The sequence below is a fragment of the Achromobacter sp. PD1 genome (genome assembly GCF_048541815.1).
GTDB lineage: Bacteria > Pseudomonadota > Gammaproteobacteria > Burkholderiales > Burkholderiaceae_B > Achromobacter > Achromobacter bronchisepticus_A.
On sequence record NZ_CP183349.1, the window covers coordinates 3296486 to 3407667 of the forward strand.

At 66.0% G+C, this 111182-nt stretch carries 110 protein-coding genes and 1 tRNA gene (1 of these 111 cut by a window edge); 44 read left to right on the forward strand and 67 right to left on the reverse strand.

The window, feature by feature from the left end; all coding sequences use genetic code 11:
* The 4 genes from ACM1PE_RS15590 to ACM1PE_RS15605 all read left to right on the forward strand — a co-directional run.
* A protein-coding gene (locus tag ACM1PE_RS15590) for an iron-containing alcohol dehydrogenase (protein ID WP_251881528.1) crosses the window boundary here: on the forward strand, positions 1-40 show its end. Its footprint begins 1184 nt before the window's first position; only the last 40 of its 1224 coding nucleotides appear in the window; its start codon lies beyond the left edge, outside the window; its stop codon occupies positions 38-40.
* 34 nt (positions 41-74) lie between these two features.
* Entirely contained in the window at positions 75-1523 is a 1449-nt protein-coding gene (locus ACM1PE_RS15595; RefSeq protein ID WP_059373440.1) for an NAD-dependent succinate-semialdehyde dehydrogenase, read from the forward strand.
* Positions 1524-1593: 70 nt separating this feature from the next.
* Complete coding sequence (locus ACM1PE_RS15600; RefSeq protein WP_118932658.1) at positions 1594-2682, forward strand: isocitrate/isopropylmalate dehydrogenase family protein; 1089 nt, start codon at positions 1594-1596, stop codon at positions 2680-2682.
* Between the two features lie 48 nt (positions 2683-2730).
* Complete coding sequence (locus tag ACM1PE_RS15605; RefSeq protein WP_306637073.1) at positions 2731-3714, forward strand: Bug family tripartite tricarboxylate transporter substrate binding protein; 984 nt, start codon at positions 2731-2733, stop codon at positions 3712-3714.
* Positions 3715-3729: 15 nt separating this feature from the next.
* Here the strand turns inward: ACM1PE_RS15605 and ACM1PE_RS15610 are convergent, their stop codons facing one another.
* Positions 3730-6114, reverse strand: a complete 2385-nt coding sequence (locus ACM1PE_RS15610) for a DNA internalization-related competence protein ComEC/Rec2 (protein ID WP_419343842.1) — start codon at positions 6112-6114, stop codon at positions 3730-3732.
* Positions 6115-6388: 274 nt separating this feature from the next.
* Here ACM1PE_RS15610 and ACM1PE_RS15615 point away from each other — a divergent pair, with 274 nt between their 5' ends.
* A complete protein-coding gene (locus ACM1PE_RS15615; protein WP_419343748.1) occupies positions 6389-7549 on the forward strand; it encodes a benzoate/H(+) symporter BenE family transporter in 1161 nt (386 codons plus the stop codon).
* Positions 7550-7574: 25 nt separating this feature from the next.
* Here ACM1PE_RS15615 and ACM1PE_RS15620 read toward each other — a convergent pair whose 3' ends face one another.
* The gene (locus tag ACM1PE_RS15620) at positions 7575-8435 is read right to left on the reverse strand and encodes a DUF2272 domain-containing protein (RefSeq protein ID WP_419343749.1); all 861 of its coding nucleotides are present in this window, start codon (positions 8433-8435) and stop codon (positions 7575-7577) included.
* A gap of 364 nt (positions 8436-8799) precedes the next feature.
* Here ACM1PE_RS15620 and ACM1PE_RS15625 point away from each other — a divergent pair, with 364 nt between their 5' ends.
* The 5 genes from ACM1PE_RS15625 (at position 8800) to ACM1PE_RS15645 (ending at position 14108) form a co-directional block, all read left to right on the forward strand.
* Positions 8800-10323 carry an amidohydrolase family protein gene (locus ACM1PE_RS15625; RefSeq protein ID WP_419343750.1) on the forward strand — a complete coding sequence of 508 codons (1524 nt, stop codon included), beginning with the start codon at positions 8800-8802 and terminating at the stop codon, positions 10321-10323.
* A gap of 117 nt (positions 10324-10440) precedes the next feature.
* Positions 10441-11547, forward strand: a complete 1107-nt coding sequence (locus tag ACM1PE_RS15630; protein ID WP_118932662.1) for an ABC transporter substrate-binding protein — start codon at positions 10441-10443, stop codon at positions 11545-11547.
* Between the two features lie 9 nt (positions 11548-11556).
* Complete coding sequence (locus ACM1PE_RS15635) at positions 11557-12420, forward strand: ABC transporter permease (protein WP_419343751.1); 864 nt, start codon at positions 11557-11559, stop codon at positions 12418-12420.
* Positions 12417-13226, forward strand: coding sequence for an ABC transporter permease (locus ACM1PE_RS15640; protein WP_419343752.1), 810 nt, complete (start codon positions 12417-12419; stop codon positions 13224-13226). The genes ACM1PE_RS15635 and ACM1PE_RS15640 overlap by 4 nt, the downstream gene beginning before the upstream one ends.
* A gap of 15 nt (positions 13227-13241) precedes the next feature.
* The gene (locus ACM1PE_RS15645) at positions 13242-14108 is read left to right on the forward strand and encodes an ABC transporter ATP-binding protein (protein WP_059373457.1); all 867 of its coding nucleotides are present in this window, start codon (positions 13242-13244) and stop codon (positions 14106-14108) included.
* Positions 14109-14175: 67 nt separating this feature from the next.
* On the opposite strand, the gene ACM1PE_RS15650 is transcribed toward ACM1PE_RS15645, so the two are convergent.
* From ACM1PE_RS15650 to ACM1PE_RS15690, 9 genes are all read right to left on the reverse strand, one after another.
* Complete coding sequence (locus tag ACM1PE_RS15650) at positions 14176-15156, reverse strand: Bug family tripartite tricarboxylate transporter substrate binding protein (protein ID WP_419343753.1); 981 nt, start codon at positions 15154-15156, stop codon at positions 14176-14178.
* Between the two features lie 108 nt (positions 15157-15264).
* The gene (locus tag ACM1PE_RS15655; RefSeq protein ID WP_059373460.1) at positions 15265-15684 is read right to left on the reverse strand and encodes a nuclear transport factor 2 family protein; all 420 of its coding nucleotides are present in this window, start codon (positions 15682-15684) and stop codon (positions 15265-15267) included.
* An 8-nt stretch (positions 15685-15692) separates the two neighbouring features.
* Complete coding sequence (locus ACM1PE_RS15660; protein WP_306637062.1) at positions 15693-16916, reverse strand: NAD(P)/FAD-dependent oxidoreductase; 1224 nt, start codon at positions 16914-16916, stop codon at positions 15693-15695.
* A complete protein-coding gene (locus tag ACM1PE_RS15665; protein WP_251881554.1) occupies positions 16913-17233 on the reverse strand; it encodes a non-heme iron oxygenase ferredoxin subunit in 321 nt (106 codons plus the stop codon). The genes ACM1PE_RS15660 and ACM1PE_RS15665 overlap by 4 nt, the downstream gene beginning before the upstream one ends.
* Before the next feature lie 2 nt (positions 17234-17235).
* Positions 17236-18504 carry an aromatic ring-hydroxylating dioxygenase subunit alpha gene (locus ACM1PE_RS15670; protein WP_059373465.1) on the reverse strand — a complete coding sequence of 423 codons (1269 nt, stop codon included), beginning with the start codon at positions 18502-18504 and terminating at the stop codon, positions 17236-17238.
* A gap of 22 nt (positions 18505-18526) precedes the next feature.
* Positions 18527-19018, reverse strand: a complete 492-nt coding sequence (locus ACM1PE_RS15675) for an aromatic-ring-hydroxylating dioxygenase subunit beta (RefSeq protein WP_054456184.1) — start codon at positions 19016-19018, stop codon at positions 18527-18529.
* 35 nt (positions 19019-19053) lie between these two features.
* Positions 19054-20154, reverse strand: a complete 1101-nt coding sequence (locus ACM1PE_RS15680; protein ID WP_059373468.1) for a cupin domain-containing protein — start codon at positions 20152-20154, stop codon at positions 19054-19056.
* Between the two features lie 58 nt (positions 20155-20212).
* Positions 20213-21211 carry an ornithine cyclodeaminase family protein gene (locus ACM1PE_RS15685; protein ID WP_118932669.1) on the reverse strand — a complete coding sequence of 333 codons (999 nt, stop codon included), beginning with the start codon at positions 21209-21211 and terminating at the stop codon, positions 20213-20215.
* A complete protein-coding gene (locus ACM1PE_RS15690; protein WP_419343754.1) occupies positions 21204-22073 on the reverse strand; it encodes a fumarylacetoacetate hydrolase family protein in 870 nt (289 codons plus the stop codon). Before ACM1PE_RS15690 ends, ACM1PE_RS15685 begins: the two co-directional genes overlap by 8 nt.
* Before the next feature lie 216 nt (positions 22074-22289).
* On the opposite strand from ACM1PE_RS15690, the gene ACM1PE_RS15695 reads away from it, so the two are divergent.
* The 3 genes from ACM1PE_RS15695 to ACM1PE_RS15705 all read left to right on the forward strand — a co-directional run bounded on the left by ACM1PE_RS15695 (position 22290) and on the right by ACM1PE_RS15705 (position 26063).
* Positions 22290-23021 carry a GntR family transcriptional regulator gene (locus ACM1PE_RS15695; RefSeq protein ID WP_054456177.1) on the forward strand — a complete coding sequence of 244 codons (732 nt, stop codon included), beginning with the start codon at positions 22290-22292 and terminating at the stop codon, positions 23019-23021.
* 14 nt (positions 23022-23035) lie between these two features.
* The gene (thiM, locus tag ACM1PE_RS15700) at positions 23036-23854 is read left to right on the forward strand and encodes a hydroxyethylthiazole kinase (RefSeq protein WP_059373473.1); all 819 of its coding nucleotides are present in this window, start codon (positions 23036-23038) and stop codon (positions 23852-23854) included.
* A gap of 97 nt (positions 23855-23951) precedes the next feature.
* Positions 23952-26063 carry a 5'-nucleotidase C-terminal domain-containing protein gene (locus ACM1PE_RS15705; protein ID WP_419343755.1) on the forward strand — a complete coding sequence of 704 codons (2112 nt, stop codon included), beginning with the start codon at positions 23952-23954 and terminating at the stop codon, positions 26061-26063.
* Here ACM1PE_RS15705 and ACM1PE_RS15710 read toward each other — a convergent pair.
* From ACM1PE_RS15710 to ACM1PE_RS15730, 5 genes are read right to left on the reverse strand one after another with little or no spacing between them, the layout of a single operon-like run.
* Complete coding sequence (locus ACM1PE_RS15710; protein ID WP_059373478.1) at positions 26060-26824, reverse strand: ABC transporter ATP-binding protein; 765 nt, start codon at positions 26822-26824, stop codon at positions 26060-26062. The two genes, ACM1PE_RS15705 and ACM1PE_RS15710, sit on opposite strands and share 4 nt — an antisense overlap.
* A complete protein-coding gene (locus ACM1PE_RS15715; protein WP_419343756.1) occupies positions 26821-27807 on the reverse strand; it encodes an iron chelate uptake ABC transporter family permease subunit in 987 nt (328 codons plus the stop codon). Before ACM1PE_RS15715 ends, ACM1PE_RS15710 begins: the two co-directional genes overlap by 4 nt.
* Positions 27800-28792 carry an ABC transporter permease gene (locus tag ACM1PE_RS15720; protein WP_118932671.1) on the reverse strand — a complete coding sequence of 331 codons (993 nt, stop codon included), beginning with the start codon at positions 28790-28792 and terminating at the stop codon, positions 27800-27802. Before ACM1PE_RS15720 ends, ACM1PE_RS15715 begins: the two co-directional genes overlap by 8 nt.
* A gap of 33 nt (positions 28793-28825) precedes the next feature.
* Complete coding sequence (locus tag ACM1PE_RS15725; RefSeq protein WP_419343757.1) at positions 28826-29776, reverse strand: siderophore ABC transporter substrate-binding protein; 951 nt, start codon at positions 29774-29776, stop codon at positions 28826-28828.
* A 42-nt stretch (positions 29777-29818) separates the two neighbouring features.
* Positions 29819-31837 carry a ligand-gated channel protein gene (locus tag ACM1PE_RS15730; RefSeq protein ID WP_419343758.1) on the reverse strand — a complete coding sequence of 673 codons (2019 nt, stop codon included), beginning with the start codon at positions 31835-31837 and terminating at the stop codon, positions 29819-29821.
* A gap of 212 nt (positions 31838-32049) precedes the next feature.
* On the opposite strand from ACM1PE_RS15730, the gene ACM1PE_RS15735 reads away from it, so the two are divergent.
* Both ACM1PE_RS15735 and ACM1PE_RS15740 read left to right on the forward strand, forming a co-directional pair.
* Entirely contained in the window at positions 32050-32763 is a 714-nt protein-coding gene (locus ACM1PE_RS15735) for a response regulator (RefSeq protein WP_419343759.1), read from the forward strand.
* Positions 32763-34154, forward strand: a complete 1392-nt coding sequence (locus ACM1PE_RS15740; RefSeq protein ID WP_419343760.1) for a HAMP domain-containing sensor histidine kinase — start codon at positions 32763-32765, stop codon at positions 34152-34154. The genes ACM1PE_RS15735 and ACM1PE_RS15740 overlap by 1 nt, the downstream gene beginning before the upstream one ends.
* Positions 34155-34161: 7 nt before the next feature.
* Here ACM1PE_RS15740 and ACM1PE_RS15745 read toward each other — a convergent pair whose 3' ends face one another.
* Genes ACM1PE_RS15745 through ACM1PE_RS15755 form a run of 3 tightly spaced genes read right to left on the reverse strand, consistent with a single transcriptional unit; the run spans position 34162 to position 36934 of the window.
* Positions 34162-34980 (reverse strand): TatD family hydrolase, encoded by an 819-nt coding sequence (locus ACM1PE_RS15745; protein ID WP_059373490.1) that lies wholly within the window; start codon positions 34978-34980, stop codon positions 34162-34164.
* A gap of 39 nt (positions 34981-35019) precedes the next feature.
* Positions 35020-35709, reverse strand: a complete 690-nt coding sequence (locus tag ACM1PE_RS15750; RefSeq protein ID WP_059373492.1) for an ABC transporter ATP-binding protein — start codon at positions 35707-35709, stop codon at positions 35020-35022.
* Positions 35702-36934 (reverse strand): lipoprotein-releasing ABC transporter permease subunit, encoded by a 1233-nt coding sequence (locus ACM1PE_RS15755; protein ID WP_240633261.1) that lies wholly within the window; start codon positions 36932-36934, stop codon positions 35702-35704. Before ACM1PE_RS15755 ends, ACM1PE_RS15750 begins: the two co-directional genes overlap by 8 nt.
* 178 nt (positions 36935-37112) lie before the next feature.
* Here ACM1PE_RS15755 and ACM1PE_RS15760 point away from each other — a divergent pair, with 178 nt between their 5' ends.
* Complete coding sequence (locus ACM1PE_RS15760; RefSeq protein WP_306637055.1) at positions 37113-38057, forward strand: hypothetical protein; 945 nt, start codon at positions 37113-37115, stop codon at positions 38055-38057.
* Positions 38039-39739 (forward strand): single-stranded-DNA-specific exonuclease RecJ, encoded by a 1701-nt coding sequence (gene recJ, locus ACM1PE_RS15765; protein ID WP_059373498.1) that lies wholly within the window; start codon positions 38039-38041, stop codon positions 39737-39739. Before ACM1PE_RS15760 ends, recJ begins: the two co-directional genes overlap by 19 nt.
* A gap of 95 nt (positions 39740-39834) precedes the next feature.
* On the opposite strand, the gene ACM1PE_RS15770 is transcribed toward recJ, so the two are convergent.
* Positions 39835-41145, reverse strand: coding sequence for an MFS transporter (locus ACM1PE_RS15770; protein WP_419343761.1), 1311 nt, complete (start codon positions 41143-41145; stop codon positions 39835-39837).
* 255 nt (positions 41146-41400) lie between these two features.
* On the opposite strand from ACM1PE_RS15770, the gene prfB reads away from it, so the two are divergent.
* The 4 genes from prfB (at position 41401) to ACM1PE_RS15790 (ending at position 45171) form a co-directional block, all read left to right on the forward strand.
* Positions 41401-42505, forward strand: a protein-coding gene (gene prfB / locus ACM1PE_RS15775; protein WP_118932677.1) for a peptide chain release factor 2 whose coding sequence is annotated in 2 segments (ribosomal slippage) — positions 41401-41481 and positions 41483-42505 — 1104 coding nt in all. Because the reading frame shifts where the segments join, the coding sequence is not laid out codon by codon here.
* A gap of 40 nt (positions 42506-42545) precedes the next feature.
* Positions 42546-43301: an SDR family oxidoreductase gene (locus tag ACM1PE_RS15780; RefSeq protein ID WP_059373504.1), complete on the forward strand. Its 756-nt coding sequence runs from the start codon at positions 42546-42548 to the stop codon at positions 43299-43301.
* Positions 43302-43311: 10 nt separating this feature from the next.
* Positions 43312-44835, forward strand: coding sequence for a lysine--tRNA ligase (lysS, locus tag ACM1PE_RS15785; RefSeq protein ID WP_059373507.1), 1524 nt, complete (start codon positions 43312-43314; stop codon positions 44833-44835).
* A 15-nt stretch (positions 44836-44850) separates the two neighbouring features.
* A complete protein-coding gene (locus tag ACM1PE_RS15790; RefSeq protein WP_419343762.1) occupies positions 44851-45171 on the forward strand; it encodes a preprotein translocase subunit TatB in 321 nt (106 codons plus the stop codon).
* 21 nt (positions 45172-45192) lie between these two features.
* Here the strand turns inward: ACM1PE_RS15790 and ACM1PE_RS15795 are convergent, their stop codons facing one another.
* The 8 genes from ACM1PE_RS15795 to ACM1PE_RS15830 are packed head-to-tail and all read right to left on the reverse strand — an operon-like array spanning position 45193 to position 53655.
* Complete coding sequence (locus ACM1PE_RS15795) at positions 45193-45828, reverse strand: TetR/AcrR family transcriptional regulator (protein WP_419343763.1); 636 nt, start codon at positions 45826-45828, stop codon at positions 45193-45195.
* A 6-nt stretch (positions 45829-45834) separates the two neighbouring features.
* Entirely contained in the window at positions 45835-46989 is a 1155-nt protein-coding gene (locus tag ACM1PE_RS15800; RefSeq protein WP_419343764.1) for a thiolase family protein, read from the reverse strand.
* On the reverse strand, positions 46986-48845 hold the full coding sequence (locus ACM1PE_RS15805) for an AMP-dependent synthetase/ligase (protein WP_059373515.1): 1860 nt from the start codon (positions 48843-48845) through the stop codon (positions 46986-46988). The genes ACM1PE_RS15800 and ACM1PE_RS15805 overlap by 4 nt, the downstream gene beginning before the upstream one ends.
* Positions 48842-49636 (reverse strand): ABC transporter ATP-binding protein, encoded by a 795-nt coding sequence (locus ACM1PE_RS15810; protein WP_054456135.1) that lies wholly within the window; start codon positions 49634-49636, stop codon positions 48842-48844. Before ACM1PE_RS15810 ends, ACM1PE_RS15805 begins: the two co-directional genes overlap by 4 nt.
* Positions 49637-49688: 52 nt before the next feature.
* Complete coding sequence (locus ACM1PE_RS15815; RefSeq protein WP_059373517.1) at positions 49689-50870, reverse strand: ABC transporter substrate-binding protein; 1182 nt, start codon at positions 50868-50870, stop codon at positions 49689-49691.
* Between the two features lie 41 nt (positions 50871-50911).
* Positions 50912-51949 carry a branched-chain amino acid ABC transporter permease gene (locus ACM1PE_RS15820; protein ID WP_118932681.1) on the reverse strand — a complete coding sequence of 346 codons (1038 nt, stop codon included), beginning with the start codon at positions 51947-51949 and terminating at the stop codon, positions 50912-50914.
* 3 nt (positions 51950-51952) lie between these two features.
* A complete protein-coding gene (locus ACM1PE_RS15825) occupies positions 51953-52831 on the reverse strand; it encodes a branched-chain amino acid ABC transporter permease (RefSeq protein ID WP_054456130.1) in 879 nt (292 codons plus the stop codon).
* The gene (locus tag ACM1PE_RS15830; RefSeq protein WP_419343765.1) at positions 52831-53655 is read right to left on the reverse strand and encodes an ABC transporter ATP-binding protein; all 825 of its coding nucleotides are present in this window, start codon (positions 53653-53655) and stop codon (positions 52831-52833) included. The genes ACM1PE_RS15825 and ACM1PE_RS15830 overlap by 1 nt, the downstream gene beginning before the upstream one ends.
* Before the next feature lie 231 nt (positions 53656-53886).
* Here ACM1PE_RS15830 and ACM1PE_RS15835 point away from each other — a divergent pair, with 231 nt between their 5' ends.
* Positions 53887-54690, forward strand: a complete 804-nt coding sequence (locus tag ACM1PE_RS15835; protein ID WP_059373522.1) for an enoyl-CoA hydratase-related protein — start codon at positions 53887-53889, stop codon at positions 54688-54690.
* Positions 54691-54693: 3 nt separating this feature from the next.
* Here ACM1PE_RS15835 and ACM1PE_RS15840 read toward each other — a convergent pair whose 3' ends face one another.
* From ACM1PE_RS15840 to uvrB, 12 genes are all read right to left on the reverse strand, one after another.
* Positions 54694-55578, reverse strand: coding sequence for a methylglyoxal synthase (locus tag ACM1PE_RS15840; RefSeq protein ID WP_419343766.1), 885 nt, complete (start codon positions 55576-55578; stop codon positions 54694-54696).
* Positions 55579-55689: 111 nt separating this feature from the next.
* Positions 55690-56787: a PDDEXK nuclease domain-containing protein gene (locus ACM1PE_RS15845; RefSeq protein ID WP_419343843.1), complete on the reverse strand. Its 1098-nt coding sequence runs from the start codon at positions 56785-56787 to the stop codon at positions 55690-55692.
* Positions 56788-57057: 270 nt separating this feature from the next.
* The gene (gene iscX, locus ACM1PE_RS15850) at positions 57058-57252 is read right to left on the reverse strand and encodes a Fe-S cluster assembly protein IscX (RefSeq protein WP_251881602.1); all 195 of its coding nucleotides are present in this window, start codon (positions 57250-57252) and stop codon (positions 57058-57060) included.
* Entirely contained in the window at positions 57252-57593 is a 342-nt protein-coding gene (gene fdx / locus ACM1PE_RS15855) for an ISC system 2Fe-2S type ferredoxin (RefSeq protein ID WP_006395860.1), read from the reverse strand. The genes iscX and fdx overlap by 1 nt, the downstream gene beginning before the upstream one ends.
* 9 nt (positions 57594-57602) lie before the next feature.
* A complete protein-coding gene (hscA, locus tag ACM1PE_RS15860) occupies positions 57603-59465 on the reverse strand; it encodes a Fe-S protein assembly chaperone HscA (protein WP_306637041.1) in 1863 nt (620 codons plus the stop codon).
* A gap of 72 nt (positions 59466-59537) precedes the next feature.
* The gene (gene hscB, locus ACM1PE_RS15865) at positions 59538-60050 is read right to left on the reverse strand and encodes a Fe-S protein assembly co-chaperone HscB (protein ID WP_059373542.1); all 513 of its coding nucleotides are present in this window, start codon (positions 60048-60050) and stop codon (positions 59538-59540) included.
* Positions 60051-60053: 3 nt separating this feature from the next.
* Positions 60054-60377, reverse strand: a complete 324-nt coding sequence (gene iscA, locus ACM1PE_RS15870; RefSeq protein WP_013394595.1) for an iron-sulfur cluster assembly protein IscA — start codon at positions 60375-60377, stop codon at positions 60054-60056.
* 2 nt (positions 60378-60379) lie between these two features.
* Complete coding sequence (gene iscU / locus ACM1PE_RS15875; RefSeq protein WP_054456111.1) at positions 60380-60787, reverse strand: Fe-S cluster assembly scaffold IscU; 408 nt, start codon at positions 60785-60787, stop codon at positions 60380-60382.
* Between the two features lie 33 nt (positions 60788-60820).
* Positions 60821-62032: an IscS subfamily cysteine desulfurase gene (locus tag ACM1PE_RS15880; RefSeq protein ID WP_054456109.1), complete on the reverse strand. Its 1212-nt coding sequence runs from the start codon at positions 62030-62032 to the stop codon at positions 60821-60823.
* 21 nt (positions 62033-62053) lie between these two features.
* Positions 62054-62596 (reverse strand): Fe-S cluster assembly transcriptional regulator IscR, encoded by a 543-nt coding sequence (gene iscR / locus ACM1PE_RS15885; RefSeq protein WP_054456107.1) that lies wholly within the window; start codon positions 62594-62596, stop codon positions 62054-62056.
* A gap of 194 nt (positions 62597-62790) precedes the next feature.
* A complete protein-coding gene (locus ACM1PE_RS15890; RefSeq protein ID WP_006386176.1) occupies positions 62791-63282 on the reverse strand; it encodes a low molecular weight protein-tyrosine-phosphatase in 492 nt (163 codons plus the stop codon).
* A 250-nt stretch (positions 63283-63532) separates the two neighbouring features.
* Complete coding sequence (uvrB, locus tag ACM1PE_RS15895; protein WP_223283244.1) at positions 63533-65653, reverse strand: excinuclease ABC subunit UvrB; 2121 nt, start codon at positions 65651-65653, stop codon at positions 63533-63535.
* A 75-nt stretch (positions 65654-65728) separates the two neighbouring features.
* Between uvrB and ACM1PE_RS15900 the strand changes: the two genes are divergently transcribed.
* Complete coding sequence (locus tag ACM1PE_RS15900; RefSeq protein ID WP_059373544.1) at positions 65729-66928, forward strand: amino acid aminotransferase; 1200 nt, start codon at positions 65729-65731, stop codon at positions 66926-66928.
* A gap of 96 nt (positions 66929-67024) precedes the next feature.
* Here the strand turns inward: ACM1PE_RS15900 and ACM1PE_RS15905 are convergent, their stop codons facing one another.
* Positions 67025-67771, reverse strand: a complete 747-nt coding sequence (locus ACM1PE_RS15905) for an IclR family transcriptional regulator (RefSeq protein ID WP_419343767.1) — start codon at positions 67769-67771, stop codon at positions 67025-67027.
* Between ACM1PE_RS15905 and ACM1PE_RS15910 the strand changes: the two genes are divergently transcribed.
* From ACM1PE_RS15910 to lexA, 4 genes are all read left to right on the forward strand, one after another.
* On the forward strand, positions 67770-69158 hold the full coding sequence (locus ACM1PE_RS15910; protein ID WP_419343768.1) for a thiolase family protein: 1389 nt from the start codon (positions 67770-67772) through the stop codon (positions 69156-69158). The genes ACM1PE_RS15905 and ACM1PE_RS15910 overlap by 2 nt on opposite strands.
* A 1-nt stretch (position 69159) precedes the next feature.
* Positions 69160-70689: a class I adenylate-forming enzyme family protein gene (locus ACM1PE_RS15915; RefSeq protein WP_419343769.1), complete on the forward strand. Its 1530-nt coding sequence runs from the start codon at positions 69160-69162 to the stop codon at positions 70687-70689.
* Entirely contained in the window at positions 70686-71651 is a 966-nt protein-coding gene (locus ACM1PE_RS15920) for a Bug family tripartite tricarboxylate transporter substrate binding protein (protein WP_306637028.1), read from the forward strand. The genes ACM1PE_RS15915 and ACM1PE_RS15920 overlap by 4 nt, the downstream gene beginning before the upstream one ends.
* 225 nt (positions 71652-71876) lie before the next feature.
* Positions 71877-72527 carry a transcriptional repressor LexA gene (gene lexA, locus ACM1PE_RS15925; RefSeq protein WP_118932691.1) on the forward strand — a complete coding sequence of 217 codons (651 nt, stop codon included), beginning with the start codon at positions 71877-71879 and terminating at the stop codon, positions 72525-72527.
* Between the two features lie 124 nt (positions 72528-72651).
* On the opposite strand, the gene lon is transcribed toward lexA, so the two are convergent.
* The 5 genes from lon to ACM1PE_RS15950 all read right to left on the reverse strand — a co-directional run bounded on the left by lon (position 72652) and on the right by ACM1PE_RS15950 (position 79653).
* Positions 72652-75102 carry an endopeptidase La gene (gene lon / locus ACM1PE_RS15930; protein ID WP_059373563.1) on the reverse strand — a complete coding sequence of 817 codons (2451 nt, stop codon included), beginning with the start codon at positions 75100-75102 and terminating at the stop codon, positions 72652-72654.
* A 258-nt stretch (positions 75103-75360) separates the two neighbouring features.
* Positions 75361-76659 (reverse strand): ATP-dependent Clp protease ATP-binding subunit ClpX, encoded by a 1299-nt coding sequence (gene clpX / locus ACM1PE_RS15935; protein WP_054456097.1) that lies wholly within the window; start codon positions 76657-76659, stop codon positions 75361-75363.
* Between the two features lie 100 nt (positions 76660-76759).
* Complete coding sequence (clpP, locus tag ACM1PE_RS15940) at positions 76760-77413, reverse strand: ATP-dependent Clp endopeptidase proteolytic subunit ClpP (protein WP_054456095.1); 654 nt, start codon at positions 77411-77413, stop codon at positions 76760-76762.
* 4 nt (positions 77414-77417) lie between these two features.
* The gene (gene tig / locus ACM1PE_RS15945) at positions 77418-78728 is read right to left on the reverse strand and encodes a trigger factor (protein ID WP_059373566.1); all 1311 of its coding nucleotides are present in this window, start codon (positions 78726-78728) and stop codon (positions 77418-77420) included.
* A gap of 169 nt (positions 78729-78897) precedes the next feature.
* Positions 78898-79653 carry a M48 family metalloprotease gene (locus tag ACM1PE_RS15950; protein WP_059373567.1) on the reverse strand — a complete coding sequence of 252 codons (756 nt, stop codon included), beginning with the start codon at positions 79651-79653 and terminating at the stop codon, positions 78898-78900.
* 257 nt (positions 79654-79910) lie between these two features.
* On the opposite strand from ACM1PE_RS15950, the gene ACM1PE_RS15955 reads away from it, so the two are divergent.
* Complete coding sequence (locus tag ACM1PE_RS15955; protein WP_059373569.1) at positions 79911-80462, forward strand: TIGR00645 family protein; 552 nt, start codon at positions 79911-79913, stop codon at positions 80460-80462.
* A 120-nt stretch (positions 80463-80582) separates the two neighbouring features.
* Here the strand turns inward: ACM1PE_RS15955 and ACM1PE_RS15960 are convergent, their stop codons facing one another.
* From ACM1PE_RS15960 to ACM1PE_RS15980, 5 genes are all read right to left on the reverse strand, one after another.
* Complete coding sequence (locus tag ACM1PE_RS15960) at positions 80583-80789, reverse strand: cold-shock protein (RefSeq protein WP_006225311.1); 207 nt, start codon at positions 80787-80789, stop codon at positions 80583-80585.
* Positions 80790-81119: 330 nt separating this feature from the next.
* Positions 81120-81683: a DUF924 family protein gene (locus ACM1PE_RS15965; protein ID WP_059373571.1), complete on the reverse strand. Its 564-nt coding sequence runs from the start codon at positions 81681-81683 to the stop codon at positions 81120-81122.
* Positions 81684-81913: 230 nt separating this feature from the next.
* A complete protein-coding gene (locus ACM1PE_RS15970; protein ID WP_006220190.1) occupies positions 81914-82117 on the reverse strand; it encodes a cold-shock protein in 204 nt (67 codons plus the stop codon).
* Positions 82118-82492: 375 nt separating this feature from the next.
* Positions 82493-82813 carry a hypothetical protein gene (locus ACM1PE_RS15975; protein ID WP_059373572.1) on the reverse strand — a complete coding sequence of 107 codons (321 nt, stop codon included), beginning with the start codon at positions 82811-82813 and terminating at the stop codon, positions 82493-82495.
* Positions 82814-82906: 93 nt separating this feature from the next.
* Positions 82907-83305 carry a hypothetical protein gene (locus tag ACM1PE_RS15980; protein ID WP_251881612.1) on the reverse strand — a complete coding sequence of 133 codons (399 nt, stop codon included), beginning with the start codon at positions 83303-83305 and terminating at the stop codon, positions 82907-82909.
* A 124-nt stretch (positions 83306-83429) separates the two neighbouring features.
* Here ACM1PE_RS15980 and ACM1PE_RS15985 point away from each other — a divergent pair, with 124 nt between their 5' ends.
* On the forward strand, positions 83430-83726 hold the full coding sequence (locus ACM1PE_RS15985) for a DUF2513 domain-containing protein (RefSeq protein ID WP_059373680.1): 297 nt from the start codon (positions 83430-83432) through the stop codon (positions 83724-83726).
* A gap of 12 nt (positions 83727-83738) precedes the next feature.
* Here ACM1PE_RS15985 and ACM1PE_RS15990 read toward each other — a convergent pair whose 3' ends face one another.
* The 3 genes from ACM1PE_RS15990 to ACM1PE_RS16000 form a co-directional block, all read right to left on the reverse strand.
* Entirely contained in the window at positions 83739-84011 is a 273-nt protein-coding gene (locus tag ACM1PE_RS15990) for a hypothetical protein (protein WP_059373576.1), read from the reverse strand.
* Positions 84012-84081: 70 nt separating this feature from the next.
* On the reverse strand, positions 84082-84468 hold the full coding sequence (locus ACM1PE_RS15995; RefSeq protein ID WP_059373578.1) for a RidA family protein: 387 nt from the start codon (positions 84466-84468) through the stop codon (positions 84082-84084).
* Between the two features lie 24 nt (positions 84469-84492).
* Entirely contained in the window at positions 84493-85650 is a 1158-nt protein-coding gene (locus ACM1PE_RS16000) for a DSD1 family PLP-dependent enzyme (RefSeq protein WP_118932694.1), read from the reverse strand.
* Positions 85651-85748: 98 nt separating this feature from the next.
* Between ACM1PE_RS16000 and ACM1PE_RS16005 the strand changes: the two genes are divergently transcribed.
* Positions 85749-86654: a LysR family transcriptional regulator gene (locus ACM1PE_RS16005; protein ID WP_419343770.1), complete on the forward strand. Its 906-nt coding sequence runs from the start codon at positions 85749-85751 to the stop codon at positions 86652-86654.
* Here ACM1PE_RS16005 and ACM1PE_RS16010 read toward each other — a convergent pair.
* Positions 86651-87049: a RidA family protein gene (locus tag ACM1PE_RS16010; protein WP_059373586.1), complete on the reverse strand. Its 399-nt coding sequence runs from the start codon at positions 87047-87049 to the stop codon at positions 86651-86653. The two genes, ACM1PE_RS16005 and ACM1PE_RS16010, sit on opposite strands and share 4 nt — an antisense overlap.
* A 62-nt stretch (positions 87050-87111) precedes the next feature.
* The gene (locus ACM1PE_RS16015; RefSeq protein WP_118932695.1) at positions 87112-88302 is read right to left on the reverse strand and encodes an MFS transporter; all 1191 of its coding nucleotides are present in this window, start codon (positions 88300-88302) and stop codon (positions 87112-87114) included.
* 93 nt (positions 88303-88395) lie between these two features.
* On the opposite strand from ACM1PE_RS16015, the gene ACM1PE_RS16020 reads away from it, so the two are divergent.
* The 4 genes from ACM1PE_RS16020 (at position 88396) to ACM1PE_RS16035 (ending at position 91489) form a co-directional block, all read left to right on the forward strand.
* Positions 88396-88980 (forward strand): TetR/AcrR family transcriptional regulator, encoded by a 585-nt coding sequence (locus tag ACM1PE_RS16020; protein WP_118932696.1) that lies wholly within the window; start codon positions 88396-88398, stop codon positions 88978-88980.
* Between the two features lie 117 nt (positions 88981-89097).
* The gene (locus tag ACM1PE_RS16025; protein ID WP_419343771.1) at positions 89098-90540 is read left to right on the forward strand and encodes an MFS transporter; all 1443 of its coding nucleotides are present in this window, start codon (positions 89098-89100) and stop codon (positions 90538-90540) included.
* 94 nt (positions 90541-90634) lie between these two features.
* Complete coding sequence (locus ACM1PE_RS16030) at positions 90635-90943, forward strand: hypothetical protein (protein WP_059373681.1); 309 nt, start codon at positions 90635-90637, stop codon at positions 90941-90943.
* 57 nt (positions 90944-91000) lie between these two features.
* Positions 91001-91489 carry a shikimate kinase gene (locus tag ACM1PE_RS16035; RefSeq protein WP_419343772.1) on the forward strand — a complete coding sequence of 163 codons (489 nt, stop codon included), beginning with the start codon at positions 91001-91003 and terminating at the stop codon, positions 91487-91489.
* Position 91490: 1 nt separating this feature from the next.
* Here ACM1PE_RS16035 and ACM1PE_RS16040 read toward each other — a convergent pair whose 3' ends face one another.
* Positions 91491-93140, reverse strand: coding sequence for an intermembrane transport protein PqiB (locus ACM1PE_RS16040; protein WP_059373598.1), 1650 nt, complete (start codon positions 93138-93140; stop codon positions 91491-91493).
* Positions 93141-93316: 176 nt separating this feature from the next.
* Between ACM1PE_RS16040 and ACM1PE_RS16045 the strand changes: the two genes are divergently transcribed.
* Complete coding sequence (locus ACM1PE_RS16045) at positions 93317-93802, forward strand: GNAT family N-acetyltransferase (RefSeq protein WP_118932699.1); 486 nt, start codon at positions 93317-93319, stop codon at positions 93800-93802.
* Positions 93803-93826: 24 nt separating this feature from the next.
* Here the strand turns inward: ACM1PE_RS16045 and ACM1PE_RS16050 are convergent, their stop codons facing one another.
* From ACM1PE_RS16050 to ACM1PE_RS16095, 10 genes are all read right to left on the reverse strand, one after another.
* The gene (locus ACM1PE_RS16050; RefSeq protein WP_059373603.1) at positions 93827-94135 is read right to left on the reverse strand and encodes a hypothetical protein; all 309 of its coding nucleotides are present in this window, start codon (positions 94133-94135) and stop codon (positions 93827-93829) included.
* Positions 94136-94201: 66 nt separating this feature from the next.
* Positions 94202-95059: a 3-deoxy-8-phosphooctulonate synthase gene (gene kdsA, locus ACM1PE_RS16055; protein WP_118932700.1), complete on the reverse strand. Its 858-nt coding sequence runs from the start codon at positions 95057-95059 to the stop codon at positions 94202-94204.
* 93 nt (positions 95060-95152) lie between these two features.
* The gene (locus ACM1PE_RS16060) at positions 95153-95716 is read right to left on the reverse strand and encodes a cytochrome b (protein WP_419343773.1); all 564 of its coding nucleotides are present in this window, start codon (positions 95714-95716) and stop codon (positions 95153-95155) included.
* A gap of 77 nt (positions 95717-95793) precedes the next feature.
* Positions 95794-96483, reverse strand: a complete 690-nt coding sequence (locus ACM1PE_RS16065) for an MgtC/SapB family protein (RefSeq protein ID WP_059373609.1) — start codon at positions 96481-96483, stop codon at positions 95794-95796.
* A gap of 51 nt (positions 96484-96534) precedes the next feature.
* Positions 96535-97248: an aquaporin Z gene (gene aqpZ, locus ACM1PE_RS16070; protein ID WP_054456051.1), complete on the reverse strand. Its 714-nt coding sequence runs from the start codon at positions 97246-97248 to the stop codon at positions 96535-96537.
* 256 nt (positions 97249-97504) lie between these two features.
* Positions 97505-97897 carry a VOC family protein gene (locus ACM1PE_RS16075; RefSeq protein WP_419343774.1) on the reverse strand — a complete coding sequence of 131 codons (393 nt, stop codon included), beginning with the start codon at positions 97895-97897 and terminating at the stop codon, positions 97505-97507.
* Between the two features lie 74 nt (positions 97898-97971).
* Positions 97972-98358 (reverse strand): hypothetical protein, encoded by a 387-nt coding sequence (locus ACM1PE_RS16080; RefSeq protein ID WP_419343775.1) that lies wholly within the window; start codon positions 98356-98358, stop codon positions 97972-97974.
* 43 nt (positions 98359-98401) lie between these two features.
* Positions 98402-98734 (reverse strand): AraC family ligand binding domain-containing protein, encoded by a 333-nt coding sequence (locus ACM1PE_RS16085; protein WP_118932703.1) that lies wholly within the window; start codon positions 98732-98734, stop codon positions 98402-98404.
* Between the two features lie 170 nt (positions 98735-98904).
* The gene (locus ACM1PE_RS16090) at positions 98905-99264 is read right to left on the reverse strand and encodes a Rap1a/Tai family immunity protein (RefSeq protein WP_419343776.1); all 360 of its coding nucleotides are present in this window, start codon (positions 99262-99264) and stop codon (positions 98905-98907) included.
* Positions 99265-99542: 278 nt separating this feature from the next.
* Positions 99543-99629 (reverse strand) — tRNA-Leu (locus ACM1PE_RS16095).
* Positions 99630-99676: 47 nt separating this feature from the next.
* Here ACM1PE_RS16095 and dapC point away from each other — a divergent pair.
* The 9 genes from dapC (at position 99677) to ACM1PE_RS16140 (ending at position 111136) form a co-directional block, all read left to right on the forward strand.
* On the forward strand, positions 99677-100873 hold the full coding sequence (dapC, locus tag ACM1PE_RS16100; protein WP_419343777.1) for a succinyldiaminopimelate transaminase: 1197 nt from the start codon (positions 99677-99679) through the stop codon (positions 100871-100873).
* 24 nt (positions 100874-100897) lie between these two features.
* Positions 100898-101719 carry a 2,3,4,5-tetrahydropyridine-2,6-dicarboxylate N-succinyltransferase gene (gene dapD, locus ACM1PE_RS16105; RefSeq protein ID WP_013394697.1) on the forward strand — a complete coding sequence of 274 codons (822 nt, stop codon included), beginning with the start codon at positions 100898-100900 and terminating at the stop codon, positions 101717-101719.
* Positions 101719-102861: a succinyl-diaminopimelate desuccinylase gene (gene dapE / locus ACM1PE_RS16110; protein ID WP_419343778.1), complete on the forward strand. Its 1143-nt coding sequence runs from the start codon at positions 101719-101721 to the stop codon at positions 102859-102861. The genes dapD and dapE overlap by 1 nt, the downstream gene beginning before the upstream one ends.
* Before the next feature lie 9 nt (positions 102862-102870).
* Positions 102871-103767 (forward strand): 50S ribosomal protein L3 N(5)-glutamine methyltransferase, encoded by an 897-nt coding sequence (prmB, locus tag ACM1PE_RS16115; protein ID WP_059373627.1) that lies wholly within the window; start codon positions 102871-102873, stop codon positions 103765-103767.
* The gene (locus ACM1PE_RS16120) at positions 103764-105698 is read left to right on the forward strand and encodes an ABC-F family ATP-binding cassette domain-containing protein (RefSeq protein ID WP_419343779.1); all 1935 of its coding nucleotides are present in this window, start codon (positions 103764-103766) and stop codon (positions 105696-105698) included. The genes prmB and ACM1PE_RS16120 overlap by 4 nt, the downstream gene beginning before the upstream one ends.
* A 124-nt stretch (positions 105699-105822) precedes the next feature.
* Positions 105823-106311 (forward strand): RNA polymerase sigma factor, encoded by a 489-nt coding sequence (locus ACM1PE_RS16125; protein WP_118932706.1) that lies wholly within the window; start codon positions 105823-105825, stop codon positions 106309-106311.
* Between the two features lie 2 nt (positions 106312-106313).
* Entirely contained in the window at positions 106314-107231 is a 918-nt protein-coding gene (locus tag ACM1PE_RS16130) for a FecR family protein (protein ID WP_419343780.1), read from the forward strand.
* Between the two features lie 117 nt (positions 107232-107348).
* The gene (locus tag ACM1PE_RS16135; protein WP_419343781.1) at positions 107349-109982 is read left to right on the forward strand and encodes a TonB-dependent receptor; all 2634 of its coding nucleotides are present in this window, start codon (positions 107349-107351) and stop codon (positions 109980-109982) included.
* Positions 109955-111136, forward strand: a complete 1182-nt coding sequence (locus ACM1PE_RS16140) for a cytochrome-c peroxidase (protein ID WP_419343782.1) — start codon at positions 109955-109957, stop codon at positions 111134-111136. Before ACM1PE_RS16135 ends, ACM1PE_RS16140 begins: the two co-directional genes overlap by 28 nt.
* Positions 111137-111182 lie beyond the last annotated feature (46 nt).

A 111182-nucleotide genomic window follows, 5' to 3' on the forward strand; every position in this document is an offset into this window, starting at 1 on the left:
CGCCGCCTACGCGGGACACGGCTCGTTTCGCGCATCTTGATAACCCGCCTTCCACCCACATCCGGAGCTGACGCATGACCATCGAGGCCAACAAGCTGTCCACAGACCTTTACATCGACGGCGCCTGGCGCGCCTCCACCTCGGGCCGTCGCATCGACGTGTACGACCCGTCCACCGAACAGGTGATCGCCAGCGTGGCGGACGCGACGCTCGAAGACGCCGCCGCGGCCGTGGACGCAGCGGCGCGCGCCGCCGCCGGCTGGGCAGCCACGCCCGCGCGCCAGCGCGGCGAAATCCTGCGCAAGTGCTATGAACTGATGATCCGCGACGCCGACCATCTGGCACGTCTGATTTCCCAGGAAAACGGCAAGGCGCTGACCGACGCGCGCGGCGAGGTCGCCTACGCCGCCGAGTTCTTCCGCTGGTTTTCCGAGGAAGCGGTGCGCATCAATGGCGATATCAGCGTGTCGCCCAGCGGCGCCAGCCGCATCATCGTGCAATACCAGCCCATAGGCATCGCACTGCTGGTCACGCCGTGGAACTTCCCCGCAGCCATGGCCACCCGCAAGATCGCGCCCGCGCTGGCCGCCGGCTGCACCTGCATCCTCAAACCCGCCACCGAGACCCCCTTGACCGCCTACGCCGTCATGCGCCTGCTGGAAGAAGCCGGCGTGCCTGCGGGCGTGGTCAACGTATTGACGACCTCCTCGGCGGGCAAGTTCGCCAACGCGGTGCTGGACGATCCGCGCGTGCGCAAGCTCTCCTTCACCGGCTCAACGGAAGTGGGCCGCGTGCTGCTGCGCAAGGCGGCGGATTCCGTCATCAGCTGCTCGATGGAACTGGGCGGCAACGCGCCGTTCCTGGTCTTCGACGACGCGGATATCGATGCCGCCGTGGAAGGCGCCATGATCGCCAAGATGCGCAACGGCGGCGAAGCCTGCACGGCGGCCAATCGCTTCTACGTGCAGCGCGGCGCGGTCGAGGAATTCAGCGCCCGCTTCGCCGTACGCATGGCCGCGCTGAAAACCGGCGACGGCGTCGATCCCGGCACGCAATGCGGCCCCTTGGTCAATGCGGGCGCGGTGGACAAGGTGGCATCGCTGGTGGCCGACGCCGTCGCCAAGGGTGCGCGGATCAAGGCCGGCGGCAAGCGGCTGGACCGCGCCGGTCATTTCTACGAACCCACCGTGCTGGTGGATGTGCCCGCCGATGCCGACCTGCTTGCTGAAGAAATCTTCGGTCCCGTGGCGCCCATCGTGGCGTTCGATACCGAGGACGAAGCCGTGGCCTTGGCCAATGCCACCGAGTATGGGCTGGTGGCATACGTCTATACGCGCGACCTGGCGCGTGGACTGCGCGTATCGGAACGCATCGAAAGCGGCATGATCGCCCTGAACCGCGGCCTGGTATCGGATCCCGCGGCGCCGTTCGGCGGCGTCAAGCAAAGCGGCCTGGGCCGCGAAGGCGCGCACCATGGGCTGCTGGAGTTCATGGAAGCCAAGTACATATCGACCAATTGGTAAGCCCTGACGGCCGCGTCCCGGACGCGGCCGTCCCTCTGATTGCAAAACCCTCACGAGGAGACAGCCACACATGGCTAAGTATGAAATTGCGACCATCGACGGCGATGGCATCGGTCCGGAGGTCTGCCAATCGGCAATCACCGTACTGAAGGAAGCCTGCGGCGCCGACCTGCTCTCATTCAGCAGCTACGACGGCGGCGCCGATCACTACGTCAGGTCGGGCCAGGTTTTGCCCGACGACACCTACGCAGCCTGCAAGGCGGCCGACGCCATCCTGCACGGCGCGGCGGGCATGCCGGGCGTGACCTACCCCGACGGCACCGAAGTCGGAAACGACCTGCATCTGCGCCTGCGCTTCCGGCTGGACCTGTACGCCAACGTGCGCCCGATCCGCCTATACCAAGGCGTCGATTCGCCGCTCAAGCATTTCAAGCCCGGACAGATCGACTACGTCATCGTGCGCGAAAACACCGAAGGCCTGTACGCCAGCCGCGGCGGCGGCATCGTGCTGCGCGACGAAGTGGCGACCGACACCATCGTCGTCACCCGCAAGGGCATCGAACGCGTCGCCCGCTTTTCCTTTGAGCTGGCACGCCAGCGCAACGGCGCGCCGCGTGACGGCAAGCGCCGCGTCACGGTGTGCGACAAGGCCAACATCCTGCGCACCTACGCCTTCTTTCGCGCGGTCTGCGACGACGTGGCCGCCAGCTATCCCGACGTCGAAATCGATTACGCCTATGCCGATGCCATCACGGTGCACATGCTCAAGCGGCCGGATTTCTATGACGTGATCGTGGCGGAAAACATGTTCGGCGACATCATCTCCGACTTGGGCGCCGCCACGATAGGCGGCATGGGCCTGTCGGCCTCCGCAGAACTGGGCGACACCCATGGGCTCTTCCAGGGCGCGCACGGATCCGCGCCCGACATTGCCGGCCAAAACGCCGCCAGTCCGCTGGCCACCATCCTGTCGGGCGCGCTCATGCTGCGCTGGCTAGGCGACAAGCATGCCGATGCCGCGCTCTCCGAATCCGCGCAACGCATCGAGCGCGCGGTCGAACAGGTGCTCGCCAAAGGCGACCACGTGCCACGCGACCTGGGCGGCACGGCAAGCTGCACCGACATGACCGACGCCGTCTGCCGCGCGTTGTCGCGCTGACGGCCAGGCCGATCCCCACCTAGAAAAGAGAATACGAGGAGACACCCCATGCTACGCATCACCCCCTTCCTGTGCGCCGCCCTGACCGCGGCAACCTTTGCCGCTCCCGCCGCCGCCCAGGACTATCCCAGCCGCGCCATCACGGTCATCGTGCCCTTCGCGCCCGGCGGCACCAGCGACACGCTGGGTCGCCTGGTGGCCACGTCGCTGTCCAAGCAACTGGGCCAGACGGTGGTCGTCGAAAACTCCGGCGGCGCCGGCGGCCTCATCGGCATGCAGAAGCTGCAGAAGAGCGCACCGGACGGCTACACCCTGGCCTTCAACAACATGTCGCTGGCGATCCTGCCGCATCTGCATCCCAAGGCCAACTACGATCCGCAAAAGGAATTGGCGCCCATCGGCATCGTCGCGACCGTGCCCATGGTGCTGTCGGTCAGCAACAAGAGCGGCATCCAGGATCTGCCCGCCATGCTCAAGCGCATCCGCGACGCGAACGCCGTCAAGCTCAACCTGGGCTCAAGCGGGCCGGGCAGCACGGCGCACCTGGCCGAGGCCATGTTTCTGCACTTCGCCGACGCACGCGGCGAACTCATTCCCTATCGCGGCACGGGTCCCGCGCTGACCGACTTGATGAGCGGCATGATCGACGGGGTCATCGACCAGACCGTGACCATGCTGCCGCTGCATCAGGACAAGCGCGTCAAAGCCATTGCCGTGACCGGAACTGCGCGCCTGACGCAAAGTCCGGACATCCCCACCTTTGCCGAGGGCGGGCTGCCTGAGTTCGATCTGGCTATCTGGAATGGCCTGGTGGCGCCGGCTGGCACGCCGCAGCCTGTGGTCGAAAAACTGGCCGCCGCCCTGTCGCAAGCGATAGACACCCCCGAGTTCAAGACTCGTCTGGAACAATTGGCGGCGCAAGCGCCTACCACGCAGGAACGCGGCCCCATCGCATTCTCCGATCTGCTCAAGCGCGACTCTCAACGCGTATCGTCGCTGGTCAAGAGCGCGAACCTGCTCGGCGCAAATTGAACGCCGCGGGCGGCCTCAGCGCCCATGCCAGTACCGCCGCCCGCGCTCACGCTCAACCGTCACATCCAGCCCCCCGGCGCCTGAAGTCGCCATCACCGCGCCGTCGCGGTCGCTGCGCCAGAACGCCGCGCCGGCGCGCGTCCACCGCAGCTCCACCGCCCGGGCCGGATGGCGGAAGCGGTTCAGATGCCCCGCCTGCGCGATCGCATGGCCGGCGGCGGAAGCGGCCACCAGATCCCGGCCCGAGGACGATGCCGAACCGTGATGCGGCGCCATCACCACGTCGACCTGTGGCAATGCCTGGGCCAGCGCATTTTCCTGAGCCACGCCCACGTCGCCCGTCAGCAGCAGCGCATGCGATGTACCTTGCACCAGCAGCACGCAGCTATCTGCATTGCGGCCCTCTCCCTTCTTGCCACCGCCATCGGCGGGATTCAGGAAGGTGAACGCCACGCCGTCCGCCTCCCAACTCATGCCGCGCTGGCAACGCCCCATGTCGGCGGGCAATGGCGGCGCGGCGCTGCCGGCTTGCGACCACATCCGGATATCGCGTCGCAGGAACGCAGCCAGATCGAACGATGCGTAGCTGCGCCCAGCCGGAACCGCCGCCAGCACCGCGCGCAATCCGCCCACGTGGTCCAGATCGGCATGCGACAGGACCAGCACGTCCAGCTGCCGGATGCCCCGCGCCAGCAGGAACGGCGCGACGACGCGCTCGCCCGCGTCGCTGCCGCCGTAATGACGCGGCCCCGCGTCGAACAGCAAGGCCTGGCTGGCCGTCTCAACCAGGATGGCGCTGCCCTGCCCCACATCCATCGCGCTCATGCGCCAATATCCCGGCTCGGGCCGGTCGGGCCGCCAAAACAGCAACGGCAGCATGCAGAGCCACCCCAGATGCCTGCCCGGCCATCCGCGCACCTGCAGCGCCCACGCCATGCCCGCCACGGCCAACAGCAGCCATGGCCATGGCGCAGCCGCAACCGGCATGCTGGCCCAGGACGCGTTGCCCACCCAGGACACCGGCGCCATGGTCAGGTCAAACGCCTGCAGACCCCATCGCCCGGCCAACTCGGCCAGCCCCTGCGCGCCCGGTAAAACCGATAAGGCCGCGCACAGCAAGGCCAGCGGCGTCACGATGAAGGTCACGACAGGGATCGCCACCGCATTGGCCAGCGGCGATCCCAGCGATACCTGGTGCACCAGGTAAGCCAGCAAGGGGGTCAGGCCCACGGTCACCATCAGCTGCAGGCGCGCCGCCTGCGCCAGCCTGGCCGTGCAGCGCCGGCGCCAGCCGGCTTCGCGGTCAATCGGCGCGTCTGCGATGCGCAGTAGCACCGCCACCGCGCCGAACGACAACCAGAATCCCGCCGACACCGGCGCCCACGGATCCAGCGCCACGACCGCCGCAGCCGCGCACGCCAGCACCCGGCCGCCCGACAGCGGCAAACGCGACACCGCGGCCGCCAGCACCACCGACAGCATGAAGAACGTGCGGCGCGCCGGCACGCCCCAGCCGGCCAGCAGGCAATACAGCAGCGCGACCAGCGCGGCCGCGGCCCCGCCCGCCACCCGCGCAGGCACATGCTCGGCCAGCCCCGCGCCGCGCCACCGTCCTCGCCGCCACAGCGCCGCCACCAGCAACCCGGCGATACCCGCGATCGACGTCACATGCATGCCGCTGATCGACACCAGATGGGTAATGCCGCTGCGGTTGAACAGCAGCCAGTCCTCGCGCGCGACGCCGGCCTGGTCGCCAATGGCCAAGGCGATCATCACCGGCGCATAGCGATGCTCTCCCAAGGCCGCGCGCAAGCCCTCCCGCACGCTGTGGCGCGCCCGCTCAATGGCGATGCCGGGCGTCGCCCAGGGCCGGTCCGCCAGCAGCCTGGGCTGCCCGCGGACCGTAGCCACCGCCCGTATCCCTTGCGCGAACAGGCGCCCTTCCACATCCGGTCCGGCTGGATTCAATAAGCCGTGCGGACGCCGCAACACCAGCGCCATGCGCCAGACCTGGCCGGGCTTGATTTCGGGAAGCAGCGCCTGCGGGCCGGGCGGCGCCTGCCAGGCGACCTGGATGCGCGAGGGAATGCCGGACGGCGCGGGTTCGTCGAGTTCTGCCAGAAAGCGCTGGCTGCGCTCGTCGCCATCGGGCAAGCTGGCCACGCGCAGCGCCAGGCGCGACACGGCGTCCTGGTGCTCGTCCGACAGCGCGTCGTCCAGCCTGGCTCGGGCTTGCAGACTGGCGTCCAGCGAACCCGCACACACGCCCAGCGTCAAGGCGGCAAGCTGGCTCGCCAGACGAGGCCGTGAGCGCAGGCAGGCAACCAGTGCAAGCAGGCAAGCCCCTGCCAGCCACCATGCGGCACCTGCGCAGGGCAGCCGCGGGGATACCTGGACCAGTCCCGCGCCAGCCACGAACGCGACGCAGAATATTCGGCCAGTGATAGCGATCTCCCAAAACCGGGGAGCGTAGGCGCATGCATTGCCGCACGGGCATGAGAGTGACCGGATTTGCCCACCTCGGCTGGGCGCAGGTGCAACCAGCGTGCCGCCGCACGGGATATTTCCTGTATTGTTTCGGTGCTCGGCAAAATGCTTCACTCATTAATGAGATAAGTCCATGGCCCACCCAGAAACGATCCCAGCCGCCCCGTCCTCGTTCCCGGCGACTGAGTTGACGAACGCTTTCGTCGCTTTCCTGTTTTCCGCCTCGGCGCCGGTAGCCATCATCCTGAGCGCCGGCGTGAAAGGGGGGCTCAGCCAGGCCACCCTCGCCTCCTGGATCTTCGCGGCCTTTGTGCTCAACGGCATTCTCACCATCGTGATGTCGGCGATTTACCGGCAACCATTGGCCTTTCTCTGGACCATCCCGGGCGCGGTGCTGGTCGCAAGCGCCCTGCAGCATCTGCCCTTCGCCGAGGTCATCGGCGCCTACCTGCTGACCGCCGCGCTGATGCTGGTGCTGGGGCTGACGGGCTGGGTCGGCGCCATCATGGACCGCATCCCCATGCCCATCGTCATGGGCATGGTCGCGGGCGTCTTTCTCAGCTTCGCGCTGGACTGGATCCGATCGTTCGCCTCCGATCCCTGGCTGGCAGGCGCCATGACCGCGACCTTCTTCGCGGTCTCGTTGTTTCCCGCGGTGCAAAAGCGGCTCTCTCCCATCATCGGCGCGCTCATCGCCGGCGTGTGCACGCTGGCGTTCACCGGCAGGACGCCCGCGCTGGAACATGTGACGTTCACGACCTCATTGGCAAGCCCGCAGTTCTACGCGCCGGTGTTCTCGTGGGCCGCCGCGTTCGAGCTGGTGCTGCCGCTTGCCGTGACCGTGATCGCCGTGCAGAACGCGCAAGGCATTGCCGTGTTGCGCAACTCGCTGCACCGCCCGCCGGTCAACGCCATCACCAATGCCTGCGGCGTGTTCTCGGCGCTGACCGCCTGCCTGGGCTGCGTCTCCACCTGTCTGGCCGGGCCGTCGAACGCCATCATTGCCTCTGGCGCCAACGCGTCACGGCATTGGCTGGCCGCGATCTTCCTCGGGGTCATGGTGATCGTGTTCGGCCTGTTCTCTCCCCTGGTCACGCAGGCGCTGCTGGCCACGCCCGCGGCCTTCGTCGCCACGCTGGCGGGCCTGGCGCTTCTACGCATCCTGCAAGGCGCATTCCACACCGCGTTTCGCCAGCACTTCACGCTGGGCGCCCTGGTTGCCTTCCTGGTGACGCTGGGCGGCCTGCCGCTGCTGGGCATCGGCGCGCCGTTCTGGGGCGTGGTGTTCGGCGTGGCGACCAGCTTCGTCCTGGAGCGCGGCGACTTCGCGAAGCAGCCGGCGGCTTGAGATTGCTTGCGCAACACCGCTCCCCTCAATCGATTCGGTTCTTCATCAGGACGATGGCTTCTCCAACCAGCTTTTCCTTGAAGAAGCGCTGGTTCTTCGCGATATTGCCGTCCGCCGTCAGCTGATACCCGGTAACGAAGACCGACTGGCTGACGTTGCCGCCTATGGCCAACGCGACTTCGGTGCCTACCGCCACAATGATGTCGGAATGGCTGGGAGCTTCCGGATTCTTTGAGGCTGCGAGATATTGATCGAGCGTGTAGGGCTTGTCCCGCCAACTGCCGATGATGTCGCCGACCTGCGGCTTTTCTTCCGTTATGCGTACGCCCCAAAACGGCGCGGACTTGTCCTGGCTCGCCCGCTTCTTGATGGCATCCCACATGTACGCCGCATGACCGATGGAACGCTTGAACGCCTTGAATTCCGGGATGACCTTGGCCGCATTGCTCACCATGAGAGAAATAGCGACGGCGGACCAGGGATAGCCGGTGTCCTTTCCGCTCAGATTCTTGCCCAGCGCCTTCCACATCTCGTGGATGTAGCTGCTATAGGGTTCGACGGTCTCCTTTCCCCGCCCTTTGTCGAATCGTAGCCACTGTTCCACCGCCGCTGCCACGAGCGTCTCGCGAGCCCGGGTATCGGGTGGCCGCAGGGTTGGCTGCCTGGCTGTGGGGGCCCACTTGAATTTCGAATCCGCCAGGCCATCGACCGCATAGCCTTCGACGGTCAAGCCGCCCATTTGCGTCCGAACATGGTGCCAGCCCGCTGGTGCATCCCCTAAATCGTCAACCTCCTGGCCCAACGTCAGGCTACCGACAGGCGTGTTGTTCTCGGTACTGGGAATGGACCGCAGGTTGACTGCCTCGACATTGACGAAACGCTTCATGAAACGCTCCCGGAGCTCCTCGGACATGGGCAGCCGCGCACGCCAGGCCGAGCAGATGTTGTCTGTCTATCCAAATGCCAAAAGAGACGCAGGTTCCAGAATGCCGCGTGGACCGACGGTACGCGAAAACGTCCCGACTAGCCCTCCTCCGGTCGCATGAGAGGCGCAGCCGCGGATACCATCCGCACCAAATATGGGAATGCCGGAATTCCGACAATCTCCCCCAATGCCATAAGCACATCACTTAGTTGGAAATTGCGAATCGGTCGTTTGGCCAGGCGGCCAACTCCCGTAATGTGACCTGTCCGCGCCGGCCTTGCCGAATCCGCAAGGCGCCGCGTCCGTTTCACTCTCGGAGACCCGCATGAACGACCGGCTGCACCGTACCCAGGCTTCCCGATCCGCCGCGATCAAGGCGAAGCTGGACTATCCCGTGATCGATACCGACGTACACGTCAACGACTACGCGCCCGTGCTGGAGGACTACATCCAGCACTATGGCGGTTCCAAGCTGGTGGACGTGCTGCGCAAGACGCAGGGCTCGCGCTTCGCCACCAAGTCCCAGGGCAAGGACTGGTACCAGCAGCCCCCGGAAGAACGGCAGCGCAACCGCACGCTGCGCTCGCCCTGGTGGGCGCGCGTCACGCGCAACACCCTGGACCTGGCGACCGTCACGCTGCCGGAGCTGCTGTACGAGCGCCTGGAAGAACAGGGCTCGGACTACTCCATCCTGTTTCCCAACGACGTGCTGGCGCCGCTGGGCGCGGGCGACGAGTATCGCCAGCCCCTGCACCGCGCGATCAACCACTTCCATGCGGACCAGTACCGCAAGTACAGCGACCGCCTGACGCCCGTGGCAGGCATTCCGCTGAACACGCCGCAGGAAGCCATCGAGGAACTCGAATTCGCGGTCAAGACGCTGGGGCTGAAGGTGGCCAACATCCCGGGCGGCGTGCGCCGGCCGATCAAGGCCATCGCCGACAAGTACCCGCCCGCCGAATTCCCGGAGATCGCGCGGCATGCTTCCTATGTGGATTTCTTCGGCCTGGACAGCGAGTACGACTACGACCCGTTCTGGGCCAAGGCGGTGGAGCTGGGCGTGCCGCTGGCCACCCACTACGGCAGCCAGGGCTGGACCGGGCGCCACTCCATCAGCAATTACATGTTCAACCATATCGGCCACTTCGCCGACGGTTCCCAGGCCTTTGCAAAGGCGCTCTTCTTCGGCGGCGTGACGCGGCGCTTTCCGAACCTGCGCGTGGCCTTGCTGGAAGGCGGCGCGGACTGGGGCGCGCACGTGTACGCGCACCTGGTGGACCGCTGGGAAAAGCGCAACCGCAACGCCGTGCAGCAATACAACCCGGCCAACGCGGACGTGGAGCTGCTGGCGGACCTGTTCGAACGCTACGGCGCGGACCTGCTCAATGGGCGCGAGCTCAACAAGGACACCCTGTTGCGAGACAGCCTGGGCCTGTCGGCGCTGCACCACAGCCGCGACCCCCAGGGCGATGAACTCGACGACTTCGCCGCGGCCGGCATCGAAAACGTAGAGGACATCCGCAAGCGCTGGGTCGACAGCTTCTACTTCGGCTCGGAGGCCGACGACCGGACCATAGGGGCGGCCTTCAACGACCGCGCCAATCCGCTGAACACCAAGCTCAACGCGATCTGGTCCTCCGACGTCGGCCATTGGGACGTGCCGGACCTGACCGAGCCGCTGGCCGAAAGCTGGGACCTGGTGGAAGACGGCGTGATCTCCGCGGCGGATTTCAAGGCCCTGGTGTTCGACAACCCATACCGCTTCTACACCCAGGCGCATCCCGACTTCTTCAAGGGCACGCGCATCGAACAGAAGCTGCAGGCGCGCGCCGAAAAGCGCGCGGCCTGACCTTATCGCGTACCTGCAATCCCGCCCGCCGGCACATGCCGGCGGGCGCCTAGTCCTGCCCGCGGCCGGCGCCTGCCAGCCCGGACCTGTCTTTCATCATCGATATACGGAACGACCATGCGCACCCTGCTCTCTCCCCGCAGCCTGATTTCACGCCTGATGCTGGGCGCAGCCTTGTGCGCCGTCAGCCTCGCCTCCCTGGCCGCGCCCGACGTGGTCCGCATCGGCGTGGCGACCGCCGGCGGCGGCGACCCCATCACCTGGGGCGGCTCGCCGGGCGGCGTGGCGCGCGCCAACAACTGGCTGGAGGAAGCCTTCAAGGGCACCGGCACCGAAGTGCAATGGCTGTTCTTCAAAGGCGCAGGCCCCGCAGTCAACGAAGCGCTCTCGAACAAGCAGATCGATTTCGCCTACCAGGGCGACCTGCCGTCGGTGGTGGGCCGCTCCAACGGGTTGAAGACCCGCATCCTGTTGGGCAGCGGCGTGCGCAACAACCTGTACGTCTCCACGCCCAAGGACTCCCCGCTGCAATCGCTGGACGACCTGAAGGACCGCAAGGTGTCGATCTTCCGCGGCACCAACGGCCATCTGGTCGCCATCAACGTGCTGGCCTCGCGCCAGCTGACCGAACGCGACATCAAGGGCGTGAACCTCGACACCGGCAGCGCGCAAGCGGCGCTGGTCTCCAACGGCGTGGATGCGGCCTTCGGCGGCTATGAATACTTCAAGCTGCGCGACCAAGGCCTGGCGCGCATCATCTATTCGACCAAGGGCCAGGATCCCTCGTTCACGCGCCAGGCGTCGCTGCTGGTGCGCGAGGATTTCGAAAAGGAGAATCCCGAAGCCGTGCAGCGCGTGGTCGACGTGTTCGTGCGTGCGGCGCAATGGTCCTCGGACGAGCAGAACCGCGATGCGCTCTTCAATATCTGGGCGCGCAGCGGCACGCCTTACGCGTCCTGGCAGGCAGAGTTCGACGGCGAAGTGCTAGCCGTGCGCAATTCGCCGCTGCTGGACGAGTTCCTCGCCGCGCGCTACCAGGCCGTGGCGGACGACGCGCTGAAATTGAAGCTGATCCGCCGTCCCGTGAGCGTGGACGGCTGGTTCGAGCCGCGCTACCTCGACGCCGCCTTGCAGAAGGCCAATCTTGCCGCCCGCTGGACCGCGTTCAATGCGCAAGGCCAGCCGGCCGCGGGCGAGCGCCAGGCCAGCGCCGCCGCACGATAAGGAGCCGCCATGTCGGGAAACACGCTTAACGCCCCATTTGCGTCCGCGCGGCGCGGCCCGCGCCTGGCGCCTGCCGCCCTGCTGCGCAACGCCGGCGGCCGCCTGCTGCCCTGGCTGCTGCCGCTGGCCCTGCTCGCGCTTTGGCAGCTGGGCGCATCGCAGGGCTGGATCTCGCCGCAGGTGCTGCCCTCGCCCGGCTTCGTCTGGCTGACCTTGCAGGATCTCTACAGCAGCGGCGACCTCTGGCTGAACGTGCAAGCCAGCATGCAGCGCGTGCTGGTGGGCTTCGCGGCCGGCAGCGCGCTGGGCCTGGCGCTGGGCGCCGCGATGGGATTGTGGCGTCCGCTGGAAGCCTACATCCTGCCCACCTTCAATGCGCTGGTGCAGATCCCGGTCCTGGCCTGGCTGCCCATCTTGCTGCTGCTGGTGGGCATAGGCGAACCACTGAAGTACATCCTGATCGCCAAGGCCGCGCTGGTGCCGGTGACGCTGAACACCTTGCAGGGATTCCGGCAGACCCCGACCAGCCTGCTGGAAGTGGCCCGCGTCTATGGCTACACGCGCCGCCAGCAGGTGCTGGAAGTCGTATTGCCCCACGCCCTGCCGACGCTCTTCACCGGTTTGCGGCTGGGCTTCACCAAGGCCTGGCTGTCGCTGGTGGTGGTGGAGCTGGTCGCGTCCAGCGAAGGACTCGGCTACCTCATCGTCTACGGCCGTCAACTGTTCCAGCTGGATCTGGTGATGGCGGCGGTGATAGTGGTGGGCGCCATCGGCTACGCCATCGACAAGCTGCTGAACCTGGCCGAAACCCGCGCGGGCGGCGGCCAGGCCGCTACGCGCCTGGGCGCGGCGGCCACCGGAGCCCGAACATGACCGCGGCGTTCATCTCCACGCTTCCCGTGGTCCGACGCGGCAGCGCCTGGTTGCGCGCGCGCTGGCGTGGCCTGGTGCTGCCCGCCGCCGCCATCCTGGCCTGGTGGGCGCTGGCGCGGCTGGACTGGGTATCCACTCCGTTGCTGGTGTCGCCGGGCAAGGTGCTGGAGGCGGCGGCCAGCCAGATATCCTCGGGACGGCTGTGGCGCGCGCTGAGCGCGAGCCTGGCGCGCGAATTCACCGGATTCGCAATCGGCACCGCGCTCGGCCTGATACTGGGCGCGCTGCTGGGACTGCTGCCGTTGTTCAACCGCATCGTAGGTCCCAGCTTCAACACTTTCAAGCAGATCTCGCTGTTTGCCTGGATCCCCCTGATCTCGGTCTGGTTCGGCCTGGGCGACGTGGCCAAGGTAACGTTCCTGTCGCTGGCCGCCCTGGTGCCCGTGGTCGTCAATACCTGCGATGGCATACGCAGCACCCCCACGGCGCTGCTGGAAGTGGCCCGCGTGTACGGCTATTCCCGCTGGCAGACGCTGCTGCACGTGGTCCTGCCAGCGGCCGCGCCTTCGATATTCACCGGCGTGTACCTGGCGCTGATCTACTCCTGGCTGGCGACGATAGGCGCGGAGTACCTGCTGGTGGCCGGCCACGGCATCGGCAACACCTTGATCGAAGGCAGCGAACACTTCCAGATGGACCTGGTGATCTTCGGCATGTTCGTGATCGGCCTGGTGGGCTGGTTCATGAATGCCTTGGCCCGCGCGCTGGAGCGCAGGCTGGCGCGGCACCGCTACGGCGCCGCCTGATGGAGTAAGAAAGGAATGACGAGCATCTTCGGCAAGGAATTGAACATCCGCGGCGTGGGCAAGCGCTATGCCGGCCCGGGCGACGGCGCAGAGGCGCTGCAAGTCCTGCAGGACATCAACCTGGACGTGCCCGCCGGGCATTTCGTCAGCATCGTGGGCGCCAGCGGCTGCGGCAAGTCCACGCTGCTGCGCCTGATCCTGGGGCTGGATGGCGACTACGCCGGCCAGATCCTGCTGGACGGCAACCCAGTGCGCGGCGCGGGCCTGGACCGCGGCATCGTATTCCAGGACCACCGGCTGTTTCCGTGGCTGAACGTGGAACGCAACATCGCGGCGGCGCTGCGCAACGCACCGCTGTCGAAGGCAGAAAAGCGCGAGCTGGTGGCCGAGCACATTGCGCTGGTCGGCCTGCAGGGGTTCGAGAAATCCTACCCGCACCAGATCTCGGGCGGCATGGCGCAGCGCGTGGCGATCGCGCGCGGCCTGGTCAACCGCCCGCGCGTGCTGCTGCTGGACGAGCCGCTGGGCGCGCTGGACGCGTTGACGCGGTCGCGGCTGCAGAACGAGTTGCAGCGCATCTGGCAGCAGGAGCAGATCACCATGGTGCTGGTCACGCACGACGTGGAGGAAGCCGTGTTCCTGGGCGACCGCGTGGTGGTGATGCAGCCGCGCCCGGGACGCATCCGCCGCATCGTCGACGTGGATCTGCCGCATCCGCGCAACCGCAGCGATCCGCGCTTCATCCGATTGCGCGACGACGTGCTGAGCGACTTTCTCGATCCAGATGGGCGCGTGGCCCGCCATGAAGAACAGCCGCCTGGCGGCCTGGCGGCCACGGTGGGCGCACTGCCCGCGTTGGGGCGCTTGCGCATGGCTTGGTAGTTTCCTTGCGCACAAAGGCAAGCCGGCGGCACCCGCCGCCGGCTTGGTTGGTTCAGGCGTCAGCCGCTCAATCGATCGACGCGCCCGCCACCTTCACGACCTTCCCCAGCCGCGCATACTCTTCCGCACCGAATTCCGCCAGCGCCTGGCGCGACGTGGGCGAAGGAATCGCACCACGCGACTCCAGCATCTTGCGCACTTCGGGCTGCTGCAGCGCGCGGTTGACCGCCGCGTTCAGCTTGTCCAGCACGGCCGCCGGCGTGCCCTTGGGCGCGTACAGGCCGTCCCAGGCGAAGAACTCATAGCCCTTGACGCCCGCTTCGCTGATCGTGGGAATGTCTGGATTGGATGCCACGCGGTCCGGCGTCGTCACGCCCAGCGCCCGCAGCTTGCCCGCCGCAATCTGCCCCGACACGTTGGGCATGACGTCGATCATGAACGAAATGCGGCCGCCCAGCAGATCGGTCATGGCCGCGCCGCCGCCCTTGTAGGGAATGTGCATGACCTTGGTGCCGGCCATCTGGTTCAGCAACTCACAGGCCAGATGCGAGGACGTGCCGTTGCCGGCGGAACCGCAGGTCAGCTCACCCGGATTGGCCCGGGCGTAGGCCAGCAGCTGCGCCAGGGTCTTGAAGCGCTCGTCGGTGGCATTGACCACCAGCGCCGCCGCAATGACCGTGAAACGCGAGATCGGTTCGAAGTCCGACGGCGCATAGCCCGGCGACTTGTACAGCCAGTGATTGGTGGCCTGCGTGCCATTGGTGCCGTAGGACAGCGTATAGCCGTCGGGCTTGGCGCGCGCGGCGATCGAAGTGCCGATATTGCCGCCCGCGCCGGGGCGGTTCTCGACGATGATGGACTGCCCGCGCTCGCGCGACAGCGGCTCGGCGACCAGGCGCGCCAGCGTGTCGCCGCCGCCGCCGGCCGCGAACGGCACCACCAGCGTGATCGGATGGGTCGGCCAGTCGGCCTGTTGCGCCTGGGCGCCGGACACGACGGCCGCACAGGCGGCCGCCAACATGCAATGCAAGATTCTTGAGGGTTTCATGGTTTGTCTCCTGGGGTATTTACGGTACGCGCCCATTGCTTTTTGAATGGTCCGGACGCGTGAGGAACAAGGATTCGGAATGTGCGGGATCTCCGTGATGTCAGGCCGTCATTCCGGCGGAAGATGGCGGCGGCTGCTCTTGTCCGCCAGCCGCCAGCCGCCGTCCGTCTCCACCAGCACGTCCTGGCACTCGCGGATGGCGACCAGGCGCGGCGCGCCGCCCTGCTCGTGCGGCACGCTTTCGTAGGCGGTCAGGAAGTAGCCGACGGTGGCGCGCGCCCCGGCCAGCTCGACCAGTCGCAGATTGGTAATGACGTGGCAGGTGCTGCGCTCGGGCGCGCGGGCATTCAGGGCTTGCAGGATTTCCTGGCGGCCGGCAAGCCGGCGTCCCTGCCGTTGCCAGACGCCGTCCTCGGCCATGAGCGCGGCGGCGGCCTCGTGCCGCCGCGTGTCCAGGGCATGGAAGAATTCCAGCACCACGGATTCGCAGGCCGTCTTGGCCAGCATGGGCAAAATCGGGTTTTCCATTGCGATCCTCATCCGATCTGGGCGCTGGCCAGCGGCACGTCGGGCCGCCCGAGCAACGCCGGGTCCAGGGTCGCGCGCTGCGCGATCCATTTGCGCAGCTGGCGGAAATCGCGGGCTGCATCCACCGATACGCCGGCCACGGCGCGGCCGCTGGCGTCCAGCGCCACCGACAGCAAGGCGCGCTCCCCAGCCTGCGGCCGCAGCACTTCGCTGCAGGCCAGGCCCGGGAATCCGACGATCTGCACCATGGCGTCGTATTGTTCCGACCAGACGGCGCCGGTCGGCGCATAAGGTTCGCCCAGGCCCAGGGCCGACAGCGCGGCGGCCGTGCCTTGGTCCTGCGCGTTCTGCCACGACTCCATGCGCGCATGGCCGTCCTCGGCCGTCAGCACCGCGACGTCGCCCGCCGCATAGACGTCCGCCGCCGAGGTCCTGCAGTACGCGTCGACCAACACGCCACGCTCGCAGGCCAGGCCGGCTTCACGCGCCAGTTCGTCATTGGCCCGCAGGCCCACGCCCAGCACGATGGCGTCCGCGTCCAGACGCGTGCCGTCGGCCAGTTCCGCCACCGGGCGGCCGTCCGTCTGCGCCAGCACCGCGCGCAGGCAAGTGTCCAGGCGCAGGTCCACGCCATGGGCGGCATGCAGCGCGGCCAGGTGCGCCGACACCGCAGGCTGCACGCTGCGGGCGCACAGTCGCGGTCCCTGCTCCAGCACGGTCACGGCGCTGCCGGACTGACGCGCCGTCGCCGCTACCTCCAGCCCGATCCAGCCGCCCCCCACCACCACCAGGCGGCGGCCCGGGCCGAGGCTGGCGCGCAGGCGCAGGGCGTCGCCGCGGGTGCGCAGCACGTGCACGCCGGGGCCATCCACGCCGGGCAGCGCAGGCACGACCGGCCTGCCGCCCATGCACAGGATCAGCTTGTCATAGGCGATGCTGCCGCCGTCCGAGGTATCCACCTGCCTGTCGGCCACGCGCAGCCGCGCCGCCGCCACGCCCGGCCGAAACTCGATGCGCAACGCCGCCAGCCGCTCGGCTGAAAACAGCTCGGTGCTTTCGGGCACGGCCTGGCCGCCCAGCACCGCCTTGCTCAAGGGCGGGCGTTCATAAGGCGCGTGGGGCTCATCGCCCAGCAGCACGATGCGGCCTTCGTAGCCGCGTTCGCGCAAGGTCGCCGCGGCCCATCCGCCCGCCTGGCCGGCGCCGACCACCACGATGGCGCCCGAGTTCATGCGCCTTCCGCCTTCAGGTAGACGGTGCCCGACTCCACCCGCACCTCGTAGCGGCGCAGGTCCGTCGTGACCGGCGGGCATTGCGGCTTGCCGGTGCGGATGTCGAAGACGCCCTGGTGCAGCGGACACTCGATGGTGCCGTCTTCCAGATAGCCGTCGGCCAGGCTGGCGTTGCCATGCGGACAGCGGTCCTGCGTGGCGCAGATGTCGCCTTGCAGGTTGTAGAGGCAGACGCCTTCGCCTTCATGCATCACGCGCAGGGTGCCGGTGTCGGGCGAAATGTCCGACACCATCGCCACAGGTTTCCAGGTATCCATGCTCACAGCCCCATCGCCTTGCGGTAGTAGTCGTAGAAGGAGCGGATCAGCACCTCGGTCACCATGTAGTCGGCGGGCTCGGTGTCGCGGCCGCCCATCTCGATGATGCCGCGCTCTTCCGGATAGCCGGTGACGCCGATCTGCACCTGGTTCAGCATTTCGCTGTCGTCCATCGACACGAAGCCGGCCGGACCCAGCAGGTTGGCGTGCTTCAGGCGCAGGCGGGTCATTTCTTCGTCGTCGTCCTCGTAGCCGTAGTAGGTGAACACCAGTTCGTGCTCGGTCGGGCTGCGCGGGATGACGTGGCGGGTCTTGAGCGAGTTGGCCTGGATGCCGAACTGCGCGGCCGGGAACACCCACGCGCCGCCAACGCGGCCGCGGTTGAACTCGGCGCGCGGCGTCACGGTTTCCAGGTCCAGCAGCTCCAGGTCGTCACGGAAACGGCTCATTTCCGTGGTGGCCTCGGTCTTCTTCTTGCCCTCGTTGTGCGACACCATCACGCTGTGCGCGCCGCCGCCCGTGGGGATGCACTCGGACTTGGAGTCCGCGCGCCACAGGCCGAAGGTGATGTAGAAGGTGTGCAGCAGCGTGGCGTGGTACGGATCCTTCAGGTTTTCCAGGTACATCTTCCAGTTGCTGGGGATCAGCTGGCGGCTGTAACCCAGCAGCTTGAGCGGCTTGCCCGGCAGCATGTGGTCGATTTCCGCCAGCACTTCAGGACCGCAGTAGTCCTCGAAGCTGGGAGCGTCCTCGGCGAAGGTGGCCCAGATCGAGCCGCCGCGGTTCACGCTGCGCAGCTTGCGGATGCCGTTCTGCTTGGGATCGAAGTCGCGCGGCATGCCACCCTTGCCCATGGCGCCGCGGCGAAACGGCACGCCTTGCAGATTGCCGTTCAGGTCATAGTTCCACTGGTGGTAGGGGCAGGTGAAGTCCTCCACCTTGCCGGTGTTGTGCCAGCAGATCTGCGCGCCGCGGTGCGCGCAGCGGTTCTCCAGAACGTTGATCTCGCCTTCCGCGTTGCGGACCATGACCACGGGGCGGTCGCCGATCCAGTTGCGCTTGTAGCAGCCAACTTCAGGCACTTCGCATTCCAGGCCCACGTAGTTCCAGGTCTTGCCGCCGAAGAACACGTCCATCTCCTTCTTGAAGATGGCGGGATCGGTGTAGACCCAGTTGGGGATGCGCGTATAGCCTTCCTTGGGCCAACGGCGCTCGATGTGGATGGGAGCCGCCGCCGGAGCCTCTGGCGCGGTCGAGTGGGTACAGGTCATGATGGGTATCCTCGGGGCGGATTCAGATGGGAACGATGAGCGAAGTGCGCACGCGGTAGTTGTCGTACACGCAGTCGCGGCGGCTGAACGCCAGGCCCTCGGGCGTCACGCGCACCACGTCCAGATAGCGGCCCACCATGTTCAAGGTGGGCTCGCGGTCGGACAGCGACTCCATCACCGCAAAGTTGGCCTGCGCCACGATGTGGTCGCCCTGCACTTCCAGCACGCGCACGCCGCTGATGAAGTGGCGCAGCGAACGCGGCTCGAACATGGTGGTTTCGCGCAAGGCCGTGACGCGGTCGCGCACCATGTTCTTGTTCATGCAATAGATCAGGCCCAGGGGCAGGCCGGCGTCATGGTTCTCGCGCGACAGCACCCGGTAATGGCAGTCCTCGGTGAAGAAGGCGGGCCAGTCCTCCAGCCGGTCTTCGTCCAGGCAGTAGGCGTAATCGTCATAGAAGTCCCGCAGGCGCGCGCGCAGCGACGGGGTATCGGAAAGCTCGGTCATAGTCATTGCGGATCCAGGTATCGGTTCTAGGAAATCGCGTCCTATCGGGCCGCGGCCAGTTGCGCGCGGTTGCTCTCGAAGCCGCTCTGGCTGCCCAGCGCCAGGATGGGTTCCTGCATGCGCTCCTGCCAGATCAGCGACTCCATGGCTATCTGCAGCGGATGGTCCTGCACCGTCAGCGCGGAGGTGGTTTCCGTGCCCGAGTGATGCGAGTGCATGGCCCAGCCTGGCGCCGACAGGATCAGGTCGCCCGCCTTCCAGTCCAGCCGCGTGCCGTTGACCTTGCTGTAGCCGTTGCCGCGCAGGTAATAGTTGATGGCCGACGAGCTGTGGCGGTGCGGCACGTGGTGGTTGTCGGGCGGCGACGAGGAAATGGTGGCGAAGAAGCTGTGCGTGGTGCCGATGCGGCGTTCGGTCGCCGGGTTGTACAGCACGAACAGGCGGCGGCCGTTGTAGCCGCGCGCCATGTCCTCGACGCTGGGCAGCTGGCGCGACACCGCCGACCAGGGCCAGTGCAAGGCCTTGGATTCCAGCACGTCGATGTCGATCAGCCACTCGTAGCCCAGCAGCCAGGCGCCCTCGGGCGTGATCTGCTCGCGCAGCGCCAGGTCGCGCGAACGGGCCGCGTCGGGCGCGCGCGGCGGCACCGGCTTGGTATTGGCGTCGGCCGGCGGCACGCTGCCCTCGAACTCCTCGACGTAGTGGATCTCCAGCTTTTCCAGGAGCGGCGCGTTGGAGTACGACAGGCGTACCCACGGCGTCTTGCCTTCGTTACGGTAGGAATGCACCTGCATGGCGGGGGTGTTCCAGACGTCCCAGTGCCCCACGCGGATGTCGCGCCCGGCCACCGTGGCCACGCCCTCGCCGCTGATACAGATCTCCAGCATGTTGGAGTTCTTGCGCAGGTTGAAGGTGCTTTCACCCGGATTGACCACGTTGATGGTGACGTCCGTTCCCGGGGCCAGGCCCAGGCCCGGCGCCGTGGCTTCCGGGTGCACGATGAGGGAGGCGCGGCGGCCGTTGTCCGGCCGGGGCGCGTCGGTCAGGCGCGCGATCTCAAGATCGATGTCCTCTTTGGGGATGACGATGGACTGCCATTTGTTTTGTTCCCGCGGACTGGCGCCGCTGATATCGACGAACATGTATGTCTCCTCTTGCCGCCGGCGCCCCGCGCCGGCTGTGCGGTTATGCGAATTCGGTTCAGGGCTGCGCCAGCAGCAGGTTCTCGCGGGTCTGGGGCGGCAGCGCCACGCCCAGGCCATGGTCGCGGGCATGCTCGTACACCACGCGCGCCATCGCCAGGTCGGACAGGCCCATGCCCATGCCCTTGAAGATCGTCAACCGCGCGCCTTGCGGACGGCCCTCTCCCGCGGCGAGCAGGTCGCTCAGCACGGTCACGCCCTGCCATGGCGCACCGTCTGCGCCAAAGCGCTCGCGCAGTTCACGCGAACCGCGGCGGGCGTTTTCCAGGTCGTCCACCACCACGCGGTCGGCGCGTTCGAACACGTCCTGCGCGAACTCGGCCTTGGCCGGCAGGATCGCGCCCACGGCGTTCAGGTGCCTGCAGTCGGCCAGCATGGCCGCGTCCACGAAAGGCTCGACGGCGCGCGTGATCAGGGTGACGATCTCGGCGCCGGCCAGCGCCTGTTCCAGGCTGGCCGCTTCCTCGACCTCGAATCGATACTTGCCTTGCACGCTGGCGACAAAGGCGCGGCGCTTTTCCGGCGTGGGGCTGTAGACGCGCACGCGGCGCAAGTCGCGCACGGCGGCCAGCGCGGCCAATTGGGTGACGGCCTGCGGGCCGGTGCCGATCAGCGCGGCGCAGGCGGCGTCAGCCGGCGCCAGCGCGCGCGTGGCGACCCCGCTGATCGCGGCGGTGCGCAGCATGCCCAGCGCGCGCGCCTCGATCACGGCGCGCAGAAATCCCGACTCGGCGTCGAACAGGCTGAACAGCGAGCCTCCGCCGCTCTTGGTATGGACCCAGGTCTTGAAACCCGCATAGCCGCCCGCGCCGGTCTGCACGGAGCCCAAGGCATGCATCGAGCTGCCGTCGCCCCAGGTCGCCAGCGCCTTGGGCAGGTTGCGGGCCTGCTCGCGCCCTTGCGCGACCAGCATGGCATGCAGGGCTTCGATCGCCTTGGGGATATCCAGAACCGAGACCACGTCCCGTTCCGTCAGGTACCGCAGCGCATCAGACATGCGCGTCTCCTTGTTCGTCGGCGGCGGGCTCGTCCGCCACCGTGTTGATCAGTGTTCCGAGGCCGGGAATCTCGACTTCCAGCGTGTCGCCGGCGCTCATGAAGCGCGGAGGCTTGCGGCTGGAGCCCACGCCTTCGGGCGTGCCGGTGGCGATCACGTCGCCCGGCGACAGGCGGGTGAAGCTGCTGATGTAGGCGATCAGCTCAGGGATGGGGAAGATCAGGTCGGACACCTGGCCGTGCTGCATGACCTCGCCGTTGAGGCGGGAAATGACTTCCAGGCCAGCCGGGTCGCCGATCTCGTCGGCCGTGACCAGCCAGGGACCCAGCGCGCCGCTGCGCTCGAAGTTCTTGCCCGGCGTCACCTGCGCGTTGTGCTTCTGGAAATCGCGCACGGAGTTCTCGGCCATGCAGGTGTAGCCGGCCACGTGCGCCAGGGCGTCCCTGGCGGCGATATGGCGTCCGCCCCGGCCGATCACCACGGCCAGTTCGGCCTCGTAATCGAAACGATCGGAGGCTTGCGGCTTCCACACCGCCTCCCCGTGGCCGACGAAGCTGTCCGCAAAGCGCGCGAACAGCGAGGGGTGCGCGGGCAGTTCGCGCCCGGCCTCGGCCACATGGCGGCCGTAGTTCAGGCCCACGCAGAGAATCTTGCGCGGCGCCACGACCGGCGGCAGCAGACGCAGCCCGGCCAAGGGCATACAGGCCTGGCCAGCCGTCTCCGCGGCGCGCGCGATCTGTTCCACCCCTGCCTCCAGTGCCGCGACCATGTCGGGCCAGACCTGGGTCAGCGCCACGACCTCGGCGCCGCGCACCACGCCCCAGGCGCTGCGGCCTGCCTGAACGAAGCTGACGAGCTTCATGTTGTCTCCTGTACTTGCGGCGGCTTATGGCATGCATCGACGGATTTCTTTGCATGCATTTATCGCTTCAACCGCACTTGAATCGCTGTTTTTCCGAATTATTGCATGCAATTTTGATAAATCGCAAGGCAAGATCGTTTTTTTTATTGACTATTGCATGCAATTTTGACGGTACACTGAAAGCCCTCACAGACCGAAACCAGCCTCCCCCTCTCTATGGCCGCACAAATCGATAAAGTCATTTCCGAACTCCGGGACATGGTGCTTTCTGGCGTTCTGCAGCCGGGGGAACGCGTGGTCGAGTTGCAGTTTTCGGCGCGCCTGGGCGTATCGCGTACCCCGTTGCGCATTGCGCTGACCGAGCTTGAAAAAGAGGGCCTGCTGGAACGGCTGCCTTCACGCGGCTTCCGGGTACGGGCCTTTACGGTGGACGAAATCGGCGACGCGGTGGACGTGCGCGGCGTGCTCGAAGGCATGGCGGCCCGCCTGCTGGCCGAGCGCGGCGCCTCGCAGGACGTGCTGGACCGCTTGTCGCAGGCAGTGGACGAAGGACGCGCCCTGCTGGCCCCGGCCCGCCGCGATCCCAACACCACGGTAGATGCGCGCGCCTGGGGGCAGATCAACCGGCGCTTTCACGAGATCCTGTGCGAAGCCGCGGGCAACCGCGCGCTCTTGTCGGCGCTGGAACACAACAACAAGACGCCGCTGGCCGGCCCGGCCGCGCTGACCCTGCCATCCACGCCCTCGCTGCTGGAAACGCCGTTCGTGCTGCGCGCGCAAGCGGACCACGAAGACCTGCTGCGCGCCATTACGCGGCGCGAGGCCGTGCGTGCCGAGAACCTGATGCGCGAGCACGCCTATCGCAGCCGCGAAAACAAGCGCGTACTGCTGGAATCGCTGCGCGGCGCCCTGCCCGCGCAGCCCGGGCTGTCGGACGTCAGCGCATAAACAGGATCCACGGCATGCAATCCATTCCCGACCTTTCCGCCCAGGCGCTGATCTCGCGCGACCTGGTGGCCGCCCTGCGCCGCGATGCGCCGCTGGTGCAGTGCCTGACCAATTTCGTATCCATGAACACCGCCGCCAACGTGCTGCTGGCCATGGGCGCTTCGCCCGCCATGGTGCATGCGCAGGAAGAAGCGCCCGAGTTCGCGCGCGTCTGCGGCGCGGTCGTGATCAACATAGGCACCCTGTCCTCGCCCTGGCTGGACAGCATGCTGCTGACCGCCGCGTCGGCCAACGAAGCCGGCATACCCTGGGTGCTCGATCCGGTGGCGCACCACGCCACCGCTTTCCGCCGCGACGCGGTGCGCCGCCTGCTGGACCTGCGGCCCGCCATCATCCGCGGCAATGCCTCGGAGATCATCGCGCTGGCCGGCGGCCAAAGCGCGAGCAAGGGCGTGGACGCGCGCGACGCGGTCTCGCAGGCGGAGCATTCCGCGCATGCCATCGCCGCCAGCCGTGCGACAGTGGTGGCGGTGACCGGCGAGACCGACTACGTCACGGACGGCGCGCGCGCCGTCCGCATAACGGGCGGTTCGCCCCTGATGCCGCGCGTCACCGCCACGGGCTGCGCGCTGACGGCGCTGGTTGGCGCCTGCGCCGCGGTGTCGCGCAACGATCCGTTTTCCGCGGCGGTCGCCGCCCTGTCGTGTTTCGCCATCGCGGGCCAGCGCGCCGGCGAGCTGGCGCAAGGCCCCGGATCGTTTGCGTGGCGCTTCCTGGACGCGCTTGCGGCGTTGGAAACGGGCGACCTCATCGAAGAATCTCCGCTGCGCTAGACGCGGCACGACTGCCCCGCCCCGTGGCGCGACCGTGTCACGGCCGGGTCACACGCTATGCGCAGAATTCCTTTCCTTCAAACCCGGAGGAAAGACGGTGAAGCCGAACCTAGGAAAGCTCTTTGCGTTGTCCGCCAGCGCCGCGTTGCTGGCAAGCCTGGCCGCTTGCGGCGGCGACAATGACGACGACACGCCCGACACCCCGCCGCAGGCCGGCGTGCCCGCAGGCTCCACCCTGGACGTGGCCATCCTGGGCACCACCGACCTGCATGCCAACGTGCTGGGCTACGACTACTACAAGCTGGCCGAGGACAAGAGCTACGGCGTGGACCGCACGGCCACGTTGATCGCCAATGCGCGCAAGCAGAATGCCAACACGCTGCTGTTCGACAACGGCGACACCATCCAGGGCACCGCCCTGTCCGACTACCAGGCGCTGGTCAAGCCGGTGCAATGCAGCGACATGCTGGCGATCTACAAGCAGATGAAACTGCTGGCCTATGATGCGGCCACGCTGGGCAACCATGAGTTCAACTACGGCCTGCCGTTCCTGTCGCAGATCACCGACACGAATTTCGGGCTGGCTGGCATCGGCAAGGGCACGGCGCAGACCAACCCCGCCGGGGCCAAGGACTGCGCGGCGCCGGGCTTTCCCTTCGTGTCCGCCAACGTGGTGTCGGCCGCCAGCAAGCAGCCCATCTTCAAGCCCTGGGTCCTGCTGAACAAGACCTTCAAAGCCACCGATCCCAACGGCAAGCAGATCGAGGTCGCGCTGAAGGTCGGCGTGATCGGCTTTGCGTCCCCGCCCATCCTGCAATGGGACAAAGCCAATCTGGAAGGCCACGTGGAAGTCGCGGGCTGGAAGGAATCGGCGCAACGCTATGTACCCGAAATGCGCGCGGCGGGCGCCGATCTGGTGGTGGCGCTGGCGCACGGCGGCATCGACATGCTCAGCGCCTACAGCCCGGCCATGGAAAACGGCGCGGGCTACCTGAGCCAGGTGCCTGGCATCGACGCGCTGATCACCGGTCACCAGCACCTGCTGTTCCCCGACACCAATGCCAAGTCGCAATTCGCGGGGCAGCCCGGGATAGATCTGGAGAAAGGCCTGATCAACGGCGTACCGACGGTGCAGGCCGGCCAGTGGGGCAACAACCTCGGCCAGATCACGCTGAAGCTTGCCTATGACAAAGGCTGGCAGGTGCAGAAGGACGCCACGCGCGTGCAACGCATCTCCACGCGCCTGACCGCGCAGAACGGCGCCACGCCCGCGACCTACGTCGAACCCGACGCCGCCGCGCAGCAGCTGGTGCAGGCTGAACACGCCGCCACCATCGCCTATGTCAAAACGCCCATCGGCCAGAGCCGCTTCGACATGGCGACCTATTACGCGCTGGCGGGCGACGTGTCGGCGCTGCAAATCGTCAACATGGCGCAGATCGACTATCTGACGGACTACATCGCCAAGAACAAACCCTCGTATGCCGCCCTGCCCATCCTGTCGGCGGCCGCGCCCTTCAAGGGCGGACGCAACGGTCCGGGCGACTTCACCTACGTGAAGCAGGGCAACATCGCCATCAACAACGCCGCCGATCTTTACCTGTACCCCAACACCTTGCAAGTGGTGCGGGTCAGCGGCGACATCGTGCGCCAATGGCTGGAGAAGACCGCCGAGCAGTTCAAGCAGATCGACCCGGGCCAGGTCGCGCCGCAGGATCTGGTCGACACGGGTTTTCCGACCTTCAACTTCGACGTGCTCTATGCCGCAGGCAATGCCCTGCGGTACGAAATCGACGTCACCCGGCCCAAGGGTACACGCATCACGCAGCTGACTTACCAGGGCGCGCCGCTCGATCCCGCTGCGCAATTCCTGGTGGTCACGAACAACTACCGCGCCAGCGGCGGCGGCGACTTCCCCGGCCTGGCCGGCGGCAAGGGCGACATCGTGCTGCAAGCCCCGGACGCCAGCCGCGACGTGCTGATCAGCTACATCCGCAAGCACCCGGACCTGGATCTGGCCACCTATGGCCTGGACCGCAGCTGGCGCTTCGCGCGAGTGGGCGTCCTGGCCGGCCCGGTGGTGTTTTCGTCGGTGCCGGGCACCCTGGCCATGGCCGCCGCGCATGGCGTGGACAACGTCACGGTGCATGACGCCACGCCTGACCCGGTGACCCAGCTGTCGCGCTACGCGGTGGATCTCAGCCGCTAAGGCTGGCGGTAATAGACGCAGATGCGCCGGCCGCCGATCTTGTGCACCTCGATCGGCAGCTCGTACAGTTCGCTCAGGACCTCCGGCCGGACCAGTTCGGCCGGAGTCCCAAGATGCGCGATGCGCCCTGCCCGCATCGCCACGATGCGGTCCGCGTAGGTGGACGCGAAATTGATGTCGTGCAGCACCAGCACCACCGTCTTGCCCAGCTCGTCCGCTGCACGCCGCAGCGTGCCCATCATGGCGACGGCATGCTTCATGTCCAGGCTGTTCAGCGGTTCGTCCAGCAGGACGTAGCGCGTGTCCTGGCACAGCACCATCGCCACGAAGGCGCGCTGGCGCTGCCCGCCCGACATCTCGTCCAGGTAGCGGTCGGCCAGCGGCTCCAGGTTCAGGTAGGCGATGGCGCGGTCGATGTGGTCCTTGTCTTCCAGCGTCAGGCGGCCGCCCGTGTGCGGATAACGGCCGAACGCGACCAGATCCCTGGCCGTCAACCGCAGCGGCAGGTGATTGTCCTGCCGCAGGATGGCCAGGCGGCGCGCCAGTTCGCGGCTGTCGGCCCGGGTCACGTCCAGCCCCTCGACCAGCACCCGGCCCGCCGACATGGGAAGCAGACGGCTGACCATGGACAGCAGCGTGGACTTGCCTGCGCCGTTGGGGCCGATGATCGCCGTGACGCCGCCCGCCGGCAGCGACAGGCTGACGTCGTCGACCACCACGCTGTCGCCGTATTGCTTGCTGACTTGCTGGATCTCTATCATCGGCGCCCCCTGCGCAGGATCAGGGCAAGGAACATCAACCCGCCCAGGAATTCGATCACCACGCTGACGGTGGTATTCAGGCCCAGCACGCGTTCCAGCAGCGTCTGGCCGCCTACCAGGAAGATCACGCTCAGCAGCACGGCCGCCGGGACGGTGTGGCGATGCCGGTCGGACCCCATGGCCTGATAGGCCTGGTTGCTGACCAGCAGGCCGAAGAACGTCACCGGCCCCACCAGCGCGGTGGATACCGACACCAGCACCGCAATGGCGGCCAGCGTCAGCATCAGCGTGCGGCGATAGTCCACGCCCAGGTTCACCGCGATGTCGCGGCCCAGCGCCAGCACGTCGTAGCGCCGCCGCATGCGCCACACCAGCAGCGACGCGGCGCACACCGCGGCCAGCGCGATCGGCAGCAGACCCACGCGCACGGTGTTGAAGCTGGCGAACATGCGGTCCTGCAACACCAGGAATTCATTGGGGTCGATCAGCCGCACCACGAAGTTGGACAGGCTGCGAAACAACAGGCCGAAAATGATGCCCACCAGCATCATCAGGTGCAGGCTGCGCACCGCGTCCGAGAACAGCCAACGGAACAGCAGGCAGGCGAACGCGGTCATGGCGCCCACCTCCAGCAGGAAGGCGGCCACCGGATGGCTGGCGGCCGCGGCCGCCTGGCCGAAGCCGAACACCACCACGGCCTGGATCAGCAGGTACAGGGCGTCAAAGCCCATGATGGCGGGCGTCAGGATGCGATTGTGGGTGATCGTCTGGAACAGCACCGACGACACCGCCACCGCATAGGCCACCAGCAGCATCGCCGCCAGCTTGGCGCCGCGGAACGGGATCACGAAGGACCACTGGCCGTTGGCGCCCAGCGTCATGAAGGCGATGGCGCAGGCCAGCGCAATGGCGCCCAGCAGCCACAGGCGCCAGGCCTGCGGCGCCCGGGCCGGCGCCGGGACGGAGACTGCAAGCTCAGCCAAGCCGGTTCCTCCGCGCGCGCAACAGCCACAGGAACAGGATGCTGCCCAGCACGCCGACCACCGTGCCGATGGGAATCTCGTAGGGATGGATCACCAGCCTGCCGATGACATCGCAGGCCAGCACGAACACGCCGCCCAGCACCGCCACCCAGGGGATGGCGCGGCGCATGTTGTCGCCCAGCACCAGGCTGACGGCATTGGGCACGATCAGGCCCAGAAAGGGAATGCCGCCGGCCGTCACCACCACCACGGCCGAAATCGCCGACACGATCAGCAGTCCGGCCAGCGTCAGCCGCGCATGGTTCAAGCCCAGGTTGGCGGCGAACTCGCGGCCCATGCCGGCCACGGTGTAACGATCGGCCGCCGCGTAAGCCGCGCAGGCCAGGCCGAAGCCGATCCAGAGCAATTCATAGCGCCCCCGCAGCACGCCGGAAAAATCGCCCGTGGTCCAGGCGTGCAGCGACTGCAGCAGGTCGTAGCGATAGGCGACGAAGGTGGTGGCCGCGTGGATCACGCCGCCCAGGATCAGGCCGATCAACGGCACGATGAAGGGCGTGCGCAGCGGCACGCGCTTGAGCAGCGCCAGAAACAGCAAGGTGCCCGCCAGCGCGAAGCCCGTGGCCGTCAACATCTTGCCGATCACGGGCGTGTCCGGCGCCAGCAGCGTGACCACGAGTATGCCCAGGGTGGCGGACTCCACGGTGCCGGCCGTGGTGGGTTCGACGTAGCGGTTGCGCACCAGCATCTGCATGATGAGTCCGGCCACCGCCAGCGACATGCCGGCCAGCAGCAAGGCCAGCGTGCGGGGGATGCGGCTGACCATCAGCAGGCGCCAGGCACGCTCGGCCTCGTCACCAGTGCCCCACAGCGCGGCCAGGCTGAGCTGGCCCGCCCCCAGGCTGACGCTGGCTGCGCACAGGGCCAGCAGCAAGCCTACCGCCACCGCCAGCCCGCCCCAACCGCCTATCGACTGCCGCCAACTCACCCGCGATTACTCCCGCCGCTCATGCATCAGGCTTTACTTGCCCGCGGCCAGCGCGGCCGCGATCTCGTCCACGTTCTGCTGCATCGCGGTCAGGCCCGCGCTGCCCAGCAGATACCAGTTGTAGCCGTTCAGGTAGACCACGCGCCTGTTCTTCCAGGCCTTGGTCGGGCGCACCAGCTCGTTGTCCAGCATGCGCTGGGCCGACACGCCCTCACGGCCGATGGCGGCATCGCGGTCGATCACGAACAGCCAGTCGGGATCGGTCTGGGCGATGAACTCGAACGAGATCGCCTGGCCGTGGTTCGACACGCTCAGCCCCGTCGTCGCCGGCTTGATGCCGAAGGCGTCGTGGATCACGCCGAAGCGCGAACCCGGACCGTAGGCGCTCATCTTGCCGCCGGTGGTCAGCACGATCAGCGCGGTACCGGCGTTGGCCGCCTTGCCATTCAGGTCCGCGATCGAGGCGCGCAGGGCGTCGAGCTTGGTCTTGGCGACATCCTGCTTGCCGTAGATGGCGGCCAGCGTTTCGGTGTTGCGCGCGACGCTGCCCACCAGGTCCCGAGCATTGACCGTCAGGTCCACGGTGGGCGCCAGCTTGGCGAGGTCGTCGTACTTGGGCGCCGAGCGGCCCGCCACGAAAATGAGTTGCGGCGCGGCGGCGTGGATCACCTCGTAGTTGGGCTCGAACATCGAACCCACCTTCAGGTAGCGCTCATCGGCATACTGGCTTAGCTGCGGCGGCCACTTGGCGACCGTCGGTACGCCCGTCGCGTCCACGCCCAGCGCATGCAGCGTGTCCAGCACGGCCAGGTCCATCACCACCGTCTTCGCCGGATTGGCCGGCACGGCGGTTTCGCCGCGAGCATGCTTCACCGGCAGCGTCGCCTGCGCCGCGCATACCGCCGTGGCGGCGCCCAGGACCAGCGCGGCCCCGGCCTGAACCGCCCAACGCCGGACGCGGCCTGCTTGCGTTTGCTTATTCATGCGTACCTCTTCATGTTGCGGGCGCCAGGCGCCCTTTCAAACTCAGAACTTGACGCCCACGCCCAGCCAGTAGCGGCGGCCGTCCTCGACGTAGCCGTAGTCGTCGTACGTGACCTGCTTGTCGAACAGGTTGTAGATGCCGGCGTACACCGCCACCGTCTTGTTCACCTGGTACGAACCGCCCAGGTCCACGAAGGTGTAGGAAGGCGCGACCACCGACGAGGACGACGGACCGGTGATGGGCTGGCTTTCCTTGCCGCGGTAGTTCAGCCGCGCCCAGGCCTGCAGCGCATCCGAGGCCTGCCAGTTCACCGTGGTGGTGAACAGGTGCTTGGGCAGCTGATTGAGCGGCTGGCCCTTGTACTGGCCGGACTTCTGCTCCGACTTGGTGAACGTGTAGCTGCTGGTCAGGGACCAGTCGCGCGACAGCGGCAGCTTCAGGTTGGCTTCCACGCCGCGGGAATTGGCCTTGTCCACGTTCATGTAGGTGGTCGGATCCGAGCCGAACTGGTTCGGGCCGTCCGTGCACTGGGTCGCGGGGCAGGCGACGCGGGTGATCTTGTCCTTGAAGTCGTTGTTGAAGACGGTCAGGCCGGCGTTGAAGCCTTCGCCGTCGTCATACAGGATGCCGATTTCCTCGGTTACCGACTTCTCCGGCGTCAGGTCCGGATTGCCGTACATATTGCCGCCGCGGCTGACCTGGCCCCAGCCCGCCACCGTCTGGCGCAGGTCGGGCGCGCGAAAGCCCGTGGACACGCCGCCCTTCAGGGTCCAGCGGTCGGCCATGTGCCAGACGCCGTACAGGCGCGGGCTGAAATGCGTGCCGAAGTTCTCGTCTTCGTCCATGCGCAGGCCGGTGGTGACGGCGAAGGTCTCGGTCAGGCGCCATTCGTCTTCGGCGAACAAGGCCCACTGGTAGCGGTCCACCTTGCTGGGGCCGTTGGCCAGCTGGTTGCCGGTCTGGTCGTTCAGGCGCTGGCTCAGGTAGCTGCCGCCCAGGGTCAGCATGTGCGAACCCAGCGGCAGCGTCCAGCTCGTCTGGATGTCCAGGTTCTTGATCTTCATCTGGCGCGAGCGGTTGTCGAACTCTTCCTGCTGCACGTAGCTGTCCGACACGCCCCAGCCCCAGCGTCCGGTATGCGACAGCGCCCACTTGTTGCTGCGGTAGTCGGTATCGGACGAAGCCGGGCAGCCATTGCGTCCGCAAGCCTGGCCGGGCGGCAGCGGCTCGACCGTCTTGCCCAGCGTTTCGTGCAGCTTCTGGCGCATGGTGGTCGCTTCCAGCACGATGTCGTGGTCGCGGTTGGGCGTCAGCGCCAGCTTGGCCGTGACGCTTTCCGAGTTGCGCTTGCGGAAGCCGTCGGCGATGTCGTCTTCGTCGCGCTGCGTGGCCTGGCCGTAGATCTGCAGGCCCAGCAGGTCCGTCTTGATCGGGCCGGACAGGTAGAAGTTGCCCTGGTAGATGTCGCCCGACTTGTTGCTTTCCTGGATGGTGCTGTCCAGGCGGATCTCGCCGCCCCACTCCGAGGGCACCTTGCGCGTGATGATGTTGATCACCCCGCCCATGGCGTCCGAGCCGTACAGCGATGACATGGGGCCGCGCACCACCTCGATGCGCTCGATGGCGGAAAGCGGCGGCGTCCAGCCGCCTTCGACGCCCGTTGAATCCGAGTTGGTGCGGGTTTCGCGCGAATTCTGGCGCTTGCCGTCGATCAGGATCAGCGTGTACTTAGGGCCCATGCCGCGCAGGCTGATGTCCTGGCGATCGCCGCCGCCCGTCACGATCACGCCCGGCACGTCCACCAGCGCGTCGTTGATGTCGCGGTAGAACTTCTTGTCCAGGTCCTCGCGGGTGATCACGCTGATCGATGCCGGCGCGTCCTGGATCTGCTGTTCATAGCCCGAGGCCGTCACCACCACGGTGTCCAGGGTCTTGGCAGTGTCGGCGCTCTGCGCCCAGGCGGGCTGCGCCACGCCGAAACCCGCTGCGCACAGGGCCGCCGCCAACTGCGTGCGCGAACCCGGGCCGCGCCGGCCGGCGACCAATTCTTTGCTGCTCATGATTCCAGTTTCTCCCGTCCCAGGCCCGCGCCCCACCCCGCATGCGGCGTCCGTCCTGCCTCGTATTTATTAATGAAAACCATTCTCATATTAGAATTGGACCTGCCGGGAGCCAGCAACACGCTTTCCGCAACTTTTATCTTCTTTGCACTTCTTGACACTCCGGCCCGCGGCCATAAGCCAAACTGCCGGATGCAGAACCGACGACACGCATGCCTTTTTCCCACGCACCGGCGACTCGCCGCATCCTGCTGATCGATGACGATGTCGAGCTTGCGCAGATGCTGCGCGAGTACCTGGAACCCAGTCATTGCCGGCTCACCCTGGCGCATAGCGGCACGCAGGGCCTGGCCCTGTTGGCTCAGGACGACTACGACCTGGTGCTGCTGGACCTGATGCTGCCCGACGGCAATGGGCTGGATCTGCTGAAGCAATACCGCCTGCGCTCGCGCCGGCCGGTCATCATGTTCACCGCCCACGGCGGCGAGACGGACCGCGTGCTGGGCTTGGAGTTCGGCGCCGACGACTACCTGGCCAAACCCTTCAGTCCGCGCGAACTCAAGGCCCGCATCACGGCGGTCCTGCGCCGCTTCGAAGAGGTGCCCGACACGGCCCGCCCCGCCCTGGCGCTGGGCGCAGTGTCGCTGGACGCCGCCACCGGCGTGCTGCGAATGGGCGACAGCGAAATTCCATTGACCGGCGCCGAACAGCGCATCCTGGAAATCCTCATGCGCACGCCCGGGCAGGTGGTCGCGCGCGACCAGATCGGTCTGTACGCGCTGGGCCGCAAGCCCGACCGCTACGACCGCAGCATCGACACCCACATCAGCTCGCTGCGCAAGAAGCTGCGCAGCGACAGCGGCGCCGAGACATTGGCGATCCGCAACCTGCGCGGCCTGGGTTACGTACTGGCCGGCGCCGACTGATGGCCTGGCTGCCCACCCGCTCGCTCTTCGGACGCGCTTTCCTGACCTTCTGGGGCGCGATGGCGGTCATCCTGGTCTGCGGCATGGTGCTGACGGCCGCGGTCGCCTGGTACCGCTTCAACTCGCTGGACGGCTTGAATCCCGGCAATCTCACGCGCGACGCCGCGCAAATCGCCCGTAGCGAAGGGGCGGACGGCCTGAAGCGCTGGGTCGAGGCAATGGACCAGCGCTACTCGGCCCTGAAAATCTACATCATGGACGCCCGCGACCAGGACATCCTGGGCCGGCGCCTGCCCGCCCGCATGGAAGACTGGCTGAGCGATTTCCGCGCCGGGCCGGACCGCTCGCCGAAAGCCGACTACCTTCCCGCCGACCCCGCCGGCGAGCGCGTTTCCTGGTGGGAGCCGCAGAAGCTGATCCTGCCCGATGGTTCGGTGCTGCTCTTGCTGTTCCTGCCGTTCGACTCCTCGCATTGGGAAGTGCTGGCCCTGTCGCCCGTTGCGCTGGCGCTGATGCTGTTCGCGCTGGCCGTGACCGCGCCGTTCTGCTGGGCCTTGAGCCGCCACGTGACGGCGCCCTTGGCACAGTTGCGCCAGACCACGCATGCCTTGTCCGCCGGGCGGCTGGATGCGCACACGCCCGCCAAGCTGGCGCGCCGCAAGGATGAACTAGGCCTCCTGGCGCGCGATTTCGACGCGATGGCCGACCGCCTGAAGGCGCTGGTCGACACGCGCGAGCAACTGCTGCACAACATCGCGCACGAACTGCGCTCGCCGCTTGCGCGGCTGCGGCTGGCGGCGGAGCTGGCGCGGCGCAGGGACGAGCGCCAGGACCTGCAGCTCGACCGCATCGAACTCGAATGCGAACGCCTGGACGCGCTGGTCGGCAACACCTTGCGGCTGGCGCGCCTGGGCGCCCTGCCCGTGCCTACCGACACCCTGGACCTGGCCGAACTCGTGTCCGACGTCGTCGAAGACGCACGCTTTGAGGCCGGCGGCCGGCAGATCCGCATAGAGTGGAACCAGCATGCGCCCGTGCCCCTGGTCGGCGACCGCTGCAGCCTGGCCAGCGCCATCGAGAACGTACTGCGCAACGCCTTGCGCTTTGCGCCCGCGCACAGCGCGATCCGCGTGCGCCTGCTGTCGACCGCGCACGAAGCCTGCCTGGAGATCGAGGACCGCGGGCCCGGCGTGGCCGCGGAAGAACTGCAATCGCTATTCGAACCTTTCTATCGGACGGCCTCCGGCGCGCGCAAGCCGGGCAGCGGCGCCGGACTGGGCCTGTCGATTGCCCAGGCCGCCGTGGCCGCGCACAAGGGCAGGATGTCGGCCCGCAACATGTCGCCGCAGGGGCTGAGCGTGCGGCTGGAACTGCCGCGCCTGAACGGCTGAGGCCCGGTCAGTCGGCGTCGGCCAGGATCGCGGCCGGCAGCCGCGGCAATACCCGCATGGCGTTGGCCGTGGTGGCATGCGCCACTTGCACCGGCGTGATGCCGCGCAGCTCGGCCAGCGTGGCGGCGATGCGGACCAGTTCGACCGGCGCATTGCGCCGCTGCGGCGGATGCAGCCAGGCCGGCGGAATGTCGGGCGCGTCGGTTTCCAGCACCAGGTGCGCCAGATCCACGTCCACCGCATGGCGGCGGATCTGCAAGGCTCGCTCGTAGGTCATCGCGCCGCCCAGGCCCAGCGCGAAGCCCTGGTCTATGAATGCCTGCGCCTGCTGCGCGCTGCCGTTGAAGGCATGCGCGATGCCGCCGATGCGAGGATGGCGGCGCAGGTATTTCAAGAGGATGTCCTGCGACTTGCGCACGTGCAGCAGCACCGGCAGGCCGAACTCGGCGGCCAGCGCCAGTTGCGCGGCATAGAAGTGTTCCTGGCGCTCGCGCGGTTCGCCGGAGGCGATTTCAGGCACGAAGAAGTCCAGGCCGATCTCGCCGATGGCGACGAAGCGGGGGTCGCCCAGCGATTCCTTGACGGCCGCGCGCAACGCCTCCAGGTCGCCGTCGCCGGCGCGCTGAACATACAGCGGATGGATGCCCAGTGCATAGGCGCCGCCGGCCGTCTTGCCGGCCAGTTCGCGCACCACGGAAAAATTGGCGCGCTCGACGGCGGGAATCACGATGGATTGGACGCCTGCCTCACAGGCACGGTCGGCGACCTGCTCGCGGTCGGCGTCGAACTCGGCGGCATCCAGGTGGCAATGGGTATCGATCAGCATGGGCGCGACCTCCTTGCCCGGATTATCCCCCGGCGCGCCTTAACCCGAAACCAGGCGGCCGTTTTCCATGAGCAACTGGCGGTCGGCGCGGGCGGCCAGTTCCGGGTCGTGCGTGACGATGGCGAACGCCGTGCCGGACTCCTGATTCACCCGCGTCAGCAGTTCGAACATATTGTGCGCGGTGTGGCGGTCCAGGTTGCCGGTGGGCTCGTCGGCCAGCACGCAGACCGGGCGCGTGACCAGCGCGCGCGCCAGCGCCACGCGCTGCCGCTCGCCGCCGGACAGCTGGCCCGGGAAGTGACCTTCGCGCGCGGCCAGGCCCACCAGACCCAGAACCTCGTGCGCGGCGGCGCGCGCCTTGTCGCGATTCTCGCGGCGCACGATCAGCGGCATCGCCACGTTGTCCAGCGCGGAGAATTCCGGCAACAGGTGGTGGAACTGGTAGACGAAGCCCAGGCTGCGGTTGCGCACGGCGCTCTTGCGGGCCTCGGACAGCCCGACGGCAAGCTGGCCGTCCACCGACACGGAGCCGCTGGTGGGCACGTCCAGCAGGCCCAGGATATGCAGCAGCGTGCTCTTGCCGGAACCGGAGGCGCCGACGATGGCGACCATCTCGCCACGCGCCACCGACAGGCTGACGTTGCTCAGCACTTCAATGCGCGCAGGGCCTTCGTCGTAGACCTTGACGATGTTGTCGGCCTGCAGCGCGGGAGTCAGCATGTCAGTCATGGCGCAGCACCTGTGCGGGTTGCAGGCGCGAGGCGCGCCAGCTGGGATACAGGGTCGCCAGCAGCGACAGCACCAGGGAAGTCACGCCGATGGTGACGATGTCGCCCACTTGCGGATCGGACGGCAAGGCGCTGATGAAATAGATTTCACGCGGCAGGAAATGCACGCCCAGCAAGCCTTCGATGAAGGGCACGATCACGTCCACGTTATAGGCGATGAGGATGCCGCCCGCCACGCCCAGCAGCGTGCCGATCACGCCGATCAGCGCCCCCTGCACCAGAAAGATGCGGGCGATCTCGCGCGGACCCGCGCCCAGCGTGCGCAGGATGGCGATGTCGGACTGCTTGTCCTTCACGGCCATGACCAGGGAGGACAGCAGGTTGAACGCGGCCACGGCCACGATCAGCGCCAGGATCAGGAACATCATGCGCTTTTCGGTCTTCACGGCCGCGAACCAGGTGCGGTTGTTGCGCGACCAGTCGCTCGCCATCACGTAGGGCGGCAGCACCTTCTGCAATTCCGCCGCCACTTCCGGGGCGCGCTGCATGTCGGCCACGCGCAGGCGCACGCCGGCAGTGCCGCTGTCACGGAACACGCGGGCGGCATCCTCGTCGTCGACGAAGGCCAGCGAGGAATCGTATTCATAGTGGCCGGACGAGAACACGCCCACCACGGTGAACTGGCGCATGCGCGGGGTGAAACCCGCCGGGCTGATCGAGCCCTGCGGCGCCATCATCAAGAGCGTATCGCCCAGCTTCACGCCCATGCCGTCGGCCAGTTCATTGCCCAGCACCACGCCGAAACTGCCGGGCTTCAGGTCGGTCAGCTTGCCCGATACCATCTGGCGCGGCAGGTCCGACACATTGCCTTCGGTCTGCGGATCGATGCCGCGCACCTGCACGCCGCGCAAGGCCTGCCCGCGCACCAGCATGCCCTGCGCCGCCACGAACGGGGCGCCGGCCTTGACGGAGGAATTTTTCTCGGCGGCGGAAGCGAACTCCTGCCATTTCTCCAGCACCCGCTCGGGGGCAGCCCCCGGGATATAGAGTTCAATATGCGGCAGCACCGACAGCATGCGGTCGCGCACTTCCTTCTGGAAGCCGTTCATCACGGACAGCACCACGATCAGGGCGGCGACGCCCAGCGCGATGCCCGCCATGGAACTGGCGGCGATGAAGGAGATGAAGCGATCGCGGCGGCCGCGTCGCTGGCGGATTCGGGCCAACCCGGCATAGCGGGCGCCTATCCAGAGTTCGTAGGGTATTTTCAGCACGAGCGCATTATGGCATTAACCGCCTGGATTCCGCGCCGCGGATGTGCGCGTCCAAGACCAGGCGTTTCAAGCTATGGCAGTGCCAGGCGCCGCTTAGTTCCCGCAGCCCGTGCGGACTACAATCGCGCCCATGCTGATCGTCATTCCGGGCGCTTTGCCCGCCCTACCCGTCGCCGCCGAACTGGCCAAGCTCCTGCCCGAACGCGCGCCCACGCTGCACGGCTGGCTCCAGGCCGGCGCCGCCCGCCCCCAGGCTCACGACGTGCGCGCCCAAGGCTGTACGCCCTACGAAGCCTGGCAGTTGGCCCGCGCCGGCTACGTCCCCGAAGCGGGCCTGCCGCCCGGCGCCGGACTGGGTCCGCTGCTGGCCGGCGCCCAAACCGACGGCGATGAACCCGTCTGGCTGGCCGAGCTGGTCCATCTGGCGCTGGGCACGGACCAGGCCGCCTTGCTCGATCCCGGCCTGATGGAACTGCGCGCCGAGGAAGCGGCCGCCCTGCTGGACACCGCCCGCCCGCTGTTCGAAGGCACGGGCTTCGAGGTCGAGACGCTCTCGCCCGAACGCTGGCGCCTGCGCCTGCCGCAAGGCCTGCGGCCGCAGACCGCCAGTCCGCTGGCCGTGGCCGGACAACGCCTGAACGACTGGTGGCGTCAGGATGCGGAAACGCGCCCGTGGCGCCGGCTGCTCAATGAAATACAGATGGCCTGGCACGAACACCCGGTCAATGACGCCCGCGCGGCGCGCGGCCTGCCTCCGGTCAATGCGCTGTGGCTGTATGGCGGCGGCAGGCCCTGGGCGCAGTCCCCGCCTGTCCCCGCGCAGGTCTACAGCAACCTGGACGCCCCGCAGCGGGCCGGCGACTGGGCCGCCTGGCTGGACGCCCTGGCCGCGCTGGACGCGCAGCATCTGCGCCCGCTGGCCGGCAAGCACGGCCTGCCTGCCACGCCCGCCGAACTGCTGCTGCTGGGCGACGACCGCAAGGTCGCCCTAACCCTGAAACCGCGCGGGGGCCTGCTTGGCTTGCTGCCCGCGCCCAAGAAAAACTGGAGCGCCTGGTGGTCTCACCCCGCTTAACCGTCCGCACCCCCGACCCGCAAGCCTGCCGCATTCTAGAAGCCTCGGGCATCCACCCGCTGCTGGCCCGCCTGTGGGCAGCCCGCGGCGTCACCCATCCCGATCAAACCCAACTCGCCTGGAAATCGCTGCTGCCGCCCAACGGCCTGACGCATTCGGACCACGCAGCCGGCGTGCTGGCCGACGCCATCCAGGCGGGCAAGAAGCTGCTGATCGTGGCCGACTACGACTGCGACGGCGCCACCGCCTGCGCGGTCGGCTTGCGCGCCCTGTCCGCCATGGGCGCCGACGTGGACTTCCTGGTGCCCAACCGCTTCGAGACCGGCTACGGCCTGTCGCCCGCCGTGGTCGAACTGGCGGTGCGGCACCGCGCCGGCAAGCCCGACATCATCATCACGGTCGACAACGGCATCGCCAGCGTGGACGGCGTGGCCGCGGCCAATGAGGCCGGCATCGGCGTGGTCATCACCGACCACCACTTGCCGGGCGACACGCTGCCGGCGGCCCTGGCCATCGTCAACCCCAACCAGCCGGGCTGCGGCTTTCCGTCCAAGAACCTGGCAGGCGTGGGCGTCATCTTCTACATGATGCTGGCGCTGCGCGCCGAACTGCGCCGCCGCGGCGTCTATGCGGCCGACGGCGGCCCGCGCCTGGACGCGCTGTCCGACCTGGTGGCCCTGGGCACCGTGGCCGACGTGGTCAAGCTGGACGCGAACAATCGCCTGCTGGTCACGCAAGGCCTGCAGCGCATGCGCGCCGGCCGCCTGCAGCCCGGGCTGCGCGCGCTGTTCGCCGTGGCCGGACGCGAGCCGCGCGCAGCCAACGGCTTTGACCTGGGCTTTGCGCTCGGCCCCCGTATCAATGCCGCCGGCCGCCTGGCCGACATGAGCCTGGGCATCGCCTGCCTGACCACGGACGACGAGGCGCAGGCGCTGGAAATGGCGCGCGAGCTCGACAACATCAACCGCGAACGCCGCACCATCGAAGCCGAAATGCGCGAACAGGCGCTGGCCGCCATGGAAGAGCCGAACGCGGCCGCCGGCGCCACGGTCTGCGTGTTCGACCCGGGCTGGCACCAGGGCGTGGTGGGCCTGGTGGCCTCGCGCCTGAAGGAAAAGTTCTGGCGTCCCACGCTGGCTTTCGCGCCCGCCGGCGACGACGAAATCCGCGGTTCCGGCCGCTCGATTCCCGACGTGCATCTGCGCGACGCGCTGGACCTGGTGTCCAAGCGCCATCCCAACCTGATCCGCAAGTTCGGCGGCCACGCCATGGCTGCGGGCCTGACGCTGGGCCGCAACGACTTCGCCGCCTTCGCCCCCGCGTTCGACGCCGCGGTGCGCGAGCTCACGGGCCGCGATACCTTCGAGCCGGTGATCGAAACCGACGGCTCGCTGGAAACCGGCTACGCCAACGCCGACGTGGCTGGCATGCTGCAGCAGCAGGTCTGGGGCGCCGGCTTCGCCGCGCCGCTGTTCCTGGACGAGTTCGTGGTACGCAACCAGCGCCTGGTCGGGGAAAAGCACCTGAAGCTGTCGCTGGAACGCGGCCACCAGCGCTTTGACGCCATCTGGTTCGGCCACGACCAGTCGCTGCCCGAACATATTCAGGCGGCGTACCGGCTGGAGCAGAACGTTTGGAACGGGATGGTGTCGGTGCAGCTGGTGATCGAACACGCGGGGTAAGGCCCGCCATCGGAGCCAGCCCGCCGTGACCCGCGATGGCTTGCGCGCGGCGCACGCCTGAGTCTTTGCCTCAGGCTGCGCGCGCTCCATCCATCCTACTTGTTCACCAGCTTCGCCGGCTGCGCCAGGACCACCAGCGCCCCCACCGCCAAGCAGCCCGACAGCATGTAGAGGCCGGTGTTGGTGGTGCCGGTCATGTCCTTCAACCAGCCCACCAGGTACGGGCTGACGAAGCCCGCCAGGTTACCCACCGAGTTGATGAGCGCGATGCCGGCCGCGGCCGCCGTGCCGCCGAGCAAGGCGGTGGGCAGGCTCCAGAACAGCGGCAGCACCGTGCAGATGCCGATGTTCGCCACCGTCAGCGCCACGATTGCCAGCACGGTGTTGCCGCTCCAGATCGCCGAGAACAGCAGCCCCAGCGCGCCGAACAGCGCGGGCAGCGCCACGTGCCAGCGGCGTTCGCGGAGACGGTCCGAGTTGCGCGAGATCAGGATCATGCCGATCACGGCGAACAGGTTGGGAACCGCCGTCAGCAGACCGATGGCCAGCGGGCTCTGCACCCCCGTGCCCTTGATCAGGGTCGGCATCCAGAAGCCCACGCCGTAAAGCCCCATCACGAACGAGAAGTAGATCAGCGACATCGCCCAGACGCGCGGCTTGGCCAGCGCGGCGCGGATCGGCGGGTCTTCCTTCTGCTGTTCCTCGGCCGCGATGTTGCGGATCAGCACCGCCTTTTCCGTAGCGGTCAGCCATTCGGCCTTGTTGATGCGGTCATCCAGATAGATCAGCACCAGCACCCCGATCAACACCGAAGGTATGCCTTCCAGCAGGAACAGCCATTGCCAGCCCGACAGGCCATGGTCGCCATGGAACGTGCTCATGATCCAGCCGGAGATCGGCCCGCCGATCAGCCCGGACATGGGCACCGCGGTCATGAAGAAGGTCGTGATGCGGCCGCGCCGTGCCGCCGGGTACCAGTAGGTCAGGTACAGGATGATGCCGGGGAAAAACCCGGCTTCCGCGGCGCCCAGCAGGAAGCGCAGGATGTAGAACATGTGCACGCTGGTCACGAACATCATGCACGCGGAGATGATCCCCCAGGTGATCATGATGCGCGCGATCCAGATCCGCGCCCCCACCTTGTGCAGGATGATGTTGCTGGGAATCTCGAAAATGAAGTAGCCGATGAAGAAAATACCCGCGCCCAGCCCGTACACCGTTTCGCTGAACTGAAGCTCCTGCAGCATCTGCAGCTTGGCGAAACCCACGTTCACGCGGTCCAGGTAGGCCACGACGTAGCAAACCACCAGCAGCGGCACCAGCCGCCACCCTACCTTGCGGTAGATCCGGTCTTCCTCAGACGCCGGGATCGCCGGCGAAACCCCGGGGGCCATCGTATTGTCCATCTATGTCTCCATTCCTCGGCGGGATAGGCCGGCTGGGCCGGCGCCTTTGCGGCCCTGCCCTCCCGATCAGGAACGGCTGGACCGCTTATACGCAGCCTAGAACCCCCGGCTTGACAAAAAACTGAACAACTTGGATCCACGCCAGGAAACCGCCCGCTCGCGATCCGTCCCCCTTCCCGCCAACGCGGCCGCGCACTTGGCCCAAGCACGGTAAAATGTTTGGTTTCGCACAAAAGTCATCAGGACAGGATCATCATGGAAGCCGAACGTCAGAACCAGCTCGCAGCCCGCCTCGCCGATTACGCGGAGCGCGAACAGGCTCTACGGAGGTATCTTTGACTACGATGCCAAAGCCGAACGCCTGCAAGTCGTAAACGCCGAGCTCGAAGACCCGGCGGTCTGGAACGACCCCAAGCACGCCCAGGACCTGGGCCGTGAAAAGAAAGCCCTCGAAGACGTGGTGGAAACGCTCACGGCGTTGGGTACGGGCCTGTCCGATTCGAACGAACTGTTCGAAATGGCGGCCTCCGACGACGACGACGCCACCCTCGAAGCCATCGAGCAGGACGCCGACGCCTTCCAGGAAAAGCTGGAAGCGCTGGAATTCCGCCGCATGTTCTCCAATCCGGCCGATCCGCTGAACTGCTTCCTGGACATCCAGGCAGGCGCCGGCGGCACGGAAGCGCAGGACTGGGCCTCCATGCTGCTGCGCCAGTACCTGAAGTACGCCGAGCGCAAGGGCTTCAAAGCCGAAGTGCTGGAAGAATCCGAAGGCGACGTCGCGGGCCTGAAGTCCGCCACCATCAAGATCGAAGGCGAGTACGCTTTCGGCTACCTGCGCACCGAAACCGGCGTGCACCGCCTGGTGCGCAAGAGCCCGTTCGACTCCTCGGGCGGCCGCCACACCTCGTTCGCCAGCGTCTTCGTCTACCCGGAAGTCGACGAGTCCTTCGAAGTCGAAGTGAACCCCGCCGACCTGCGCGTGGACACCTACCGCGCTTCGGGCGCGGGCGGCCAGCACATCAACAAGACCGACTCGGCCGTGCGCCTGACCCACATGCCCACCGGCATCGTGGTGCAGTGCCAGAACGACCGCTCGCAGCACCGCAACCGCGCCGAAGCGATGCAGATGCTGAAGTCCAAGCTCTACGAACTGGAAATGCGCAACCGCATGGCCGAGCAGCAGAAGCTGGAAGACTCCAAGACCGACGTGGGTTGGGGCCATCAGATCCGCTCCTATGTGCTGGACCAGAGCCGCATCAAGGACCTGCGCACCAACGTTGAAATTTCCAACACGCAGAAAGTGCTGGACGGCGACCTGGATCCTTTCATCCAGGCCAGCCTGAAGCAAGGCATCTAAGTTTCGCGATACTCCCCTCAACGCATCCAGAGGTTCACGAATGTCCGACACCATCGCAATTCTTACCGGCGCTTCGCGCGGCATCGGCGCCGCCATGGCGCGCGGCCTGGCCAAACCGGGCACGCGCCTGATCACGCTGGCGCGCCGCGAAGATCCCGAACTGGCCGCCTATGCGCGTGCGCAGGACGTCCAGCTGGAACAGCTGTCCGTGGACCTGTCGGACCTGAACGCCGTTGAATCGGTGGCGCAGCGCATCTGCGCTTCGCTGCCGCGCGATGCCAGCCGCTATCTGCTGATCAACAATGCGGGCACGGTGCACCCCATCGCCGGCACCGACGCGCTGGTCGACGGCGCGGCCATCACCGCCGCCTTCAACCTGAACGTCAGCGCCGTCATGCTGCTCACGGCGCGCTTCCTGGCCGCGGTCGAAGACCTCAAGGCCGACCGCCGCGTGCTCAACATCTCCTCCGGCGCGGGCCGCAACCCGAACGCCGGCTGGGGCGTCTACTGCGCCACCAAGGCTGCGCTCGACATGTACTCGCGCGTGGTCAAGGCCGAGCAAGGCGCCGACGGCGCGCGCATCGTCGCGCTGGCCCCCGGCATCGTCGACACCGACATGCAAGTCGCCATCCGTTCCAGCGATCCGGAAAGCTTCCCGGCGCTGGCCAAGTTCCAGGAGTTCCACGCGACCGGCAAGCTGTCCTCGCCCGCCAACGTGGCCTCCCGCATCCTCGCCTACCTGGATCGCGAAGATTTCGGCACTACCGAGATCGACGACATCCGCAATTACGACTGATTCCCCGACCATGACCGACCACTCGACCACTCCGGCGCCCGCCCAGGATGAAAACCGCTTGATCGCCGAACGGCGCGCCAAGCTGGCCAAACTGCGCGAAACCGGGGTCGCGTACCCCAACGACTTCGTACCCGACGCCCGCGCCGCCGCCTTGCACGACCAGTACGACGGCCAGGAGCAGGAAGCCCTTGCCGCCAACCCTGTCACCGTCAAGGTTGCCGGCCGCATGATGCTCAAGCGCGTCATGGGCAAGGCCAGTTTCGCCACGCTGCAGGACAGCACCGGCCGCATCCAGATCTACCTGGACCGCGGCACCCTGGGCGAAGACAGCTACGCCGCGTTCAAGCAATGGGACATCGGCGACATCATCGCGATCGAAGGGTCGGTCTTCAAGACCAACAAGGGCGAACTGTCGGTGCACGCCGCCAGCGCGCGCCTGCTGTCGAAGTCGCTGCGCCCGCTGCCCGACAAGTTCCACGGCGTGGCCGACCAGGAACTGCGCTACCGCCAGCGCTACGTCGACCTCATCATGACGGACGCCACGCGCCGCACCTTCGAGGCGCGCAGCAAGGCCGTGGGCAGCATCCGCCAATTCATGCTGAACGCGGGCTTCCTCGAAGTGGAAACCCCCATGCTGCACCCGATCCCGGGCGGCGCGGCGGCCAAGCCTTTCGTCACGCACCACAACGCGCTGGACATGGAAATGTTCCTGCGCATCGCGCCCGAGCTCTACCTCAAGCGCCTGATCGTCGGCGGCTTCGAACGCGTCTTCGAAGTCAACCGCAACTTCCGCAACGAGGGCGTGAGCCCGCGCCACAATCCTGAATTCACCATGATGGAGTTCTATGCGGCCTTTGCGGACTACCGCTGGCTCATGGACTTCACCGAAGAGCTGATCCGCCAGGCCGCCATCTCGGCCACCGGCAGCGCCGTGCTGACCTACCAGGAACGCGAGTTGGACCTGGGCAAGCCCTTCGACCGCCTGACCATCTGCGAAGCCATCCTCAAGTACGCGCCGGGCTACACCCAGGCGCAACTGGACGATCCGGCCTTCGTGCGCGCGGAACTCAAGAAGCTGGGCGCCGATGCCGACGGCCCGGTGCTGTCGCGCGCCGGCCTGGGCGCGCTGCAACTGGCGCTGTTCGAAGAGACCGCCGAAGCCAAGCTCTGGAACCCCACCTACATCATCGACTACCCGGTGGAAGTCTCGCCGCTGGCGCGCGCCTCCGATACCCGCGAGGGCATCACCGAGCGCTTCGAGCTCTTCATGACGGGCCGCGAGATCGCCAACGGCTTCTCCGAGCTGAACGATCCCGAAGACCAGGCCGAACGCTTCCGCTCGCAAGTCGAAGCCAAGGACGCCGGCGACGAGGAAGCCATGTATTACGACGCGGACTACATCCGCGCCCTGGAATACGGCATGCCTCCGACGGGCGGCTGCGGCATCGGCATCGACCGCCTGGTCATGCTGCTGACCGACAGCCCCAGCATCCGCGACGTCATTCTCTTCCCGCACCTGCGCCGTGAAGACTAAAGGGGCGCTGGCATCATGATCTTCAAGATCCTGATGCTGCTGCTGGTCGTGGCGGGGCTGATCTACTGGATCAAACAGCCCCGCGGCGGCCAGCCCTATTCCTCCTATCCGGCGGCGCGGCCGCGCCGGCCGGTGTTCATCGCGCTGTGCATCGCCGCGGCGCTCTCGGTGGCAGCTTCGCTCATGACCTTCCTGCTGTGGGCGGGCGGCGTGGCCGGCGGCGTCACCGGCGGCGGCTATCATGGCCAGGTGGATTTCCTGCTGCCCGTGGCGGGCAGCCTGCTGGCGCTGGCCGTCGTCTGCGCCGTGGGCGCGTTCCTCAAGCGCCGGGGCTGAACTCCCGGCCCTGCGGCTCGCCTATTCGGGCCACTTGCCGGCTCCCGCCGGCAGCGACGGCAGCGAAGCCTGCAGCATCGCATCGATGAACTCGGCGGGCCGCAAGCGGCCGTCCGGCCTGTACCACTGCACTGTCAGGTTCATCGCGCCCAGCACGCAGCGCTTGATGACGCGCGCGTCGCCTTGCAGCAGCCCCGTCGCGACCGCTGCCGCCACCGCGTCCTGCCACATTTCTTCGTAGCGGTCGCTCAACGATTTCACGGCCGCGCGGCTGGGCGCGGACAGGCTGCGCCATTCGTAGACCAGCGCGTTCATCGCATCGCCGCCCGCGCCGTGCAGCATGCTCCACATGTGTACGCGGAACAGCGCCGCCAGCCGGTCCGCCGGCGCCTGGTAGCGCGCCAGCGCCCGTTCGCCGTCGTCTATCACTTCCTGAATGCCGTTGTTCATCACCGCCACCAGGATCTCCTCCTTGCTGCGGAAATGATGGAACAGGCTGCCGGACTGCAGGCCCACCGCCCGCGCCAGCTCGCGCACGGTGGTGCGTTCATAGCCGTGCTTGCAGAATAGCTGCCCGGCCGTCAGGATCACCTCGCGTCGGCGTTCGGACTCCGAACCCTCGTCCCGCCCTTGCGCGGCCTCCCGCAGTTTCTCCATATCCGGTCACAGCCTCTGGATGATGGTCGCCGTGGCCATGCCGTGGCCAATGCACATCAGCTGCAAGCCCAGCTCGCCTTCGGTGGCTTCCAGCCCGGCCAGCATCTTGGCCATCAGGCCGGCTCCCGTCGCGCCCAGAGGATGCCCATGCGCGATCGCCCCGCCCCAGGGATTGACGCGCGACAGATTGGCGCCCAGTTCACGCTGCCAGGCCAGTACCACGCTGGCGAAGGCTTCGTTGATCTCGATCCAGTCCATGTCTTCCAGGCTCAGGCCGGCGCGCGCCAGCGCCAGCCGCGCCGCCGGGATCACGCCCGTCAGCTGCAGCACCGGGTCCGATCCCACCGCCACGCGGGCCAGGAAACGCGCGCGGGGCCGCAAGCCGTCGGACAGCGCGGTGTCGCGATCCGCCAGCAGCACCGCGGACGCGCCGTCCGCGAGCTGGCTGGCGTTGGCGGCGGTGACGCCACCCTGTCCCGGCGGCCGCAGCGCCGGCGCCATGGCGGCCATGCGGTCGGGGTCGGTTTTCTCGCGTATGCCTTCGTCACGCCCGGCATCGGCCCGCGGCCCCGGCAGCAGCTCGGCATGGCGGCCGGCCTGCGCGGCGCTCCAGGCGCGCGCATGGCTTTCCCTTGCCCATTCGTCCATCTCGGCCTGGGACAGTTGCCAGCGCTCCGCGATCCGTTCCGCGCTCTCGATCTGGTGGATCAAGGGATAACGTTCCAGCAGGGCCGGGTTCAAGCCTTCGAAGCCGCGGAACTCGCCCTGGCCCAGCGTCACGTCCAGGAACATCGGCACCCGGCTCATGCTTTCCACGCCGCCCGCGACCACGTAGCGCATGTCGCCCGCGGCGATGGCTTGCGCGCCGAAATGCACCGCCTGCTGGCTGGATCCGCACATGCGGTTCAGGGCCACGCCCGGCACGCTCTCGGGCAAGCCCGCCAGCATGGCGGCCAGCCTGCCGATATTGGCGCCCTGCTCGCCCGCCTGGCTGACGCAGCCCGCGATCAGGTCCTCGACCTGGGCGCCTGGCAGTCCGGCCCGCGCCAACAGGCCCCTCACGGTTTCTGCCAGCAGCGTGTCCGGCCGCGTGTCTGTCCACCATCCGCCGCGCCGTCCGAAGGGGGTGCGCACGGCTTCCACGATCACGGCTTCATTCATGCCGTCGTCTCCTCAACATAGAGCGCTTCGATCTCGTCCGCATAGCTGCGGTAGATGCTGGCGCGCCTGACTTTCATGGTGGCGGTCACTTCGCCGTCATCATGGTCCAGTTCCTTGGTCAGCAGATGGAAGCGCTTGATCTGCGCCACCGGCGCCAGGCCGGCGTTGGCGCGCGCGACTTCCTGCTGCACCAGCTCGCGCACCTGCGCGCATTCGGCCAGCGAGCGGAAATGCGTGAAGGCGATGCGGCGCGACTCGGCCCACTTGCCCACCGTGTCGAACTCCAGCTGGATCAGCGCCGACACGTACTTCCTGCCGTCCGCGATCACGATGCATTCCTTGACGTAGGGGCTGCCCTTGACCGCGTTCTCGATCTCGGAAGGCGTCAGGTTCTTGCCGCCCGCCGTGATCATGATGTCCTTCAGGCGGTCCACGATGCGCACGCGCCCTGCGTCTTCAGCCACCACGTCGCCGGTGTACAGCCAGCCGTCGCGTACGGTGTTGGCGGTGGCTTCCGGGTTCTTGTAATAGCCCTGGAACACCATATCGCCGCGCACCAGCAACTCGCCGGCATCGCCCATGCGCCACTCCACGCCCAGGATCGGTTCGCCCACGGTGCCCACCTTCACGCGGTCAGGATGCTGGCCGAAGATCATGCCGGCGGACTCCGTCAGCCCGTAGACCTCGATCAGCGGCACGCCCAGCGTGCGGAAGTAGCGCACCACGTCCGGCGAGATCGGCGCCGCGCCCGTCATGGCCACGCGCACCCGCCGCAGCCCGATGAAATTCTGCAAGGCTCGCAGCACCAGCCAGTACCACAGCCAACGGGTCCAGCGCTCGCGCAGGCTGTACTGCGCGGGGGACTTTTCCAGGAACGGCGTGCAGGCGGCCAACGCGCGTCCGTAAAGCCATTGCTGCAGGCGCCCGGCTTCCTGCATCTTGATCGAAATGGCGGCGTGCAGTTTTTCCCAGATGCGCGGCACGCCCAGGAAGATCGTCGGCGCGACTTCGCGCAGGTCTTCCTGCACCGTGCGTATCGATTCGCCGAAATTCACCTGCGCGCCCAGGTAGATGGGCACGAAGGTGGACAGCATCTGTTCGGCCACGTGGCACAGCGGCAGGTAGGACAGGTGCACGCTGTTGCCGTCCATGGCCAGCCGATCGGCGATGCCCGGCGCCACGCCGCGCATATTGCCGTAGCTCAGCATCGCGCCCTTGGGCTTGCCGGTCGAGCCGGAGGTATAGATCATGAGGCCGGTGTCGTCCAGCCGCTGACCGTCCAGCGCCGTGTTCAACGCAGCGAGTTCGGCCGCCTCGCGCCGCGCCCCCTCGGCCTCGATCTCGGCGTAGGTCACGATGCGCTCGCGCTCGGCGGGCGCATAGGAGCGCAGGCCCTTGGTCTCCATCATGACGATGCGGCGCAACAGCGGCAGCCGGTCCGCCACCTGCAGCACCTTGTCGGTCTGCTCCTGGTCCTCGCACACCACCAGTTCCACGTCCGCGTGCTCCAGCACGTAGCCCATTTCCTCGGCCGGGCTGGTGGAATACACGCCCACCGCCACCGCGCCGACCGCGCCCGCGCCCATCTGCGTCAGCAGCCATTCCACGCGGTTTTCCGAGACGATGGCGACCCGCCCGCCCGCGCTCAGTCCCAGGGCGCGCAGGCCCAGTCCCACGCGGCAGGCCCGGCTCCAGTATTCCGCCCAGGTCATGGGCTTCCAGATGCCGAAGTCCTTTTGCCGGATGGCGATGGCCGCGGGCTGGCGCCGGGCCTGTTCACGCAGCATCTGCGGCAGCGTCAGGGCCGGCCACGCCTGCGCCGAAGCTCCAGGAATATCCATGTGCTTGTCCATCATGACAGCCAGCGCTTGCGGCGCTTGTAGTGCTTGATGTCGCGAAAGCCGCGGGCCTCGCCCGTGCCGCCCACGCCCAGGTAGAACTCGCGCACGTCCGGGTCCGCCGCCAGCTTCTCGGCGCTGCCGTCGATCACCACCTTGCCGGTCTCCATGATGTAGCCATAATGCGCCACCGCCAACGCCACCGAGGCATTCTGCTCCACCAGCAGCATCGACACCCCCTGTTCATGGTTGATGCGGGCGATGATGGAGAAGATGTTCTCCACCAGCATCGGCGACAGTCCCAGCGAGGGCTCGTCCAGCAGCATCAGCCTGGGCTGCGCGATCAACGCGCGGCCAATGGCCAGCATCTGCTGTTCGCCGCCCGACAGGTAGCCTGCCAGGCCGCGGCGCCGCTCGAACAGGCGCGGAAAGTAGCCATAGACCAGATCGAAGTCGACCTTCGCCCCCGGCCTGCCCGTCAGGGCATAGGTCGCGGCCACCAGGTTTTCCTCCACCGTCAGGTCCTCGAATACGCGGCGTCCCTCCATCACGTGCGCCAGCCCCGCGCGCACCAGGTTCTGCGGCCTGGCGCCCGCGGTGTCGCCGCCGTTGAAGACGATCTGCCCGCGCACCAGCGCGCCATCCTCCAGGTCCAGCAGGCCGGACACGGCCTTCAGCGTGGTGGACTTGCCGGCGCCGTTGCTGCCCAGGAGGGCCACGATGCTGCCGGCGGGCACCGACAGCGACAAGCCGCGCAGCACCTGCACCGCCTTGTTGTAGACGACTTCGATATTGTTGATATCGAGCACCGCCGCTGCGGGCGGCGCGGCATGCGCGCCATGTCCAGGGTTCACGGCCGCCTCACTTCAGCACGATCCAGTCGGATGCCGGCACCATCTGCTTCTGCTTCACGTCAGCGCGATAGATCCGCCCCACCGGGATCGAATTGCCCTTGATGGAAATCGGCACGCCGATCAGGCCGCCCGTATCGAAGTCCTTGATGCCGTCCAGCGCCGCCTTCATGTTGGCGCTGGTCAGCTCCTTGCCGGCGTCCAGCGTGCGCTTGGCGACTTCGGTGAACAGCATGGCGGCCAGGAAGCCCTGCATGTAGCCGGTGCTCTGGTATTGCGGACGCATCTCGCGGATCTTCTTCAGCATCGGCGCGTCGGCCGCCGTATCGTAGTAGTAGCGGTACGGCATCACGCCCATGAAGCCCTCGGCGTCCTCGCCCATCTGCATCACGGTGGAGTTGTCCATGGTCCAGAACGTGCCCATGTAGCGCGTCTTCAGACCCATGCGCTTGCCCTGCCCCACGAATTCGGGAATCGGCGCCAGCACGTAGCCGTGGAAGATGGTGTAGTCCGGATCGGCGCGGCGCAGCTTGATGACCTCGGTCGACACGTCCACGCTGCCCGGCGGCGTCATGATCTCGGTCGCGACCTTCAGGCCCAGCTTTTCCGCCACCGCGCGCGAGCTGGCGATGGGATCGCGGCCGAACTCCGTGTCCGAATACACGAAAGCCACCTTGGCGCCGGGCTGTTCCTTGGCGATGTAGCGCAGCAGGATGCCGAACATCTCCGTATAGTCGGGTCCCAGCATGAACTGGGCGGGATACTTGGCCGGATCGTTCAGTTCCGTGGCGAAGGACGCGCCGGTCATCAGGATGTCGCCCGTGCGGTTCAGCTCGGCGTTGATGGTCTTGGAGAAGCCCGTGGAGTCGCCGTAGTAGAAGTTCACCTTGTTCTGGCTGGTGATCTTCTTGAAGGCCGCCACCGAGGCATCCACCTTGTAGGCGGTGTCTTCCGGCACGTAGCGCAGCTTGCGGCCCTTCACGCCACCCTGATCATTGACGATCTTCACGTAGTCGGTGATGCCGGCATGGATGCCCTGCCCGGCGAAGGCGAACACCCCGCTCAGCGGGATGGACCCGCCCAGCACCAGGTCCTCGGCCGCCTGCGCGGCTGGCGCCGCCGCCAGGGCCGCCGCCAGGCCCAGGGGGGCCAACAACCTCGATAAACCGCTGCCGATCCGGATGCGCTTCATGGTTAGTCTCCTGAGGGTCTTATGGATGGCCGCCGCCATGGCTAGGTACGGAAAGGCCAGAGGTGGAAGTAGCGGCGCACGCGCCGCCAGATTTCCGCGAGCCCGTGCGGCTCGAAGATCAGAAAGCCCACGATCAGCAGGCCGAAAACAATGGTGCGCACCGGCGAAATCAGGCGCAGCGCGTCGCCGCCCACCGGCAGCCAACCCACGATCAGCTTGAGCAGTTCCGGCACCATGGTCATGAAGATGGCGCCCAGGATGGAACCCAGGATCGTGCCCATGCCGCCCACGATGATGGCCGCCAGGAAGAAAATCGACATGATCAGCGGGAAGCTCTCGGGCGTGACCACCCGGAAGAAATAGGCCCACATGCCGCCCGCCACGCCCGCATAGAACGACGACAGACCGAACGACAGCAGCTTGTAGCGCAGCAGGCGTATGCCCAGCACCTCGGCCGAAATGTCGCGGTCGCGGATGGCGATGAAAGCGCGGCCGATGCGCGTGCGGAACAGGTTGGCCGCGCCCAGCACCATCAGCGCCGTCACCGGCACGATCAGCCAGTAGATCTTGAACGAGGTGTCCAGGTCCACGCCCAGCACCCGCGCCGGCGGCACCTGCAGCCCGGTCGTGCCGCCCGTGAACTGCCAGTTGGCGAAGATGAAGTGCGCGATGAACGACGCGGCAATGGTGGCAATGGCCAGGTACAGCCCCTTCACCCGCAAGGACGGAATGCCGACCAGCAGGCCGCCCAGCATCGCCACCAGTCCGCCGGCCACCAGATTGAGCAGCACCGGCGTACCCAGCCGCTGCTCCAGCACCGCGACCGTGTACGCTCCCAGTCCCATGAAGGCGGCCTGCCCCAGGCTGACCAGGCCGGTATAGCCCGTCAGGATGTTCAGCCCCGTGGCGCTGGCGACGTTGATGGCCACCAGGCAGGCCAGATAGAGCCAATAGGCGTCGGCCACGAAGGGAAACATGGCCAGGGACGCGGCCAGCAAGGCCAGCCACGCCTTCTGCGTGCGGGTGTCGAACAGCGCTTCGTCCGCAAGATAAGTCTGCTTGGCAGTCGCGATGCGCATCGGTCAGAGCCTCTCGATTTCACGGGTGCCGAACAGGCCATAGGGCCTGACCATCAACACCACCACCAGCACGATGAAAGTGGCCAGCAACTTGTATTCGCCGCCCATGTAGGCGCCCGCCCAGGCCTCCAGCAGGCCGATGAACACGCCGCCCACCAGGGCGCCCGCCACGCTGTCCAGGCCGCCCACGATCACCACCACCAGCACCGACAGGCCGAACACGCCCATCGACGAGGAAATGCCGCCGATGGCGCCCACGATCACGCCCGACACCGCGGCCAGCGCGCCCGCCGCCACCCAGGCCAGCGAAAACACGCGCGGCACGTTGATGCCCATGGCGTAAGCCGCGCCCTGGTCCGAAGCCGTTGCGCGCAGCGCCACCCCGCCGCGCCAATAGCGGAACACCACCAGCACCAGCAGCGCCAGCACCACCGCCACCCAGAAGCCGTAGAACACCTTGGGCGCGACGAAGGCCTCGCCTATCATCACCGGCGAGCGCGGCATGAATTCCGGCAGGCGGCGCTGGTCCGCCGTCCAGATCAGTTCGACCACGCCCACCAGGATCGACGCCAGCCCCACCGTGATCATGAATACCGAGATCGGCGCTTCGCCCAACATCGGACGGATGGTCAGCCGCTCGACCAGCGCCCCCAGCGCGCCCGACACCACCACCGCGCCCACGATGGCCAGCCAGATCGGCCATTCCATGCCGGTGGCGAAGGCATAGAACACGTAGGCGCCCAGCATCAGGAACTCGCCGATGGCGATGTTCACCACCCGGGTCGCCTTGTAGACGATGACAAAGGCCAGCGCCGCCAGCGCATAAAGCCCGCCGCTGCCCAGCCCGGCCAGCGTGACTTCCAGGAAGAACAGCATGTCCATCAGGCCGCCTCCCGCAGGCGGCGGCGCAGGTCGCCCACGTCGCCCGCGCCCAGATAAGCCTGGATGACCTGGGGATCGGCCTGCACCTGCGCCGGCGTGCCATCGGCAATCACCTGCCCGAAGTTCAGCACCACCACGTGGTCCGACAGGTCCATCACCATGCCCATGTCATGCTCCACCATCAGCACCGTTACGCCCCATTCGGAGCGCGCGTCCAGGATGAAGCGCGCCATGTCGTCGGTCTCTTCGCGGTTCATGCCCGCCACCGGCTCGTCCAGCATCAGCACCTTGGGATCCATGGCCAGCGCTCGCGCCAGCTCCACCCGCTTTTGCAGGCCATAGGACAGCGCGGCCACCGGCGCGTGGCGGATGTGGTCGATCTCCAGGAAATCGATGATGCGTTCTTCGATGTTGGCGCGCAGCGCCATCTCTTCGCGGCGCGCCCGCCCGAAATACAGCAAGGCGTCCAGCACGTTGGTGCGCAGGTGGGCGTGGCGGCCCAGCTTGATGTTGTCCAGCACCGTCATGCCGCGGAACAGCGCAATGTTCTGGAAGCTGCGCGCCAGGCCCAGCTTGGCGCGTTCGGGCGCGGCCACGCGCGTGATGTCGCGTCCCTGGAACCGGATGTGTCCTGACGCCGGGCGGTAGAAGCCGGAAATGGTGTTGAACAGCGAGGTCTTGCCCGCGCCGTTGGGGCCGATGACAGTGGTGATGGAGCCGGGCTCCACGCGAAAGCCCACCCCGGTAAGCGCCTTGACCCCGCCGAACGCCAGCGTGACCCCATCCACCTCCAGCAAGGGAGGGCTGTCGGACTGATCCACCATTTGTCTCCTCGCCTTTACATGCGAAGTTTTTTATCGACGTCGGTCTGGCGAACCCGCGAGGCAGGAGATGCAACGAACCTGTCTTTACCTACGCCAGTACAGCGCCGGAAAATCGTTCTATGCGTTACGCTAAGCGTGCTTAAAAGAAAACCAAGCAAGCGCTCGGTTCAGACCATAGCATCGCGGTTTTTGGATCGACAGTTGGTACTTACCCGATAACGGAGACTCGCCATGACCCAAGAACACCCCGCCTTCCAGACCCTGTTCCTGGAAACCGACGGCGCGATCGCGACCGTGACGCTGAACCGCCCCGACGCGCTGAACGCCATCGACGTGGCGATGGCGCAGGACCTGCAACGCGCCGCGCAATGGCTGGAAGCGCGCGACGACATCCGCGCCGTGTTGCTGCGCGCCACCGGCAAGACCTTTTGCGCCGGCGGCGACATCAGCATGTTCACGGGCGAACCCGCCCTGGTGCGCGCCACCCTGCTGGACCTGTTCACGCCATTGAACGATTTCATTGCGCGCATTGCCCGCATGCACAAGATCTGGATTGCGCAGGTCCACGGCATCGCCGCGGGTGCGGGCCTGTCGCTGGTCTTGGCTTGCGACCTGGCCATCGCCGACGCCGACGCCCGCTTCATGACGGCCTACCTGAAGCTTGGAGCGACGCCCGACGCCGGCATGACCCATGGCCTCACGCGGGTGCTGGGCGCCCGCCGCGCGCTGGACCTGCTGCTGCGGCACGACGCCTTCTCCGCCAGCGACGCGTTGGCCTGGGGCATCGTCACGCGCACCGCCCCTGCCGGAGAACTCGCGCAAGCCGCGCAAGGCTACGCGCTTGAGGTCGCCCGCCACGCGCCGCACGGCATCGCGGGGGCCAAGGATCTGCTGCGCTCGGCCGAACACGCCGCGCTGGAAACCCAGCTGGCCGAAGAGACCGCGCGCTTCCTGGACAGCGCCTCGCGCGCGGACTTCGCCGAAGGCGTGCGCGCGTTCCGCGAGAAGCGCGCGCCGCAGTTCAAGGGCGAATAGAGCTCAAACGACGCGCTTTTCCACCGCCTGCGCCCAGCGCCGCGCCACCGTCGGCGAGGTGGCGCAGGTGGCGGACTCGGTCACTACGCGCACCGCGCGTTCCAGTAGCTGGATGTCGGCCTCGTGCTGGCGCGCCACATGCGGATCCTCGAAAAAGATCACGCGCTGGCATTGGTGTTCCAGCACCAGCTCCGCAATCTGGGCATCGCCGCCCAGCGGCCCGCTGAGATAACGGTGCACCCAGGGCGTATCCTTGGGCCAGCCGCGCGACCAGGCCAGCTCGTTCAAGCGGCCGCCGGTGGTACCCGTGGCCACGCGCCGCGCAAATCGCGACAGCACGTCGAAATGCTCGCTGGCGAACGCCACCATTTCGTCCTTGAGCGCATCGTGGGCGATCAGCGCCACCGTCTGGCCGGTGAAGTTGAAATGGCGCGAAGCCGAGACGTCCGGCGGCAAGCCGGCATGGACGCGTTCGACTTCCATCCATTCGATGGCGCCCGCAAGCGTCGAGATGAACGGACGGCCGTGCGTGATGCATTGGCGCTTGAGCGCCAGCGCTTCCGGAAAAATCGATGACGGGTCGACGGGATCGATCAGGTAGATCGCGCCGTCGAACGGCGCCTGCCCGTCACGCCCTTCCGTCACCCGGGCCACCAGCTTCATCAGGCCGCCTTCGCGGCCGTAGGGATAGCGGATCAGCCCGCCGTAGCCCTGCAGCATGCCCTCGCGCACGATCGCGTCATGGGTGCGGCCGACGGTGTGCAACTGCACGCCCAGCTCGCGTATCGTGCCGGAACACGCGCGCAGCCAGGTAAACAGCGCGGCATCGGGAGTTTCGTGGTGCAGCCGGTTGGCGGCCAGGCCAAAGCGCAATTGGGCAGCGGACATCGGTAGACTCAGGGAGGTAGGGACGACCATGGAATCCTCGATGATACCGTGGTGGAGATGGCGCGCAAGCGCAAGCAATCCTGGACCCACGGCAGGCTGGGACAGCCGTGACTATTCGCGGAGCCCCGAACGTATGGTTTTGCGAAATTCGAGCATGCGCTGCGTGTTCGCCAACTCCCTTTGCAGCAGTTCGGCGTCCGGCAACAACATTCGATAATTCGCGGCCATGACCTTGCTGGGCAAACCCTCAAGCGCATACCTCGCGAGGGCGTGGCCCTTGTCAGCGCACAGGATCAAACCCACTGGCGGGTTTTCGTCGGGCAGTGTCCAATGCTCCTTGGCGTAATTGCAGTACATATGCATCTGCCCCACATCGGCATGTGTCAGAGAGCCGAGCTTCAGATCGACGATAACCAGGCAGCGCAACCGCCGATGAAACAACAACAGGTCGACCCGGTACCATGTCTGGTCGATGCGCAAGCGGCGCTGCCGCCCGATGAACGCAAAACCGTCACCAAGTTCGAGCAGAAAATCCTCCAGCCGCCGGATCAAGCCCTGTTCCAGATCTGACTCCGAATACTCGTCCTTGAGGTCCAGGAACTCCAACACATAGGGGTCCTTGATCGCGTCGTCGAGCAAGGCGGCGGCCTCTGGCTTGGTCTCGGCTCCTTTCTCCAGCATGGCCGCTCTGTTCCTCGAAAGCAGCGTGCGTTCGTAGAACTGACTACCGATCTGCCGATCAAGCTGGCGTACGCTCCAACCGCCTCGCAGCGCCTCAGCCTCGTAGAATCGGCGAGCTTGAGGATCCTTGACCGAAAGCAGCCGGACGTAACCAGACCAGGGCAATATGAAAACTTGGGACAGTTGTTCCAAACGGAATGATCGCGTCTGTAGTGCCTCAGTGGCCGATTCGCTAGACAGTGTCTGGCGAATCGGCCAGGCCAAAAAGAACGATCGCATCTGCTGCAAATTCTGGCGACTGAACCCACGGCCGAATTGTTGCGTGAGATCGTTGGCGAGTCGCTCGATCAACTGCTCGCCATAGCCCGCCCGCCGTTTGCCGCGTTGCTCGGCGTTGACAATCCGGCGTCCGATCTCCCAATAACTGGCTGTCATCAACGCGTTGACGCTGCGCGCCGCATTCAGCCGCGCAGAACGCAGCAGCTCGACAATGCCCTCATGAACGCCCGTATAAGCGCCGTGCAAAATTGGCGTCTGCCGCCCTGCCCCTTGCTTCTTTCTGGCCACGCTGCCTCCACTGCGAACAGTGATGCACAGCTGCAATCGCCTTGCGCCGTCTCGCGATCGCGTCGGCCGCCGTTGCGCACAGTGTCATCTTTGACAGGAAGATAGCGCCTGAATATCGTCCCGCCTACCGCACTGTGAGCTTTATGTCCCGCATCAAAGCGGCGTCGTGCCAACTGAATGGCCGAACCGCAATAAAAAACGCTCCCTGCAGGGAGCGCTTTGGCACGGCGATCAGTCCGCCTCGTCGATCCAGGCCATCTGGATGGCCTCCAGGATCTTCTCGCCGCTATGTGCGGGGTCGTCGTTGAAATCCGGCAAGGCCAGGACCCACTCGCGCAGCTGCACGAAGCGCAGCGTCTTGGGATCCACGTCGGGATGCGCGTCGAGCAGCGCCTCGGCGATCTGGTAGGTATCGGTCCACTTCATCAATGGCCCTCTTTGGCGTGGTTGATGGTGTACTTGGGGATCTCGACCGTCAGGTCGGCGTCCGTCACCAGCGCCTGGCAGGACAGGCGCGAGGTCGGGGTCAGGCCCCAGGCCTTGTCCAGCAGATCCTCTTCGTCATCGGTGGCGTCTTCCAGCGAAGCATAGCCCTGCTTGACCACCACGTGACAGGTCGTGCAGGCGCACGACAGTTCACACGCGTGCTCGATGTCGATATGGTTGTCCAGCAGCACGCGGCAGATCGACACGCCCTTGGGCGCGTCTTCGATCACGGCGCCTTCCGGGCAGTAGTCGGGATGAGGCAATACGGTCAGTTTCGGCATAGCGTGTTATCAGGCAATCTCATCAAGTTTGCGGCCCGCCAGCGCGGCGCGGATGCTGCGGTCCATCCGGCGCGCAGCGAAATCGTCGGTCGCGGCCGACAGGGCCTGGACCGCGTCCTTCACCGTGTCCACGTCCTGCGCGTCCTGAGCGGCGATGGCAGCCTGCAGGCATGCGTCCACACGCTTGCGTTCTTCGGCATCCAGCAGGTCGCCATCGACGGCCAGCGCGGCCTGCACCGACTCGACCAGTTGGCGCGCGTCCACCTGTTGCTCGCGCAGCATGCGGGCGCGGGCGTCGGTGTCGGCTTGCGCCACGCTGTCAGCCAGCATCTGCGCGATTTCGTCGTCGGTCAGGCCATAGGACGGCTTGACCGACACCATGGCCTCGACGCCCTTGCTCTGCTCGCGCGCGGTCACGCTCAGCAGGCCGTCGGCGTCCACCTGGAAGGTCACGCGGATGCGGGCTGCGCCCGCCACCATGGGCGGAATGCCGCGCAGCTCGAAGCGGGCCAGCGAGCGCGAATCGGAGACCAGGTCGCGTTCGCCCTGCACCACATGGATGCTCATGGCCGTCTGGCCATCCTTGAAGGTCGTGAATTCCTGGGCGCGCGCCACCGGAATCGTGCTGTTGCGCGGGATGATGCGCTCCACCAGGCCGCCCATGGTTTCCAGTCCCAAGGACAGCGGGATCACGTCCAGCAGCAGCCAGTCTTCGCCGGGAGCGCGGTTGCCCGCCAGCAGATTGGCCTGTAAGGCGGCGCCCAGCGCCACCACTTGATCGGGATCCAGGTCCGTCAGCGGTTGCGTGCCGAACAGCTTGCCCACGGCAGCGCGCACGACCGGCATGCGCGTGGCGCCGCCGACCATCACCACGCCGCGCACGTCGGCCGGCGTCAGCGATGCGTCGCGCAAGGCGCGGCGCGCGCAGTCCAGCGTGCGCACGATCAGGGGCTGAGCCAGTTCTTCGAATGCGGCCCGCGTCAGGCTCGTATCCACGGTTCTGCCGTCGGACAATTCCAGCTTCAGGCCGGCCGCATCGGCGTCCGACAAGGCCTCGCGCGCGGCGCGCGCCGCCATCAGCAAGCGGCGGCGGTCCGCCGGCGAAAACTCGCCCGCGGCAAGCCCGGCCACCACATGATCGACGATCAAGGCATCGAAGTCGTCACCGCCCAGCGCGGTATCGCCGCCGGTGGCAATGACCTCGAACACGCCCTGGGTCAGGCGCAGGATGGAAATATCGAACGTGCCGCCGCCCAGGTCGTACACAGCGTACACGCCTTCAGCGGCGTTATCCAGGCCGTAGGCAATGGCCGCTGCGGTCGGTTCATTCAGCAGGCGCAGCACGTTCAGGCCGGCCAGACGGGCGGCGTCGCGCGTCGCCTGGCGCTGGGCATCATCGAAATAGGCGGGCACCGTGATGACCGCGCCGACCAGGTCATCGCCCAGCACGTCTTCGGCGCGTTGGCGCAGAACGGCCAGGATCTGCGCCGACACTTCAACCGGGCTCAGGTCGCCCTGGACGGTGCGGATGCGCACCATGCCGGGCGCGTCCACGAATTCGTACGGCGCACGGCTGGCGCGCGCCTCTTCCAGCGAACGGCCCATGAAACGCTTGACCGACACAACGGTATTCAGCGGATCCTCGGCCTGCTGCGCGAGCGGTTCGCGCCCCGTGGTGACCTTGCCGCCGGCGAAATAGCGCACGGCGGAAGGCAGCAAGGCGTGGCCTTGCTCGTCCCTCAGCACTTCGGCGACGCTGCTGCGCACGGCCGCGACCAGGGAATTGGTGGTGCCCAGGTCGATCCCGACCGCCAGCTTGCGCTGGTGAGGCGCGGGCGATTCGCCAGGCTCTGATATCTGCAATAAGGCCATGATTCTGTTTTTATGGTCAGTAGGCGGCGCTGTGCCGGCGCCCGTGTCGCGGACGCCCCGGCGCGGCCTGGGCTATGCGGCGGGCTGGGCGTGCGCCAGTTCTTCCGCCAACTTCTCCACGAACATCCACTCCCGCACCTTGAGCCCCGCCGCCGCGTAGTCGCGGTCCTGGTCGATCAGACGGGCCAGCGTGGCACGCATGGCGGCGCGCGCCTGCTGCAATTCCGCCTGCAAGGCCGCCAGGGCGTCGGCGTCGTCGCGCGCGTCGTCCAGCATCTCGCGCCAGGTCATCTGCTGCATCAGGAATTCGGGGTCCATGGCCGTGTTGCTCTCGGTCTGCAGGTCCACGCCGGCCTGCTCGCACAGGTAGCGCGCCCGCAGCAAGGGATCGCGCAACAGGCGGTAAGCCTCGTTGGCGCGAGCCGCCCACTGCATGGCCACGCGGCGTTCCGCGGGGCTGGCAGTGGCGTAGCGGTCGGGATGCACCTGCGCCGCGACGGTGCGCCACGCAGTCTCAAGCGCCTGGGCGTCCAGATCGAAACGCGCCGGCAAGCCGAACAGGCCGAAGTGATCGTCACCAGCCAAGACTTACACCGTGAACGACTCGCCGCAGCCGCAGGTCGCCTTTTCGTTGGGGTTGCGGAACTTGAAGCCTTCGTTCAGGCCTTCACGGGCGTAATCGAGTTCGGTGCCGTCCAGGTAGGACAGGCTTTTCGGGTCGATGAAGACCTTCACGCCGAAGCTTTCGAACACCACGTCTTCCGGCGCCACGTCGTCCACGTACTCGAGCTTGTAGGCCATGCCGGAGCAGCCCGTGGTCCTAACGCCGAGCCGCAAGCCGATACCCTTTCCGCGCTTTTGCAAGTAGCGGCCGATATGGGTGGCAGCCTGTTGGGTCAGGGTAACGGACATGTTCAGCCCGCCACAGCAGCTTCAGCCGGGGCCGAATGCTTTTCTTTGTAGTTCTGCACCGCGGCCTTGATCGCGTCTTCGGCCAGGATGGAACAGTGCACCTTCACGGGCGGCAGGGCCAGTTCTTCGGCGATCTGCGTGTTGCGGATGTTCATGGCTTCGTCGAGCGTCTTGCCCTTGACCCATTCGGTCACGAGCGAGCTGGAAGCGATGGCCGAACCGCAGCCGTAGGTCTTGAAGCGCGCGTCTTCGATCACGCCGGCTTCGTTCACCTTGATCTGCAGCTTCATCACGTCGCCACAGGCGGGCGCGCCGACCATGCCGGTGCCGACCGACTCGTCCGACTTGTCGAACGAACCGACGTTGCGCGGGTTTTCGTAGTGATCCAGGACTTTGGTGCTGTAAGACATGTTAATTCTCCACGAATTTCTAGGCGCGGGCGCTTAGTGCGCAGCCCACTGCACGGTGTTCAAGTCGATGCCTTCCTTGGCCATTTCCCACAGCGGCGACATGTCGCGCAGCTTGCCAACGCGGCTCTTGAGCAACTCGATGGCGTAGTCCACTTCCTTTTCGGTCGTGAAACGGCCCAGCGTGAAGCGGATCGAGCTGTGCGCCAGTTCGTCGTTGCGGCCCAGGGCGCGCAACACGTAGGACGGTTCCAGGCTGGCCGAGGTGCAGGCCGAGCCGCTGGAGACGGCCAGTTCCTTGATCGCCATGATCAGGGACTCGCCTTCGACATAGTTGAAGCTGACATTCAGGTTGTGCGGGACGCGTTGGTCCATGTCGCCGTTGAGGTAGACCTCTTCGATCTGCGACAGGCCAGCCCACAGGCGGTCGCGCAGCATGCGGATGCGCTCGTTCTCGGTGCCCATTTCTTCGCGGGCCAGGCGGAAAGCTTCGCCCATGCCGACGATCTGGTGCGTGGCCAGCGTGCCCGAGCGGAAACCGCGCTCGTGGCCGCCGCCGTGCATCTGCGCTTCGATGCGGATACGCGGCTTGCGGCGCACGTACAGGGCGCCGATGCCCTTGGGGCCGTAGGTCTTGTGAGCCGAAAACGACATCAGGTCGACCTTGAGCTTTTGCAGGTCGATTTCCACCTTGCCGGTCGCCTGGGCGGCGTCCACGTGGAAAATGATGCCCTTTTCGCGGCAGATCTCGCCCAGCGTTGCAACGTCCTGGATCACGCCGATTTCGTTGTTCACCATCATCACGGATACCAGCACGGTATCGGGGCGCAGCGCGGCCTTGAAGGTGTCCAGATCGATCAGGCCGTTGTCCTTGACGTCCAGATAGGTCACTTCGAAGCCCTGGCGCTCGAGTTCGCGACAGGTGTCCAGCACGGCCTTGTGCTCGGTCTTGACGGTGACGATGTGCTTGCCGCGTTCCTGGTAGAAGTTGGCGGCGCCTTTGATCGCCAGGTTGTTGGATTCGGTGGCGCCGGAGGTCCAGACGATTTCGCGCGGATCGGCGTTCACCAGCTTGGCGACTTCTTCACGGGCGCGCTCGACGGCTTCTTCGGATTCCCAGCCAAACGCATGGCTGCGGGATGCCGGGTTGCCGAAGTTGTCGTACAGCCAGGGCACCATCTTGTCCACGACGCGGGGGTCGACGGGCGTCGTCGCGGAATAATCCAGATAGATCGGGCGGGTGGTCATTTCTACAACTCCTGATACTGCTTATACGGTGGCATTGGCGGCGACGGTCGCGGCCGGGGCGTTGGCGGCGTTGTTGGCGCCCCCCACCCGGTTCACGCGCACCGCGCAAGCCTGCGCTTGATTGTTGGCTTCCTGCAGTTGGCGCACGCGCTGCTGATCGACGAGATCCTGCAGGGACACCGAATCCAGGTAATCCACCATCTTGCGATTCAACGTAGCCCAGAGTTCGTGCGTCATGCACTTGCCCGGCTTGCCGTCGTTGCCGCTCGTACAGTCCCGCTTGCCGCCGCAGCTGGTGGCGTCCAGGGGTTCATCGACGGCGAAAATGATGTCGGCAACGGTAACGTTGCGGGCGAGGCGCGCGAGCGAGTAGCCGCCCCCAGGGCCGCGCACGCTGTCCACGAGTTCGTGGCGACGCAGTTTCCCGAACAGCTGTTCCAGGTAGGACAGCGAGATGTTCTGACGCTGGCTGATGGCCGCAAGAGTGACCGGACCGCTATGCTGCCGCATAGCCAGATCGATCATGGCAGTCACGGCGAAACGCCCCTTGGTAGTTAGCCGCATGGTAGGTTCCCAGTGATTCGGCAATGGCCGCAGGCGAATCCAGCGGTCAATACCCGAGTAATTGCCTCAAGTATAGCCTATTCCCGACTAATTTGGTATGGCTCCCGGCTAGAAAAAACCGCGCATTCGCGCGGTTTTTCACTGCCAAGCACCTCCGAGAACCGCCCGACGGGCAGCCCTGCGGAACAAGCGGATCACGCCGCCTGGTACTGGGTCGCGCGCTTGCGCACCAGCTCAAGCACACCCTGACAGGCGTCTTCCAGGTAGTCCAGGACCTTGCCGAAACCATCGGCGCCGCCATAGTACGGATCGGGCACGGTGGCCTCTTCGAACTCATTGGCAAAGCGCATCAGCAGCATCAGCTTGTGCTGGTAGGCCTTGGGGCACTGCTGCTGCATGGCGGACAGATTGTCCCAATCCATGGCGAGGATCAAGTCGAAATCGCGGAAATCTTCCGCGGTGACCTGACGCGCTTCACAGTGCGTGATCTCGTAGCCGCGCTTGCGCGCTGCGGCCTGCGCCCGGGCATCAGGCGCCTCGCCGATGTGAAACGCGTGCGTGCCCGCGGAGTCGATGCGAACCACATCGCCCAAACCCGCGTCGTTCACCAAATGGCGAAACACGCCCTCTGCGCTCGGCGAGCGACAGATATTGCCCATGCAAACGAAAAGTACCTTGGTCATCATGGGAGTAAGTGTGCGGGAAAACCCGAGATAAGGCAAGCTTTTTTTGCGTCTGCGGGATTCTGGCCCGGCAAATACAGTATCAATATTTTTTCAATAAAATCAATAATTTATGAAGAAATTCTGATCCCTCTCATGAACACTGAATGCAGATATCCGGGCGAATCGTGGCAGCCTGATTGCAACGCAACAGGTTTTGGCAATATTCAGCCGCTAGTCAGCGAAAAGAAACATTTAGACATACGATCCGCTGCTACACCGCCCCGTCCAGCAGCACGCGCTGCTTCAGCGCGGTCAGCGCGTCGCGCGCCGCAGCCGCCTGTTCGAACTCGAGGTTCCGGGCATGATCCATCATCAGCTTCTCGAGGCGCTTGATCTCGCGGGCCAGGGCCTTTTCGTCCTTCAGGAACTCCGCCGGAACTGCGGCCTCGAGCGCGTCGTGCTGCGTCGGCGCGACCACGCCATCAATCAGTTCGCGCACGGCCTTCTGCACGCCCCGGGCGGTAATGCCGTGGTCGGCGTTGAATTTCAGCTGCTTGGCGCGCCGCCTCTCGGTTTCCTCCATGGCGCGTTGCATCGAATCGGTGATGCGGTCCGCATAGAGGATGGCGTGGCCGTTGAGGTTGCGCGCCGCACGCCCGATGGTCTGGATCAGGCTGCGTTCCGAACGCAGGAAGCCTTCCTTGTCGGCATCCAGGATCGCGACCAGCGACACTTCGGGAATATCCAGCCCTTCGCGCAGCAGGTTGATCCCCACCAGCACGTCAAAGGTGCCCAGGCGCAGGTCGCGGATGATTTCCACGCGCTCGACGGTGTCGATATCCGAATGCAGATAGCGCACTCGGACGCCGTGCTCGCTCAGGAAGTCCGTCAAGTCCTCCGCCATGCGCTTGGTCAGCGTGGTGACCAGCACGCGCTCCGCTTGCGCCACGCGCGCCTTGATCTGCCCGAGGAGGTCATCGACCTGGGTCCGGGCCGGCAGGACCTCGACCAGCGGATCGACCAGCCCGGTAGGCCGCACCACTTGTTCCACGACGTTGTCGGTGTGCTCTTTCTCGTAGGCGGCCGGCGTGGCCGACACGAACACGCACTGGCGCATCCGAGCCTCGAATTCCTCGAGTTTCAGCGGCCGGTTGTCCAGCGCCGACGGCAGGCGAAAGCCGTACTGCACCAGCGTTTCCTTGCGCGCGCGGTCGCCCCGGTACATGCCGCCCAACTGGCCGATGGTGACATGGCTTTCGTCAATGAACATGAGCGCATCGGACGGCAGGTAGTCGATGAGGGTGGGCGGCGGTTCGCCTGGCGCCGCGCCGGACAGGTGGCGAGAGTAGTTTTCGATGCCTTTGCAGAAGCCCAGCTCCTGCAGCATTTCCAGGTCGAAACGGGTGCGCTGCTCCAGCCGCTGCGCCTCGACCAGATGGCCGTCGTCGACGAAGCGCTTGACCCGTTCGCGCAGCTCTTCCTTGATGGTTTCAATGGCGCGCAGCACGGTGTCGCGCGGCGTGACGTAGTGCGAACCGGGATAGACGGTAAAGCGCGGCAGCTTCTGGCGGATGCGGCCGGTCAGCGGATCGAACAGCTCCAGGCTTTCGATCTCGTCGTCGAACAGCGTCAGGCGCAGCGCCAGTTCCGGGCTTTCCGCCGGGAAGATGTCGATGGTCTCGCCACGCACCCGGAAGACGCCGCGGGTGAACTCGGCGTCGTTGCGGGTGTACTGCATGGCGACCAGGCGGGCCAGGATCTCGCGGCGCGAGATCTGGTCGCCGGCGCGCAGGATCAGCACCATGGCGTGGTAGTCGCCCGGGTTGCCGATACCGTAGATGCACGACACGGTGCCCACGATGATGGTGTCGCGGCGCTCCAGCAGGCTCTTGGTCGCCGACAGCCGCATCTGTTCGATGTGCTCATTGATGGACGAATCCTTTTCAATGAACAGGTCGCGCGTCGGCACGTACGCTTCGGGCTGGTAGTAGTCGTAGTACGAAACGAAGTACTCGACGGCGTTCTTCGGGAAGAACTCCCGCATTTCGGCGTACAGCTGGGCGGCCAGCGTCTTATTGGGGGCCAGAACCAGCGCCGGGCGCCCCATGCGGGCGATGACGTTGGCCATGGTGTAGGTCTTGCCGGAGCCCGTCACGCCCAATAGCGTCTGAAACATCAGGCCGTCTTCGACCCCCTGGGTCAACCCCTCGATGGCGGTGGGCTGATCGCCCGCCGGCGGATAGGGTTGGTACAGGTGAAACGGGCTGCCCGGGAAATCGATGAATCCGGGGCCTGGCGCGGACGGATCCGCCACGGCCAATGCCGCCGCGGGATCGGCCGCCAGGTTCGCTGCGGCCCCCGCCGTAATCGGGTCTATTGCGCTCTTAGGCATGCTAGACTCTTCCAGGGTAAACCCCTCATTATCCACAGCAGCCCGTACTGCGTCCACCCACCTCATCAGACTCCCATGAGCACCCTTTTCGATTCCGTCGAACTCGCCCCGCGCGACCCCATTCTTGGCCTGAACGAACAATTCAACGCTGATACGCGTCCCGGTAAAGTCAATCTGGGCGTGGGCGTGTACTACGACGATCAGGGTCGCATCCCCCTGCTGGGCGCGGTTCGCAAGGCCGAAGCCGCCCGCATCGAAGCCGCCGCCGCCCGCGGCTACCTGCCCATCGAAGGCATCGCCGGTTACAACAACGGCGCGCAAGCCCTGCTGCTGGGCAAGGATTCCGCACTGGCCGCCGCCGGCCGCGTGCTGACCACCCAGGCCCTGGGCGGCACCGGCGCGCTGAAGATCGGCGCCGACTTCCTGCGCCAACTGCTGCCGACCTCCAAGGTCCTGATCAGCGATCCCAGCTGGGAAAACCACCGCGCCCTGTTCGAGCGCGCCGGTTTCGAAGTCGGCACCTATTCGTACTACGACGCCGCTACCCGCGGCCTGAACTTCGACGCCATGCTGGCCGACCTGAAGGCCGCGCCGGCCAAGACCGTCGTCGTGCTGCATGCCTGCTGCCACAACCCCACCGGCGTGGACCCCACCGCCGACCAGTGGAAGCAGATCGCCGCCGTCGTCAAGGAAAACAAGCTGGTCCCGTTCCTGGACATCGCCTACCAGGGCTTCGGCGACGGCCTGACCGAGGACGCCTCGGTCGTGCGCATGTTCGCCGACCTGGACCTGACCATGTTCATCAGCTCCTCGTTCTCGAAGTCGTTCTCGCTGTACGGCGAGCGCGTCGGCGCGCTGACGGTCGTGGCTGGCAGCAAGGACGAAGCCACCCGCGTGCTGAGCCAGCTCAAGCGCGTGATCCGCACCAACTACTCCAACCCGCCCACCCATGGCGGCACGGTGGTGTCGACGGTCCTGAACACGCCTGAACTCTTTGCGATGTGGGAAGAGGAACTCGCCGGCATGCGCGACCGCATCCGCCTGATGCGCAAGCAGCTGGTCGACAAGATCAAGGAACACGGCGGCAAGCAGGACTTCAGCTTCGTGCTGCAGCAGCGCGGCATGTTCTCGTACTCGGGCCTGACCGCCGCGCAAGTGGACCGCCTGCGCGAAGAGCATGGCGTGTATGCCGTTTCCAGCGGCCGCATCTGCGTCGCCGCGCTGAACAGCGGCAACATCGACAAAGTCGCCAAGGGCATCGCGGCCGTGCTGTAAAGCCGCTTGCCGCGCACAGGCCCACGCGGGCCTGCAGCCAGGAACGGGACCTTCGGGTCCCGTTTTCTTTTGCGCTGCCCGTTGCGCGCGGCAGCTTTACTTGTCCAGGAACCGGTTCATCTCTTCGCGGATCATCTGGGCAACAGCCTCCTGGCGCTTTTGCGTCATGCGATTGTCCAGTGCCGCGACACTGATGCCGCCCAGCACATCGCCTTCCTTGTTCATCAGCGTAACGCCCACGCCAGTGACCTTGCTGACCGCGTGGCTGCCTATCACGGCGTAGCCGCGCTTGCGCGCGCGCGCAATACGCATGCGCAACTGCTCCAACGTAAGCGACTTGTACTTGAGAAAGCGGGCCCTGTTGACGTTGAGATAATGCTCCGTGCGATCTTCGTCGAAGCTCGCCAGCATGGCCAGCCCACCCGCACCCACGCCGATGGGCTGCCGGTTGCCGACCGGGATGGCCAGGGCCTGGATGGGATACGCACCCACTTCCCGAGCAATGCACAGGGTATCCAGGTCTTGCAGGATCACCAGAAAACTGGCGTCTTCGGTGCGGTCGGAGATGCGCCTCAGCAAAGGTCCATAGCGTACGGACAGCGACGATTGCGCAGCCAGTGACTCCCCGAGTTTCCGGCAATAGTCGCCAAGGTAGTACTTCTTGCTGCGCGCGTTACGGGCCACCAGTCCCTGCGCCATCAGTTCGCGCAACAGGCGCAGCGCCGTCGGTTTTTCCAAGCCCTGCTCCCGACACACGTCGATGAGCCGCAGACCTTCCTCGTGATGGCGCTGCACGGTTTTCAGCACTCGCAGCGCTTTCTGGATGCTGGAGGATTGCGTCATGTCATCCGGATCCACACCAGGTAAAAAAAGTTTCACATGCCGGAACTTTATCCTGTTTTCAACGGGTAAGCAGGGGTTAATGCGGAACGGCCAGCCACGCAGAATAGAGCCACTCATCGATCAGCTGCCTAGGCCCAATATGAACGTCTACATCACCGGCATCGCCCATACTCCGCTTGGCCGCTACCCGGATCTCTCGGTCAAGCAATTAACCGAACAAGCCGTCAACACTGCCCTGGCCGACAGCGGCCACGGACTGGAAGACATGCAGGCGGCGTGGTTTTCCAACGTGCGCCAAGGCCAAATGGAAAAGCAGAATTCGATCCGTGGCCAATGCGCGCTGAACGCGATGGGGGTGAGCGGCATCCCCGTCTTCAATATCGAAAATGCCTGCGCCAGCAGCAGTTCCGGCTTGTTCAACGCCTGCATGGCGGTCGAATCGGGCATGTTCGACACGGTCTTGGTGGTAGGCGCGGAAAAGATGTTCTATCCGGACAAGAAGGCCGAGATGATGAACGCGTTCTTCGGCGGCACCGACATACATCTGTTGCGTCAGACATGGGATTTCTTCTGCCAGCAGGAGACCGACCCCGGCATCCGCCAGCGGCTGAACTCTCCCGGCGCCTGGAATACGCAGAGCTTTTTCATGGACATCTATGCGGCCATGGCGCGCCAGCATATGCGCACGTATGGCACCACGCAGCGGCAGATCGCCAGTGCGGCAGCCAAGAACCACGCGCACTCGACCATGAACCCGCTGGCCCAATACCAGAACGATATGTCGACCGACGAAGTGCTTGCGACCCCCGAGATCGCCTGGCCACTGACGCGCGCCATGTGCGCACCCATTTCCGACGGTGCCGCCGCCATCGTGTTGTCCAGCGGCCGCGCCCTGTCAGACGCGCGCAGGCAACGGGCCGTCAGGGTCGCGGGCATCGGCGCGGCCAGCACGGTGATCCGCGACATCGCCGATATGGACAGGCATTGCGTGCACCTGGCTGCCAAGCGCGCCTATGCCATGGCCGGGATCACGCCGCAGGACATCGACCTGGCTGAAGTGCATGACGCATCCAGCTTCGCGGAACTGCTGCAGATCGAGAATCTGGGCCTTTGCGCCCGCGGCCAAGGCGGGCCATACACCGAAAGCGGAGCGACCAGCCTGGGCGGTCCCACACCCGTCAACGTATCGGGCGGCCTGGTGTCCAAAGGACACCCGATCGCCGCGACGGGATTGGTGCAAATCCATGAACTCGTTACGCAACTGCGCCATGAGGCCGGCGCGCGCCAGGTACAGGGCGCCCGTACCGCTGTGGCCGAAAACGGCGGCGGCTTCTTGCACTACGAAGATGCCGCGGCCGTAGTCACGGTGCTCAGCAACAGGCTCTAGCATGCAGCCTGTCGATTTCTTCCTGCATGCAGCCATGCGGTACCCGGATCGCATCGCAGCGATCGATGCGGCTAGCGGCCGCGCCCATACCTACGAAGCGCTGCGCGGCCAGACGCTGGCGCTGGCTGCGGCGCTACAACGCCTGTCGGGCAAACCGCGTCCAGTGATCGCGACGCTGGCCGGCAATTCGCACGCGATGCTGCTGGGCATATTGGCCACCTACGCCTGCGCCGGCGTGCTGGTGCCGCTGACGCCGACCGTGGTCGAACAGGACATCGCCCGCCAGTTGGCGACGGCCGCGCCCGACATCGTATTGCACGACGCGGCATACGAGGCGCTGCTGGCTTCCTACCACGGCCTGCGCATCTGCAACGACGCGGGCCGTCAGTTCCATGTCGATACGCTGGTGCGTGAACACGCGGGCGGGTCACCATCGCGCTCCAACCCGGATCTGAGCGAAACGACCGCCATCAAGTTCACCGGCGGATCGTCGGGCGCGCCCAAAGCCGTATTGCAGTCGCTACGCTGCATCAACACCATGGTGGCATCACTGGCCATGACATATGGTTTCGACAGCGAGGAACGCTTCCTGCTGGCTCCACCGATGACGCATGGCGCAGGCACTTTCGTGCTGCCGGTATTGCATGCCGGGGGCTGCCTGGTGATCGCGGGCAAGGCCACAGCCGAACAATTGCACGCCTTGATGGAAACCCATGGAGTGACGTCCACCTGGCTGCCTCCCACGCTGCTCCAACGGCTGGTGCAGGCACAGTGCGCCGCTGCGCGCCATCTGCCGGCGCTGCGCAACCTGCTGTATGGCGGTGCGCCATGCCCAGCCCCACTGCAGTCGCAGGCGATTGCGGAGTTTGGCCCCGTGCTGGGCGTCACCTACGGCCTGACGGAAGCGCCGGTCATCATCGCCGGCATGAACGGCGCGACCGGCTCCCTGCCGGAAAACCTCGGCAGCGCAGGCCGCATCGGCCCCCTGACGCGCGTGGCTGTCGTCGGCGCCGACGGCCACCCGACCACAATCCCAAACACCCTGGGCGAAATTATCGCCAGCGGCGACTTGCTGATGTCGGGCTACCTGAACATGCCCGAACAGACCGCGGCCGTCCTGAGAGATGGCTGGTTCCACACCGGAGACATCGGTGTCATCGATGAACGCGGGTTCCTGTTCATCAAGGGCCGCAGCAAGGACATCATCATCAGCGGCGGCTTCAATGTGTATCCCTCTGACGTCGAAAACGCCTATGCGCAACACCCCGGTATCGCCGAATGCGTGGTGTTCGGCAATGCCGACGACGACTGGGGCGAACGCGTCGAAATGGCGGTCGTGCCGATTCGGCCGGGCTCGGTCAGCGTCCAGGCGCTGATCGACTACGGCAAGCAGCAGTTGGGGTCCGTGCGGACACCCAAAATCATCCACATCGTGCAGTCTTTTCCAAAAAACACGCTGGGCAAAATCGACAAGCGGCGAATCATCGACGACTTGCGCAACGCGACCCGGCAGGAGGAACATCGATCATGACTTTCAAGACCTGGATTGCCGCCACAAGCTGCGCATTCGCCGTCACGCTGGGCGGCCCCGCGGCCGCAGCCTTTCCGGAGCAGCCCATCCGCTTCGTGGTCGGGTTTCCGCCGGGAGGGTCGACAGATATCGTCGCGCGGGTATTGGCTGAAGGCCTGTCGCGTGAACTGGGACAGGCCGTGGTCGTCGAAAACAAGGCCGGCGCTGGCGGCACTATCGGCGCCTCGTCGGTCGCGCACGCCAAACCCGACGGCTACACCATCTTCCTGGGTACCGTAGCCACCAACGTGATCAACCCGCTGCTGCGCAAGGAGCTGAATTTCGACCCTATCAAGGATTTCACCATGATTGGCGAGGTTGGCTTCTACACCAATCTGGTGCTGGTCAATGCCGATTCCAAGTACCAGAACCTGCGCACGCTGGTCGCCGACGCAAAGCAGCGGCAGTTGTCGTACTCCAGCCCCGGGGCTGGCACATCGCCGCACATGACCGGCGAGTACTTCAAGATCCTGACAGACGCGAAGATGCAGCACATTCCCTTCTCGGGCAGCGGGCCGGCGTTAACCGCGCTGATGGGTGGTCACGTCGACCTCGGGTTCGACAATCTGCCTGCGGCCCTGAGCCTGGTGCAGTCGGGCAAAGTGCGGGCGCTGGCCATCACCAGCAGCACGCGCATCAAGGAACTGCCCGACGTGCCCACCGCCGAGGAACTGGGAGTAAAGAACATGAGCGTGGACGCCTGGGTCAGCGTCATGGGCCCGGCCGGCATTCCTGCCGACCGGCTGTCGGTGCTGAGCGCCGCCTTGCTGAAAACGTTGACCAAACCCGACATCATCCGCAAGCTTGAAGACAAGGCGGTCACGATCAAAGCCACCCGCCCGGACGAATTGCAGGGCTACATCGAATCCGAGACCCAAAAGTGGCGCAGCGTCATCGAGACGGCGGGAATCAAGCCGGAGTAACAGACGCCGCATCGTCCAGGCCCGGCCGCGCCATGGAGCCGCAAGCACATGGCTTTCCAGCGTCCGGGCGCCGCCGGTTCCACCGGGCCCGTCCAATCGGGACATTCTGAGCGGCCTGCCATTACGTTGGCTTTGAGACGGCCCGCCCCGAGCTTGCTTTTTTGCGCTGCGTCCCCCAGAATGGCGCTGTATATATGTACAGTCCGCTAGCACCGGATCATCGCCATGGCCAGCAAACTCACTGATCGCCAACAACAAATCCTGGATCTCATCAGGCAGACCGTCACGCGCACGGGCTTCCCGCCGACCCGCGCCGAAATTGCCCTGGCCCTGGGTTTCCGATCCCCCAACGCGGCGGAAGATCACCTCAAGGCGCTTGCCCGCAAGGGCGCCATCGAGCTGACCGCCGGCGCGTCGCGCGGCATCCGCCTGAAGGACGCCTCCCCTGCCCCCACGCAAAGCTCGCTGCCCATGCCGGGCCTGGCCCAATTGCTGCTGCCGCTGGTCGGCCGCGTCGCTGCGGGCAGCCCCATCCTGGCCGCCGAGCACGTGGAACGCGAAGTCGGGGTCGATCCCAACCTGTTCGCCCAGACGCCCGACTACCTGCTCAAGGTGCGCGGCATGAGCATGCGCGACGCTGGCATCCTGGAAGGCGACCTACTCGCCGTAAAGAAAGCCTCGGAAGCCCGCAATGGTCAGATCGTGGTCGCCCGCCTGGGCGACGACGTCACCGTCAAGCGCCTGCAACGCCAGAACGGCCACATAGAACTCCTGCCCGAAAACCCCGATTTCGAACCCATCGTGGTCGAAGCTGGCCAGGATTTCGCGCTGGAAGGCATCGCGGTGGGCCTGATCCGCACGCACGCGCTGCACTAGGAACCAACAGCTCCTGCGCCTGCGCAGCATAAAAAAACCCCCGCCAATTTCTTGGCGGGGGTTTTTTGTTGGAAGCCGCATCCAGGAGGAGCGCCGCTTACTGGCGGCGTCGCTCCCGGCTCCATCAGTGCTTGAGCACCGGGTCGGTCGAACCCGGTTCGGCAGGCTTGGCCACCAGGGGTTCCTTGACCGCTTCTTCCTCGGCCAGGGGCTCCGGCAGGCGCTCCAGCGCCAGTTCCAGCACCTTGTCGATCCAGCGCACCGGCACGATCTCGAGATGGTTCTTGACGTTGTCCGGGATCTCCGCCAAATCCTTGACGTTTTCTTCCGGAATCAAGACCGTCTTGATGCCGCCACGGTGAGCTGCCAGCAGCTTTTCCTTCAGGCCGCCGATGGGCAGGACCTCGCCGCGCAGCGTGATCTCGCCGGTCATGGCAACGTCGGCGCGCACCGGAATGCGCGACAAGGCCGACACCATGGCCGTGGTGATCGCGATACCCGCGGACGGACCGTCCTTGGGTGTCGCGCCTTCCGGCACGTGCACGTGCATGTCGTGCTTCTCGAACACGCTGTCGGCAAAGCCCAGGCGGCGGGCGCGGGAACGCACTACCGTGCGAGCCGCCTCGACCGACTCCTTCATCACGTCGCCCAGCGAGCCGGTGCGTTGGATGACGCCCTTGCCGGGCATGTCCGCGACTTCGATCGTCAGCAGGTCGCCGCCGACTTCCGTCCAGGCCAGACCCGTCACCTGACCGATCTGGTTTTCCTTTTCGGCCATGCCGAAGGCATAACGGCGCACGCCCAGGAATTCACTCAGGTTGTCGCCCGTGACGTTGACCGGCTTGACCTCGGCGGCCTTGCCTTCAGCCTTGGCGCGGTCGCTCTGGGTCAGCAACTGCTTGATGACCTTGCGGCAGATCTTGCCCACTTCGCGTTCGAGCGCACGCACACCGGCTTCGCGGGTGTAGTAGCGCACGATGTCGCGCAGCGCACTGTCGTCGACCGTGAGTTCGCTATCCTTCACGCCGTTGTTCTTCATCAGCTTGGGCAGCAGATGGTCGCGGGCGATGTGGATCTTCTCTTCCTCGGTGTAACCCGACAGACGGATCACTTCCATGCGGTCCAGCAGCGCCGGCGGAATATTCAGCGTGTTGCTGGTGGCCACGAACATGACGTCGGACAGGTCGAAGTCGACTTCGATGTAGTGGTCCTGGAACGTGTGGTTCTGTTCGGGATCCAGTACTTCGAGCAACGCCGACGAGGGATCGCCGCGGAAATCCATGCCCAGCTTGTCGATTTCATCGAGCAGGAACAAGGGATTGCGCACGCCGACCTTCGACATGTTCTGGACGATCTTGCCAGGCATGGAGCCGATGTACGTGCGGCGATGGCCGCGGATCTCGGCTTCGTCGCGCACGCCGCCCAGCGCCATGCGCACGAACTTGCGGTTCGTCGCCTTGGCGATGGATTGGCCGAGCGAGGTCTTGCCGACGCCCGGAGGGCCGACCAGGCACAGGATCGGCGCCTTCACCTTGTCCACGCGCTGTTGCACGGCAAGGTATTCCAGGATCCGTTCCTTGACCTTTTCCAGACCGTAGTGGTCGTTGTCCAGCACCGTTTCCGCGTTGCTGATGGAATTGTTGATCTTGCTCTTCTTCCTCCAGGGGAGGTTGATGAGCGTATCGATGTAGTTGCGCACCACGGTGGCTTCTGCCGACATGGGCGACATGAGCTTGAGCTTCTTGAGCTCGGCATCGGCCTTCTTGCGCGCCTCTTTGGGCATGTGGGCAGCGATGATCTTCTTTTCAAGCTCTTCGATGTCCGCGCCTTCCTCGCCCTCGCCCAACTCCTTCTGAATGGCCTTGACCTGCTCATTCAGGTAGTAGTCGCGCTGGCTCTTTTCCATCTGCTTCTTCACGCGGCCGCGAATCCGCTTTTCGACCTGGAGGATGTCGATTTCGGTTTCGAGTTGCGTGAGCAGGCCTTCGAGGCGCTCGGAGGTGCCGACGATCTCGAGCATCTTCTGCTTCTGCTCGAGCTTCAAGGGAAGATGCGCGGCGATCGTGTCGGCCAGGCGTCCGGCATCATCGATGCCAGCCAGCGAGGTCAGGATCTCCGGGGGGATCTTCTTGTTCAGTTTTACGTACTGCTCGAACTGCGCAACGATGGCGCGGCGCAGGGCTTCGGTTTCGGAGCCTTGCATGGCGTCCGGTTCGATCGGCGACACCTGGCAGGTGAAATGCGAATCGGCATCTTCGATGCTGTTGATGCGGGCGCGCTGGGTGCCCTCGACCAGCACCTTGACGGTGCCGTCGGGCAGCTTGAGCATCTGCAGGATGCCGGCTACGCAGCCGATCTCGTAGACGTCTTCGGGGGTGGGGTCATCCTTGCCGGCGGATTTCTGGGCCACCAGCATGATGCTCTTGCCCGCTTCCATCGCAACCTCGAGCGCGCGGATAGAGCGCGGGCGGCCGACGAACAGCGGGATGACCATGTGCGGAAACACCACGACATCGCGCAGTGGGAGCAGGGGCAGGTCGATCGGGTCGGAAGGCAGGGTCTGGCTGGCAGACATAGGAGGTTCCTCGGTATGACTCGGCGTATCGGGGACGGGAGGCCTGGGTATACCCGGACAATCCACGTCGGTTACGTCTGTTATGGGAACAATAGCCGAAAATTCAAGATCTCGGCGCCTGGATCCCCCAACGGCTTAAAAAAACCGCGGGCGGCACCCTCAGTATGCAAGCGTCGCGCCTGCAGGAAAAGCGTGTTTGCACCCGGGAATGCGCCTTAGGCAAAAAAACCCGTTACAGGAACGGGCTTTTCTGAAATATCAGGCTGCGGCGTCGCGGACTTCTCCGCGCTCTGGCTTGTCTGAAGCCGCGTCCTCGTCGGCGTAGATGAGCAATGGCTTGCCCTCGCCTTCGATCGCGTTCTCGTCCAGCACCACGCGCTTGACGTTGCCCTGGGAGGGCAGGTCATACATGGTATCCAGCAGGGCCTGCTCGATGATGGAGCGCAGGCCGCGCGCGCCCGTCTTGCGGCGCAGCGCCTTGCGGGCGATCGCCTTCAGGGCGGCGGGACGCACGTCGAGCTCGGCGCCTTCCATGGCGAACAGCTTCTGGAACTGCTTGAGCAAGGCGTTCTTGGGCTCGGTCAGGATCTGCACCAGGGCCGCTTCGTCCAGTTCATCCAGGGTGGCGACCACCGGCAGACGGCCGACCAGCTCGGGGATCAGGCCGAACTTGATCAGGTCTTCGGGTTCGACTTCCGAGAACAGCTCGCCCACGCCGCGTTCCGACTTGGCGCGCACCGAGGCCGAAAAGCCGATGCCCGATTTCTCGGTGCGGTCGCGGATGACCTTTTCCAGTCCGTCGAAGGCGCCGCCCACGATGAACAGGATGTTGGTCGTGTCGACCTGGACGAAGTCCTGGTTCGGGTGCTTGCGGCCGCCCTGCGGGGGCACCGAGGCGACAGTGCCTTCGATCAGCTTCAGCAAGGCCTGCTGCACGCCCTCGCCCGACACGTCGCGGGTGATGGACGGGTTGTCGGACTTGCGGGAGATCTTGTCGATTTCGTCGATGTAGATGATGGCGCGCTGCGCCTTCTCTACTTCGTAGTTGCAGTTCTGCAGCAACTTCTGAATGATGTTCTCGACGTCTTCACCCACGTAACCGGCTTCGGTCAGCGTGGTGGCGTCGGCCATGACGAAGGGCACGTTCAGCATGCGCGCCAGCGTCTGGGCCAGCAGCGTCTTGCCCGACCCGGTGGGGCCGATCAGCATGATGTTGCTCTTGGAGAGCTCGACCTCGTCGCCCTTGATCTCGCCGTGACGGATGCGCTTGTAATGGTTGTAGACGGCCACGGCCAGCATGCGCTTGGGCGAGTTTTGCCCAATGACGTACTGGTCGAGGAAGGTCTTGATTTCAGCCGGAGTGGGCAGTTCGGAACGAATCGCCGCGCGCGCGGTGGCTTGCGCCTCCTCGCGGATGATGTCGTTGCACAGATCTATGCATTCATCGCAGATGAATACCGACGGACCCGCGATCAGCTTGCGGACTTCATGCTGGCTTTTATTGCAAAACGAGCAATGCAGCACTTTTGCGTCTGCCGATCCCTTTTTTTCAGGCATATATGTTCGTATCTCAGGTAAAGATGCGCCAGGCCGGCTAAAGGCCTAGCGCATGCGCTTACTCAAACGTGGTGGCAGCGGGTTCGGGTCAACCGGGAAGTCAGCCTTCCGAGCGGGAGGTCATAACCTTGTCCACCAGTCCATACGATACCGCATCTTCGGCCGACATGAAGTTGTCACGCTCCGTGTCTATGCCGATGCGTTCCATGGTCTGGCCGGTATTGTCGGCCAGGATGCGGTTCAGGCGTTCACGCAGGTCCAGGATCTCGCGGGCCTGGATCTGGATGTCCGAGGCCTGCCCCTGGGCGCCGCCCGAGGGCTGGTGGATCATGATGCGCGAGTTGGGCAGCGTGAAGCGCTTGCCCTTCTTGCCTGCCGCCAGCAGGAACGCGCCCATGCTGGCCGCCAGGCCGGTGCAAAGGGTGGACACGTCCGGCTTGACGAATTGCATGGTGTCAAAGATGGCCATTCCCGCATACACCGACCCGCCGGGCGAGTTGATGTACAGGGAAATGTCCTTGTCAGGATTCTCCGATTCCAGGAACAGCAACTGCGCCACGACCAGGTTGGCCGTTGCGTCGTTGACCGGACCCACCAGGAAAATGAGCCGCTCGCGGAGCAGACGCGAATAGATGTCGTAGGCGCGTTCGCCGCGCCCCGACTGCTCGATCACCATGGGAATGTAGCCCAGGCCGGTGGGGGTCACCGAAGACCCGCCATTCATTGCCGCATAGAAATCGGTGAATCTCTGCATAGTGTTACGCCATCCCCATCAACTGATCGAAAGGCACCTTCTCTTCGGTGACCTTGGCCTTTTCAAGCACGTGCGCGACGACATTGTCTTCCAGCACGATAGCCTCGATTTCAGCACGACGCTGGCGGTCGGCCAGGTAATAGCTGACAACCTGTGCGGGTTGTTCGTAGTTCTCGGCGAACTCTTCGATACGCGCACGGACTTGTTCGGGCTTGGCTTGCAGCTGGGCTTGCTTGACCAGTTCCGACACCAGCAGGCCCAGGCGCACGCGGCGCTCGGACTCGGTGGCGAAGGCTTCGGCCGGGATCGGCACGGATTCGGCGTTGGGGATGCCACGCTGCTTCAGCTCTTCGCGGGCGGCGGCGACACGGCCTTGCACGTCGTTGTCGACCAGGGCCTTCGGCACGTCGAACTTGCCGGCTTCGACCAGGGCGTCCATGACGCTGGACTTGGTGCGGCCAGCCGAACGGACCTTGACTTCGCGCTCGATGTTGCTGCGGATGTCGGCCTTCAGCTTTTCGACGTCGCCTTCGGCCTGGCCGAGGGACTTGGCGAATTCGCCGTTCAGCTCGGGCAGCACGCCTTCAGCCACTTCCTTGACGGTGATGGTGAATTCGGCGGTCTTGCCGGCAACTTCCTTGCCCTGATAGTCGTCGGGGAACTTGAGCGGGAAGACCTTGCTTTCGCCAGCCTTCAGGCCGCGGGCGGCTTCTTCGAATTCGGGCAGCATGCGGCCTTGGCCGAGCACGAACGGGAAGGCTTCGGCCTTGCCGCCTTCGAACGGCACGCCGTCGATGGTGCCGGCGAAGTCCAGCGTGACGCGGTCGCCGTCTTGCGAGGCGCGGCCTTCACGGGCTTCGAACGTGGCGCGCTGCTTGCGCAGGACGTCCAGGGTCTGCTGCACTTCGGCGTCGGTGACGGCCGTTTCGTAGCGGGTGACGGCCAGGGCCGACAGGTCCGGCACGGCGACTTCGGGATAGACCTCGAACGTGGCGGTGAACGCCAGCGTGTCGTCGGCAACGCCTTCAGTCTTGGGCTCGAGGTTCGGGGCGCCGGCGACGCGCAGCTTGGCGCCATCGACAGCTTGTTCAAAGGCACGGCCAACTTGGCTATTGATCACGTCGTAGCGGATGCCGGGGCCATGGCTGCGCTCGAGCATGGCGAGCGGCGCCTTGCCCGGACGGAAGCCGGGGACCTTGGCGGTCCGGGCCACGCGCTTCAATTGCGCCTGGACTTCCTTTTCGACGTCGGCCACCGAGACGGCCAGATCAACACGGCGCTCCAGGCCGGAGAGGGTTTCAACCACAGGCTGCATTAAAAGACCTATTTTCCGAGAGATAAAGAGATGACGGGCGGATAAACGGCGCATTTTACCGGAAACTTCCGGCGCCCTGACGCAAAGGGGCGCGAGCACCCGGATAAGTCCGGATACTCGCGCCCCGTTTTCCACCCGGGACGGGAGAATTTACGCCGGCCAGTATGCCTTACTTGGCCTTGGCGATGCGTTCTTCGATGTGCTGCGCGCGCTTGGCCGAGGACGGGTGCGAGCTCATCATGTCGCTCTTGCCGCCGTCCAGTTCGGCCAGTTTCTGGAACGCGGTCACCAGGCCGCGGGTGTTCAGGCCCTTGGCCTGCAGCTGGTCGAACGAGTAATCGTCGGCGGCGCTTTCCTGCGACTGCGAGAACTGCGCGTTGATGAACTTCTCGGTCAGGTCGCCCAACTGCGAGGAGTTCAACGCGGCCACGGTGGCGCCGCCCGCGGCATTGGCGGCGTCGCGCGCGGCGGAAACGGTGTAGGCGGTCTGCATCGCCTTCTTGCTGTGGCCCAGCGCGACGTGGCCGATTTCGTGGCCCACCACGCCCAGCACTTCGTCATCGGTCATCATGTCCATCAGGCCGCTGTAGACGCGGATGCAGCCGTTGGCCATGGCCCAGGCGTTGACGTCCTTGGTGACGTAGACCTTGTAGCTGGCCTTCTGGCCGTTGACCGTGCCGCCCAGTTGCTTGGCGATCTTCTGCAGACGGGCGTCGTACTTGCTGCCGGGAGCGGCGATCTTTTCCTGGGAATCGCTCTGCGCGCAAGCCTTGTCCGACAGGGTCTTGATCTCGGCATCGCTCAGCGTGGCAGCCTGAACGACCTTGCTGCCGGCGCCGACCAGGCCGCCGATGTCCAAAGCCTGGGAGGCAGAGAAAGGGGCGAGCGCAACGCTCAGGGCAGCGACGGTGTAGCGGATCTTCATGGGAACAAACTCCTCTTTACTGGCTCTATGCGAACGAGGCCGCAATTCTATATACGACCAATGCGCACCAAGCGTTTCGCCACACAGTTTCGCAAATGCCAGTTTTCCTTACATAAAACCCGAACAGAATTTGCGCAATCGTGCTAGCGGGTATTCCCTCGGACGAGGCCCCTCAAAGAAACTGATATCTGCGGCAACGCGGCGTTGATAGAATTGCGCCCGCCATTTTTCGCACACACCATAGGGCTCGCACCCAAATGATCTCCAACACCCCTCCCCGCCTGGGCTTGCTGCCCAGCCTGATCTTCAGCTCGCGCTGGCTGCAACTGCCCTTGTACCTGGGCCTGATCGTCGCGCAAGGCGTCTACGTCATGCTGTTCCTGAAGGAGCTGTGGCACCTGGTGACGCACGCCAGCAGCTTCGGCGAAATGGAGATCATGCTGCTGGTGCTGGGCCTGATCGACGTGGTAATGATCTCGAACCTGCTGGTCATGGTGATCGTGGGCGGCTACGAAACCTTTGTGTCGCGCCTGCGACTGCAAGGCCACCCGGACCAGCCGGAATGGCTCAGCCACGTGAACGCCAGCGTGCTCAAGGTCAAGCTGGCCATGGCCATCATCGGCATCTCCTCGATCCACCTGCTGCGCACGTTCATCGAGGCCGGCACGTTGGGCACGCCCAACGCGCGCTTCTCCGAGGCCGGCGTGATGTGGCAGACCATCATCCACGCCCTGTTCATCCTGTCGGCGCTGGGAATTGCGCTGGTGGACAAGCTGGCCACGCCGCCGGCCAACCACGCGAAGCACTGACGCCGGGAAGCGCCCCCGAGGCGCGCCAGCCCGGCAACAAAAAAAGCCCCCGCACATTGCGTGCGGGGGCTTTTTTCTGGGCGGAACGCCGGGCCGGCCCGGGGCGCTGCCCTGCGAAGGTCAGGCCGCTACCTTGATGTTCTTTGCGCTGGGTCCCTTGGGGCCGGTACCGACCTCGAAGGTGACGCGCTGGTTCTCCTGCAGCGACTTGTAGCCTTCGCTGCGGATTTCCGAGTAGTGAGCGAAAAGATCCTTGCTGCCATCATCGGGCATGATGAAACCATAACCCTTTTCGGCGTTGAACCACTTAACGATGCCGGTTGCCATGGAGTGTCCTTGAACCTAGAAAAAGCGATTGCTCGCGGGGCGCCAGATCATCAAGGATGGGAGAGGAAGCAACCGCAGTACCACTGACGGCGACAAGTGAAACGCAGACCGCGTCGCTTGAAAATCTCGCTAAACCCAGTGTATTGGCGAACCCCGAAAAACGTCAAACATCCGCAAATTCGAGAGCGCCGCCAAAGCGCCGCGGAAGCAAGCCTGGCGAGGGGTTGGGACCGCCAGACGGGCCTGGAATTTTCAACTTGGAACGTGCGGACACATGCGGATACCTGCCGCCCGGCAGGCGCCCGAAACCACCCGCCGCACGGCAGCCACCTATCCTGCGAACCCGCCGGAATCCAGAAATTCCTGCTCTGCCTGGGTGGTTTGCCGCCCCAGCGCGGCGTTGCGATGGGGAAAGCGCCCAAAGCGCTTGACGATGTCGCGATGCAGGACCGCCCAGCGCAGCGAGTCGGCGTCCAATGTCTCCATCAAAGCCACCGCCCGGTTTTGCGCGGCAAGGTTCTCCGCGTGCTCGAAGGGCAGGTAGAAAAACTGGCGCAGTTGCGGCTCCACTCCCAGATCATGGCCGGCCGCGATGGCCCGGTCGGCGAAGTACTGGGCCAATGGGTCGGTGGCGAACATGTGCGCGGTATCCCGGTAGGCGTTGCGCGGGAACTGGTCCAACAGAACCATCAGCGCCAAGGCGCCGGTGGCGTCGTCCAGCCATGCATCCAGCTGCCGGGCCGCCGCAGCCATGTGGGCGGCCTCAAAACGGGTGCGGAAGGCTGCGTCGAAGTCCGCGCTCTTGCTGAACCATTGCTGCGGACCGGCATTGCGCCAGAACGCGACCACCTCGTGGGGCTGCGGAACGATCTGGGAGGCGGGGGAAGAAGTCATGAGCGCGCGTATCCTGAAGTCGAAAGCAAGGCCGACAATAACAGAGACGCGCACCGTATTAGGATCCATACACCGAATGGATGAATCGAGTGCGATTCGGAAACCTGAATAAAGCGATCTAGGGATTACCCTGAGATAACACAAGCGCAGCGATACTTTCCATATTTAGGAACGCTGCGGCAGAAAACAAAAAAGCCCCACGAGGGGGCTTCTATCGAAAACTCAGACCCTTACAGGACCTGGATCTTCGTAGCTTGCGGGCCCTTGGGGCCGTTGGCCGTCACAAAGCTGACGCGCTGGTTCTCTTCCAGAGACTTGAAGCCCGAGCCCTGAATTTCGGAGAAGTGAGCGAACAGATCCTTACCACCCGCTTCCGGAGTGATGAAGCCATAGCCCTTTTCCGAGTTGAACCACTTAACGACGCCGGTTTCCATACTGTATTTCCTAGAGATAATGGGCAAATGCCCGGAGGTCACGAATCAATCAAGGAGGGGACAGTAGAACAATAACGCTGAGCCGGAAAAGGCACGGCACTGAACGAAAATCGCAACGCTTGTGATCGTGTGCCGACACTATCGTTAGGTTCCCCTCACAAGTCAACATAATCCTAAAAAATGCGTGCCAATAATGCAACAAAGAGAAACTGCACGCGGATTCCACACATTTTCATAGGCAATAAGAAGTCCTGCATAGGTGTTTACACCCACGCATCATAAAAAAACAATCTAGGCTTATATAAATGCCGCCTGCCCGCGTACGAGGATTTCTTCATACGCCGTTCGGGCTAGCACTTTGGTTTGCCGCCAGGCTTACTCGTCGATAGGTAAACCCAGCAGATCGAGCGCCGCGCCGAAAGCATCGGGGCCCGAGCAAAGGAAAACCGCCACGTCGCCGGGATTCATATTCTCCAGGACTTGGTCGATCTGTTCTTGCGCATTATCAACATTGTCGACACTAGAGGCGTGTATGTCAGCCCCTGCTTCGACTTTTTCACGCGGCACGATGTCTGCGATCGCATTGAGATCCGTCACGCCTTCCAGGACGTAGACGCTGATGCTCTCGCCATCCAGCGTGGTGTGCAGCTCGACGCCGCCCGCTACGTCGGCGACTTGCCGACTTACTATTTCCATGATCACTCTTCCTTGACTTGCGGGCGTTGCCCGCCTGGGCACGCACCTTGCAGGTGCACTCGCACGCCCAGGCGCGACTATAACAGCCTTGGGCTAATGCTTCTTGACAGTAGGACCAAGCGACTGCCGCGCGGCGCCGGAAGTGGCGGCAACGGAACGGGTCCGCACCCCGGCGTCGGCCAGGACCCGGACCAGCGGCTTCTGCGCCGTCAGGAAGCGGTCCTTCTCCTCGCCAGCGAGCTTGCAGACGAACATCTGGGCCAGCAGCTGCGTGCGGCGGGCCTTGCGGTTGCCGGCCTCCTGGGCGAGCCAGTCGCCGACCCACGCCGCCGCCGCGTCCGCATCGCCCTGCAACTTGATATGGCCAAGCAGATCGAACACGGTCACGCCTTCGATGCGGCCGTCCTCGCTGCGCGTGAGAAAGAGCTTGGCGGCCTGGCCCGTGTAGCCTGGGATCAGCGCGAGGCAATCGCGCTCTGCGGGTTTCTTCATGGAATCTGCATGTATCGGTTATCGAGAACCCTGGACTGTAACCCGGCTGCAGCGCCTGTCGCTTCGCGGCAATCGATCTCTGCTATCGTCGGCTTGTCTTTTACCCCAACGAATGGTGGACAACATGCAACGCGATTTCGACTTGGTCGTCACTATCCTGGGCGCCCTGCGCGACGCCCCCGGCCCCAACCTGAGCACGCACGACATCAAGAACGTGGCCCTGGCGCCGCATCCCGAAGAGCAAGGGCTGCAGCTGATTGCGCATCACCTCGACCTGCTGGAAGACGCGGGCCTGGTCAAGCAGATCAGCGAAACGGCTGCCACCGCGGGCGCGACCCGCTGGCGCATCACCTGGAAGGGCTACGACGCCCTGGAACAGGATGAAGACGACGAAGACGAGGATTTCGACGCCGAAGAATAAGGCGCGCAGCGCTCAGCGGCGCAAGAGTATGCGCCGCGTGAGCAACGACGCGGCGGCGCCGATCACCAGGCTGAACATGAAGGCGGCGATCGACAGCATCGCCGATAGCTCGCTGAAGCCGCCGTGGCGGGAAAGCAGGAACACCGCCACGCCCACCGCAACGGCCAGCGCCGCAACCCCCAGCAGGACCCGCTTGACGGAACCCAGGCGGCCGCACAGCGACCCGCCTGCCAGCGCCGCCGCCACCATCGCGGCCATGGACCAGAACAGGTATTCGTACTGCATGCGGACGGTCTCCCCCGAAGGTATTGAGGCGGAGGCATTATAGGCGTCCGCCTGCACGATCCGCCGCGCGCTAGGCGACGGCGACCACGCTGATCTCCACCAGGGCGCCGTAGTGCAGCTCGCGCGTGGGCACAATGGCCCGCGCGGGCCGATGATCGCCGAAGCCCTCCTCGTAGACCCGGTTGACCTCGTCCCAGAGCGCCACGTCCGGGATGTACACCGTCACGCTGGCGACCGCGGCAAGCGAGGCGCCGGCCGCTTCGAGGATGGCGCGAACACTGCGCAGCGCTTCCCGGGTCTGGGCCGCGGCGCCGTCGGCCAGCGCCGGCCGCGCGCCGGGCGCAGCAGGCGGCAGAAAGCCCAACTGCCCCGAGACGAAGATGAAACCGTTGGCGCGGACCGCCTGCGAATAGTGGCCGGCGGGCGGCGTGGCCTGATGCGTGTGGATGAGATCCATGCATGCCTCCTCGTGAAAGGCGGCTTACCAGCCGCGAAAGCGTTCCCAATGCGCCACTACGCCGGACGAATCCGGACGCACGACCTCGTAGGCATCGTGCTGGGCGCAGGTGGCGCAGGCGTGATTGGGCACGATGCGCAGCTTCGCTCCCAGCGGCAGATCGGGCAGGGCCGCGCCGCTGCCTGGACGCACCTTGATGATGCCCTGCTCCTGGTTGGTCTCGGCCAGCAGCAGGTCGGGATAGACCGTGCCGTTCGCATCGCACACCAGGCCGTACAGTTGATCAACCCGCTGTTTGGCGGTACCCCGGTCGCGCGACATGGCCATCCATCCGGCATCCACCAGGATCCAGCCCTTGTCGGGCTGATGGCCGATCACGGTCGTCAACACCGTGGCGGCGATGTCATCGACCGAACACACGCCCAGCCCGGCCATCACCAGATCGAAGAACACATAAACGCCCGCGCGGACTTCGGTCACGCCGTCGAGCTTGCGGGCAAAATGCGCGGTGGGGGTGGATCCCACGCTGACCACCGGACATGGCAGCCCTGCCTGGCGGATCGCCTCGGCGCAACTCACGGCCGCCACGCGCTCCTGCTCCGCCATGTCGGCAATGGCGTCGACGCTATCGCAGCCGTACGACTCGCCGGCGTGCGTCATGACGCCGCGCAGGCATGCGCCGTCCTCATGCAGGACGCGCGCAATCGCCAGCAACTGGGCCGTGTTGCCCGGCTGCACCCCGGCACGATGGCCGTCGCAGTCGATCTCGATCAGCGCCGGAATGGCGTCGCCCGCCTCCCGCGCCCGCTGGGCGACGGCGCGCGCCGCTTCCAGGCTGTCCACCACCACGGTGAGGTCCACGCCGCGGCGGCGCAGCGCCAGCACGCGGTCCAGCTTTGCCGGCGACACGCCCACGGCGTACAGCAGGTCGGTGACGCCGGCGGCGGCGAACTGTTCGGCCTCCTGCAGCGTGGACACGGCGGCCGGGCCCTGGGGTGTGGACATGAGCCGGCGCGCCACGTCGATCGATTTGGGCGTCTTCAGGTGCGGACGCAGCTGCACCCCGTGCCCGGCCATCAGCGCGTTCAGACGCTCGATGTTGCGCATCATGCGCGTCTCATCGAGCAGCAGGCATGGGGTATCCAGGGTTTCGAGGGAAGAAGGCGTGGCGTTCTGGTTCATGGCGCTCTCGGCAGGGCGTATCGGAATGACTGAAGTATGGCGCGGCGGCGGTTCCGCGTGTTTAATCTGGACTTAATCATCCATTAATCCGTGCCTGCATGATTACGACCGAAGACCTGCGTTTTTTCCTGACCCTGGCAGTCACCCGCTCGCTGGCAGAAGCGGCGCGCGCGCTGGATGTCACGCCGCCCGCCGTTACCCAAAGGCTGCACACGCTGGAAAAACGGCTGGGCGTCAGGCTGGTCAACCGCTCCGGACGCGGCACCGCGCTGACCGACGAAGGCAGGCTGCTGGCGTTGCGGGCGGAACAGATCTGCGGCGAACTGGGCGACCTGGCCGACGAACTGGCGGGCCGCCGGGGCGTGGTGGCAGGCCATCTGCGCGTGGTCGCGCCGCTGGGATTCGGGCAGCGCTACATCGCCGGGCTGGTCGCGGAGTTCCGCGGCCAGAGCGCGGACGTGACCGCCAGCCTGACGCTGTCCGACGGGCCGCCGCGGCTGGCTTCCGACGACTGGGATGTAATGGTGCATATCGGCGAACTGCGCGATTCGACGCTGGTCGCCTACCCGCTGGCGCCCAACCGCCGGATCCTGTGCGCGGCGCCCTCCTACCTGGCGCGCCGCGGCGCCCCTGTCAAGCCCGAGGATCTGCGCGGACACGACTGCATCGCGCTGCGCGAGAACGATGAAGACGTGACCTTGTGGCGCTTCAAGCATGGGCGCGGCCCGGCCGTTGGGGTGCGCGTGGCGCCGGTGCTGTCCAGCAATGCGGGGGAAACTGCCGTGGAGTGGGCCCTGGCCGGGCACGGCATCATCGTGCGCTCGGAGTGGGATGTGGCGGCGCATCTGCAGGCGCGCGCGCTGGTGCCGCTGCTGCCCGGCTGGATCCTGCCGTCGGCCGACGTGGTGGCCCTGGTCAAATCGCGCCAGGAGCTGCCCGCGCGGACGGCGGGCTTCCTGGCGCATTTGCGCACCGCCTTTGCAACGGCGCCCTGGCGCGGCTAGTCCAGCATGGCCTCGGCCTCGATCTCGATCAGCCATTCCGGCAATGACAGGCCGCTGACGATGATCCACGACGAGGGCGGGGGATCCTTCTTGAAACGGTCGCGCAGCGCCTGCGCGATCACTTCCTGGTCCTCCCTGGCCGTTTCGCAGATGTAGATGCGCAGCATGATCACCTGCTCCAAGGTGCCGCCGGCCGCAGCCAGCACGCGCTCGACATTGTCCAGCGCGGCTTCGGTCTGCTCCTGCAGGCCCGGCCCCGCCGTACGCTCGTTGATGTCGACCCCGACCTGGCCGGACAGCAGCATGCGGCGCTGCCCGGTGACGATGACGGCCTGGCTGAATCCGTATTGGACGGTATTGAACACGGTGTCGGGATTGACGACGGTTCTGGACATGCGGTTCTCCTTGCGGCGCGCCTGAGCAGGCGCCGGACTCCCCATTCTATCGGCCGGCCGGGTCAGGCGTCGGCGCGACCGGCCGCGGCACTGCGTCCCACCGGTATGGCGGCCAGCAACACGATCGCGCCCGCCCCCACCGCCGTCCAGAATCCCGCACCCACGCCGTGGTGGTCGACCACCCAGCCCGCCAGCGCCGCGCCCGCCGCGACGCCAGCCCCCAGGCCGGTCACCAGCCAGGTCAGCCCTTCCGTCAGGCGATGGCCAGGCACGCTGCTTTCCACCAGCGCCATCGCGATGATCATGGTCGGAGCGAACGACAGGCCGGCCAGCAGCACGCCCAGCACCAGGGTAAGCAGATCGTTCACCAGCAGCAGCGGAACCGTGGTGAACGCCGTGACCGCCGCCGCGACCACCAGCAGGCGGGCCAGCGGCATCTGGAACTTCAGTACGCCAAACACCAGACCGGCCACGCAGGAGCCCAGGGCATAGGCGGACAGCACCAGGCTGGCTCCGGCCGGCATGCCTTGCTGCCGGGCAAAGGCGACGCTCAGGACGTCGATGGTGCCGACGATGACGCCCATGGCGGCCATCATCGCCAGCAGGGAGGGCATCGGCGGCATGCGCAACACCGAGGCCTGACGCCCTTCCTGCTTGAACCGCACGGCGGGCGCCGTGGCCCGCTGCAGCACGAAGGCGGTGACGCCCACCGCGAGCAGCAGCGCCGCGAACAGCGGACCGGCCTGCGGAAAGAACAGCGCGCTCAGCCCCACGGCCAGCGGCGGGCCTACGATGAAGCTCAGCTCGTCGGCTACGGACTCCAGCGCGTAGGCGGTGCGCAACTGCGGCTGGTCCCTGAAGATCTCGGTCCAGCGCGCGCGTATCATCGCCGGCATGCTGGGCAAGGCGCCCGCCAGCGCGGCAAAGAAAAACAGGGTCCACTCGGGCGCATTCCATTGCACGCAGACTGCCAGGCCGACCAGCCCCGCGACGCACAGGCCCGCGGCCACGGGCAGCACCCTGCCCTGGCCATGGCGGTCCACCAGGCGGGAAATCCGCGGCGCCAGCAAGGCCGTGGCCAGCGCAAACGTGGCCGCGACGGCGCCTGCCAGTGCATAGGACCCACGCACCTCGGACAACATGGTGATGATGCCGATGCCGATCATCGGCAATGGCAGGCGGGCGATGGCGCCGGCCAGGACAAAACCCAATGCGCCGGGCGCCTGGAACAACTCGCGATACGGATTCGACACCGGAAGCCTTTGATTGCTGTGGACAGCGGCATCGTATTCACATACGATGCGTATGTCAATTTACATACACGTCGTATGTCTTTGGAGAGGAGCATGACGCGTTCCCGCGCCGAGATGATCGAAGCCACCCGCGCGAAACTGCTGGCCACGGCCCGGCAAGCCTTCCGTGAAGCCGGCTATGCGGCCACGTCCATGGACGATTTCACCGCGGCGGCAGGACTGACGCGGGGCGCCCTGTACCACCACTTCGGCGACAAGAAAGGCCTGCTCGCCGCAGTGGTCGAACAGATTGACGGCGAAATGGACCAACGCCTGGCCGCGATCGCCGCGCAGGCGCCCGATGCCTGGGCCGCCTTGCATGGGCGCTGCCGCGCCTATCTGGAGATGGCGGCCGAACCCGAGATCCGGCGCATCGTGCTGCAAGATGCACGGGCCGTGCTGGGCGCGGTGACGGACGGTTCGCAGCAACACTGCATTGCTTCGCTCGCCGCGCTATTGCAGACGATGATGGATCAGGATCTCATCGAAGCCGCCGCGCCGCAGGCGCTGGCGCGGCTGATCAACGGCAGCCTGGTCGAAAGCGCCTTCTGGATCGCGCAGGACGCCGGGGACGGCCCGCGCCTGGCGCAGGCCTTGCAGGCGCTGGACCTGCTGCTGCGCGGATTGCTCAAGCACTGATTGCCGCCGCGGCAAGGGCCGCAACGCTCGCACACAGCGTTTGCGGTTGCGCGCCGGCATGCGTATTATCCAATGCAAATCTTGTTTAAATAATTTCTCTCGAAGGCGGAAGACCGCGTGAGCACCGGTACAACCCATGTTTCAAGCGCGTCCTGGGCAGATCTGCTGCACGGGACCAATGCCCTGCGTTCCATCGCGCTGGCAGGCGGGGTGGCGCTGCACGCCATCAACGTCTACATCGTCACCACCATTCTGCCCAGCGTCATCAAGGACATCGGCGGACTGGAGTACTACGCCTGGAACACCACGCTGTTCGTCGTGACCTCCATCGTCGGGTCGGCGCTGTCGGCCAGGCTGATCGAAACGCTGGGGCCGCGCGCGGCCTACCTGATTGCCGTCGCGGTGTTCACCACCGGTTCCGTGGTGTGCGCGCTGGCGCCGAGCATGCCTGCGCTGCTGGCCGGACGCAGCATCCAGGGCCTGGGCGGCGGCATCCTGTTTGCGCTCAGCTATGCCCTGATCCGCCTGGTCTTCGAGGCGCCGCTCTGGTCGCGCGCAATGGCCCTGGTGTCCGGCATGTGGGGCGTCGCCACCTTGTGCGGCCCCGCCATCGGCGGGGTCTTCGCCCAGACCGGACACTGGCGGCTGGCGTTCTGGGCCTTGCTGCCCGTGGCCGCCGCCCTGGCGGCGATCGTGGCCCTCAAGGTCGGCGGCAAGGAATCGGTTCCGCCCTCCCGCCCGAGTCCGCTGCCCGTGACCACGCTGGGCCTGCTGGTGGCCAGCGTGCTGGCAATCACGCTGGCCAGCCTGTCGACCGACCTGCGCTGGAATCTGGCGGGCATTGCCGCCGGACTGGCCATCGCCGCGCTGATCGCGGCGGTGGACCAGCGCGCCGCGAAGCGGCTGCTGCCCACCGGCGCCTACTCGATCGCCACGCCGCTGGGCGCGCTGTACGCGGTGATGTGCCTGGTGGTGGCCGCCATCACCACCGAAATCTTCGTGCCGTATTTCCTGCAGGTCATCCATGGCATGACGCCGCTGGCGGCCGGCTACATGACCGCGGCCATGGCGGCGGGCTGGACCCTGGCCGCCATGCCCAGCGCCACCCGCAGCGGCCCGGCCGCGAATTTCCTGGTGCGCCTGAGCCCCATGGTGATCCTGGCCGCGCTGGCCGCCCTGGCCTATATGACGCCGCGCACGACGCAACTGCAGTCCTATCCGGGGTTGGCGCTCTATGTGCTGGCATTGGCCGGCGTGGGCTTCGGCATCGGCCTGAGCTGGCCGCACCTGCTGACACGCATCTTCACCGCTGCGCCTGCCGGCGAAGAAACCTTGACCTCGTCGTCCATCACCACGGTGCAGCTCTATGCAACGGCCTTGACGGCGGCGCTGGCTGGCGTCATCACCAACAGCGCGGGCCTGGCGGACCCCGGCGGCGTCGCGGGCGCGCAGCATGCCGCGCAATGGCTGTTCGCCGCATTCGCGCTGGCGCCAGCCGGCGCCCTGCTGCTGCTCGGGCGGATCACCCGCGGCCACGCGCAGGACGCCATCCAGAAATAGCAGCCAGCCGGGCCGGTCCGTACCCACCAAAGGCGGTATGGATGGCCCGGGCCGCTTTTGCTACGCTGGACTCTATCTGCAAGGGGTCCTGGCAATGATCAACAGAATCCGCGTGCTGACCGTCCAGCCGTCGTCGTTCTCGGCGCGTTTCGCGTTCCTGGGCATCGCCCTGCGCTGGACTCTGGGCGCAACGCCCCGCCCGAGCCGGTTGCTGATCGGGCCGCACGACCTCGAACCGGTGGGCTCCGAGGCAGCCTTCTGGCAATTCGCCTTGCGCCATGCCGCAACCGGCCGGTCCTTCCTGGTGACGCGCGGCGACCGCTGGGACCTGGCGGCGTCCGTGGACGGCGACGAAGTGAGGGCTTTCGGCCGCAAGTTCGCTTTGCGACAATGCCTGTTCTAATTGGGCCGGTGCGGACGCCTTGCGCGCCGGCCTGCCCTGAAAGGAACAGCCATATCAATGCCTGACACCACCGTCATCCATATCAACGGCCCGATCAACAGCGGCAAGTCCACGGTCGGAGCGGCCTTGGCCGCCCTGTTGCCCGCTGCGCGCTTCATCGACGGCGATGATCACGACGCCCCCAGCCATCTGCCATACACCGAGCAGTGGGCGCTGGCGCTGGCCCGCCTCACTAGGCTGATCGCCCAGGCGCAGGAGCGCTATCTGGTCATCGCCTACCCCTTGGAGCAGGATAGCTACGAGCAAATCCTGGCGGCGTGCCGACAACGCGGCGCGCGCTTGCGCGTAGTGACCCTGGCCCCCACGCTCGCGGCCGCCCAATCGGACAGGGGCGGCCGCGTCTTGACGGATTGGGAGCGGCAGCGCATCGCGCAGATGTACCTCGAAGGCTATGCCGCGCGTCCCTTCAGCGACCTGGTGCTGGACACCTCGGCCACGGACGCGCAAGCCAGCGCCTGCCTGATTGCGCAATGGCTCGCGCGCTAGCCTAGCGCGCCGGCTGGCGCTGGTATTGGGCATCCGGCGCGCGGCCGCGCAGCAACGACTCCGGATGCGCTTGCAGATAGTCCGACAGTTCCCGCAGCGAGCGGGCCGCCCGCGACAATTCCTGCAAGACCGCATTGGCATTGACCGGCAGGCCGGCGTCGGGGCTCAGCACCCCGCCTACAGCGGCCAAGGACTTGCTGGCCTGGCGCAGCATGGCTTGCGCCTCGGGCGCCAGGCGCGTATCCAGCCGCTTCATCAGGCTGGAAGTGGCGCGCAGCAATTGGCCCAGATCGGCGCCCAAGCCTTCGAACGGCACCCTGTCGAGCTTGGTAAGGATGCTGTTGATCTGCTGCTGCAACTGATCCAGGTTGTTCGGCACGGTGGGAATGAACGGTTCTTCCTCCATCGTGAACGCCACCGGCTTGGCGTCCGGGAACACCGCCAAGGCGACGTACAGCTGGCCCGTCAGCAGGTTGCCGATGCGCAGCTGCGCGCGCAAGCCGTGCTGGATCAACGCGGCCAGCAGCTTGCCGTTGGGATGCTGCAGCGTCGAACCCGAGTATTCCTTGATTTCCTCGACCGTCTGCGCGCCCAGGCGCTCGGGATAGACGGTGGCTCCGACCAGCGCGTAGAACTGCTTGATCGCCGGGTCGAACTCCAGGCGGATCGAGTCCACCTGGCCGATGGCCGCGCCATACGCGTCGATGGGCGCGCCGACCACCAGCCCCCGGACCGACTGGTCAAAACGCATGCGGATGTGCAGCGGCATGCCATCCGGTTGCGCGCGGGCCGCACCTTCCGACGGGAAGATGGTGAACTCGGCATCGGCCTTGGCCACCACGTGCGCGTGCTGCTCGATGGTGTCGAATGCGACGCCCCCCACGATCACGGACAGCAGCGACTGCGAACGCACCTGCAGGCCGCGCGCATCGACGCTGAAATCCACGCCGCTGGCGTTCCAGAAGCGCGTGGCGCTATTGACGTATTCGTCATTGGGCGCGTCGATGAACACCTGCACGTTGACGCCCTCGCCGCTGCTGTCCAGGTGGTAAGCCACCACCTGCCCCACGGCAATGCGCCGGAAGTAGACGGGTGAGCCTATGTCCAGCGAGCCCAGGTCGCGGGCCTTGAGGGTGTAGCGCTTGCCGGCCCGGTCCTGCTGCACCTCGGGCGGCGTTTCCAGGCCGACGAAGCTGTACTTGGTGGCGCGGCTTTCTCCTTCCTGGCGGAACCGGTCGGAGGGGTCCACGCCGATGTAGGCGCCGGAGAACAGGGTGCTCAGGCCCGACACGCCGCTCAGGGTCAGCCTGGGCCGCACCACCCAGAACATCGTCCCTTCCTGCAGCAGGCTGCCGGCGTCCTTGTTGATGCGCACGGTCGCAACAATGCCCGACCGGTCCGAGTTCAGGGCCACGCGCTCGACCACGCCGACCACGACGTCCTTGTAGCGGACCTGGGTCTTGCCGGCCTCCAGCCCTTCAGCGGTCTGGAAGCTGATGGTGGCGGTGGGGCCGGCCTGCATCCAGACGCGCACTACCAGCGCCAGTCCGCCCACGGCTGCGATGAGAGGCACCAGCCAGATCCAGGACAGGCGACGCCTTTTACGGCTTGCGGCAGGCGTGCTGGCAACGGCGGACCCAGGTTCAGGCATGGGAGATGTCCCCTGTTGTACGCATTGGACTCGAGGGCAGAACGCTTTCAAGAATCGCGCCCGCACGACCAGCGCGCAAGTAAGGGTATTCCCGAAACGGACGCGCCGGGCAGAAATGCGCGCCGCCCGATTCACGAGTAGGATAAGGCCCCCAAAAGCAGCAACAGGAAGTACCCGTGACCATCGAAATCCGTCCCGCCGTCGCCTCGGACGCGGCCCAGATCCATGCCTTCATCACCGAGCTGGCCGTGTACGAACGCGCCGCCCATGAAGTGATCGCCAGCCCCCAGGATGTCGAGCGCACCCTGTTCGCCGAGAACGCGCCGGCCAAGGCCCTGATGTGCCTGCTGGACGGCAAGCCCATCGGCTACGCCGTCTACTTCTACAGCTACTCGACCTGGCTGGGCAAGAACGGGATCTATCTGGAAGACCTGTACGTCACGCCGGAGCAGCGCGGCATCGGCGCGGGCCGCGACCTGTTGCGCCATCTGGCGCAAGAGGCGGTGGCCAACGGCTGCGGCCGGCTGGAATGGAGCGTGCTGGACTGGAACACGCCCGCCATCGATTTCTACAAGTCGATCGGCGCGTTGCCGCAGGATGAATGGGTGCGCTACCGGATGGCCGGAGACGCCCTGCTCAATTTCGCGCAGGGCCGGCGCTAGGCGCCGCCAGCCGGCCTGGCCGGATCAGAATTCCGGCAGATCGAAAAGCGTGTAAAGGGTCGAGCTGGGAACCGGCGCGGACGCGAGGTGTTCGCGTCCGTCGTCATCCACCAGCACGCGCACCGGCCGCAGCGCCACGCTCATGCCATCCTGGCTGATGGCGGTTTCGACTTCCACGCCGTCCTTGATGGCCTCGATGACCTCGGATGCCGCCGCCGTCACCGGCTCGGTGACCCAGCCGGGGATGCCGCGTTCGGCCTGGCCCCAACGCACATAGGCCACGTGCCCGCTGACGGGTTCCTTTCGGACGGCGACGATCACATACAAAGACATCCAGGCCTCCCCAATGGTTGGCCCGGATCGTATAACAACTTTGCGCAGCCGTTATGACCGCGGGATTCAGGGTTCGATGTCGATAGGGGCAAAGGACTTCACCAGGTCGTCCAGCATCTTCAACTGGGTCAGGAAGGGCTCCAGCTTGTCCAGCGGCAAGGCGCTGGGACCGTCGCACTTCGCGTTCTTGGGATCGGGGTGAGCTTCCAGGAACAGGCCGGCCAACCCCACGGCCATGCCCGCGCGCGCCAGTTCGGCCACCTGCTCGCGGCGGCCGCCTGATGCCGCATCCAGCGCCGAGCGCTGCTGCAAGGCATGCGTGACGTCGAAAATGAGCGGCCTGTTGCCGGACACTTTCTTCATCACGCCAAACCCTAGCATGTCTACAACGAGATTGTCATAGCCGAAGCAGGTGCCGCGGTCGCACAGGATGAGCTTGTCGTTGCCCGCCTCGGTGAACTTCTCGACGATGTTCAGCATCTGCGTCGGGCTGAGGAACTGCGGCTTCTTGATGTTGATGATGCGCTGCGTCTTGGCCAGCGCCACCACCAGGTCCGTTTGCCGCGCCAGGAAGGCCGGCAGCTGCAGGATGTCGACGACCTCGGCCACGGCCGCGGCCTGCCAGGGCTCATGCACGTCGGTGATGACGGGCACGCCGAATTCCTTCTTGACCGCCTCGAAGATCTTCATGCCCTCTTCCAGGCCCGGGCCGCGATAGGAATGGATGGACGAGCGGTTGGCCTTGTCGAAGGAGGCCTTGAAGACGTACGGGATGCCCAGCTTGCGGGTGACGCGCTGGTATTCCTCGCAGGCGCGCAGCGCCAGTTCCTTCGATTCCAGCACGTTGATGCCGCCGAACAGCACGAAGGGGCGATCGTTCGCGCAGCTGATCGAGGAGGAGATAAACACTTCAGGGGCGGTCATGATGGGTACATCCTGTGGAAGTAAGGCAGTGATAGTGCGTAATGTACAACCTGCCCGGCCCGGCTTTCACTACCCGCCCTTGCCGCGCGCTCCTCAGCGGCTGGAGAGCATGCGGCGCAGCACGCCATCGCGCAGGACATAGTGGTGGAACAACCCGGCCAAGGCATGCAGCAGCGCCAGCGCGATGATGCACCAGGCCACGGTATCGTGCAGTCCGCCAATGAAGCGGCGCTGCTCGTGGTCGATGGCGATCAACGTGGGCACGTCGAACAGGCCGAAGAAAGCAAACGGCTCGCCCTGCGCCCAACGGAAAAGAAAACCCAGCACGATCTGCGTCGCCATCAACAGGTACAGCAATCCGTGTACGCCCGTACTAGCCACGCGCAGCCAGCCCGTGGCGGCCGGCGACAGGCGCCTGCCCGCCGTGAGGCGCCAGATGGCGCGCAGCACGAACACGGCGGCAAACACCAGGCCGAACGATATATGCAGGTGCTGCAGCAAACGTCGCGTCGGCGTGCCGCGCGGCAGGAAGTCCCAGATCTCGGCCAGCGCGAACAGGCCCACCACCAGCGCCGCCATCAGCCAATGGAACGCGATGGTGACGCGGTCATAGCGCGCAAGGCCGGTGGACGCGGCGGGGGTAATCGTTGTGGTCACGGAATACGCTCATCTTCCTGGAATGGGAGTGCAAGCGTATTGAGATCGGACTTACGGCATCCTGATTCCGGCCGGCCTCAGGCGTTGCCGGTGTCGGAGGTCCATCTGGCCGAGTAGGTCTGCGGCAACAGGCTGAGGCTGCCCACCAGTTGTTCCACCCGCTCGTCTTCCTGGCGCATGGAATAAACCACCGCCGTCACCTCGGAGCGGCCACCGTCGCGCTGCTGGCTTTCCACGCCGCGCAGGCGCAGGCTGTGCTTGCCCAAGGCATTCAGCAATTCCGCCCGCACCATGGCTTCGTCCGTGGAGGCGCAGGTCAAGGCGATGTTGTAGTAGCGCTCTTCGGTTTCCGCGTCGGGCACGTAGCGGTCCATCAGCCTGGCGCCGCGCCGCAGCAGCACATTGGTGACCAGGATCAGCGCCGTGACCGCGCTGGCTTCGGCCAGGAAGCCATAGCCGGCAAGCACCCCTACGGCGCCGGTAGCCCAGATGGTGGCGGCCGCGCTCAGGCCGCGTATGGTCAGGCCGTCGCGCATGATCAGGCCCGCGCCCAGGAAGCCGATGCCGGTCACGACCTGGCTGCCCAGGCGCATGTCGTTGCCAGCGTCCAGCAGCGCGGGCAAGGCGGTATAGGCGGCCGCGCCCAGCGAGACCAGCGCGTGCGTGACCACGCCGGCATAGTTCTGCCGCCATTGGCGCTCGGCGCCGATGGCGGCGCCGAGCAGCATGGCCAGCACAAGATTGATGGCTATTGAAAATTCGTTCATGGGACCAGGATCAGAGACTTGGCCCCATTATCGCCCGGCGCAACGCCTGGCCTAGCTACGCTCCTGGGCGGGATCGCTGACCAGCCGGTAGGCGATGGCGCCGACGATCGCCCCGACGATGGGCGCGACCCAGAACAGCCACAGCTGCTCCAACGCCCAGCCGCCCACGAACAGCGCGGGGCCGGTGGAACGGGCCGGATTGACCGAGGTGTTCGTCACCGGAATGCTGATCAGGTGGATGAGCGTCAACGCCAGTCCGATGGGAATCGCCGCGAAGCCGGCCGGCGCGCGCTTGCTGGTCGCCCCCAGGATCACGAAGATGAAGCCCGCCGTCAGCACGACTTCCGTCACCAGGGCCGACACCATCGAGTACTTGCCCGGCGAATAGGCGCCGTAGCCGTTGGCCGCGAAATGGCTGCCCTTCAGGTCGAAACCCAGTTTGCCGCTGGCGATGCAGGCCAGCACCGCCGCGGCAACGATCGCGCCCAGGACCTGGGCAATGACGTAAGGCAGGATTTCCTTGGCCGGAAAACGGCCGCCCGCCACCAGGCCCACCGTGACGGCCGGGTTGAAATGCCCGCCGGAAATATGGCCGACCGCGAACGCCATCGTCAGCACGGTCAGGCCGAAGGCCAGCGCCACGCCAGCAAAACCGATGCCTAGTTCCGGGAAACCGGCGGCCAGCACCGCGGCGCCGCAGCCCCCCAAAACCAGCCAGAACGTGCCAAAGAACTCAGCGCCGCAACGCTTAGAAAGCGGATACATGTCGACTCCCCGAAAAACGAAAATGCCACGGTATCGCGGGGCGGCAACGACGACTTTAAAGCAATGCAAATCTTGACAATTCTTGAACGCAGCCGGACGCGGCCCCCCTGCCGCAACCACGGTAACGGCGTCCGATGGACTCGGGGATCGTCCGGACCGGCTAGACGGAAAGGCGCACGCCGCACGGGCACGGACGATGCAGGCCGTGCCGGGCCGCGCATCCGGCGCTTTGGCCCGCGCCCCGGAACGAGCGCGCCTAGCCGTGCACGGGAGTGCAGAGCTCCACCAACGTTCCGTCCGGACAGCGCACATAGGACACGACCTGCCCCCAGGGCTTGGAGACAGGCGCGCTCATTTCCGTGGCGCCCGCCGCAAGCGCGCGGGCATGCGCCGCGGCCACATCGTCCGTCACGAAAGCCACTTCCATGCCCAGCGGCTCGGCCGACTCCGAAGCCGCTACATGGCCGCCGCCGAAATTGGAGCCGGCCAGTTCATGCGCCGCGAACGACAGCGTGGTTTCGCCGGTGTCCAGTTCGCCGTAGGTCTGGGACTCGTGCAGAAAACGCCTGGCGAAACCGAATGCCTGTTCAAAGAAGGACAGCGATGCGGCGACGTCCGGTACGTAGATGATGGTGTATCCGAATTTCATGGTTCGTCCTGATCGTGGGAAATGGCGCAGTGGCCGGCGCGCGCGCCGGAGGCGCATGATTGGATTGAACCAGGTTACTGTTCATTTATCCAGTATTTAGTGGTCTTGCCAGCCGACAGCCTGATCCCTGCCTTGGCCGCCTCTTGGTGCAGCCCGCCGCTGGACCACCGGTCCACGTCGCGGATCAGATACAGCAGGAACTTGGTGTAAGCCACATCCAGCGCCTGCACCCAGGCGGAGTTGTCGTGGCGGGCGCAGGACGCACGGATGGCGCAATCCAGCGTTTCCGCCAGATGGCCGACCGTGGTCCCGGACATCCGGAAGCAGATCGGCGCCTGGCAGGAATGCCGGTGGGCATGGCGCAGCGCGCTGTCGCGCGCCTGCGCCGTGGCGTGGGCATCGGCCACGTCCCGCAGCAAGCGGTTCAGGATTTCGCACCAGTCGGCCAATAGCTCATGCACGGCTCACCTCTCAGGGAACACGTCTGCGTCAGGAAAAGGAGTACTAGGCGGGGGCGTGCAGCACCGTCACCAGCACGGTCGCGTCGCGCACGGCCTGCAGCGCGTGCGGTTCGTGCGCGGGCAGCGCGACGAGCTGGTTCTCGCGCAGTTGGCGTACGCCATCGCGCAATGCCACGCTGACCTCTCCGGCGATGCAGTGAATGGTGATTTCGCCCGCCACGGCATGTTGCGGCAGACCCTTGCCGGCGGGCAGCGCCAATTGCAGCAGTTGCATGTGCGCCGTCTTCATCAGGCTGACGCTGACGGCCTCCCCGTGTTCGCGATGCGGGGTGCGTATATCGATGACATCCAGAAATGCAGCGTGCTTGAGCGCCATGGAAGGCTCTCCTTATCGTGCTGTGTACGGGGCTGTTTGAGAGGCTGTTGCGATGCCGGACAGCGGCAAGCCTCCACCGAAGAGCGCGAAGATATATCAAAAATGCGCTTTAGGCACGGGAGGTTATCCCTAGGAGCAAGACCAACTTGTCGAAGCCCGACTGCCGCCCCTCAATCGCCGATCCCATCCCTGCAAGGAAATGCGCCCATGAAAGATGCCACGATCAGGACTCGGCCCGACATGTGGCGCACCTCGTGACTGGCACGGGCGTACTTGACGAAGATTTCCGCTAGCTGACGCGCGGACACCCTCTTAGGCGAACAGATATCGGACTTCGTCTTGGCCGCAGTCCCAGCCACAACCAAGCCATCCCAGACGCCGAGGACATATGACAAGCATTGAGTCTCTTCGATGGGGTCACTCGACTGACAAACGGAGAGCCAATAATCTCCGGACGATGAATCATCAGCATGCGCGACGCCCGAGAACATCAAGGCGACTACCGCACACAGGACGTTGACCTTCAGCATTGCACTGACCCCTCTCATGATTCCCTCTCGGTTTTTCCCCTCCATCAAGGAGGGAGCTGTCACAACGCCTGGACGCGCCATGCGTCCCCGACGCTTGCGGGAAATACCACCTTCCCTGCCCGTTGGCGCAAATCCCGATGCGCCTTTCGCGCGTCCGGGCAGTCAAGCCGATAGCGGAATCAAAGCCATAAGCAAAAAAGAAAAGCCCCAAGGCATTCAATGCCTTGGGGCCTGCAGGACACTGTAGCCATGAAGCCCGATCAGTGCCTAAATAAGGTTGGTGCGAAGGAGGGGACTCGAACCCCTACACCTGTTACGGCGTCAGGACCTAAACCTGGTGCGTCTACCAATTTCGCCACCTTCGCTATAGGCCAAGCCCGCTATTGTAGCTTGCTTGTTAAAATCTTGCGTCATGAATCCGCGCCTCGATGCCCTACACCCCTATCCGTTCGAAAAACTGCGCGCTTTGCTGGCTTCGGCCAGCCAGCAGCCGGACGGTCTGACGCCCATCAATCTGTCGATCGGCGAGCCCAAACACGCCGCGCCCGCGCGCGTCGAACAGGCCATCCGCGACAGCCTCGCGGGCCTGTCCGTGTACCCGTCCACCAAGGGCGATCCGGCGCTGCGCCGGGCGATCTCAGAATGGCTGGCGCGGCGCTACAGCATCCCTGCCCCGGATCCGGAAACGCAGGTGCTGCCGGCGCTGGGCTCGCGCGAGGCGCTGTTCGCGTTCACGCAGACCGTCATCGACCCGTCCGCAGGCTCGGTGGTGATCTGCCCCAATCCCTTCTATCAGATCTACGAAGGCGCGGCGCTCCTGGCTGGCGCCACGCCCTACTTCGTCAACGCCGACCCGGTGCGCAATTTCGCCAGCGACTGGAGCCAGGTGCCCGACGAAATCTGGAAGAAGACGCGCATGGTGTTCGTCTGCTCGCCGGGCAACCCGGCAGGCAACGTCATGTCGCTGGACGAATGGGAAACGCTGTTCGAACTGTCCGACCGCCATGGTTTCGTGATCGTCTCGGACGAGTGCTATTCGGAAATCTATCTGGACGAAGGCAACCCGCCGCTGGGCGGCCTGCAGGCCGCGCGCCGCCTGGGCCGCAATACCTACCGCAACCTGGTGGCGTTCTCCAGCCTGTCCAAGCGTTCCAACGTGCCGGGCCTGCGTTCGGGCTTCGTGGCGGGCGACGCCGCGCTGATCGGCCGCTTCCTGCTATATCGCACGTATCATGGCAGCGCCATGAGCCCCATCGTGTCCGCAGGCAGCATCGCCGCCTGGACGGACGAGGCGCACGTGAAGGACAACCGGCGCCTGTACCGCGAGAAATTCGACGCCGTCGTGCCCATCCTGCAGAAGGTGCTGGACGTGTCCCGCCCGCAGGCCTCGTTTTATCTGTGGGCGGCCACGCCGGGCTCCGATACCGCGTTCGTGCGCGACCTTTTTGGCCGTACCGGTGTTACCGTGCTGCCGGGCAGTTTCCTGGCACGCGAGGCTCACGGCGTGAATCCCGGCCAGGGCCGCATCCGCATTGCTCTGGTGGCGCCCTTGGCTGACTGCGTGCAGGCAGCCGAACGCATCGCCCATTTTGTGCATACTTCCGTTTGATCAACCTTTAAAAGCTGAGCCGCTATGACTCTCGACCTGCAGACCACCATCGAAAAAGCCTGGGACGACCGGGCCAACCTGTCGCCCACCGACGCCAGCGCCGAAGTGCGCGAAGCGGTCGAGCGCACCATCGACGGCCTGGACCTGGGCCGCCTGCGCGTGGCCGAGAAAATCAACGACGACTGGGTCGTGCACCAGTGGATCAAGAAGGCCGTGCTGCTGTCGTTCCGCCTGAACGACAACGCCATCATGGGTCAGGCCCCCCTGCAGTTCTACGACAAGGTGCCGCTCAAGTTCTCGGAGTACGGCGACAACGCCTTCAAGCAAGGCGGCTACCGCGTGGTGCCGCCGGCCGTGGCCCGCCGCGGCGCCTACCTCGCCCGCAACGTGGTGCTGATGCCCTCCTACGTGAACATCGGCGCCTACGTCGACGAAGGCACCATGGTCGACACCTGGGCCACCGTCGGCTCCTGCGCCCAGATCGGCAAGAACGTGCACCTGTCGGGCGGCGTGGGCATCGGCGGCGTGCTGGAACCGCTGCAAGCCAACCCCACCATCATCGAAGACAACTGCTTCATCGGCGCCCGCTCGGAAGTCGTGGAAGGCGTGATCGTCGAAGAGAACTCGGTGCTGGCCATGGGCGTGTTCCTGTCGCAAAGCACCAAGATCTATGACCGCGCCACCGGCAAGATCACCTACGGCCGCGTGCCGTCGGGTTCGGTCGTGGTCCCGGGTTCGCTGCCGTCGGCCGACGGCTCGCACAGCCTGGCTTGCGCGGTCATCGTCAAGCGCGTCGACGCGCAGACCCGCGCCAAGACCAGCATCAACGATCTGCTGAGGGCCTGATGAGCAATTCAGCCGTACTGGATCTGGTCAAGGACCTGATCGCCCGCCCTTCGGTCACGCCGGCCGATGAAGACTGCCAGGCGACGCTGGCCGCGCGCCTGGAACGCATCGGCTTCACCTGCGAGACCATCGCCCAGGGCGGTGTCACCAACCTGTGGGCGCGCCGCGGCAGCGCGGCGCCGCTGACCGTGTTCGCCGGTCACACGGACGTGGTGCCTCCGGGTCCGCGCGAAAAGTGGGAAAGCGATCCTTTCGTTCCCACCGAGCGCGATGGCTACCTGTACGGTCGCGGGGCGGCCGACATGAAGAGCTCGATCGCCGCCTTCGTGGTGGCGGCCGAGGAATTCGTGGCGGCCCACCCGCAGCATGGCGGCTCGATCGCCCTGCTGATCACCTCCGACGAAGAAGGCCCGTCCATCGACGGCACCGCCATCGTTTGCGACGCGCTGAAGGCGCGCGGCGAACAGATGGACTATTGCATCGTCGGCGAACCCACCTCGGGCGACGTGCTGGGCGACACCTGCAAGAACGGCCGCCGCGGTTCGCTGTCGGGCAAGCTCACGGTCAAGGGCATCCAGGGCCACGTGGCCTACCCCCACCTGGCGCGCAACCCCGTGCACCAGCTGGCGCCGGCCCTGGCCGACATCGTCAGCATCGAATGGGACCAGGGCAACGAGTACTTCCCGCCCACCACGTTCCAGATGTCGAACCTGAACTCGGGCACCGGCGCCACCAACGTGGTGCCGGGCGAGGCGGTGGCGCTGTTCAACTTCCGCTTCTCCACCGCCAGCACGCCGGAAAGCCTGCGGGCGCGCGTGCATGAAGTGCTGGACCGCCATGGCCTGGAGTACACGCTGGACTGGGAACTGGGCGGCGAGCCCTTCCTGACGCCGCGCGGTTCGTTGACGGATGCGCTGGTCTCGGCCATCCGCGACGAAACCGGCGTGACGGCAGAGCTCTCCACCACCGGTGGCACGTCCGACGGCCGTTTCATCGCCAAGATCTGCCCGCAGGTCATCGAATTCGGTCCCTGCAACGCCACGATCCACAAGGTCAACGAACGCATCGAAGTGGCCTCGCTGGATCCGTTGAAGAACATTTATCGGCGCACGCTGGAAAACCTCCTGCTGCCGCCCAAGTAAAAGCCTCACATGTATCAATCCGCCCGCCAAGAACTGCTGACCCTGCGCGACCTGATCCGCTACGGCGTGTCACGCCTGAACGCCGCCCAGGTGGCGCTGGGACATGGCAGCGACAATGCCTGGGACGAGGCGGTCTACCTGACGCTGCACGCCTTGCATCTGCCGCTGGATACGCTGGAGCCCTTTCTGGACGCCCGCGTGCTCAGCGAAGAACGCAACCGCGTGCTCGACCTGATCGACCGCCGCGTGACCGAGCGCCTGCCCGCCGCCTACCTCACCAACGAGGCCTGGCTGCGCGGCCACCGCTTCTACGTGGACCAGCGCGTCATCGTGCCGCGCTCGCCCATCGCCGAATTGCTGGACCAGGGCCTCGCGCCCTGGGTGCAGGATGCGCTGGCGGTTGAGAACGTGCTGGACATGTGCACGGGATCCGGCTGCCTGGCGATCCTGTCCGCGCTGGCCTTCCCCTATGCCCACGTGGACGCGGTCGACGTGTCGCCGGATGCGCTGGAAGTGGCGCGCCGCAACGTGGACGACTACGGTCTGACGGACCGGCTGGACCTGCACGAAAGCAATCTGTTCGACAGTCTGCCGCCGCGTCTGTACGACGTGATCATCTGCAATCCGCCCTACGTGAACAGCGGCTCCATGGACGTCCTGCCCCAGGAGTACCGCCACGAACCGCAGCTGGCGTTGGCCGGCGGCGACGACGGCATGGACCTGGTGCGCCGCATCCTGGAAGCGGCGCCGCGCTTTCTCACGCCGGAAGGCGTGCTGGTGCTGGAGATCGGCCACGAACGCGACTTCTTCGAAGCCGCCTTCCCGCAGCTCTCGCCCGTCTGGCTGGACACGGAAGAAGCCTCCGACCAGCTTCTGCTGCTTACCCGCGAGCAACTCAGCCTGTGATACGCGCTACTGGATTGACCCTGCGCCGCGGCACCAAGGTGCTGCTGGACGGCGCTGAATTCGTCGTGCATCCGGGCGAGCGCGTGGGCATCGTCGGCAAGAACGGCGCGGGCAAGTCCTCGCTGTTCGCGCTCTTGACCGGCACGCTGGACCTGGACGCGGGCAACCTGGCCATGCCCGCCGGCTGGCGCATAGCCAGCGTCAAGCAGGAAATCGAAGCCGACGAGCGCCCGGCGCGCGAATTCGTCATCGACGGCGACACGCATCTGCGCGAGCTGCAGGCGCGCCGCGCCGAGCTGACGGACGAGCAAGGCACGCAGATCGCCGAGGTGGAAGCGGCGCTGGTGGAAGCCGGCGCCTGGAGCGCGGCCTCGCGCGCCGAGCAGCTGCTGGCCGGCCTGGGCTTCAAGCCCGCCGAATGGATGCAGCCGGTGGCGAGCTTTTCCGGCGGCTGGCGCATGCGCCTGGCCCTGGCCCGCGCGCTGATGGCGCCGTCCGAATTGCTGCTGCTGGACGAGCCCACCAACCACTTGGACCTGGACGCCATGCTGTGGCTGGAGAAATGGCTGGCGGCCTATCCCGGCACCGTCATGCTGATTTCCCATGACACCGAGTTCCTGGACGCGGTCGCCAAGTCCATCCTGCATTTCGACCACGCCAAGCTGGTGCGCTACCGCGGCGGCTATGGCGACTTCCTGACGCAACGCGCCGAGCGCCTGCGCCAGACCAATATCGCCTACGAACGCCAGACCCGCGAAGCCGCCCGGCTGCAAGGCTTCATCGACCGCTTCAAGGCCAAGGCGTCCAAGGCCAAGCAGGCACAGAGCCGCGTCAAAGCGCTGGCGCGCATGCAGGTGCTGGCGCCCTTGCATGCCGAAGCCGGCATCGACATCCGCATTCCCTCGCCCGACCAGGTGCCGGATCCGCTGCTGACCCTGGAGCATTTGTCGGCCGGCTACACGGACGCCGACGGCAACGCGGTGCCCATCCTGCGCGACGTGACGCTGATGGTGCGCGCCGGCAGCCGCGTCGGCGTGCTGGGCGCCAACGGCGCCGGCAAGAGCACGCTGATCAAGACCCTGGCCGAAGAGCTGCCGGTGCAGGCCGGCACGCGCCGCGCCTCGCGCGGGTTGGCCATCGGCTATTTCCATCAGCACCAGCTGGACATGCTGGACGTGGACAGCACGCCCATCGCCCATCTGGCGCGCCTGGCTCCCGAGACCCGCGAACAGGAGCTGCGCAACTATCTGGGCGGCTTCGGCTTTTCCGGCGACACGGTGACCAGCAGGGTCGGTCCCATGTCTGGCGGCGAAAAGGCGCGCCTGGCGCTGTCCCTGATCGTCTGGCAAAAGCCCAACCTGCTGCTGCTGGACGAACCCAGCAACCACCTGGACGTGGAAACGCGCGAAGCCCTGGCCGCCGCGCTGGCGGACTTCGGCGGCAGCATGCTGCTGGTGTCGCATGACCGGCATCTGCTGCGCACCACCGTGGACAGCTTCTGGATCGTGGCCGACGGCGCGGTACAGGAGTTCGACGGCGACCTGGAGGACTACCGCGACTGGCTCGCCGCCCGCAACGCCGGCGAACGCGCGGAAGCCGCGCGCGAAAACGCCGCAGGCAACGAACCGGTGGTGGACCGCAAGGCCCAGCGCCGCGCCGAAGCCGAACAGCGCCAGCGCCTGTCCGCGCTGCGCAAGCCGCTGGAATCCAGGCTCGCCAAGGTCGAGACCGAGATGGAGAAGCTGCGCGCCAAGCTGCATGCGCTGGACGCCGTCATCGCCGACCCGGACCTGTACTCGGATGCTCGCCGCGCCGAACGCCAAAAGGTCATGGCCGAGCATGGCGAACACGGCAAGCGCATGGACGAGCTGGAAGAGCAGTGGCTGGAAATCCAGGGCTCCCTGGAAGAGATCGAACAGTCCGAGGCCTGACGGCCTGCGGCGGGCGCCCTGCCCGCCGCCGCTTCCTTCACGCCCTCCTTATCTAGAAATAGAAATCGTTATCATTTATACTCTGCCGCGAATTTGACTCTATCTGGCGCCCGGCGCCGGCGACATGTCTACGCTCACGGAAGTATTTCTCCGCCATTACCGAGAGGTGCTGGGTTTCCTCTCCCTGCGCACCGGCTCGCGCGACGTCGCACAGGACTGCGCGCAGGACACCTGGATCAAACTGGCGGAATTCAAGGACAGGACGCGTCCCGACAACGACCGCGCCTACGTCTTCCGCGTGGCCGCCAATATCGCTACCGACTGGCACCGGCGCCGCAGCCGCGAACAGATCGCCACCGCCGACTACGCCGCTTCGCGCCCTACCCTGCACGAGCCCGACACCCTGGATGTGGCTGCCGCGCGGCAGATGCTGCGCAGGCTGGAAGCCGCGCTGCTGACCCAGCCGCGTCGCAGCCTTGACGTGTTCGTGCTGCACCGGCACGAGGGCCTGAGCTACCGCGCCATTGCCGAGCGTTTTGCGATTTCTGTCAGCGCGGTGGAAAAGCACATGATGCGTATCCTGCTGGCCTGCGACCAGGCGCTGGCGTCCTGAGCATGGCCGCCCCCAAGACCGGCAGCGCCCAGGAAGAAGCGTCGTTCTGGGTCGTGCGCCACAGCGGCCAGGGCATGGATGCGCAAGCTCAGGCGGAGTTCGAAGCCTGGTACCGCGCCGACGCCAGCCACGCCGACGCCTATGAACGGCTGGCGCGCCTGTGGCGGCGCATGGGCGAAATCGATCGCGGCAAGCTGGCGCCGCGGCGCACGCGCAAGCGCGGCGCGGCGGCGGCGCTGGCCGTGCTGGCGGCCTGGCCGGCCTGGCAACTGCTGCGCGCCCCCCATCCCGGCGCGGACTACACGACCGGCGCCGAAGTGCGCCGCGTGGCCCTGCCCGACGGCTCCAGCGCCACCTTGGACGCGGACTCGGCCATCGCCATCGATTTCGCGCCAGGCAAGCGCGAAGTACGGCTCCTGGCCGGACGTGCGCTGTTCGCGGCCGCGCCGCGCGCGCCCGGCGGTCCGGACTTCACGGTAGTGACGCCGGACGCGTCCGCAGCCGCGCTCGGCACCCGCTATGTCGTGGCGCGCGAGGCCGACGGCACGCGCGTGGCAGTGTACGAACATCGCGTCGCAGTCCATTGCCTGGTTTGCGAGGATGACGCCGCCTTGGTGTTGGACGCGGGCCAGGAAGCCGCCGTGTCGGCGACGGGCATCGCCCGCCTCGCCACCGCGCAGGAACCGGCGCCGGACTGGAGCCAGGGCCTGCTGGCTTTCAACAATGTCGCATTGCCGCAGGCTGCGGCGCGGCTCTCCCGCTATGGCGGCAAGCACATCCTGGTGCTGGGCGACACCGCCAGGCGTTTGCACGTGTCGGGCACAGCCAGCATCGGCGATCCCAAGCGTGCGCTGGAACTGCTGCTGGCGCAGACCAAGGTCGGCATTACCGAACTGCCCGGCCTGTTGATCTTGCGTTAGAGCCGCTTGCTAATCAGCAAATGAGAATCGATATAAATTATTCATCGGCAATCCACTGAGGTAATCCGTACCTGCACACGTCCTACGGCTGACATCAACACCCGCTTGGACGCATTCATGCTGTTTCTCCACTTCAACCGGCGCGCGCGCCGGTCTGGCGCTACGGCGGCGCTGCTCGCCGCCGCGTTGCTCACGGCCTCGCAGGCCCCTGCTCAGCCCGCCGCGCCCGTTGCCTATGACCTGCCGGCCCAACCCCTGGGCGACGCCTTGCTCGCGTTGGGCCGGCAAGCCGGCCTGGAGATCTCGTTTCCGCCGGCGGCGGTAGCGGGCAAGACCTCCCCGCCGCTGCACGGAGAGTATTCGCCGCTACTCGCGCTGAACCACCTGCTGGCGGGGTCCGGGCTGGCGCTACGCGCGGACGGCCCCGGACGCTACATCGTCTACGTGGACAAGACCAACCAGTTTTCCGCCCTGCGCCTGGACGCCGTGCGGGTCTACGGCGAACAGGTCGGCGAGCGCATCTATACCCGCGAGGACATCGCCGAGACGCCCAGTTCCAACCGCGACCTCAGCACGCTGGTGGCGACGCATCCGGCGGTGCGCACCAATCCGGGCGCGGCCGGCTCGCAGAACCGCGGCTCACTCAACGTGGAAGACATTTCCTTCCCCGGCTCCAGCCCCTACCAGAACCTGTTCCAGCTCGACGGCATGGACGCGACCAACCGCGTGAATCCGGCCAGCAAGAATCTGAACCTGCAGGTCGGCAACGTGCCCAGCAACCCGCAGTCGTACTTCGTGGACACGAGCCTGCTGGAGGAAGTCCGTGTGCACGACAGCTTCGTGCCGGTCGAGTACGGTGGCTTCACCGGCGGCGTGGTGGACGCGAGATTGCGCCGGTTCTCGGGCGAAAACCGCCTTAACCTCGACTACCGCTGGAACACCTCCAAGATGACGCGGCAGCAAGTCGCCGAGGGCGAAGAGAACAATTGGGCCAAAGGGAAACCGGGTTACTCACCCGAATGGAAGAAGCGTTTCTATTCGGCCGTGGGCGATCTGGCCTTCAATGAAAAATCGGGCGCGGTGCTGGCCATGTCGCGGCGCGAATCGGACATCACACGCTGGAACATGGGCGTGGATGACAAGGGGCAACCGACCCCGGGCCAGGATGCCTACCGCGACCGCATTGACAACTTCCTGGGCAAGTTCAGCGTGCGCGCCAGCGCCGATACCACGGCCGACCTGACGCTGAAGTACAGCGACCGCAGCGAAACCCTGGCCAGCGACCTGTTCCGGCACACGCGCTGGGACAACAACCATGGGGCGCGCGGTATCGGCGCCAACGTGGATCACTATTTCAAGGGGGGACGCCTGGCATTGCAGGCGGGCTGGGACCGGTCGCTGAGCAACCGCGAATCCATCGGCGACGAACTCGTGACCTTCCGGCCCTACCGGCTGCCGCAGTACACGGCCGGCGGCTTCGGCAAGGAACAGACGCGGCAGGACACCTGGACGCTGAAGGGCCGCGTCGACCTGGATCCGGTACGGACGGGCGTGTTCACGCACATTCCGTACGCGGGGGCCGAACTGAACCGGGTCCAGGCGAACTTCGAGCGTTTCCAGGAAAGCCATTCCTACCAGCGGGCTTATAACCGCGATGGCAGCTATCGCGACTACAGCAAAGTCCGTTACCTGCCCGGAACCGTGGACGTGAACTACGACATGGCCAGCCTGTACCTATCGGACCGTATCGAGTGGGAACGGCTGGCCTTGGACGCTGGCCTGCGTTACGACCGCGAAACTTTCCTGGGCAGCAACAACGTGTCGCCGCGCACGCGGCTGGACTGGGACATGTTCGGATCGGGCGACACCTTGCTCAGCGCCGGATGGTCGCGCTATTACGGCTCCGGCGTGCTGGAAACCGCGCTTGAAGCGGAAAGAAGCCGCCTGCGGCGCCAGGTGCTGGACAAGAACGGCAACCCCGTGGCGGACGGCGGCAGGGAGTACTACGTGGAGTACAAGGGCCTGCGCATGCCTTATGACGACGAATGGGCGATCTCGCTGCGCCAGCGCATGGCCGGCATGGAAGGCGTGCTGAGCTACGTACGCCGCAACGGCCGCGACCAGTGGACCAAGACCGGCACCGAAAAGGACGGCTACCGCTACACCAACGAAGGCCTGTCCACCACCGACGGCGTCAGCCTGTCGCTACGCACACTGGAGCCCTGGCGCCTGGGCGAAACGCGCTGGAACATGCAGGCAAGCTGGAGCTGGCAGAAGCGCAAGACCAACGCGGACCTGGTCGAAGGCTACAACGGCGACGCGCGCGACCCCGACGAATACGTGATCTACAACGGCTCGCGCCTGCGCGCCATCGACCTGCCGCCAAGCTCCTTCTACCAGCCGCAGATCGCCACGCTCAGCCTGACCGGCGCGTGGCCGCGCACAGGCCTGACCTGGAGCAACATGGTGAACTGGCGCAGCAAGCGCGACGCCACCATCTACGTGGGACTGGGTCCGCGGCCCGATTATCTGGAGCGTTTCGAATCCGGCGAGATCCCGTCCTATTGGACCTGGGACACCAAGCTTTCCTGGAATCCCACGTTCGCGCGCAGCCTGGAATTCACGGTCGAAGTCCTGAACGTGCTGGACCGCAGGCCCGCCGTGACGGCCAGCAATCCGAACGTCAAGACCAACCGCAGTACCTATCAGACGGGACGGGAGCTATGGCTGCAAGTCGGTTACCGCTTCTGATCCTGGGCGCGGCGCTGGCGCTGGCGGCGTCCGCGTCCCACGCCGATGCAGACGCCCAGGACGATCAGACCGCCTGCCGCACGTCCACGGGCTGGAACGCCGCCTGCCTGCGCCCGCACTACGCTGGGCCGCCCTCGACCTGGCCTGCGCCCACGATCGATCCTGGCGTGGACTGGCGCGAATGGGGGCCGGCGCCGCCGGCCTCCAGTCCGCCCCTGGCCTGGACCGCGGCCAATGCCGGCCAGGCAGAACTTGCCGCAGACGTTGCGCGTCCGGCGGTGGTGACGCTGGGGCAGATGCTGTTCTTCGATACCCGGCTGTCGCGCAAGGGGCAGGTGTCCTGCGCCTCCTGTCATCTGCCGCAGCGCGCCTTCACCGACGGCCTGGCGCTGGCCGTGGGCGAAGACAAGCTGATGGGCAGGCGGCGCTCCACGCCGCTGTATGCGGCGCCGTTCGCGCCCCGGTTGTTCTGGGACGGACGCGCCGCCAGCCTGAAGGAACAGGTGCTGGGCCCCATCCACGATCCCCGCGAAATGAACCATGATGCCGACGGCGCCGTGGCGCGGCTGCTGGCGGCCGCCCCCTACCCGGCGCAGTTCCTGCAGGCGTTCGGCGCGGCGCCGGCCGCTCGGCCGCCAGTGGATGCCGACCGCCTGGCGCGCGCGCTGGCCGCCTATGTCGCGACGCTGCGGCCCGAGCCCACGCGCTTCGACACATTCCTGGATGGGCAATCCGACGCGCTGGACGATGCCGAGCTGATCGGCATGCACCTGTTCCGCACCCAGGCGCGCTGCATGAACTGCCACAGCGGCGCGATGCTGACCGACCACCAGTTCCACAACATCGGCCTGTCCTTCTATGGCCGCCGCAACCGGGATCTGGGACGCTACGAAGCGACGCGCGATCCCGCCGATCTGGGCAAGTTCCGCACGCCCAGCCTGCGCAATGTGTCGCGCGCCGGACCGTGGATGCACAACGGCCTGTTTCCCGACCTGAAGGGCCTGCTGCGGATGTACAACGCCGGCATGGGCCGCGACCCCGAGTCCAGCGATCCGCCCGACCCCTATGCGCCGCGCAAGTCCGAACACATCCGGCCGCTTGCGTTGAGCGCGGACGAGATCGACGCCTTGCTGGCGTTCATGCGGGTCTTGTAGGAAAGGAAGAGGCGGCGCGCGGCGGGCTCGCTGATGCAAGCTGCCG

Bases quoted from the DNA above. Each gene is read 5' to 3' on its own strand.
- ACM1PE_RS15595 (WP_059373440.1), top strand. From the start codon at position 75: ATGACCATCGAGGCCAACAAGCTGTCCACAGACCTTTACATCGACGGC.
- ACM1PE_RS15600 (WP_118932658.1), top strand. From the start codon at position 1,594: ATGGCTAAGTATGAAATTGCGACCATCGACGGCGATGGCATCGGTCCG.
- ACM1PE_RS15605 (WP_306637073.1), top strand. From the start codon at position 2,731: ATGCTACGCATCACCCCCTTCCTGTGCGCCGCCCTGACCGCGGCAACC.
- ACM1PE_RS15620 (WP_419343749.1), bottom strand. From the start codon at position 8,435: ATGAAGCGTTTCGTCAATGTCGAGGCAGTCAACCTGCGGTCCATTCCC.
- ACM1PE_RS15625 (WP_419343750.1), top strand. From the start codon at position 8,800: ATGAACGACCGGCTGCACCGTACCCAGGCTTCCCGATCCGCCGCGATC.
- ACM1PE_RS15630 (WP_118932662.1), top strand. From the start codon at position 10,441: ATGCGCACCCTGCTCTCTCCCCGCAGCCTGATTTCACGCCTGATGCTG.
- ACM1PE_RS15635 (WP_419343751.1), top strand. From the start codon at position 11,557: ATGTCGGGAAACACGCTTAACGCCCCATTTGCGTCCGCGCGGCGCGGC.
- ACM1PE_RS15640 (WP_419343752.1), top strand. From the start codon at position 12,417: ATGACCGCGGCGTTCATCTCCACGCTTCCCGTGGTCCGACGCGGCAGC.
- ACM1PE_RS15645 (WP_059373457.1), top strand. From the start codon at position 13,242: ATGACGAGCATCTTCGGCAAGGAATTGAACATCCGCGGCGTGGGCAAG.
- ACM1PE_RS15650 (WP_419343753.1), bottom strand. From the start codon at position 15,156: ATGAAACCCTCAAGAATCTTGCATTGCATGTTGGCGGCCGCCTGTGCG.
- ACM1PE_RS15655 (WP_059373460.1), bottom strand. From the start codon at position 15,684: ATGGAAAACCCGATTTTGCCCATGCTGGCCAAGACGGCCTGCGAATCC.
- ACM1PE_RS15660 (WP_306637062.1), bottom strand. From the start codon at position 16,916: ATGAACTCGGGCGCCATCGTGGTGGTCGGCGCCGGCCAGGCGGGCGGA.
- ACM1PE_RS15665 (WP_251881554.1), bottom strand. From the start codon at position 17,233: ATGGATACCTGGAAACCTGTGGCGATGGTGTCGGACATTTCGCCCGAC.
- ACM1PE_RS15670 (WP_059373465.1), bottom strand. From the start codon at position 18,504: ATGACCTGTACCCACTCGACCGCGCCAGAGGCTCCGGCGGCGGCTCCC.
- ACM1PE_RS15675 (WP_054456184.1), bottom strand. From the start codon at position 19,018: ATGACTATGACCGAGCTTTCCGATACCCCGTCGCTGCGCGCGCGCCTG.
- ACM1PE_RS15680 (WP_059373468.1), bottom strand. From the start codon at position 20,154: ATGTTCGTCGATATCAGCGGCGCCAGTCCGCGGGAACAAAACAAATGG.
- ACM1PE_RS15685 (WP_118932669.1), bottom strand. From the start codon at position 21,211: ATGTCTGATGCGCTGCGGTACCTGACGGAACGGGACGTGGTCTCGGTT.
- ACM1PE_RS15690 (WP_419343754.1), bottom strand. From the start codon at position 22,073: ATGAAGCTCGTCAGCTTCGTTCAGGCAGGCCGCAGCGCCTGGGGCGTG.
- ACM1PE_RS15695 (WP_054456177.1), top strand. From the start codon at position 22,290: ATGGCCGCACAAATCGATAAAGTCATTTCCGAACTCCGGGACATGGTG.
- thiM (WP_059373473.1), top strand. From the start codon at position 23,036: ATGCAATCCATTCCCGACCTTTCCGCCCAGGCGCTGATCTCGCGCGAC.
- ACM1PE_RS15710 (WP_059373478.1), bottom strand. From the start codon at position 26,824: ATGATAGAGATCCAGCAAGTCAGCAAGCAATACGGCGACAGCGTGGTG.
- ACM1PE_RS15725 (WP_419343757.1), bottom strand. From the start codon at position 29,776: ATGAATAAGCAAACGCAAGCAGGCCGCGTCCGGCGTTGGGCGGTTCAG.
- ACM1PE_RS15730 (WP_419343758.1), bottom strand. From the start codon at position 31,837: ATGAGCAGCAAAGAATTGGTCGCCGGCCGGCGCGGCCCGGGTTCGCGC.
- ACM1PE_RS15735 (WP_419343759.1), top strand. From the start codon at position 32,050: ATGCCTTTTTCCCACGCACCGGCGACTCGCCGCATCCTGCTGATCGAT.
- ACM1PE_RS15740 (WP_419343760.1), top strand. From the start codon at position 32,763: ATGGCCTGGCTGCCCACCCGCTCGCTCTTCGGACGCGCTTTCCTGACC.
- ACM1PE_RS15745 (WP_059373490.1), bottom strand. From the start codon at position 34,980: ATGCTGATCGATACCCATTGCCACCTGGATGCCGCCGAGTTCGACGCC.
- ACM1PE_RS15750 (WP_059373492.1), bottom strand. From the start codon at position 35,709: ATGACTGACATGCTGACTCCCGCGCTGCAGGCCGACAACATCGTCAAG.
- ACM1PE_RS15760 (WP_306637055.1), top strand. From the start codon at position 37,113: ATGCTGATCGTCATTCCGGGCGCTTTGCCCGCCCTACCCGTCGCCGCC.
- ACM1PE_RS15770 (WP_419343761.1), bottom strand. From the start codon at position 41,145: ATGGACAATACGATGGCCCCCGGGGTTTCGCCGGCGATCCCGGCGTCT.
- ACM1PE_RS15780 (WP_059373504.1), top strand. From the start codon at position 42,546: ATGTCCGACACCATCGCAATTCTTACCGGCGCTTCGCGCGGCATCGGC.
- lysS (WP_059373507.1), top strand. From the start codon at position 43,312: ATGACCGACCACTCGACCACTCCGGCGCCCGCCCAGGATGAAAACCGC.
- ACM1PE_RS15790 (WP_419343762.1), top strand. From the start codon at position 44,851: ATGATCTTCAAGATCCTGATGCTGCTGCTGGTCGTGGCGGGGCTGATC.
- ACM1PE_RS15795 (WP_419343763.1), bottom strand. From the start codon at position 45,828: ATGGAGAAACTGCGGGAGGCCGCGCAAGGGCGGGACGAGGGTTCGGAG.
- ACM1PE_RS15800 (WP_419343764.1), bottom strand. From the start codon at position 46,989: ATGAATGAAGCCGTGATCGTGGAAGCCGTGCGCACCCCCTTCGGACGG.
- ACM1PE_RS15805 (WP_059373515.1), bottom strand. From the start codon at position 48,845: ATGATGGACAAGCACATGGATATTCCTGGAGCTTCGGCGCAGGCGTGG.
- ACM1PE_RS15815 (WP_059373517.1), bottom strand. From the start codon at position 50,870: ATGAAGCGCATCCGGATCGGCAGCGGTTTATCGAGGTTGTTGGCCCCC.
- ACM1PE_RS15820 (WP_118932681.1), bottom strand. From the start codon at position 51,949: ATGCGCATCGCGACTGCCAAGCAGACTTATCTTGCGGACGAAGCGCTG.
- ACM1PE_RS15825 (WP_054456130.1), bottom strand. From the start codon at position 52,831: ATGGACATGCTGTTCTTCCTGGAAGTCACGCTGGCCGGGCTGGGCAGC.
- ACM1PE_RS15830 (WP_419343765.1), bottom strand. From the start codon at position 53,655: ATGGTGGATCAGTCCGACAGCCCTCCCTTGCTGGAGGTGGATGGGGTC.
- ACM1PE_RS15835 (WP_059373522.1), top strand. From the start codon at position 53,887: ATGACCCAAGAACACCCCGCCTTCCAGACCCTGTTCCTGGAAACCGAC.
- ACM1PE_RS15840 (WP_419343766.1), bottom strand. From the start codon at position 55,578: ATGTCCGCTGCCCAATTGCGCTTTGGCCTGGCCGCCAACCGGCTGCAC.
- iscX (WP_251881602.1), bottom strand. From the start codon at position 57,252: ATGAAGTGGACCGATACCTACCAGATCGCCGAGGCGCTGCTCGACGCG.
- fdx (WP_006395860.1), bottom strand. From the start codon at position 57,593: ATGCCGAAACTGACCGTATTGCCTCATCCCGACTACTGCCCGGAAGGC.
- hscA (WP_306637041.1), bottom strand. From the start codon at position 59,465: ATGGCCTTATTGCAGATATCAGAGCCTGGCGAATCGCCCGCGCCTCAC.
- iscA (WP_013394595.1), bottom strand. From the start codon at position 60,377: ATGTCCGTTACCCTGACCCAACAGGCTGCCACCCATATCGGCCGCTAC.
- iscU (WP_054456111.1), bottom strand. From the start codon at position 60,787: ATGTCTTACAGCACCAAAGTCCTGGATCACTACGAAAACCCGCGCAAC.
- ACM1PE_RS15880 (WP_054456109.1), bottom strand. From the start codon at position 62,032: ATGACCACCCGCCCGATCTATCTGGATTATTCCGCGACGACGCCCGTC.
- iscR (WP_054456107.1), bottom strand. From the start codon at position 62,596: ATGCGGCTAACTACCAAGGGGCGTTTCGCCGTGACTGCCATGATCGAT.
- ACM1PE_RS15890 (WP_006386176.1), bottom strand. From the start codon at position 63,282: ATGATGACCAAGGTACTTTTCGTTTGCATGGGCAATATCTGTCGCTCG.
- uvrB (WP_223283244.1), bottom strand. From the start codon at position 65,653: ATGCCTAAGAGCGCAATAGACCCGATTACGGCGGGGGCCGCAGCGAAC.
- ACM1PE_RS15900 (WP_059373544.1), top strand. From the start codon at position 65,729: ATGAGCACCCTTTTCGATTCCGTCGAACTCGCCCCGCGCGACCCCATT.
- ACM1PE_RS15910 (WP_419343768.1), top strand. From the start codon at position 67,770: ATGTCATCCGGATCCACACCAGGTAAAAAAAGTTTCACATGCCGGAAC.
- ACM1PE_RS15905 (WP_419343767.1), bottom strand. From the start codon at position 67,771: ATGACGCAATCCTCCAGCATCCAGAAAGCGCTGCGAGTGCTGAAAACC.
- ACM1PE_RS15915 (WP_419343769.1), top strand. From the start codon at position 69,160: ATGCAGCCTGTCGATTTCTTCCTGCATGCAGCCATGCGGTACCCGGAT.
- ACM1PE_RS15920 (WP_306637028.1), top strand. From the start codon at position 70,686: ATGACTTTCAAGACCTGGATTGCCGCCACAAGCTGCGCATTCGCCGTC.
- lexA (WP_118932691.1), top strand. From the start codon at position 71,877: ATGGCCAGCAAACTCACTGATCGCCAACAACAAATCCTGGATCTCATC.
- lon (WP_059373563.1), bottom strand. From the start codon at position 75,102: ATGTCTGCCAGCCAGACCCTGCCTTCCGACCCGATCGACCTGCCCCTG.
- clpX (WP_054456097.1), bottom strand. From the start codon at position 76,659: ATGCCTGAAAAAAAGGGATCGGCAGACGCAAAAGTGCTGCATTGCTCG.
- clpP (WP_054456095.1), bottom strand. From the start codon at position 77,413: ATGCAGAGATTCACCGATTTCTATGCGGCAATGAATGGCGGGTCTTCG.
- tig (WP_059373566.1), bottom strand. From the start codon at position 78,728: ATGCAGCCTGTGGTTGAAACCCTCTCCGGCCTGGAGCGCCGTGTTGAT.
- ACM1PE_RS15950 (WP_059373567.1), bottom strand. From the start codon at position 79,653: ATGAAGATCCGCTACACCGTCGCTGCCCTGAGCGTTGCGCTCGCCCCT.
- ACM1PE_RS15955 (WP_059373569.1), top strand. From the start codon at position 79,911: ATGATCTCCAACACCCCTCCCCGCCTGGGCTTGCTGCCCAGCCTGATC.
- ACM1PE_RS15960 (WP_006225311.1), bottom strand. From the start codon at position 80,789: ATGGCAACCGGCATCGTTAAGTGGTTCAACGCCGAAAAGGGTTATGGT.
- ACM1PE_RS15965 (WP_059373571.1), bottom strand. From the start codon at position 81,683: ATGACTTCTTCCCCCGCCTCCCAGATCGTTCCGCAGCCCCACGAGGTG.
- ACM1PE_RS15970 (WP_006220190.1), bottom strand. From the start codon at position 82,117: ATGGAAACCGGCGTCGTTAAGTGGTTCAACTCGGAAAAGGGCTATGGC.
- ACM1PE_RS15975 (WP_059373572.1), bottom strand. From the start codon at position 82,813: ATGGAAATAGTAAGTCGGCAAGTCGCCGACGTAGCGGGCGGCGTCGAG.
- ACM1PE_RS15980 (WP_251881612.1), bottom strand. From the start codon at position 83,305: ATGAAGAAACCCGCAGAGCGCGATTGCCTCGCGCTGATCCCAGGCTAC.
- ACM1PE_RS15985 (WP_059373680.1), top strand. From the start codon at position 83,430: ATGCAACGCGATTTCGACTTGGTCGTCACTATCCTGGGCGCCCTGCGC.
- ACM1PE_RS15990 (WP_059373576.1), bottom strand. From the start codon at position 84,011: ATGCAGTACGAATACCTGTTCTGGTCCATGGCCGCGATGGTGGCGGCG.
- ACM1PE_RS15995 (WP_059373578.1), bottom strand. From the start codon at position 84,468: ATGGATCTCATCCACACGCATCAGGCCACGCCGCCCGCCGGCCACTAT.
- ACM1PE_RS16000 (WP_118932694.1), bottom strand. From the start codon at position 85,650: ATGAACCAGAACGCCACGCCTTCTTCCCTCGAAACCCTGGATACCCCA.
- ACM1PE_RS16005 (WP_419343770.1), top strand. From the start codon at position 85,749: ATGATTACGACCGAAGACCTGCGTTTTTTCCTGACCCTGGCAGTCACC.
- ACM1PE_RS16010 (WP_059373586.1), bottom strand. From the start codon at position 87,049: ATGTCCAGAACCGTCGTCAATCCCGACACCGTGTTCAATACCGTCCAA.
- ACM1PE_RS16020 (WP_118932696.1), top strand. From the start codon at position 88,396: ATGACGCGTTCCCGCGCCGAGATGATCGAAGCCACCCGCGCGAAACTG.
- ACM1PE_RS16030 (WP_059373681.1), top strand. From the start codon at position 90,635: ATGATCAACAGAATCCGCGTGCTGACCGTCCAGCCGTCGTCGTTCTCG.
- ACM1PE_RS16035 (WP_419343772.1), top strand. From the start codon at position 91,001: ATGCCTGACACCACCGTCATCCATATCAACGGCCCGATCAACAGCGGC.
- ACM1PE_RS16040 (WP_059373598.1), bottom strand. From the start codon at position 93,140: ATGCCTGAACCTGGGTCCGCCGTTGCCAGCACGCCTGCCGCAAGCCGT.
- ACM1PE_RS16050 (WP_059373603.1), bottom strand. From the start codon at position 94,135: ATGTCTTTGTATGTGATCGTCGCCGTCCGAAAGGAACCCGTCAGCGGG.
- kdsA (WP_118932700.1), bottom strand. From the start codon at position 95,059: ATGACCGCCCCTGAAGTGTTTATCTCCTCCTCGATCAGCTGCGCGAAC.
- ACM1PE_RS16065 (WP_059373609.1), bottom strand. From the start codon at position 96,483: ATGAACGAATTTTCAATAGCCATCAATCTTGTGCTGGCCATGCTGCTC.
- aqpZ (WP_054456051.1), bottom strand. From the start codon at position 97,248: ATGTATCCGCTTTCTAAGCGTTGCGGCGCTGAGTTCTTTGGCACGTTC.
- ACM1PE_RS16075 (WP_419343774.1), bottom strand. From the start codon at position 97,897: ATGAAATTCGGATACACCATCATCTACGTACCGGACGTCGCCGCATCG.
- ACM1PE_RS16085 (WP_118932703.1), bottom strand. From the start codon at position 98,734: ATGGCGCTCAAGCACGCTGCATTTCTGGATGTCATCGATATACGCACC.
- ACM1PE_RS16090 (WP_419343776.1), bottom strand. From the start codon at position 99,264: ATGCTGAAGGTCAACGTCCTGTGTGCGGTAGTCGCCTTGATGTTCTCG.
- dapC (WP_419343777.1), top strand. From the start codon at position 99,677: ATGAATCCGCGCCTCGATGCCCTACACCCCTATCCGTTCGAAAAACTG.
- dapD (WP_013394697.1), top strand. From the start codon at position 100,898: ATGACTCTCGACCTGCAGACCACCATCGAAAAAGCCTGGGACGACCGG.
- dapE (WP_419343778.1), top strand. From the start codon at position 101,719: ATGAGCAATTCAGCCGTACTGGATCTGGTCAAGGACCTGATCGCCCGC.
- prmB (WP_059373627.1), top strand. From the start codon at position 102,871: ATGTATCAATCCGCCCGCCAAGAACTGCTGACCCTGCGCGACCTGATC.
- ACM1PE_RS16125 (WP_118932706.1), top strand. From the start codon at position 105,823: ATGTCTACGCTCACGGAAGTATTTCTCCGCCATTACCGAGAGGTGCTG.
- ACM1PE_RS16130 (WP_419343780.1), top strand. From the start codon at position 106,314: ATGGCCGCCCCCAAGACCGGCAGCGCCCAGGAAGAAGCGTCGTTCTGG.
- ACM1PE_RS16135 (WP_419343781.1), top strand. From the start codon at position 107,349: ATGCTGTTTCTCCACTTCAACCGGCGCGCGCGCCGGTCTGGCGCTACG.
- ACM1PE_RS16140 (WP_419343782.1), top strand. From the start codon at position 109,955: ATGGCTGCAAGTCGGTTACCGCTTCTGATCCTGGGCGCGGCGCTGGCG.